A 113409-nucleotide genomic window follows, 5' to 3' on the forward strand; every position below is an offset into this window, starting at 1 on the left:
CCCCCGAGAGCGTGGGCACCGGCTGGCCGAGCTTCACGTATTCGAGGCCCACGTCTACGATGGGCTGCAGCACCCGCAGCACCTCGCGGTCGTCGCGGAACAGTTGCACCGCTTCGCTGACGGTGAGCTCGAGCACGTCGGCCACGCTCAGGTCGCGGATCACGTCGCCGGGCAGGCGCCGGTCGATCTTGATGTCGAGGATCTCGGCCCGGTAGCGGCGGCCGTCGCAGTCGGGGCAGCGCAGGTACACGTCGGAGAGGAACTGCATCTCGACGTGTTCGAAGCCCGAGCCTCCACAGGTCGCGCAGCGGCCGTTGCCGGCGTTGAAGCTGAACATGCCCGGGCCGTAACCGCGCTGCAGCGCAAGCGGCGCCTGCGCGAAGAGCTTGCGGATCTCGTCGAAGGCGCCCACGTAACTGGCGGGGTTGGAGCGCGCGGTCTTGCCGATCGGCGACTGGTCGACGAAGACCGCGTCGCTCAGCCAGTCGGCGCCGAGCAGCGCGTCGTGCTCGCCCGGCGTTTCTGTCGCTTTGCCGAAGTGGCGGGCGAGCGCCGGGAACAGCACGTCCTGCATCAGCGTGCTCTTGCCCGAGCCCGACACGCCGGTCACGCACACCAGGTGCAGCAACGGGAACTCGACCGTCACGTCTTTCAGGTTGTGGTCGCGCGCGCCCTGCAGGATGAGCTTGGGCGTGGCCTCGCTCATCAGGCGCTTGATGCCCATGCCCACATGCTTGCGGGCGCCGAGGTAGGCGCCGGTCAGCGTGTCGGCCTGGCGAATGGCGTCGGGCGTGCCGTCGAACACGATGCTGCCGCCACGTTCGCCGGGGCCCGGGCCCATGTCGATCAGGCGGTCGGCGGCGAGCATCACGGCCGGGTCGTGCTCGACGACGACGAGCGTGTTGCCGGCATCCCGCAGCCGGTGCATCGCCTCGATGATGCGGTTCATGTCGCGCGGGTGCAGGCCGATGCTGGGCTCGTCGAGCACGAACATGGTGTTGACGAGCGAGGTGCCGAGCGCCGTGGTGAGGTTGATGCGCTGCACTTCGCCGCCGCTGAGCGTGCGGCTCTGGCGGTCGAGCGTGAGGTAACCAATGCCCACGTCGCACAGGTATTTCAGGCGCGTGCGGATCTCGTCCTGCAGCAGCTTCAGCGCATCGTCGAGCATCGTGCTCGGCAGCGTGAGCTGGTCGAAGAAGCGGTGCAGGCGCTCGATGGGGATGAGCATCAGGTCGTGCACTGTCAGGCCCGGCAAGGCTTCGAGCTGCTCGCGCGACCAGGCCGTGCCTTGTGGCAGAAAGCGCTTGGCCGGTGCCAGTACCGCGTCGGCATCTTCTTTGGTGCCGAGCCGCCACAGCAGCGATTCGGTCTTCAGCCGCGCACCGCCGCACACACCGCAGGGCGTATACGCGCGGTACTTCGACAAGAGCACGCGAATGTGCATCTTGTAGGCCTTGCTCTCCAGGTACTCGAAGAAGCGCTTCACGCCGTACCACTGCTTGTTCCACTTGCCGTTCCAGTTCGGCGAGCCATTGATGACCCAGCCGCGCTGCGCATCGGTGAGCTGTGCCCAGGCGGTGTCGCGTGGAATGCCGGCCTCGCCGGCGTACTGCATCAGGTCGTCCTGGTTCTCGGCCCAGGCCGGGGTCTGCAACGTCTTGATCGCGCCGGAGCGCAGCGTCTTGCGCGGGTCGGGGATCACGAGGCCGTAGTCGACGCCGATCACGCGCCCGAAGCCGCGGCAGGTCTCGCAGGCGCCGTAGGCCGAGTTGAAAGAGAACAGCGCCGGTTGCGGGTCGGCGTAACGCAGATCGCTGTCGGGGCAATGCAGGCCGGTGGAAAAGCGCCAAAGCGCCGGCTCGCCTTCTTCGGCGAGCACGTAGACGTTGACGCGCCCGCTGCCGCGCTTCAGCGCCGTCTCGATCGCTTCGACGGCACGTATCTTCTCGGTGCCCTGAATGCGAAAGCGGTCTGCCACCACGTCGAGCAGCTTGCGCGGCCCGGTCGGCGAAGCCACCTCGCGCTCGGCCTGCACGCGCGTGAAGCCGCTCGCCGACAACCACTGCTCGACTTCTTCGGCGCTGGTGTTGCCCGGCAGCTCGACCGGAAAGGTGAGCACGAGGCGCGGGTCGGCACCCAGCGTGCGCTGCATCAGCTCGGCGTAGATCGTCTCCGGCGAGTCGTGGCGCACCGGCTGTGCGGTTTGTTTGTCGAAAAGTTCGGCGGCGCGTGCGAACAGCAGCTTCAGGTGGTCGTTGAGCTCGGTCATCGTGCCGACCGTGCTGCGCGAGCTGCGCACCGGGTTGGTCTGGTCGATGGCGATGGCGGGCGGCACACCGTCGACCCGGTCGACCGCGGGCCGGTCCATGCGGTCGAGAAACTGGCGCGCGTAGGCGCTGAAGGTCTCCACGTAGCGCCGCTGGCCTTCGGCGTAGAGCGTGTCGAACACCAGGCTCGACTTGCCCGAGCCGCTCGGTCCGGTCACGACCGTCATCTCGCCGGTGCGGATGTCGAGATCGAGGTTCTTCAGGTTGTGCTGGCGAGCGCCGCGGATGCGGATGAGGCCGGAGGACATGCGGTGCTTTCTGGGCCGGAAAAGCGGCGAAGCCGAAGATTCTAGAGAGAGTGCAATAAGCCCGCTTTCGCCGGGGCGCAGGGTGCCAAATGTGCACGCCCACACCCTGAACAGGGGGTGCAACAATCCGCCACCGCGCAGCCAGCGCGACATGAGGTCGACATGAAAAGCACATTGCTCCGCGGCTGCGTGGTGGCCCTGGCCACCGCCTTGAGCGGCTCTTTCGCGAGCGCGCAGATCCTGATCGGCCAGACCGCGGGCTTCACCGGCACCGTGGCCTCTTCGGTGAAAGAAGCGACCGACGGCGCCAAGCTCTACTTCGACGCCGTGAACGCGCGCGGTGGCATCAATGGCCAGAAGATCGAGCTCGTGTCGCTCGACGACAAGTTCGACCCGAAGCTCACGCTCGAGAACGCGAAGAAGCTGATCGACCAGGGCGTCGTGAGCCTGTTCCTGAACCGCGGCACCCCGCACACGCAAGGCCTGATGCCGCTGTTGAACGAAGCCAAGGTGCCGCTGGTCGGCCCCTCGACCGGCGCGATGGTGTTGCACGAGCCGGTGCACCCCTGGATCTTCAACGTGCGCGCCACCTACCAGCGCGAGGCCGAGCGCGCCGTCGCGCACATGACGCATGTGACGATCACGCGCATGGCGATCGTGCAGGTCGACGACACCTTCGGCGCCGACGCCGCCGTGGGCCTGCTCAAGGGCCTGAAAGACGCGAAGCTCGAACCGGTGGCCTACGAGAAGTACGACCGCACCAAGCCCGACTTCGGGCCGATCATGCCGAAGATCGTGAAGGCCGACCCGCAGGCTGTGATCTTCATCGGCTCAGGCACGGCCGTGATCGACGGCATGAAGGCGCTGCGCGAGGCCGGCTCGCGGGCCCAGATGGTGACCTTGTCGAACAACGCTTCGGCAGGCTTCGTGAAGTCGCTCGGCCCGCTGGCCCACGGCACGGTCGTGAGCCAGGTGTTCCCGTCGGAACGCTCGGTGAGCACGCCGATCGTCAAAGAAGCGTCCGAGCTGGCCAAGGCCAAGGGTTTCGAACTCACGCCCGCCGGCCTCGAAGGTTTTGCCGCGGCCAAGGTGCTGGTCGAAGGCCTGCGCCGCGCCGGCAAGGACCTGACCCGAGCCGGGCTGAAGAAAGCGCTCGAAGGTTTCAACCGCGTCAACATCGGCGGGCTGGAGCTGAGCTACAGCCCCACCAACCACACCGGGCTCGACTACGCCGACCTGTCGATCATCGGCACCGACGGCAAGTTCAGGCGCTGAACGTTGCGCCGGCGACGCTTCACTTCGCGCCGGCCTTCAGCAGGATCTCGACCATCTCCTTGTAGCCGCGGCCTTGCGCCAGCGCGAGCGGCGTGCGCCCTTCGCGATCGGCCAGGCGCGTGCTCGCACCGGCGTCGACCAGCGCGCGCAGCGTGGCCACGTGGCGCGGGCCGCCGTTGCCGAGCACGATGGATTCGATCAGCGCTGTCCAGTGCAGGTTGTTCACGTGGTCGAGCGGCGCGCCCGCAGCGATGAGCTGGCGCACCACGCCGTCGTGGCCCAGGTGCGCGGCGGCGATCAGCGCGGTGCCGTCGTAGCGGCTGGTGACGAGCTTCGCGCTGGCGCCGGCGGCGAGCAGCACCCGCAGCGTGTCTTCGTCGTCGGCGACCGACGCGATCGTGACGGCGTCGTAGCGGTCGTTCTCGAGCGCGCCGAGATCGGCGCCGGCTTTCGCCAGGGCACGGATCACGTCGCGCTGCTTGGCGAACGTGGCCACGTGCAAGGGCGTGCGACCGTGTGCGTCGCGCGCTTGGAGCGCGAGGCGCGTGGCGGCCAGGCGCTCGACCGCGGCCAGATCACCCTGCTGCGCGGCCGCGAACAAACCGCTGTAGCCAGCGATCTCGGCCGCGCTTGGCCCGACCTGTGCCCGTGCCGGCGCACCGGCGAGCAGGCTGGCAAGGCCTGCCGCGATCAGCGTGTGCTGCAGGTTCATGACAAGCTCAACGGCGGTGCGGCCGCTTCGTGAGGAAGTCGTACGTCGCTTGCCAGGTCTCGGGCGAATTCAGGATGCCCAGGTGCGTGGTGCCCAGCACGGTGTCGTACACGCCCTGCCCCGTGAGGTTCAGCTCTTCGGCGCCCTGCAGGCGTGCGCTCTTCGAAAAATCGGTCGGGCGGCCGAACGAGTCTTCGGCCGGCACCGGCGCGATGAAGCCGTCTTGCAGCGGGAAGTAGACGAAGCTCTTGTCGGCATTGCGGATCACCAGCACACGCGTCGGGGCCGGCGTGTCGTCACCGCGGTTCAGGCGCTTCAGGAACGGTGTGTCAGGCGAACCCAGTTCCTTGCAGATCTCGCTGTTCGGCGTGAAGCCGCCCGCGGCCGGCGCCTGAAAGTAGTTCAAGGGGTTCGGCGAACAATTGATGATGCCGTGGTTCGGCCCGTCGATCGCGACCAGCCGGCGCACCAGGCGGTGCGCGTTTTCCTGGCGCATCCATTCACGCGCGAGCGGCACGCCCAGGCTGTGGCCGACGATGTCGACCTCTTTGGCACCGGTGTAGGCGAGCACGGCGTGCACGAAGCGGCTCAGGTCGGGCACGTTGGCGGCCACGGTGTGGGCGATGCGCGAGCGGTTCGTCTGGTCGGCACCCAGGTTGCACTGGTCGCCCTGGTAACCCAGGCCCCAGAGTTCGCTGGTGGCGTAGCCGCGGTCGGCCAGGTTCTGCGCCAGTGCCTGGATGCGGCCGAGCGGGTTGCAGGCGGTCGGGAACGGCGTGTCGTTGTTGCCGTGCAAAAAGATCACCGGCGTGTTCACCACGGGCCCGGCCGCGCCGAAGCCGATCACCGGCTTGCCGAGCGACGTGTCTTCGATCACCGGAAAGTCGGCGGGGAAAGTGTTGCCGACAACGCCTGCGGCGTGCGCCACGCCGACCGTGGCGGCGGCCAGCAGTGCTGAAAGAACCCGGTGCATTTTTTTCATCGTCGTCTCCTCGTTGGGGTTGGCAGGGTCCGGCGCTCAGCCGGCGAAGAACCTTTCGACCAGCGCGTACTGCGCCGGCGTGTTGAGCGCCGGCGCGTGGCCGCAACCGGCAATCTCGACGACGACGGCTTGCGGGCCGCGCTGGCGCATCTGCTCGGCCGTGTGCGGCAGCAGCAGGTCGGAGCTCTCACCGCGCAGGCACAGCACCGGGATGTCGAGGCTGTCCCACTCGTTCCAGAGCAGGTAGTCATCTGTGTGGTGGCTGAACTGCATCACCATGGCCGGGTCGTAGTGCGGCGTGACGCGGCCGTCGGGCAAGCGGCGCGTCGAGGTTTCAGTGAGGCGGCGCCACTGCGCGTCACTCAACCAGCCATAGGGCTTGTAGATGGTTCGGAAGTACTGCTCGAGTTCGCTCACGCTGGCAAACGCCGCCGGGTTGCCGGCATAACCACGAATGCGCGCGATCGCGGCGTCGGCGATCTGCGGGCCGCTGTCGTTCAGGATCAGGCGCCTCACCCGCCCGCGCAACGAAGTGGCCGCGGCCACCAGCCCGATCGCACCGCCCATCGAGGTGCCGATCCAGTGAAAGTCTTTCAACCCGAGCTGATCGACCAGCGCCGTGGCCTGCTGCACGTAATAGGCCAGGCAGTATTCCTTCTCGGGCTCGGGGCTCCACTGGCTCAGGCCGCGGCCGATCGTGTCGGGGCAGATCACGCGGTAGCGCTGTGACAAGTGTTCGGCCACGTCGTCCATGTCACGGCCGGTGCGTGCCAGGCCGTGCCAGGCGATCACGGTCTCGGTGTGTTGCGCGCCCCACTCGGTGTAGTGCAGTTCGCGCCCGGCGCAGCGCAGGTAGTGCGAGGCGAAGCTCATGGTGCCTTCCGCTTCTGGCCGATGGCACGCAAGCGCCCCACCACACCCGCCGGGAAGTGGTAGACCGACAGCACGAACAGGATGCCGAGCCACAACAACCAGCGGTCGGGCGAGACCAGTTGCGACAGCACCGGCACACCTTCGACCGCCGAAGCGCCGAGCTTCATCAGGTCTTGCAGGTAACTCTGCGCCAGCACGAACAGCACACTGCCGATCACCGCGCCATAGATCGTGCCCATGCCACCGATCACGACGATCAGCAGCACGTCGAGCATGATCTCGAACGAGAGCGTGGTGTCGGGCCCGTTGTAACGCAGCCAGAGTGCGAGCAGGCAGCCGGCGAGCGTGGCGAACAACGCGGAAAGCACGTTGCTCGCCGTGCGGTACACCACGGTGCGGTAGCCGATCGCCTCGGCCCGGAAGTCGTTCTCGCGGATCGCCTGCAGCACACGCCCGAACGGCGAGTTGACGATGCGCAGCATCAGCAGCACGAGCGCAAGCGCGGCGAAGAACAGCACGTAGTAGCTCAGCAGGCGGCCGTCGATGGCCGCACCCAACAGCGGGTCGTCGAGGTACATGGTGCCGGGCCGCAGCGCTTCAGGCAGCTTGAAGGTCAGGCCGTCTTCACCACCGGTGAAGTCCGACAGCTGCGAAGCGAGCGTGAGAAAGGCCGACGCGACCGCGAGCGTGATCATCGCGAAGAAAATCGCCTTCACGCGCAGGCTGAACAGGCCGATCAGCAACGACAGCAGCAGCGAAGCCGCGAGTGCCACCGAGATGCCGAGCGCGAACGAACCCCAGGTCGGCCCGAGCCGCGCACTCGCGATCGCCACGCCGTAGGCGCCGATGCCGAAGAACATGGTGTGCGCGAAGCTCACGATGCCGGTGTAGCCGAGCAGCAGGTCGAAGCTCGCCACCAGCACGATGAAGACGATGATCTTCGCGGCCACGTTGAGCGCCTTGGTGCCGGGGAACAGGAAGGGTGTGAGCGCGAGGCCCAGCAGGCACGCGACCAGCAGCAGCGCGAGCCAGCGGTTGCGCGGCAGGTCGTGGGAGAGCAGTCGGTTCAGCATGATGACGAGGTGCTCACCGGTTGGCCACGGGGTACAGGCCCTGCGGCCGCCACAACAGCACCAGCACCATCAGCCCGATGTTGGAGAACATCGCGACCTTGGGCGCCAGAAACCCGGTGTAGTTCGCCATCAGCCCGACCAACAGGGCACCGACGAGGCAACCCATCGTCGAGCCGAGCCCGCCCATGATGATGACGATGAAGATCAGCACGTTCACGTGCGCGCCGATCTGCGGCAGCACACCTTGCTGGTAGATGCCCCACAGCGCGCCGCCCAGGCCGGCGAGCGCCGAGCCGGCGACGAACACGCCGACGAACAAGCGGCGGATGCGGTAGCCCAGGCTCTCGACCATCTCGCGGTCTTGCACGCCGGCGCGGATCAACAGGCCGAGCTTGGTGCGGTTCAGCGTGAACAGCATGACCGCGAGCACGATCAGGCCGATGGCGGCGGCGACGAGGCGAAACTTCTCGACGGTGGCGTCGCCGAAGCTCAACACGCCACGCAGTGCAGCCGGCATCTCGATGGAGACGAGCGTCGGGCCCCACACGACCTTGATCAACTCTTCGCCGATGATCATGCCGCCCATCGTGATCAGGATCTGTTTCAGGTGCTGGCCGTAGACCGGCCGCACCAGCACCCGCTCGAAGGCCCAGCCGACCGCACCGGCACACAACATCGCCACGACGATGGTGGCGAGCACGAGCGCGAGGTTGCGCCAGAGCACGTCGGCCGCGCCCCAGTCGGCCATGCCGGTGAACATGCTGGTGGCCATGTAGGCACCGAGCGCGATGAACACGCCGTGGCCGAAGTTCAGCACGTCCATCAGCCCGAACACGAGCGTCAGGCCCGAGGCGATGATGAAGATGATCATGCCCATCGCCAGGCCCGCCGCGGTGAGCGTGAACCAGGTGCTGGTGGAGCCGATCAGCGGCCAGGCGATCAACGCCAAGGCAAGCGTGAGCGCGAGCGGCAGCAGGTCGAAACCGGCCTTGGGGATCGCGGCGGCGGCCTGGCTCGGCGTGGCCACGGCGGTGGTCGTTGTCATTGATGGGCTCCCAGCGACAGGCCGAGGAATCTCTGTTGCAGGGCGGCGTCTTCGGCGAGCTCGGCCATGGCGCCGCGGTGCACCACGCGGCCGTCGTCCATCACCGCCACGAAGTCGCCGAGCGCGCGCGCGACCGCGAAGTTCTGCTCGACCAGCAGCACCGTCGTCTTCGTGCTCTTGAGTTCGCGCAGCGCGGCGATCAGGTTCTGCACGATGGCCGGCGCCAGGCCCTTGCTCGGCTCGTCGATCAGCAGCACGCGCTGCTCTTCGACCATGGCACGCGCAATGGCGAGCATCTGCTTCTGCCCGCCCGACAACTTGCCGGCCGGGTAGAGCCAGAACTTCTTCAAGGCAGGGAACAGGCCGAACAGCCATTCGAGCCGCGCCGTGTCCATCTGCTCCACGGTGCGCGCCTGGCGCGCCGCCAGCAGCAGGTTCTCGCGCACCGTGAGGTCGCTGAAGATGCCCATGTTCTCGGGCACGTAGGCGATGCCGAGCCGGGCGATGTCGGGCGTCTGGCCCTGGCCTTCTGGGCCGCCGATCGGGCGGCCGTCGAAACGCACCGAGCCTTTCGACGCGGGCCACAAGCCCATGATGGTTCGCAGCGTCGTCGTCTTGCCGGCGCCGTTCCGGCCGAGCAGCATCGTGACCTGGCCGGCCGGCACCTCGAGGTCGACGCCGTGCAGGATGTGGTACGAGCCGATGTGCGTGTGCACGCCTTGCAACGTGAGCAAAAGTGCGCTCATGCCGGCTCCTCCGCCGTGATGCCGAGGTAGGCTTGCTGAACGACGGGCGACGCGATCACCGCCGCCGGCTCACCGTCGGCCACGAGCTGCCCGTTGTGCAGCACGATGATGCGGTCGGCCAGCTCGCGCACCACGTCCATCTTGTGTTCGACGAGCAGGATCGTCTTGTCGCGCTCCTGCTTGAGCGCGCGGATGAGGTCGAGGATCACCGGCACGTCGTCCACGCTCATGCCGGCCGTGGGTTCGTCGAACATGTAGACGCTCGGCTCCAACGCCATGAGCATCGCCACTTCGAGCTTGCGCTGGTCGCCGTGCGGCAGGCTGCTGGCGTGGGCGTCGGCTCGGTCGGCGAGTTTGACGCGCGTCACGAGTTCCATCGCGCGGTCGAGCGTGGCGCGCTGATCGAGCCACACCGACCAGAGGTTCAGGCCCTGCTTGCGTCGCGACTGCACGGCCAGCCGCACGTTCTCGATCACCGACAGGTTGGGGAACAGTTGAGTCAGCTGGAACGCGCGGCCGAGACCGCGGTGCGTGCGGGCCGAGGCCGCTTCGTTCGTGATGTCGGTGCCGTTCAGCTTGACCGAGCCTTCGCTCGCACGCAGCTGCCCCGAGATCAGGTTGAAGTAGGTCGTCTTGCCGGCGCCGTTCGGGCCGACGATGGCCGTCAGCGTGCCGGGCTGGAAAGCGCAGCTGACGTGATCGACGGCCACGTGGCCACCGAAGCGGATGGTGAGGTCTTGAGTTTCGAGCACGGCGAAGCAGTGTCAGTTCGTGGATCTGACTGGAACCCCCTCTCGGAGGGGGCCCGGGGGAGCGGTGATTTACCGGCTCGCCGGAACGAGCGCGTCAGCGCACGTTCCGGATCGGAATGTCCATCTCTTCCGGCTTGATCTCGCGCACCAGCTCCGGCACGCCCCAGGCGAACGCCGGGTCGACCTTGATCTTGAAGTGGTACATGCTTTGCATCGCCTGGTGGTCTTCCTTGCGGAAGGTCATCTTGCCCTTGGGCGACTCGAAGCTCATGCCTTCCATGGTCTTGATCAGCTTCTCGGTGTTGGTGTCACCGGCCGTCTTCTTCAGCGCCTCGACCACGGCGATGGCAGCGCTCATGCCGCCCGCGGTGAAGAAGTCGGGCGGCGCCTTGAACTGCTTGTAGTGGTTGGCCACCAGCCATTCGTTGGCCGGGTTCTTGGGAATGCCGAAGTAGTAGTACAGCGCGCCTTCCATGCCGGGGAATTGCTTGTACGCGACCATCGCCGGCAGGATGTTGCCGCCGGTGGCGAGCTTGATGCCGTAGCGCTTCTCCAGGTCGAGGTCGGCGATCTTGCTGAACGGCGCCGGCGTGCCGGCCCAGCCCACCGAGATGTACTTGTTGCCCGGCTGGTCTTTCAGCTTGTCGATGATGCGCTGCAGGCCGGCGGTGAAGTCGGTGGTGCCGGCGGGCAGGTACTCCTCGTGCACGATCTTGGCGTTCTTGATGAAGCCCTTGGCCGCCTTGACCCCGTCGCGCCCGAAGGCGTTGTCGTTCGCCAGCGTGGCGACCACGGTGCCCGGCTTGTCGAGTGCCACGGCGTTGGCCGCGGCGTCCTGGCTCGAGTTGCGCCCGGTGCGGAAGATGTAGCGGTTCCACTTGTCGCCGGTGATGCTGTCGGCCACGGCCGGCTCGACGAGCAGGATCTTCTTGTACTCCTCGGCCACCGGCAGCATCGCCAGCGCCACGGGCGAGGCGGTCGGGCCGACGGCGATGTCGACCTTCTCGTCACCGTAGGCGGTGGCGAGCAGGCTCTTGCCCACGTCGGGCTTGCCCTGGTCGTCTTTTTCGATCACCACGAGCTTCTTGCCGGCCACCGCCATGGTGCCGCCGGTCGCGTAGTCCAGCCCCATCATGAAACCGACGATGGACTGCTTGGCATACGCTTCGAGCGGGCCGGTCTTGCTGGCGATCAGCGCGATCTTGACCTCGCCCTTGGCCTGCGCAAGCACGGTGCCGGGCAGCGCCGAGACAGCGCCGGCCGCGAGGGCGACCACGCTCAACAGCAAACGACGGGACGGGCGCCGGGTGGCAAAAGTGGGGGTCATGGGTCGGTCTCCGAAAGGGTGTGGGTCTGCGGCCGAACGGGCCTGCGCGACCCTTCTGAACGCAAAGCATGTGCCCATCGGCACCAAACTAGGGCAAACACTGAGATTGCCGGGGAAAGGCGGCTCAAGAACCGATTCTCTCGCGGCGAAATCAAAGAACATTGACCAGTTATCAGTCAAGCTCGCCAGAATCAACGCCTGATATTCAGACAATGACCAACTATCGGTCAATCACAGCTTGACCTCCAGCCGCAGCTGCAGATTGATGTACGACGGCGCCGTGGTGGTCGACACCTCGCTCCCGAGCGAACTGCCAGTCACGTAGTCGAGCGCGGCGAGGTTGCTGGCCGTCACGCGCAGTTGCAGCGCCGGGTTGAAGACCCACAAGCCGTAAGCGTCGACACCCAGCTTCTTGCCCTGGTACGCGGTCTGGGCCACGGCCAGCCGGGTGTTGTAGCCGGGTGTCCAGTTCAGGTTGCCACCGAGCGTGAGCGGCACGCCGGGCACACGGTAGTCGGCACCGAAGTTCGCGGTGTAGTCGGGCTGCTGGTCGAGCCGGTTGTCGGGGCCGGGCGCGCTCTTCACGCGCGAACGGAAGATGCTGGTGTTGGCGCGCAGGTCGATCCTCGGCGCGTCGGCCACCAGGTCGCTCAGGCGGAACTTGGCTTCGAGTTCCAGGCCTTGCGTGACCGCGTCGCCCAGGTTCTGCGGCCGCGACACCCAGCGCGGCTGGCTCGACCACGACACGTTTTCGAGCGTGATCACACTGCGCATCAGGTCCCTGATCTGGCGGTGGAACACGCTGGCGCTGAGCACGCCGCTGCCGGGCAGATAACGCTCGGCGGCGATGTCGATGCCGGTCGCGAGTTCGGGCTTGAGCGCCGGGTTGCCCGCCGCGTCGGGCTGGCTCGGCGTGTTGCCACCATCCGCCGGGTAGCGGCTGTTGATGCGCGGGCGGCCGATCAGGTTCTGCAACGAAGGTGAGCGGTAGCTTCGCGTCAGGCTGAAGCGCAGCTGGTCTCGGCTGTCGGGCGCGGGCTTCCACACCGCGTGCAGCAAAGGCGTCCAGACGCTGCTGCGGTTCGTTGGCGCGACGCTGGCACTTTCACCACTGCCGCGGGTGTCGATGCCTTCCCAGCGCAAGCCGGCGTGGGCCGACCAGAGCGGCGTGAGGTTCCATTCGTCTTGCGCGAACACGGCCAGTCGGGTGGCCGACGCCGACACGTTGTCGCCGAAGTCGACCAGGATCGGCGCGCCGTCCTGCAGCGTCGTGCGGCGTTCGTTGCGGCGGTTGCTCTCGGCTTCGGCGCCGGCCACCAGGCTGTGGTCGCCTTCGAGCACTTTCACGAGCTTGCCGCTGAAGAGCAGGTTGCGGTCGGTGGTGTCGGCGTCGTCGGCGAGTGTGCGGCTGAGCGCGCCGCCGGTGGTTTCGCGGCGCACGCCCGACGTCTGGCTGCGGCTCTGGGCCAGCGCTGCTTTCCACTCGAGCCGGCCGCCGATGCCGAGCCGGTGGTTCCATTGCCCGTTCAGGCGCAGCAGCGAAAAGCTGCCGTCACCGAGGGTGCTCGCCGTGTCGTAGGGCGCGGGTTCGGGCCCCACGGTTTGCTCGAAGCGACCGCGGCGGTCGGTGCTGCCGGTGCTGTAGATCGCGAGCGGCATCAGCGTCAGCACGTCGACCGTGTCGACGCTCCGCCACTGCAGCCGGCCGGTCGCGTGCAGGCCACGGCGCTTGTCGCGCACCTCGCCGGTGTCACGCTGGTCGAGCGTGGTCGCGCCCGTGGCAGGGTCGGTGTCGACCGTGGTCGTGACACTGTCGTTCTGCCGGTCGTTCGAGAACGCGGTGAGCGAGTAATTCCAGGTCAGCGCGCCCGACGCGTCGTTGCGCGTCCACGAGACGCTGGGCTGCACCCGGTCGTTTTCGAGCGCGGCGCTCAAGCGCAGGTCGTTCACCCGCTTGCTGAAACCTTCGCGCGTGATGATGTTGATGGTGCCGGCGATCGCGCGGGCGCCGGTTTCGGCGGTGGGCGCGCGAAGAATCTCGATGCGCTCGATCTGCTCGGGCGTGAGCGAGTCGAGCGAAAAGCCCGGCGGGATGCGCTGGCCGTCGAGCAGGATCTGCGTGTAGCCGCTGCCCAGGCCGCGCATGCGGATGTTGCCGCCTCGGCCGGGCCGGCCCTGCATCGTGACGCCGGGAAGGCGCTTGAGCACATCGCCCAGGGTGCTGTCGCCGAAACGCTCGATCTCTTCGCGGCCGATCACGATCTTGGCGGCGGTGGACTCGCGCCTCTGCTGGGTGTCGTCGGCGCGCCCGCCGATCACTTCGACGGGCTTGAGCTCGGCGGAGGGTTGCGGCGCCGATGCGGCGGCCGCCGGCGGTGCGGTCACCGGCGCGGCGGGCGGCGCGGTCTGCGCGTGGCTGATCGCGCTGGCGAAGCCGGCGCCGAGCACCGGCCACCAGCGCAGCGGCCTGCGGTGGCTGCGCGCGCTCACCGCGCGGCCCCGTCGACGGCGGCTGCGGGCGCGCGCGGCGTGTCGATCAACAGCAGCTTCTCGTAGAGCGTGGCGCGGGCGATGCCGAGCAGGCGCGAGGCGGCGAGCTTGTTGCCGCCGGTCGCGGCCAGCGCTTCCTGGATCGCGCGCGCTTCGAGTTCGGCCACTGCCTGCGGCAACGGCTTGATGTGCGCGATGGCGGCTTCGGCGGGCAGCGAACGCGCCGCGGGTTCGGGTGCCGGCATCAACGGCATGGCCACCCCCGACGTGCCCCTGCCTGCGGGCGGGGCGATCACCTCATCGGCACGCATCAGGCCACCGAAATGCCGCGCCGTGAGCAGCGGGTCGTCGGCCATCAGCGTGGCCTGCTCGAGCACGTTGCGAAGCTCGCGGATGTTGCCCGGCCACGGGTGGCGGGCCAGCAGGTCGAGCGCGTCGGCCGACACGCTCTTGTGCGCCAGCCCGCTGCGGCGCGCGATGTCGTCGGCCAGGGTTTCGACCAGCGCTTCCAGGTCGGCCAGGCGCTCGCGCAGCGCCGGCAGGCGGATCGGCAGCACGTTGAGGCGGTAGTACAGGTCGGCGCGGAAGCTGCCGGCCGCCACCATGGCCGGCAGGTCGCGGCTGGTGGCCGCGATGATGCGCACGTCCACGTGTTGCACCTGGTTGCTGCCGAGCGGCTCGACCTCTTGCTCCTGCAGCACGCGCAGCAGCTTGCTCTGCAGGCCGAGCGGCATGTCGCCGATCTCGTCGAGCAGCAAGGTGCCGCCGTCGGCCAGCTTGAACTTGCCGTCGCGCCCCTTGCGCTCGGCACCGGTGTAGGCGCCTGGCGCCACGCCGAAGAACTCGGCTTCGAGCAGCGTCTCGGGCACGGCCGCGATGTTGATGCCGATGAAGGGCTTGCCGGCCCGCAGGCTGGCGGCGTGGATGCCGTGCGCCAGCAGTTCCTTGCCGGTGCCGGTTTCGCCGAGCAGCAGCACCGTGCTGTCGGTCTGCGCCACACGCCGCGCCTGGCGCTTCACTTCGACCGCGGCCGCACTCGCGCCCACAAAACTGGCGAGCGAGTGTTTGGGCTTGCGGTGCTGCGTGAGGTGCGCCGCGAGCTGCTGGCGCGCTTCATTGAGCTCACGCTGCAGGCCCGAGAACTTGGCCATCAGCGGCTGCATCGTGGTTTCGGGGTGGTCGAGCAGCACCATTCCCATCGCGCCGATCACCTGGCCGGCGGCGTCACGCAGCGGCAGGCGGCTCACGAGAAAGGTGCCGGCGTGGTTCGTGAGCAGGTCGACGAGGATCGGCTGGCCGGTGTCGATCACCTGCGCCATCAGCGTGTTCGGCACCACCTCTTCGACGCGCCGGCCGACGAAGTCTTCTTCGGCGTGGCCGAGGCTCGGCAGGAACTGCTTGTAGCCCTCGCTGATCCAGACGATGCGGTGTTCGCGGTCGACCACCATCATGCCCATCGCGGTGCTGGCCAAGGTCTCGAACATGCTCTGGGCGGCGAGCTTGAGCACCGCGTCGGCGTCGGCAGGCAGTTGGGCGGGGCGGTTCTCGGGGCGAGGCATCGTGGCGAGCAGGTGTCCGAATGGCAGACACTTTAGCGGCTGGCTCACGCGCCCGGGAGCTGGCAAACACCCGTGTACGCCCTGCCGCAGCCCCTCGGGCAACCCCGGTTCTTGTAATTATGAATTATTGATTGTAGAGTCGGCGCATGGTCAGCCCCACCCCCTTGCGCCCGTCGTCGATGCATGAAGAGGTGGCCACCCGGCTGCGCAACATGGTCTTCGAGCGCCAGCTCGCGCCCGGCCAGTGGATCGACGAGCTCGCGCTCGCCAACGACTGGAAGATCAGCCGCACGCCGCTGCGCGAAGCGCTCAAGGTGCTGGCCGCCGAAGGGCTGGTCACTTCCGTGCCGCGCCAGGGCTGCAAGGTCACCGAGATGTCGGAAGACGATGCCGACGAGCTGTTCCCGGTGATGGCGCTGCTCGAAGGTCGTTGCGCTTTCGAGGCCGTGCGCAAAGCGACCGACGCCGAAGTCAAGAGCCTGCGCCGCCTGCACGACGTGCTCGAAAAACACGCCGCCGCCAACAACATCGACGGTTACTACCGCGCCAACCACGACTTCCACACCCGCGTGCAGGCGCTCGCGGCGAACCGCTGGCTCGACCGCGCCACCAACGAGCTGCGCCGCTTCCTGCGCCTGTTGCGCGGGCGCCAGCTGAACTGGCCGGGCCGCATGGCGGCGTCGATCAACGAACACCGCGTATTGATCGACGCCTTCGAGCAGCGCGACGCGGTGCGCGCGGAACGCACGATGCACGACCACCTGATGGCCCAGCTCGCCGCGCTGAAAGCGCTGCGCGCGAATGAACAGTCGACCGGAGTCACGCATGCTCGATGAACTGAGAAGTGCCGCCCGCAAGGTCGGCAACGAACGCAGCCTGCGCGGCCTGCTGATCGACTGCAAACGCCTGCTCTCCGAGCGCGGCGAAGCTAACAGCGTGGGCATCGCACACGATCTGGTCGCGCGTTTTTCGGCGCTGCCCGACGAGCAGCAAGGCACCTTCTTCGAACGCCTGTCGAGCGACTTCAGCCCCGACCCCAAGGCCGTGCTGAAGAGCGCACAAGCCTACGCCGACGCGCCCAACGCGCAGAACCTGGCGCTGCTCACGCAGACCACCGAGCCGCCTCGGCAAGAGCTGCTGCGCCGCATCAACCGCTCGCCGGGCGGCACCTCGAGCATCGTGGCGATGCGGCGTGCGCTGCTGGCGCGCGTGGCAAAGAAGCCCGAGCTGCAGGCGGTGGAAGCCGACTTCCTGCACCTGCTGTCGAGCTGGTTCAACCCCGGGTTTCTGCAACTGCAGCGAGTGGACTGGAATTCGCCGGCGCAATTGCTGGAGCAGATCATCCAGCACGAAGCGGTGCACCAGATCGACGGCTGGGACGACCTGCGCCGCCGCCTGCAACCCGACCGCCGCTGCTTCGCGTTCTTTCACCCGCAACTGCCGCACGAGCCGCTGATCTTCGTCGAGGTGGCGCTGCTGCCCGAGATGCCGGGCCAGATCGCGCCGCTGATCGACAAGGCCTCGAAGCCGCTGGCGCCGAGCCAGTTCAAGGTGGCCGCGTTCTATTCGATCAGCAACTGCCAGCCAGGGCTGAAAGGTGTTTCGCTCGGCAACTTCCTGATCAAGCGCGTGGCCGAAGAGCTCAAGCGTGAGCTGCCGCAGCTCAGAACCTTCTGCACGCTCTCGCCGCTGCCCGGCTTCGCGCGCTGGGTGCGCGCTGGTTCAGTGTGCGAAGGCTTGCCCAAGGCGCGTGCGCAGGCGCTGCGCGGAGCGCATCAAACCTTGCTGGCGGCCTGCGGCGGCGACCTCGACAAGATCAGCACGGCCGCCGCGCTGCGCACGCTGAGCACTGAGGCCAGCGCGGCACTGCTGCGCCTCGGCGCGTATTACCTTGCCTGCCACTCGCCCATGCGCAGCGGCGACCCGGTGGCGCGCTTTCACCTCGACAATGGCGCCCGCCTGGAACGGCTGAACGCGCTCGGTGACCTGTCGGTCAAGGGCGCAAAGCAGTCGTTCGGGCTGATGGTGAACTACCTCTACGATCTGCAGAAGATCGAGGCCCACCACGAAAAATTCGTGCAGGGCGAGGTGGCGCATTCACGCGCCGTCTCGGCCCTGCTTTGATGTTCACGAGACCACAAGACCCACAACGGAGACCCGAATGACCACCACATCCCCCGCACGCCGCCACACCCTGCGCGCCGCCCTGCTGTGCACTGCCGCCCTCGCCGCGAGCCCGTGGGCCCTGGCGCAAGGCGCGTGGCCGAGCAAACCCGTGAACATCGTCGTGCCCTTCCCGCCCGGCGGCGGCACCGACGCTTTCGCGCGGCCGCTGTTCGCCGTGATGACGAAGAACGTCGGCAAACAGTTCCTGATCGACAACCGCGGCGGTGCCGGCGGCACGCTCGGCGCCGGCATCGCGGCCAAGTCAGCGCCCGACGGCTACACCTTCTTCATGGGCGCGGTGCACCACGCGATCGCGCCTTCGATGTACCCGAAGCTCGACTACAACCTCGAATCCGACTTCATTCCCGTGGGCCTGATCTCGAGCGTGCCGCAGGTGATCGTGGTCAACCCGCAGCGGGTACCGGTCACCGACCTGAAAGGCCTGCTCGACTTCGTGCGCAAGAACCCCGGCAAGCTGAACTACGGCTCGGCCGGCAATGGCACCTCTCACCACTTGGCCGGCGAGCTCTTCAAGCTGCAGACCAAGACCTTCATCACCCACATTCCCTACCGCGGCGCCGGCCCGGCCTTGCAAGACCTGATTGCCGGCCAGGTCGACATGATGTTCGACGGGCTGGGTTCTTCGGCCAACCACATCAAGGGTGGGCGCATCAAGGCGCTGGCCGTCGCTTCGCCGAAGCGCGCGCCGGGGTTTGCCGAATTGCCCACCACCGCCGAAGCCGGCGTGCCGACCTACCAGGTCGCCACCTGGTACGGCCTGTGGGCACCGAAGGGCACCCCGAAAGAGGTGATCGACCGCATGCGCGCCGAAATGAGCAAAGCGCTGACGTCTGAAGAACTCGTCAAGACCTGGAACGGCCTCGGTGCCGAAACCCCAGACCTCTACGGCGACGCCTTCGGCAAGTTCGTCAGCAGCGAAACCAAGCGCTGGGCCGAGGTCGTGAAAAGCTCCGGCGCAAAGCTGGAGTGATGGGCGGCGCGGTTCAGTGGGCCGGCGCCGCGGCGAACGGCGTGGCCCGCGTGACGCTCGCCAACCCCGGCAAGCTGAACGCGATCGACATCGGCATGTGGCGCGAGCTGCGCGCCTTGTTCGAGCGGCTGCAAGCCCTGCCGCATGACGAAGCGCCACGCGCCGTGATCGTGTGCGGCGCCGGCGGGCAGTTCGCGTCGGGCGGCGACATCCACGAGTTCGCGAACTTCCGTTTCGAAGAAACCGCGTTGCACGACTTTCACGAACACACCGTGGCGCCCGCGCTGCAGGCCATGCTCGACTGCGACATTCCGCTGCTCGCGCAGATCGACGGTGCCTGCATCGGCGGTGGCCTGGAGATCGCGGCGTGTTGCGACATCCGCGTCTGCGGCGAGAGCAGCCGCTTCGGCGCGCCGATCGCCAAGCTCGGTTTCCCGATGGCGCCGGGCGAGCTCGAACGCCTGAGCCAGGTCTTCGCCGCGCCGGTGTTGCGCGAGATGCTGCTCGAAGCGCGCCTGTTCGACGCGCAGGAAGCGCTGCGAGCAGGCGCGGTGCACGCGGTCGTGGCCGATGCCGATGTGGCGTCGACCGCGCTGCAGCGCGCCGAGCGCATCGCCGCGCTGTCACCGCAAGCCGCACGCATCAACAAGCGCACGCTGCGCCAGATCGCGGCCGGCGGGCCGACGCCGGCCGAGCGGCGCACGCACTTCGGCTACGCCGACAGCGCCGAGCACCGCGAAGGCATCGGCGCCTTCATCGCCAAGCGGCAGGCGCGTTTTCAGCGCGGCTGATTCCAGTCCACAAAATGAGAGCCACAGCATGGGCCAGAACCACAACCTCTTCAGCGCACTGCGCGCCGCTTTCCCGAAAGACCTGGACACGATCGCCATCGAAACCGGCGACGGCCCGCTGCTGCGCTACACGTGGCGAGATCTCGACCACGCCACCGCGCGCATCGCCAACCTGCTCGACTCGCTGGGCCTGCCGGCCGGCGCGCGCGTGGCGGTGCAGACCGAGAAGTCGGTCGAAGCGCTGATGCTCTACCTGGCCGTGTTGCGCGCCGGTTATGTGTACCTGCCGCTCAACACCGCCTACCAGGGCAGCGAGATCGAATACTTCATCGGCAACGCCGAGCCGAGCGTGGTGGTGTGCTCGGGCAAGAACTTCGGCTGGGTCAGCAAGATCGCGTTCAAGGCCGGCACCGAACATGTGTTCACGCTCAACGAAGACCGCACCGGCAGCCTGCTCGACCGTGCCGCGCCGCGCAGCGACGAGCACACGCCAGCCCACAAAGAGGCCGACGACCTGGCCGCGATTCTCTACACCAGCGGCACCACCGGGCGCAGCAAAGGCGCGATGCTGAGCCACGGCAACATGCGCTCGAACGCGCTCACGCTGAAAGACTACTGGGGCTGGCAAGAGGGCGACGTGCTGATCCACGCGCTGCCGATCTTCCACGTGCACGGCCTGTTCGTGGCCTCGCACGGCGCGCTGATCAACGGCAGCAAGATGATCTGGTTCAGCAAGTTCGACCCCAAGGCCGTGCTCGCGCGCCTGCCCGAAGCCACCGTGTTCATGGGCGTGCCCACGCTCTACGTGCGCCTGCTCGGCGAAGCCGGCCTCACGAAAGAAGCGTGCCGGAACATGCGCCTGTTCGTCGCCGGCTCGGCGCCGCTGCTGATGGAAACCTTCAACGAGTTCCGCGAGCGCACCGGCCACACCATTCTCGAACGCTACGGCATGAGCGAGACCGCGATGCTCACGTCCAACCCTTACCACGCGAAGCTCGGCGAACGCCGTGGCGGCACGGTCGGCTTCCCGCTGCCCGGTGTGGGCTTGCGTGTGCAAGGCGAAAACGGCCAGGCCTGCGCGATCGACGAGATCGGCGACATCCAGGTGAAGGGCCCGAACGTGTTCCAGGGTTACTGGCGCATGCCCGAAAAGACGAAAGAAGAGTTCACCGCCGACGGCTGGTTCAAGACCGGCGACGTTGGCAAGATCGACGCGCGTGGTTATGTGTGCATCGTGGGCCGCAGCAAAGACCTGATCATCAGCGGCGGCTACAACGTCTACCCGGCCGAGATCGAGGGCTACCTGAACGACATGCCCGGCGTCGGCGAAAGCGCGGTGATCGGCGTGCCGCACGCCGACTTCGGCGAAGCCGTGGTCGCCGTCGTGGTGGCACGGCCGGGCAGCGCGCCCGATGCAAGCGCCTTGATCGCCGAGCTGAAAGGCAACATCGCCAACTTCAAGGTGCCCAAGCAGGTGTTCGTGGTGAACGAGTTGCCGCGCAACACGATGGGCAAGGTGCAGAAGAACCTGCTGCGCGAGCAGCACAAGGGCTTGTTTGCGCGCTGAGGCCGCGGCCGCGATCAACAGCGCCTGCCCGCGCTGCGGCGCGGCGTTTCATTGCGGCGTGAACGACAAAGAGCCTTGCGCTTGCGGCACGGTCAAGCTCGGCGAGGCCACGCTGAAGGAGCTGCGCGAACGCTTCGAGCTTTGTCTTTGTCTGAGTTGCCTGCGGCAGGCTCAGGCGGATGCTGGTGAGGTGCCATGTCCGATGCCGCCGACCTGATCGCCCGGCTGGCCCTGAGCCGCCACCCCGAGGGGGGCTGGTACCGCGAGACCTGGCGCGCTCCGGCAGCGTCGGGCCGAAGCGCCGGCACGTCGATCCTGTTTCTGCTCGAAGCCGGGCAGCGGTCTCACTGGCACCGGGTGGACGCGTCGGAGCTCTGGATATTCCAGGCGGGGACGCCGCTGACCTTGATGACCGCGGTCGACCACGAGACGATCGAAACCCGGCTGGGGCTCGACGTGGCCGCCTGCGAGTGCCCTCAGTACATCGTTCAGCCGAACCAATGGCAGGCAGCCCATGCAGAAGCAGGGTGGTGCCTGGTCGCTTGCGTGGTCGTGCCGGGCTTCAGCTTCGACGGCTTCGAGATGGCGCCCGCCGGCTGGACACCGCAGAACGGCTAGGCGGCCAGGTCGGCGAAACCCAGGGTCGACGAGTTCGAGGCGGTTTCGTCGAAGCTCCCGTGCAGCGTGGCCATCATGGCGCTGTCGAGTGACATTTCCATGTACCTGTAGCTCGACTTCACCGCGCGCTGCACGGCCGCGACTTCCGCGGCGCCGGGCGCATGGCCGAGCAAGGTGGCAACGATGTCGAGCGCTTCCCAGGGATGGGTGTCGTCGTACTCCGCGTGCACCTTGAGCCAGCGCATCGACGGCGCGCGGATCTTCTCGGGCAGCGACTCCGCATAGGTGGTCTTCGAACACACGACGCAAGACCACTCGCCGGTGGCACCTTCGACGGCAAAGTTGGTGGCTGCCATGGCGACGGCCAGGCTCGCCTGGTCGCACACGTACCAGCACCAATGGGCCAGGGCTTCCATCTCTTGGGTATCGGCGCCCGCACGCAGGTCGCTCAAGCCGAGACCGGCCGACGCTGCCCAAGAAGCCCAATGCTCCGAATGCTTCTGCTCGACACGGATGTTCTGGATCAGGTAACGGCGCGCCATGTCTTCGCCGACACTGTCGCCGTAGCCCATCTTCTTGAGGTTCATCGCCATGAACCGGGGGAACTGTTCGATCGTCGGCCAGACACCGATCATGAAGCGCTGCATGGCCGCGAGCGGAAGCTGAGCATCGCGCATCAGCGCGAACAGTTCGTGCTCGACCACGCGCTTCTTGTAGGGCGTGGTTTCGTGTACCACGCGCTGCAGCCAGACCGGATAGCTCCCGATGTTCTTCAGGTCGCCGGTACGACGAAACTCATTGGACATGGCAACCCCCACCGTTTGCGTGTGGAAAACTCAGCAATGATCGTGCCCGCCTCATGGTGTTTGCGCAACGAGGCCTTTCTCGGTGTGCCCTGCCTGCAACGGTTCGCGTTCGGGGCGGGGCCGGGGCTGGCGGCTCGACCTTCCGCAGCACTACGCGAAGGTTTCGTCGGTGTGCTTGTCGAGCATCGCCAGCAGCTCGTCGAAGATGATGGGCTTGGTCATGTAACTCTCGAACCCGGACTGCAGTGCGTGGTGAATCTGCTCAGGCAGTGCGTCGGCCGAAAGCGCCACCAGCCGAATGTCTCGCGTCGATCGATCGTTCTGCAGCGCGTGGGCGACGTCGATGCCCGTCATGTCGCCGAGATTCATGTCGACCAGCATCAGGTCGGGGGGATCGAGCCGCGCCATCTCGATGGCGAGCGTGCCGTTCGGCGCAATGCGCAACGAGATGCCGCGACGCAGCGTCACGATCTGGCGAACCAGCTCGGCGTTGACCTCGTTGTCTTCCGCGTACAGAACCCTGAGGGACCGCCCGGCCCGTGAAGCGTCCCGGTGCGCCGGCTCGTTGTCTGGATCGACGGCGGGCGGTTCCGCGACGCGCAGGGTCAGGGTGACGCTCGTGCCTTCGCCGAACACGCTGTTGACCACGAGCTGCCCCCCCATCATCTCGGCGAGCTGGCGCGAGAGAACCAGGCCGATGCCCGTGCCTTCCACGGTCGATGACTCGGCGCCGAGGCGGTTGAAGGGTTGAAACAGACTTTCGAGCTGCTCTGGCGCGATGCCACGGCCGGTGTCGACGATATGGATCTCGCACGCTGTCTCGTTCACCTTCCAGGTAAGGCTGACCTTGCCGCCCGGCCGGTTGTACTTGACCGCGTTGCTGAGCAGGTTGACCAGCACCTGACGCAGACGAACCGCGTCGGCTTGGACCCAGATCTCTTCAACGGCCGACGCGGCGTGCCCCAGTGTGCGGGGCGCGGCCGACATCAGGAAGACTTCGATCCCTGCGTCGGTGACGAGCGGCGACACCATGGTCGCGGCTTCTTCCACGGCCTTGAGCAGCTTGACGGCACCCGGCAGCACCGACATTTCTCCGGATTCGATGCGCGACAGGTCGAGCACGTCGTTGACCAGCGCGAGAAGGTGGGAGCCCGCGTTCTCGACATGCTGAACGCGCGCCAATTGCTCGAGCGAGAGTGGCCGGTCCACGTCCATGCGCAGAAGCTTCGAGAACCCGATGACGGCGTTCAGCGGCGTGCGCAACTCATGGCTCATCCGCGACAGGAAGTCGGTCTTGGCCTTGTTGGAAGCTTCCAGCGCTTCGTGGGCGCGGCGCTCGGCTTCGGCGCCCAGTTTCGCGGTGACGTCGCGCAACACCACGGTGGACAGCACCGAGCGTTCGATCTCCAGCCGCGATAGTGAAGCCTCGAGCGGGAAGCTGCTGCCGTCGACCCGAAGCCCTACGGCGTCTTCCAGGGTGCCGGCGGTCGCTTGCAGGGAAATCCGTGCCCCTTTCGAGGTGGCGATGAACCTGTCGATCGACGTGCCGAGCGCGTTGGCCGAGTCGACGCCGAACAGGTCTTCGGCCGCCCTGTTGAAAAGAACCACCCGGCGTTGTTCATCCACCGTGACGACGCCATCGGTCACTGCGTGGATCAGGCGCTGCATCCGCAATTGCGCCGCGGCTTGCTGGCGCATGCTGCGGCGAACGAAAAGGAGGCCCGAGAACATCAACAGCATGGCGATCGCCGCATTCAGCCCCAGCAGCAGTTGCTGCGTGGTCCGCGACGCCTCGCCCAGCTGGAACGAGAAGGCGCTGGTCAGCTTGGTGAGCCTTTCGTTGAGGATCGGTGCCTGAACCCGCATCTCGCCCACCGCGGCCGCCTGCAGGTCACCGGCCAGGATGCGCTCGCGGGCCCGGTCCACCAGTTGGCGAAGTTGCTCGATCGTCCTGTCGCCTTCGGTCCAGGTGGCGATGGGCTTCGACATGAACGGCACGTGCTGGAACCAGCGAAACATCAGGACCAGGCCGTCGATGTCGTCGGGGTGGTTCCCACCGTTCAGAAAGCCTCGCCGCGCGGCCGGGATGTCGGGGACAGGCTGTTGCAGCGCTTCTCTGGCAGCGCGATCACCCAGTGGGTTGGCCAGGGCCGCAACGAATCGTTGGTAGTCGGCCTCGTCGTTGCGCTGGGCATAGGCCAGAACATGAATCTGCGCGTCTTTCTGCCCTTTGGAATAGAGGCTCTCGCCCGTGACGTAGGCGCGGACGGTGGAAAGGAGCTGGATACTGAAGGCAGAAACGGATGCTTGCAAAAAAGCCATCGCGACGAACACCGACACGATCGGCCAGTACCGGGGCGTCGGTGATTCTTCCTTCGGCTTTTCAGCTCCGAGCATGGGGCCCCCGGTCGAGCGTGCGCACCTGCGACTTTGCGCCGCGTCGCAGGAATCGTCGACTTGAGGGTACCCCACTTGCACGTGGTGCTGGTGGTATGAAGCACCGTAATGCGGCCGATTTTCCTACCTGCACCCGGCCCGCCTTCCGATCGATGCCCGAGGGCCATCCGAGCACAGTCACCTGACGCCGCATCCCGCGGCGAATTCGTCAGGAGACCATGATGAACACTTCCTCTTCTTCCCACGATGTCATTTCTTCGGGCCGCGTCGAAGGCACCAACGTCTACAACACGGTCGGCGACAAGCTCGGCTCGATCGACGACCTCATGATCGACAAGCGCTCGGGCCAGGTGCGCTACGCGGTGCTGGAATTCGGTGGCTTTCTCGGCATGGGCACCGACCGGTACCCGCTGCCCTGGAACATGCTGAAGTACGACACCACGATGGACGGCTACGTGGTGCCGCTCGACAAGGACCGCCTCGACGGCGCACCGAGCTATTCCGACGAAAAGCGGCCCGACTACGACGACGAATACGGCCGTCGGGTGAACGACTACTACGGCGTTCCGTATCTTTGAGGTCTGACGTTCGGCGAGCACCGTGCTCGCCAAATGACGCGGGCGCTCTCACCGTCTGGTGAAGAGCGCCCGCGGGTCTGAAAGCAGAGCCGGCTACTTGAAGAGAGGCTCCGTTCCGGACCAAGAGATTGAAGACATATCACCCCCTTTCAATGAGCTGCGAGGCCCCCAGCGTACACGATCCCGGGCCTCCACGGTGAACTGATGGTGAGCCGGATAACCGGGGCAAGCCGCCCGTTGTTCCGGGTCTGTGATGTGCGCAGCGCGGCCATACTCGGTTCGACCAGAAGCCGGGAGAACCCCTGTGAGCGCAACCTTCGACGAGATCCACAACCTGCAGGAACAAGCCGTGTTCACGGCCATTGCCGAGATCGCACCGGCGTACCCTCACTTCGCCCTCGACCTGATGGCCGACGTGGCCTGTGTCGCGTTGAACCGCTTGCCACAACGCTACGTGCGGCACACGGTCGACTTCGCCTTCTACCAGACGACCCCGGAGCGCGAGAACGACAAGCGCGCCACCGACGAAGCAGTTCGTTTCGCGTTCGAATTCGTGCAGGCGCGCGGCGCGATGCGCGCGCGGGGCTGACGGGCCGGCCAGCCCGGGTTCTTCGCACAGCAGTCGTCGATGGCGGGTTGGCAGCCCTTTGAGGCTCGTCGACGAATTCACGCCGATGGTCGCCAACCGATCGCGTAGAGGCGACCATTCAGTGATTGCTCGAGGCCGCGAAGGGCCGTGACGTTGCGCGCGAATGCCGCACGCGCCGGCCCGGTCTGGTCGCCGCCCGGTGCCGACCGACATCTGCTCACGGCGATCGATGTGCAGGGTGTCGCCGATACGCGCGAGTTGTCGGTCGAGTTCGCGCCGCCAAGAGGCGACGCTCAAAACACCTTCAGCGACACCATCCACTCGCTGCCAGCATGCTGCCGGCCGCGCCAACCGGTGGCATAGCCGATCGACAGTGTCAGGTCGTACCAGTGCAGTACCGACACGCGCAGATCGACCTGCGCGCCCAGGCTGGCGTAGCGCTGGCGGCGCGCGGCGTCGGCCGGGTCGGCCCACAGGCCGGCGGCGAAGACCGAGGAGCGCAGCGACTGCAGGTGCAGGTCCGGTGAGCCGGCCGATTCGAAGACCGCGGGCGGCAGGTTCAGCTCGACCATCTGGCGCACGAAGCTGCGCGCGGCGATGGCGTCGATGCCGAAGCCCGGCATCGACATCGGCTCCCGATAGCGCCGCACTGCACCGTCATCGACGCGGTTGTTGCCGAAGGCACCGAAGTAATACTGGCCGATCGACAGGCTGCGCGTGCCGGCGGTGCCACCCAGCGCCGTGCGCGACCACAGCGAGGTGTGGCTCAGCGGCAGCGGCAGCCCGGCGTCGAAGCGCAGCATCGGCTGCGTCACGACATGGCCGTTGGCACGGCTCGCCGTCAGCGTGCCGGCAGTGATCACGCCCTTTTCGTCGTCTACCGCCCCCAGCGAACGGCGCAGGTCGCTGTAGTGCAGGCCGGTCTCGGCCACGAGCAGACGATCGAACGGAGCCTCGATGTTCTGCGCACCCGGCAGCGCATCGAGCCGGCTGTAGTGCGAGAGACGGGTCTTCCACGCGAGCGTTCGCGGGCGTTCGTAGATCAGCAGGCGCTCGTGGCCCAGGCTGACCTCCAGGCCACGGCGGCCGCGCAACCTGGGGCCGAACAGGTCGTAGAAGCTCGACCGGTTCCACGCCAGCGTGGCCGACCATTCGCGGTAGCTGGCGTCGATCAGCAAGTGGCTGCGCTCTTCGGTGGGCAGGCCTTGCCCCGGCGTGATGGCCGCAGTGACGCCCAACTGCACCAGTCCGAGCGGGTCGCCGAAGTTGGCGCGCAGCCCGACGCCCGCCGTATCGCGGTAACCCTGGGCCACGGGGTAGAGGTTCAACAGCCGGATCTGCTCCAACGGCTCGTACACCCCGCGCTCGCGCACCAGGGCCTCGTCGTCGACGGTGTTGGCCGCGGGCACCTGCCAGGTCGCGACGACCGGGTGGCGCTGCGCCAGCTCGGCGCCCAGGAAGCGGATCGCGCCCGCCGCCGACAGCGGCCCGGGTTCGATCACCACCGGCGCGAAGCCCTGCCCGGTGTATTCGAAGACGACCAGCGAGCCATCGGGGCGGGGGATGGGCCGGAAGAAGCCGGTCTCGGCGTTCGACACCAGGTCCACCCGGCCGGTGGCCACCTCGAAGCGGTAGATGTTGGAGACCCCCGTGTAGTACGCGCTGCCATACAGGTAGCGGCCGTCGGGCGAGAAGGCGAAGCCTTCGGCCGCAGCAGGGGTGAAGCTGAACGAGCTGACGGCCACCAGCCGCCCCGCGCGCAGGTCGGCCATGCGGTACACACGCAACGTCTGCTCGCCAGCACTGTCGGCCACCGCCGCCGAGAGCAGCGTGCCGTCGGGCGACACGTCCAGGTCGCCGGGCACGACGCCGTACTCGAAAGCGTAAAGGTCCTGCCAATCCTGGTACGGGTACGGCACCTGCACCAGCGTCGCCCGGCCGTTCTCGTGGCGCACGCCGATCAGCGCGCGGTCCGACGGGTCGAGCGCGATGGCGCCGATGCGCGCGCCCTTCAGCAGCTCGGTCTGACGGCCGGTGTCGAGCTGCGTGGCCCAGAGGCCGCGCAGGCCGTTGTTGTCGGTGGTGTAGAGCACCGTCTTGGCTTGCGGGTCGTAGGCCAGCGAGGTCACCGAATACAGCATCGCGCCGCGGATGCCGGCGAGCGGCCGTGATGCCCCGGTGCGCAGGTCGATGGCGGCGATGTGGTCCAGCGTGCCAGGCCTGCGCACGCCGGCGATCAGCTCGCCGGTGTCGTCGTCGATGAAGCCGCGCGACACCGAGCCCAGCGGCTGTGCCACCAGCGGCTTCGTCGGCGTGACCGGATGACGGCGCAGCTCGGTCAGGTTGGCTTGCTGGAAGCGGCGCTCATCGGCGATCCAGCGCTGCCAGGCGGCTTCGAGCGGCTCGCCGAAGACGTGCTCGAACTGCGCGGCATACAAGGCGCGGCTGTCTTCGTCGCGCCGCAGCACGCGCACGACCTGTTCGGGCGAGTGGGCCCAGGCGAGCCAGGTGAAGAAACGCGTGCCGTAGAGGTACGCGGCGGCCCCCACCTGGAAGTCCACCTGGGTGGCGCGCGACGCGAGGCCGAGCGGGGTGTAGAACGGTGCGTCGTCGCGCACCATCGCGCGGAACACCATCTCGTCGTAGCCGCCCTGGGCGCGCCCCTGGCCGCCGGCCATCCAGGTCTCCATGAAAACGGCGGCGCCTTCCAGGTACCAGCGCGGCGCAGCCCAGCGTGGCGTGGTGAGCAGGCTGTAGAGCAGCGACTCGGGGTGGTCGGACTGCGGCGTCACCTTGCCGCTGAACGCGTGGCGCCAGAAGCGGTCGCGCGTGTCGGCCACATCGCCGTTCGCAATGTGCACCAGTTCGTGGTTCATCGTGGTGTAGAAGCGCTCGTGCCCCGGGCTCGTCTCGAACGGGTTGGCCACCGGCGCCACGTCCAGGCGCAACAGGTTGCGCGGCGCCGGCGAGGCATTGGCATTGCCGTAGTCCGAGAAGTCGCGCAGCCACAGCGTGGTGAGGTCTGCGGGCTGCCATCCGAAGATGCGACGCTGCCACTGGGCCGAGTTGTGGAAGGTGCGCACGGCGTGCGGCACGAACGGCGCAAGCGTCGGGTCTGAGTAGATGACCCGCACGTCGTCGGTCAGGGCGTACGACAGCCCGAGCGAAGATGCCATCGCGCTTGCCGACAAGCCTGCCGATGCCACCGCCAGCAGCCAGGCCACCGCCCGGCGTGTTGTTCGTTCCAGTCGTGTCATCTTGAAGACGTGGGTGGCGCCGGCATCGCGGTCTCGGCGCGGCCAAGTGAAGACGCCGGCTCCAAGGCCGGCAGACTTGAGACGCCGGCCAATGCCGACGGTGAAGACGTCGGGCTACTTACTGCATCGCGCCGCGGTCAGCCGCCTGCAGTGCGAACGCCCGTTCAGCGGCCTTCAACGCGAACGCCCGTTCAGCGGCCTTCAAAGCGAACGCCCGTTCGGCGGCCTTCAACGCAAAAACCCGTTCAGCGGCCTGCAGCGCGAACGCACGGCTGGCCGCGTTGACGTTCGCGGCCTGCACGTCGGCGGCGCCGGCCGTCAGAGTGTGCTGACCTTCGGCCGCAGCGTCGGGTGAGGCGATCGTCACGGCCGAGGCGCCGTTGTCGGGTGCGCGGTAGCGCTGAGCCGGGGCGATGGAGGCGCTGATCTCCGATTGCGCAGCGGCGATCTGCGGCTGCGCCAGGCCGACGAGGGCCGTGACGATGGCGGCGCAAGCGCCGAGGGTGCGGCGGACGGAATGGGCGGTGGTGTTGTGCGTGTTCATCGAAGTTCTCCTTGGGGGGGTGAGTGCCTGTCGGCGGTTGGGTGGCGGGGAAAGAGCGGGGAAAGGTGTGGAGCCGTCAGACCCGGGTCGCCGAGGCGGCGGCCACGAGACTGGCGGGGCCGGCCTGGGTCTGCGCGTCGAACGCGGTCAGCAGGCCGCCGAGCAGCGCCGTCGAGACGACCAGGCTGCCGAAGGCGGCGACCAGGCGGTTGGTGAAGCTGAGCGAGTTCAGGGTGGTCTGGGTTTGCATGGCGTGTCCTTGAGATGGGTTGGCTGCTGGGGTGACTGAACTGTCGGCCACACCCCCCTTCAGCGTCCTCCAGCCGGCCTATAGCGTTCTCAAGCGTTCTGAAATGCGGGGCCGACGGCCCTGAAGTTCGTGTCGAGCCTCACGGCTGGACGCGGGCGCTCTCTTAGGCCTTCACTTCTTCCGCGCTCTCGGTACCGGCGCCGACTGGCGGTACACGGCGACGAGCGTGTCGATCATGTCGGTGTCCTGGTGGACCAACGGGTCGTCCGCCGACTCCACCAGCGCCTTCATGCTCAGCAGGCCGATCACCGACGTGTAGGCGACGAAGGCCAGGCGTCGCGCCTGCTTGGCGTCGATGGCGCCCCGGCCATCGGCGTGCAAGCGTTCGGCCGCGCCCGCGAGCACGAGGTCGTTCAGCGGCCGGATCCGGTCGAGGTTGCCTCCCATCATGTTCTTGAGGTCGAAGAACGGCAGCGCGGTATGGCTCAGCTGGAACAGCCGGAGCTGCCTCGCGAACGCGTGGAAGTAGGTGCGGAGCAAGGCCTCGAGCGCGTCCGCGCCGTTGTCGGTCAGTGCAACCGCCTCGGACACGGCCGTGGTCGCCCGCGTCAGCTCCGCCAGCGCGACCTCGAACAGCAGCGCTTCCTTGGACGCGAAGTAGTGATACAGCGCCTGCTTGCGCAGGCCGACCTCGTCGGCCACGAGCCCAAGGGTGAAGCCTTCAAGGCCGTGGCGGGCGATGACCGTGTAGGCGGCGCCGACGAAGTCGGCCTTCACGAGCTCGCGCCGCTTCTCGATGCGTCGGGAAGAAGGGTGATCGGTCGTCATGTCTGAACGCAATTAAACCACTTTACCGGCGGTAAAACTATGGCTAGACTGCGGTGCGTGATGCAGATCGATGCGAACCTTTGCTTCGGCCCCGGTGGCCGCTTCGAGCTCCAGCCGACGGAACGCCGGCTGCTGGTCGACGGCCAGCCGGCCAACCTCGGGGCCCGTGCTTTCGACCTGCTGCTGGAGCTGGCCGCCCGACCGGGAGAACTTCGGACGAAGAACGAGCTGATCGAGGCCGTCTGGTCCGGCACGGTGGTCGAGGAAGGCAACCTCGCCACGCAGATCAGCGCGCTGCGCAAGATCCTGGGCAGTGAACTGATCGCCACCATCCCCGGGCGCGGCTACCGATTCGCGACGCGGCTCGACAGCGCGCCTTCAACGCCCTCAACACCTGCAGCGCCCGCCGTGCCGTCGCCCCTCACAGCGACGCCACCGGCTGCCCCAGACGCCGGGCTCCGGACCAACCTGCCGGCCGCGCTGCCGCCGCTGGTGGGCCGCAGCGAAGACCTGGCGGCGCTGCACGAACTGCTCTCGCTGCACCGCCTGGTCAGCATCATCGGCGCCGGCGGCATGGGCAAGACGACCGTCGCGCTGCACCTCACGTCGCAGCGCCGGGCCGAGCACCGCCACGGCGTGTGCTGGGTGGAACTGGCCAGCGTCACCGACCCCACGGCCTTGCCGTCGGCCATCGCGGCAGCGATCGGCGTGCGCATCGGCGGCGCCGACCCGCTCGAGGGGCTGTGCGCCGCACTGGCGCCGCTGGAGATGCTGGTCGTGCTCGACAACGCCGAACAGGTGGTCGATGGCCTCGCGCGAGTGGTGCAGGCGGTGCTCGACAACGCGCCGGGCCTGCGCGTGGCGGTCACCAGCCAGGTGCCGCTGAAGCTGCCCGGCGAGCGGGCCTACCGCATCGGCGGGCTCGCCGTGCCGCAGGGGCCGCTGCCCGCGGCCCAGGCGCTGGTGTTCGGCGCCGTCGCGCTGTTCGTCGAACGCGCGCAGGCGGCCGATGCACGCTTCGTCTTCACCGATGCGCAGGCGCCGACGGTCATCGAACTGTGCCGCGGGCTCGACGGCCTGGCGCTGGCGATCGAGCTGGCTGCCGCCCGTGCGCCGATGCTCGGCGTGCAGCGTCTGGCCAGCGCGATGGACGACCGGCTGCGGGTGCTCACCGGCAGCCGCAACCGCATGGCGCCCGCGCGCCAGCAGACGCTGCGTGCCACGCTCGAATGGAGCCACGGCCTGCTCGATCCACCCGAGCAGGTCGTCTTCCGCCGACTCTCGGTCTTTGCCGGCAGCGCATCGCTGGCGATGGTCCAACGGGTGCTGGCCGACCCGCCCGGCGAGGGCGGCCTCGATGAATGGGCCGTGCTCGACGCACTGGCGCTGCTGGTGGACCGCTCGCTGGTCGTCGCGATGCTCCCCGACGACGGTGCCGAACCCCGCTATCGACTGCTCGAAACACCGCGGCTGTTTGCGCGCGAGCAACTTCAGCAAGCCAGCGAGGAGGCGACGCTGCGACAGCGGCATGCGCATGCGGTGGCCACTCAGTTCGATGCGCAATCGGAAGTGTTCGAAAGCGGCCGCAGCGGCCTGAAGGCCTGGGTGCAGGCGATGGCGCCGGACCGCGAGAATGGTCTGGAAGCGTTGGCTTGGACCTGTGCCGAGGGTGACGCCGTCCGGGCGGCTCAGATCGCCGGGGCGCTCGCCTTGGCGCTGCAGGGCGGCACGCAACAGCAGCGGATCGGCATGATGGACGCGGTCGAGCCGCTGATCGACGGCCTCGACGGGCCGGATCTGCTGGGGCGTGTCATGTTCATGGCTTCTCTGGCCCTGAACAACAATCCCGACCGCGCACTGAACCTTGGTCGCCGAGCCGCTGCCCGTCTCCCGGTTGCCCCACCCGTTGCCCCATCCGATGCGTCGCCCGCCGGCCGCTGGGCCTGGCACCGGGCTTATGCGCTGATCGCCAGCATAGAGGCGCGGGCGGGCGACCTGCCCACGGCGCAGCGTGCGCTGGCGCAGGCGCGTCTGTCTGCCGACCCCGCGTGGCCTGCGGTGCGCGCTCGGCGGCTGGCCGAAGCGGAGCAGCACGTCGCCATGGCACAGGGCGACATGGATGCCATGCTGGCGTGGAACCGCCGGCTCAACGAGCTGGATGCCTCCACGGGCACTCCTCTTGAACACAGCCTGCACAACCTCGCCGACGCCGAGCTCGGCGCCGGGCATGCTGAACGAGCGGTAGCTCTCGGCACCGAGCTGGTGGCCTTGCTGGCGGGAGGACGCGACGAGACGATCCTGACCTCTGCGCGTCTCAACCTCTCGGCCGCGCTGCTGGCGCTTTCCGACCCTGCTGCCGCCGCAAAGCACCTGCGTGCCGGTTGGGCCCAGGCAGGGCGGTTCGGCCAGGCGGCCTTCTTTGCCGACTACCTGTCCTTGCTGGCCGCGTTGGAAGGGCGCATGGGTGCCGCGTCGCACATCGCCGGCCATGCGGACGCCGCCAATGCCCGCCATGGCCGGCGCGAGCCGAACGAAGCCGCCGCCATCGCCCGCGCCAGCCAGTTGGCCCGCGCCGCGCTGGGCGACGCCGAGTTCGACCGGCTGCACGCAGAAGGCACGCGGCTGCGCGAGGCGGACATCACGGCGCTGGCCTTTCCCGCCCCATCGATTGATCGCCCTTTCGAGAACGCCACCAACCCATGAACGCCTACACCCTCGACAACCCCGTGTTCCAGATCTACGCCGTCGCTGCCTGCCTGGCGATCGTCAAGCTGATCGGCCACGGCTTCTACACCGTCTACCGCATGGTCCGCAGCGACGGCGGCTTCCTCAATCCCGAGGACCTTCGCAAGACCCCGTTCAATCCCAACCCTCGGTCAGAGCAGCTCGCGGCATTCGAGGACGTGGAGAGGGCCCGCCGGATGCACCGCAACGAGATCGAGAACACGCCCGCGTTCCTGGCGGCCGGTTTGCTGCTGGTGGCTGCGGCGCCCAGCGTGGTGTTCGCCTCGGTCACGATGTTTGGCTACCTGCTGGCGCGGCTGGCGCACAGCTACGCGTATGCGACACAACGCGATCACGAAGTGCGCGCCGCCTGTTTCACCCTTGGCGCCGCCTTCACGGTGGCGATGGTCGTGCATGTGCTGGTGAGCGTGTTGCAGCGCTGAACGGCGGTCAGCTGCGCACGGAGTGTTGACGGGCCACAGAGCTGGCCGCGTTGATCTGAAAAGACTCCGAAGGTTCACAAGTGGGCTCTGCGGGCTCAGGCTGCGTCGGCCAGAAGTACGGTTGAAAGGCGAACGCGCGAGCCCTGTTCAGCGTCCGCTCCCGAGAAGGGCAGCCGTGTTCGAGGTCTACTTCGAAGGTCCGGATTCAGCCTTCTGCCGCCGTGCCACGGCTGCAGATCCAGTCCACCGCAGGCAAGATCTCCCAAAGCCCGGCCGACCGGACTTCGCCTATGCTCGCGCGGACAACTCGTGCCTCGCTCGATGAACTGCACATCCAGCCACCTCCTTGCCGCTCCGGTGATGCTGCGCTTGCCCAGCGCGCGCAGTGCTTCGGGTTCTATGGCGCGCGCTCCCGTCTCGCGGTCTGGCCAAGCCGACGGCCTGCCGGTGCAACCACCTTCGATCATTGCGCAAACGCGGCGCTGGGTCGGGGCCGCGCTGGCCACCGTGGCGCTCGCCTCCGCTGCGGCGGCCGCACCGGCGCACACCGCTGCGGGCTGGCAAGCCGACTTCGACGCGCTGCTCGCGGGGCTGGCGAGCCACTATGCGAACTTCGAGGACCAGATCCGCGAGCGCCGGCTCGACCTGCCGGCTCTCGCCACACAACAGCGCCGGGCGCTCACCGATGCCAGCGATGACCAAGGGCGTCGCGCCGCGATTCAAGGCCTGCTGCGCCAGTTGCGCGACCCCCATGTCCGAATCGACTGGGCCCCGGCCGCCGACGATTCGCCGGGGCCGGTCTGCGCCGCAGGCGGCAACAGCGGACGCGAAGGCAGGCTGCAGTGGTCGCGTCTGCCGGGGTTCACACCACTGGCCCTCGACGCGGCGCGAATGTTCTCGGCCGGCCTGCTGCGCCAGCCCGACGGGCGGCGGCTGGGCATCGTGCGCCTGGGCCTGTTCGTCGAGAGCGCCTACCCTGCCGCCTGTGCCGAGGCGGCACGTGCACTGGGCCTGCCCCCGGATGCCCCTTGCGACGCCGCGTGCACGGAGCGTCGCGATGCGGCGGCCGCTCGTGCGCTCGACGCCGCGCTGGTGTCCACGGTGCGCGCGCTGCGCACTTCCGGCGCGGTGATGCTCGTGATCGACATCACCGACAACGGCGGCGGCTCGGACTGGAACGAGGCGGTCGCGCGGCGCTTGGCCGGGCCGCTGCGCTCGGCGCGCGTCGCGATGCTGAAGCACCCGGCGTGGCAGGAATGGGTCGACGAACGGCTGGGCAAGCTGGGCCCCGACGCGCCCGAGGCCGCCACGTGGCGCCGGCTGCGCGGGCAACTCGCGCAGACCTGCGATCTCTCGGCTGCGTGGTCAGACCGCGAGTTCGCTGAGGGCGCCCGGCCGCTGCCCTGCAGCCCATTGGTCCACGGTCACTTGCACACCCTCGGTACCAGCGAGCCTTGGGGGCCCGCGGTACCGCCCGGGATCAACCGACTGCCGCTGGCGCTGCTGATCAACGACGAAACACATTCGGCTGCCGAGCAGTTTGCCGCGCTGCTGCGGGACAACCGGAAGGCACGCCTGGTCGGCGGTGTGACGGCCGGGGCCGCTTGTGGCACCTTCACGTCCAGGGGCACCGGCTTCACCCTGGCGCACAGCGGCGCCCACGTGCACGTGCCCGATTGTGTGAGGCTGCGCGCCGACGGCACCAACGAGCGCCGCGGCATCGTGCCCGATGTCATGGTGCCCTGGGCGCCGTCGGACAGCCCGTGGCTGCGCACTTTGAAGGCAGCGCAGACCTTGGAGCGGATGCGCTGAGATCAGAGGCTGGTGCAACCCGAGAGCGGGGAGTGACATGGGCGAGCTCGACTGTCCGCCCTCAGTCTGCACCAGTCGGTACCGGCCTGTTTCTCAGTTGACCTGCAGCCAACGGATGCGTCGACAGCTGGTGAGGCCTCTGACAATCAAGACCCGACCCCGCTTGTTCGAGCCTCACCTTTCATCATGGATAAATCATTGCTTCAGCAGCAGGTGCTGGAACGGCTCGCCGAAGACCTGCTGCAAGCTGAACAGGCGGCGCGGGCAGCCCATGAAACTGCGACTCATGAAGAGAGCGTGTCCGAAAACAAGTACGACACATTGGGTCTCGAAGCTGCCTACCTGGCCACTGGGCAAGCTCGTCGCGCCGAGGCCATCCGCCAAGCGATGGCCAATTGGCGCCACTTCCGCCCCCGCCCCTACGATGCCAGCCAAGGAATACAGCTCGGCGCGCTGGTCTGCCTGGTCGATTCCGGCGGCAACCGACAACTGCTCTTCCTGGGCCCCGATGGAGGGAGTATGAAGTTGGTCAGCGGAGCTCAGCTCGTTCAGATCGTCAGCAGCGATGCCCCGTTGAGCAGGGCCATGCTGGGCAAACGCGAAGGTGATGAGGTGTCGATCCAGGTCGCTCAGATTCGACAGCACTTTGAGGTGCTGCGGGTTCACTGACGAGCACCCATCGCTCCGGTCGCCCTGCACGCGCATGGTCAACGCCCGCTTGTGAGAAAACGTCGCTCGCTGGCTTGCATCCGAACAGGTGCAATCAGTCTGGACCGGCCAAGCATCGAACTCAACCAAATGCCCGCAAGAATTCGGACCGTCGGAAACGCGGCTGATCCTTCAGCGACTTGAGCTGTCGCCAGCCCGAGCGCGACCCTAAAAGACCCGATACCGCAGGTACGCGGCCTGCGGGTCTTCGCCGGCACGGATGGCCCGCACCATGTCGCCCTCGGTCGCCATCTTGCGTTCGGCCGCAGCCACCACGGCCTCGACCTCGGCAGCGCCGATCAGGATGACGCCGTCGCGGTCGGCCAGCACGTGGTCGTCGGGCAAGACCTGCTGGCCGCCGATGGCCACCGGTTCTCCGAAGGCTTCGGCCCGCCAGGCGCACACGATGTCGATGGGTGTGGCGTACCGCGCGAACACCGGAAAGCCCAGGTCCGACACGGCCTGGATGTCGCGGCAGCCCCCGTCGACGATGTAGCCGCGCACCCCCTTCAGCTTCAGCGCCTCGGCCGACAGGCCACCGAACAGCGCACGCGTGTCGTCCTGCGGCTGGCACACCACCACGTGGCCGGCTGGCGCGCGTGAGAGCAGGCCCGCCCATTCGTAGAGCGAGGTGTGCTTGTCCAGCGTCGGGTCGGGCCGCCCGCGCACGGTGAACACCGGGCCGGCTGCTTTCATCGTGGGCTCGAGACCGACGATGCTGCGCGGCAGCACGCGCAGCGCCAGGCCCATGTCTTTCATCACGTCGTGGATCACCGAGCTGTGGCAGGCGTTCAGGCGGTCGGCAAGGGTCATGCAACATCTCCCGGGGCGATGCGCACGACTTTACTTCCTCACCCGCGGGGGCCTGCACGCCCCTGCATACTGCGCGCATGGCCGAACTGACTGAACTTCTTCATGCCGCAGCCCAGGGTTCGCCGGACGCCATTCCCCGGCTCTGCGAACTGCTCTATGCCGAGCTGCGCCAGATCGCGCACGCCAGGCTGCGCCACGGTGCCGGCAAGGTGGCGCTGAACACCACGGCGCTGGTCCACGAGTCTTACCTGCGGCTGATCAAGCTCGAGCAGTTGCGGGTTGAAGACCGCAGCCACTTCCTGGCCTACTCAGCGCGCGTGATGCGCTCGGTCGTGGTCGACCTGGTGCGCGAAAGCCGCGCCGAGCGCGCCGGAGGCGAGCTGGCCTGGGTGACGCTCGACACCGCCGCGCTCAACGCCGCGCCGGCGGCCGCAGGCGACGAGATCCTGCGGGTTCACGAGGCGCTGCAAGAGCTGGCCGCGATCGACGAGCGCCTGGTCCGCGTGGTCGAGATGCGTTACTTCGTGGGCCTCGAGATGGAAGAGATCGCCCAGGCGCTGGGCGTGGGCAAGCGCACCGTCGAGCGCGACTGGGAAAAGGCGCGGAGCTTTCTCTACGCGAACCTGAAGTAGCTCTTTTTGCGGCGGCCGTGGCGGGTTTCGCCGCGGCAACCCGTATGGCAAACCGAGGCCTGGCGCTCGTGCCATGGCCACTTGCGATTGCAAAGGGTTTGCCGTGGTCAACCACCATCTCGACACGCCGCTCGACGGCGTCTTGCTCCTGGGCTCTCGCGGCTCGCACGTGCGGCGGGTGCAATACCGGCTGAACGAGCTGGCACGCGCCAACCTGCCTGCCGACGGCGCCTTCGGGCTGCGCACGTTGCGGGCGGTGCGCGCCTGGCAGGTTCAGCAGCGCTTCGTGCCCCATGGCCGTGTGGACCAGCGAACCGCAGAATCGCTCGGCTTCTCCCGCTACGTGCAGCGCCAGCCCTACCGCGCGCCGCAAGTGCAGGCGCATGCGGTTCAGCGGGTGCCGCAGCTCCCCGGCGGCCCCCTGCGCGATCTGGTGCTCGAGACCATCCAGTCGGTGAACCTCATCTTCGGCACGGTGACCCGCGTGCTCGCGCCGCTGCAGTTGATGGCCGGCACGGTGTGGGCCGATGTGCAGCGCCTGCTGGCGTCGGCGCACATGAGAGCCCTGCAATCCCTCGATCAACTGGCACGCTGGGTCAACCCGAATGTCGAGGCGGTCGAGGCCACCTTGCGGCGCGTTGCCAGGGTCGTGGGCACGGCCCTGCGCACGGCGCTGGCCTGGATCGGCCGGTCCGCCGTCTTGCTGGCCCCGGCTCTGGCGACGCTGAGCACGCGGCTTTCTGCCTCGCTGGCGCAGATCTGGCGTGTGATCGGCGACGTGCTGGCGGGCGCGGGCGGGTCGGCGCGGCAGATCCTGGCCGCGGCCGAGCGCGTGATGCGCAAGCTCTCGCTGGCGCTGCCCGAGGCGCCGGCGCCGGGCTGACGCCGGCGCTATCCTCGCCCCGTGTCAGCCGCTGCCCGCCCTGTGACCCAGCTCAGCCGCGCGGAGTGGTCGCAGGTGATGCGCCTGCTCGACGACGCGCTCGAGCTGTCGCCAGCGCAGCGCACGCCGTGGCTGCAGGCCCTGGGGCCCGAGCACCGGCCGCTGCAGTCGGCGCTGCGCCAGTTGCTCGACGACCGCGCCGCCATCGAAACCGGCGACTTTCTCGACCAGCTGCCGGCCCTGCCCCCGCTGCCAGACACGAGTGCCGCGCCGGCGGTTCATGGCCACGCGCGCGGCGACCGCATCGGCCCCTATGAGCTGCTGCGCGAGCTGGGCCACGGTGGCATGGCCAGCGTGTGGCTGGCCGAGCGGGCCGACGGCGCGCTCAAGCGCGAGGTGGCGCTCAAGCTGCCCTACCTCGGCGCACGCGCGAAGGTGCTGGGCGAACGGTTCGAGCGCGAGCGCGACATCCTCTCGGCGCTGGCCCACCCGCACATCGCCTCGGTGCTCGATGCGGGCACCGACGGCCCGCAGCCCTGGCTCGCGATGGAGTACGTGGACGGCGCGCCGATCGATGCCCATTGCGCGACCCATCGGCTCGACACGCCCGCACGCCTGCGGCTTTTCGTGCAGACGCTGCGAGCGGTGCAGCATGCGCATGGCCAGCTCGTGATCCACCGCGACATCAAGCCCAGCAACGTGCTGGTCGACACCGGCGGGCAGGTCAAGCTGCTCGACTTCGGCGTGGCCAAGCTGATGAACGAGGGTGGCAGCACCCAGGAGACCGAGCTCACGCAGATCGGCGGGCGCGCGCTCACGCTGCAGTACGCCTCGCCCGAGCAGGTGGCCGGGCACCCGCTGGGCACGGCCAGCGACGTGTATTCGCTGGGGGTCCTGCTGTACCAGCTGCTGACGGGCGAGTTGCCTTACGCGCTGAAGCGCCCGACCGCCGCCGCGCTCGAAGAAGCCATCCTCCAGGCCCAGCTCCACAAGCCCAGCATGGCCACGGCCGACAAGAGCGTGCGCCGCGCGCTGCAAGGCGACCTCGACGTCATCGTGCTCAAGGCCATGGCCCTGGCGCCTGGTCGGCGTTACGGCTCGGCCGAAGCGTTTGCGCAAGACATCGAGAGGCACCTTCAGTCCCAGCCCATCCTCGCGCGGCCCGCCAGCGTGGGCTACGTTTTCGGGCGCTGGGCGCGCCGCCATGCGTGGGCGCTGTCGGCGGGCACGGCCCTGGTGGCGGTGCTGGTCACCGGCCTGGCCACCACCTTGTGGCAGGCCGAGCGCGCACGCGCCGAAGCACGCCGCGCAGAGGCCGTGCAGGCCTTTCTGGTGAAGGTGCTCTCGCTCAACAACCCCGAGCAGGCACGCGGCCGCGAGTTGACCGCCCGTGAGCTGCTCGACCAGAGCGCCGGACAGATCGACACCGACTTCGCGGGCCAGCCCGATGTGCAGGCGCGCCTGCACCACACGGTGGCACAGATCTACATCAGCCTGGGCGCCGTCGAAAAGGCCGGGCCGCACCTGGCGCAAGCGCTGCCGCTCTACGCCGCAGGCAGCCTGCGCGGCAGCGCGGGCCACGTGGAGGCGCTCTTCAACCAGAGCGAAGTGTTCGACGAGCTGCGCGACTACGCCGCCGAACGCGCCGCCATCGCGCAGGCCACCGAGCTCGCAGAAGCGAACTTCGGCCAGCCCAACCGCTGGTCGGGGCGCTTGCTCTCGGCGCTCTCGTGGGTATCGCAACAAGAAGGCGACCTGCCAGCCGCCCTGCGCCTGGCGCAGCAGGCCCTGGAGGTGCAGCGGCAGCTGAGCGGCCCGCAGTCCCCCGAAACGCTGCGCGTGCAAGGGGCGCTGGCGAACGCCTACCTGAACCAGGGAGAGCTGCTCCGCGCACGCGAACAGTTTGAAGCCATGTACGCGCTGGGGCGCGGGCTGGCGAACTACGAAACCACCGACTGGCTGGTGGACGGCTACAACCTGGCACGCGCGCACTACAACGTCGGTGACTACACACGCGCGCAGCAGGTGCTCGCCGAGGTGGTGCCACTGATCGACAGGCACCTCGGCCCGCAGCACGATCGCACGCTGATCGTCCATTCGCTGAACGCCCAGGTGCGCGCCGAGCTCGGGCAGGTGGAAGAAGGCCTGGCCGAGCAGCGCGCCAACTTCGCCAGCGCCCAGGCGCGCAGCAATGTCTACGACGAGGCCGCGGCCCTGCAGCAGGCCACGCTCGCCAAGCTGCTGATGACGGCCGGTCGCTTCGAAGAAGGCGTGCCGATGGCGCGCACGGCGCTGGCCTACTTCGACCGCAAGTACCCGCAGCCCAACACCGCCCGCGAACGGGTGCGCTGGGTGCTGGGCGGGCTGCAGCTCGGTGCCGGCCGCACACACGAAGGCACGGCCTTGCTGGAGGCCTCGCTGGCTGGCCTGGAGCGCATCGGCAAGACCACCAACGTCACGCCCGAAGGCCGCATCGCCCTGGCGGTCGCGCTGCGCCAGGTGACGAGCCTGCCCGTGGCCCAGGGGCACGCCGAGGCGGCCTGCGCGATGCTCACCGCAGAGTTGGGGCCGGCCTCGCCGCGCAGCCTGCGCTGCGAGGTGGTGGCAGCGTGGCTGAGCGCACTCGCTGCCGATGCGCCGATGCACGCCGCCGCGTTGCAGAAGTTCCGGGCTCTGCGCGATCGCCTGTCACCGCTGCTGCATCCCCGCAATGCGCTGCATGCCGAACTGCTGGTGGCCGAGTCTGAAATCGTGCGGCGCGATGCTGCACAGGCGAGCCTCGCCGACAAGCTCCTCAAGCAGGGCCAGGCGCGCTACGAGCAGTTGCTGGGGCAACCCCTGCCGGCACCGATGAACCTCATCCACTGAGGCGCGTTCAGAACATTTGCGTCGCGGTGGCGGACGGCGCCGTCGCACCGCGTATTCCCGGGCAAGCGCCACACGCGCGCCACCACCACGGGGAGTACGACCATGCAGACGCCGCTGACTTCAACACCCGACTTGCGCAGGCGCCGCCTCGCGCTGGCCTTTGCCGCTGCCGCTGCACTCACCACCGCCTGCGGAGGCGGCGGCAGCGAGTCGCCCGCGCCGAGCCCTGCGCCGGCTCCGCCGCCACCTGCTCCGCCACCGCCATCCCCACCGCCACCTTCTCCTCCGCCGCCGTCTCCGCCGCCACCCGCGCCGCCGCCACCACCGGCGCCCGACCTCACCTGGCAAGGCCCGCTGGCCCTGGCCAACAGCAACAACGACCTTCAGCTCGCCACCAATGCGGCCGGTGACGCGGTGGCGGTCTGGACCGCCGGGGCCGGCGGGCGCGACGGTGCGCGCGCCACGGTCTGGGCCAGCCGCTACGTGCCCGGCACGGGCTGGTCGGCCGCGACCGAGGTGTACGACGGCGCTGCGCAGCCCGCCGCCTCGAGCGCGCCGCAGGTTGCCATCGACGACGCGGGTGACGCCGTGCTCGCCTGGCGCAACGACACCGGCGGGCGCGACGACCGCTACAGCCTGTGGGCGCTCCGGGCCGCACGGCCCGGCAGCGGCAACCCCGCCTGGGGCCCGGCTGCCCAGGCCACTGCCGGCGGGCTGCCCGACCCCTATGCAGCCCCGGCGCTGGCCATGCTGCCTGCCGGCCAGGCGCTGCTGGCGTGGGTGGAACTGGTGCCCGCCCTGGGCGACCTGCCCGCCCAGCGCAACCTGATGCTGGCCGAAGGAGACGGCACCACCTGGCGGGCCACGCTCGTCGAGGCCGATTCGGGCGATGCCGAATCCCCTGCCCTTGCCACCGGCGCCGCAGGCCACGCCGCCGTCGCATGGAGCCAGATCGACGACATCGGCGAACGCCGCGTGCACGTGCGTCGCCGCAGCGTCGCCGGCGCCTGGGAGCCCACCGTCACCTTGTCGTCGGGCCTGAACGCGCTCGGCCAGACGGCCGACAACCCGTGCGTGGCGGTGGGCGCTGCCGGCGAGGCCGTGGTGATCTGGCGCCAGAGACAAGGCGTGGGCGGTGCGTATGACGTGTGGACGAGCCGCGCCGAGGTGACGGGGGCGTGGTCGGCCGGCCAGCGCATCAGCAGTGCCCGGTCGGCCAACCCGGCCGATCTCGATCTCGCGCTCGACGGTGCCGGCAACGCCACCGCGGTGTGGAGCCAGGGCGACGGCAGCGGCTACAGCCGCGTGTGGTCACAGCACTACCGCATCGGCGCCGGCGGCTGGGGCGCCAGCGACCTGCGCATCAACACCACGTCGTTGAGCCAGGCCTCGACCGCGCGCACCGTGATGGACGCGCAAGGCAAGGCCATCGCCGTGTGGGCCGAGAGCAGCGGCGGTGTGGCGCAGATCCTGGTGCGACGCCACGACCCCGCCGCGGGCTGGCTGGGTGCGCCGCAGCGTGTGGACAGCACCGCCGCCACCGATCTGATAAGCAGCGGCCCGTCCATCGGCGTCGACGCCGCCGGTCACGTCACGGTGGCGTGGATGCAGTCGCAAGGGGCCACTCTGAAGGCGTGGGTCAACCGCAGCCTTTGAACACACGAGCGCGCCCATGAAACGACACCTCGCCCTGTGGCTCGCCGCTGCATCCATCGGGATCCCGGCCCACGCGGCCGACAGCGCCTGCGCCCCGGTGCTCAAGGCGGTGCGCGCCGGCATGGCCCAGGCGCGCATTCACGCCGCCATCGACCATCCGCTCGACCCCGAGGCCGTGAAGATGGGCATGAAGCCCACGCTGATGCACAGCATCGTGATCGACAAGCTGCAGTACAGCAACGCGACCCGGCCCGGCTTCGGCCAGACGGCGCTCGACAGCCCCGAGATGCGAATGCTGGCCAGCGACCTCGCCGCCTTCGAGATCGACACCGGCTGCAAGGCGCTCGGCACGCAGACCGTGGCCGGCCGCCCCACGCTGGCCTATGCGATGAACACCGACCTCGGCCGCGGCGAGGTGCGCATCACGCTCTGGGTCGACAGCCGCAGCGGCCTGCCCGTGCGCGCCCTCACCGATGAACCCGACGTGGATGTCGACACCGTGTGGAAGCCTGGCAAGGGCAAGGAAGCGCGCGTCGACATCCGGCAGCGCCCCAACGGCAAGCGTCTGGTGGCCCGGCATGCCTACCTCTACGGCAACGACGTCAAGCCACCCGGCCCCGGCGGCGCCGTCGACCCGACCGCACTCTCCACGCTGCAGGCCCTGCTCAAGCCTTGATCAACGGCATGGGCCCGACACGGCGCGCGAGCACGACTGTCTACTTCCCCACTCTCGCCGCCCCGGCCAACAACTCCTGCAACTGCCCCTTCCAGAACTTCGCCATGCCGGTGGTGCCGTGCCCGCGCGTTTCTTCGCTGGCCGGAATGAGAAACAGCCGCCCGCCTTTGACGCGCTTGAGCTCACGCTCCATGATGCCCAGCTCGGGCGGGTTGCGTTCGTCGTCGGCCGAATTGATGGCGAGTAGCGTGGCCTGGATGCGCTCGAGGCCTGGCGCCGGGTTGTAGTCGTCTGACGAATCCCACTGGTACAAGAAGTCGTTGGCATCGGCGGTGAAGGGCGCGGCCATGCGCTCGGCCACCAGCTTGTCGGCCTGCACACGGGTGGGCGCAGCCTTGTAGTAAGCCTGCGAACCGCCGATGGTGGCCACGCCGAACCACACGTTGGCCACGCGGAAGCCGCGCGGCTGGGTCGTGTAGTTGCCGCCGTTCCATTCCGGGTCGTTGCGGATCGAATCGGTGAGCAGGCGCCGCATCATCCAGTTGCGGCCCGACATCTCGGTGGGCTGTGAGGCCATGGGCACCAGCACGTCCATGAAGCCCGGGTAGGTGGTGCCCCAGAGCCACGTGTGCATGCCACCCATCGAATTGCCGAGCACCAGGCGCAGGTGCCGCACGCCCAGGCCTTCGGTGACGAGGCGGTACTGCGCGAGCACCATGTCGTCGTAGTTGTACTTCGGGAACTTCGCGCGCAGGCCGTCTGAAGGTTTCGCCGATTTGCCGGCGCCGATGGCGTCGGGCAGGATGATGTAGTACTTGTTCGCGTCGAGCGGCTGGCCCGGGCCGAACAGCTCGCCGCCGAACGCCGGGCCCAGCATGCCGGTGCCCGAGCCGGCCGTGCCGTGCAGGATGAGCACCGGCTCGCCGGTGGGCGCACCGAGCGTGGTGTAGTGCAGGCGCAGTTCGGGCATCACCTCGCCGGTGTGAAACTTGAAGTCGCGTGCGACCCAGGTGCCGCTTTTTGGCGCGGGTGCATCGGCGGCTTGCGCCGGCACCAGCACGCAGGCCAGCATGAAGCTGGCAGCGAGGCGAACGAAGAATCGGGGCAGGGTCATGCGGGTCTCCAGAGTCGGATGGGGCGAAAGGTTCAGCACCTCGAGCCGACGACTCTAGCCTCGGGCCTGTGGCTTCGGGCCTGCCGCTAACCCTGCCACCGCCAGCGTGCTCAGCGCCGCGTGGTGCTGCGGCCCTCGGTCCACCAGCCCTTGCCCAGCTCCTGCTTGAGCAAAGTCTTCATGATCTCCTTCACGCGCCGCGCTGCGCGTGACAGTGGCCGCCCGGTGGTGTGCGCTATCGAGATCTTTCGGTCGATGGTGGGCTTGACGATGTGCGCGGTGACCAGTGCGCCGTCGGCAGGATCGTTCTGGATCGCCGCCAGCGAAAGGATCGTGTAGCACCCGGTGCGGCGCACCATCTCCTTGAGCTGCTCGGGCGCGTCGACCTCGGCCGTCACATGCAGGCCGATACCGACCTTGTCGAGTGCGCCCTCCACCACCAGGCGCAAGCCGTGTTCGCGCCCCGGCAGCACCATCGGCAAGCCGGCCAGGCGGCTCGCCATGACCTGCCCTTTCGAGTTGAGCAAATCGTCCAGATCGCGCTGCTCGCGCGCGGCGAGAAACAGGTCTTCGTCGAGCACCCATTCGAGGTCGAGCCCCGGCACACCCGACGTGGCATACACCAGACCAAAATCGATCGTGCCTTCCGGCAGCCACCGCGCGATGTGCCCCGACAGGCCCGACACCACGCGCAGCTGCACGTTCGGCAGCTCGTTCTGAACGGCCTGGATCAGGGGAACCGTCAGCAGCGAAGTGAGTGAGCCCGGAATGCCCACCGAGACGCGCCCGACCTCCGACGACTGGTGCACGCGCATGCTCGAGGCCGCGGCTTCGACCGCGTCGAGCACGGTGCGCGCGTGGACGAGAAAGTCGCGCCCCTCGGGCGTGAGGATGGCGCCGTCGAACCGGCGCTCGAAGAGCTGCACACAAAGCTCTTCTTCGAGCAGCTTGATCTGTGCGCTGACCGAAGGCTGCGAGATGTGCAGCACCTGCGCCGCCTGCAGGAACGAGCGCTGCTCGGCAATGGCCACGAAATACCTGAACTGCTTGAGGTTCACACCGATTGTCTCTGGACGCTGGGAATGCGCCGAAGTATCCGCCCCCGGCGGGCTGCCTCAGGCCAGCTTGTCGAGCTCGGCGAGGATCTCCTGCGTGTGTTCGCCCAGGCGTGGCGCGGGTCGGGTGAAGTGGCCGGGGCTGGCCGACAGTCGCGGCACGATGTTGTGCATCGGGATGCTGCCGAGCTCGCGGTCTTCGATCTCGACGATGGCCTGCCGGCCGGTCACGAAAGGATGCTCCATCAGGTCGGCCACCGAGCAGACCGGGCCGACCGTCACGCCCGCTTCTTCGAAGGCGTCGAGGTTGGCCTGCTGGCTGCGTGCGCCGATGTAGGCGCCAATGATCGCGTCGAGTTCTTCCCGGTGGGCCACACGGGCGTCGTTGGTGGCGAAGCGCGGGTCGCTCTTGAGTTCGGGCCGGCCGATGGTGTCGAGGATGCGCATCGCCATCGACTGCATCGAGCCCGACATGGCCACGAACTTGCCGTCACGGCATTCGTAGATGTTGCGCGGCGCGGTGTGCGTCGACTGGTTGCCCGAGCGCATGGTCGGCTCGCCGGTGATCTTGAATTTGGCGGCCTCCGAGGCGATCACCGAGAAGATCGGCTCGAAGAGCGACAGGTCGATGACCTGCCCGCGCCCTTCCCGCTCAGCCACGCGCAGCGCTGTCAACACACCGGCGGCGCCGTAGATGCCGGCAATCATGTCGGCCAGCGCGAGCGGGGGCAATACCGGCGGCCGGTCGGCGTAGCCGTTGAGGAAGGCAAACCCCGACATCGCCTCGACCAGCGTGCCAAAACCCGGCTTGTGGCTGAACGGCCCGGTCTGCCCCCAACCCGAGATGCGCACCACCACCAGCGCCGGGTTGAGTTCGAGCAACAGTGCCGGCGCCAGGCCCATGCGTTCCAGGCCGCCGGGCACGAAGTTCTCGATGAAGATCTGCGAATGCCGCACCAGCTTCCTGATCTGCTCCAGGCCCTGCGGTGACTTGAGGTCGAGCACCAGCGAGCGCTTGTTGCGACCGTAGACCTTCCAGTAGATGTCCTGGTCTTCTTCACGCCAGCTGCGCAGGTCGTCGCCGGCACCTTCGCGCTCGACCTTGATCACGTCGGCGCCGAAGTCGGCCAGGTAGACGCTCAGCATGTTGCCGGCGACGAGGCGCGACAGGTCGAGCACGCGCACGCCGTGCAGCGGACCCTTCGCGTCGGAGTCGAATCGTTGCATCGTCGTGCTCTCGGGTTAGACCAGGATCACCGGCTTGATCTCCTGCATCGTGCGCATGCGTTCCAGCGCGATGTTGACCTCGTCGAGCTTGTAGCGCCCGGTGATCATCTTCCCGAATGGAAAGTCGTCGAGATGGGTGGAGATGAAATCGAGTGCCAGCGAGTAGCTGCGCGCGTCGCCGGAAAAGGAGCCGATGACGTGGATGTTCTTCTTCACGATCAACGAGGGCGCGAACTCGGTCTTGCCTTCGCCCAGCTGGCCGACGATCAGGTAGCGCGCTCCCTTGCGGCACAAGTGCAGGCCTTCGACGAAGGCGGCGGGCACGCCGGTGAATTCGAGCACGACGTCGGCACCGCGACCACCGGTGTGCTGCTGCACGATCTCGAGCCGCTCCTGCGCCGTGGTGCCCTCCACCGATATGCACACATCGGCGCCGAACTCGCGCGCCAGTTCGAGGCGCGCTGCCGGCGCGCCGATCACGATCACCTTCCGCGCACCGCGCACCTTGGCGTTGGCGGTGGCGAGCAGGCCGAGCGGGCCGGCGCCCTGCACCACGACCACCTCGCTCGGGTCGATTTCGCCGAGTTGCGACATCGCGTTCATCACCGATCGCAGCGCGCAGCTCGACAGGCTGGCGAGTTCGTTCGGCACGTTGTCGGGCACCTTCAGACGCCCGGCCTGCGGCAGCACGTAGCCGTACTCCGAGAAGCCGCCCAACAGATAGGGCTCCCGCTCCATGTTCTCGTACATGTAGGCGCGCCGGTTCATGCACAGCGTGGGCTTGCGCGCGGTGGTGCAGAAGAAGCAGCTGCCACAGGCGGTGTGGGTGTAGAGCACACGATCGCCCACGCGCAGCGGGTTGCCCACCGAATCGCGGTCGGCCGCATACCCGAGCTGCAAGACCCGGCCCACCATTTCGTGGCCGATGATCACCGGCAGGTTGACGGTCAGCGACAGCGAGCCTTGCCACAGGTGCACGTCGGTGCCGCAGATCGAGCACGCCTCGATCTTGACCAGCGCGGCGCCGGTTTCAACCTGGCGCGGGATCGGCACGTTCTCGATCTGCAACGGTTCCTTGAACTTGCGCAGCACGGCGGCTCGTGAGAATTCTGGAAGGGTGGTCATGGAAATTCCGAGGTCAGAAGTAGCGATACCAGAGCGAGAGCTGGGGAACGTAGGTGATGGCAGCCATCACCAGCAGCGCCGCGACGAGGAACCAGCCGAGATATCGCAGCAGGCTCACCAGGTCGGCGCCGTTGGTGCGCGCTGCCACGTAGAGATTGGCAGCCATCGGCGGGGTCAGCAGGCCGAGCTCGATGTTGGTCACGAGGATGATCGCGAAGTGCACCGGGTCGATGCCGAACTTCGCTGCCGCCGGCGCAAGCAACGGCCCCATCAGCAGCGTGGCGGCATTGGTCTCCATGAACATGCCGATCAGCAGCAAGACCAGATTGACCACCAGCAGGAACACCAGCGCGCTGTCGGTGAACCCGGCCGCGTAGCCGGCGATGGACTGCGGCACCTGCTCCAGCACCATGGCACGGTTGAAGATGCTGGTGAAGCCGATGATCACCAGGATCGCTGCCGACGACAGCGCCGCACGTCCGAAGATGCCATTGAGCTCGGCAACCTTCGTCATGCGGCCGAGCACCGTCACCAGCAGTGCATAGAGCGCGGCCACCGCGGCAGCCTCGGTCGGCGTGAACACACCCGAGTAGATGCCGCCGAGCACCAGCACCGGCAACATCAGCGCCGGGATCGAGCGTGTGAGCACCGCAGCGACCGAGCGTCGAACCATCGCACCGTCGACCGTGGCATGGGTGGCGGCCTGCGCGGTGGCGGCGGTTTCCTGCCCACCGGGCAGCACACGGCGTGACATCCAGGCGTGCACCACGCCGAGGGCGATCATCATCACGATGCCCGGCATCACCGAGGCCAGGAAGAGCTGCGTGATCGAGACGCCGACGATCGAGCCGTACAGGATCAGCGGGATCGAAGGCGGGATCAGCACACCGAGCAGGCCGGCCGACGCGTTGAGTGCTGCGGTGTAGCCGCGCGGATAGCCGCGCAGCGACATCTCGCGGCCGACCGTGCCGCCGATGGCGGCCACGGTGGCCACCGACGACCCCGTGATGGCGCCCATCAGTGCGCTGGCCAGGATCATCACGTGGCCGAGCGGAGCCCGGACCCAGCCCAGCAGGATGTCGCACACGGCGGTGAGCTGTCGGATCAGGCCGCCGCGGTTCATCAGTTCCCCGCCGAGCAGGAACAACGGGATCGCGAGCAGCGGAAAGCTCGACACCGTGTCGTAGGGGATCGATGCCAGCGACGACAGGTCGATGTTCCAGGCCTCGGCGCGCACCATCACCAGCAGCGCGAAGGCCACCCCGACCGGCACGCCCAGCACCAGCAGGGCCAACAGGGCGAAGGCGATCATGCGAGCGACGCCTCGTCGATCGGCGGCTGGTCGCGCAGCACACGCCACAGTTCGATGGCGGCATGCAGCAGCATCAGCAGCATGCCCAACATCAGGAAGAACACCGGCACGTACACCGGCGTGCCCATGTCGAGCATGCGCTCACCCGACTGCCGCATGTCGGCGAAGAACAGCATGCCGATCCAGGCGTAGACCCCGGCGAAGACCAGCAGCGCCAGCGCGACGCCCCCGCGTGCGGCCCTGCGCAGCTGCACCTGCGGCAGCAGCTTGACCACGTCGACAGCGATGTGCGACTGCGCGCACGTGCACATCGCGGCGCCGACGAAGGTCAGCGGCGACATCGCGACGATCGCCCATTCAGCCACGTTCGGCAGCCCGAGATTGAAGTAGCGCACCGCCACGCTGACCGACACCGTCAGGAGCATCACGACCAGGCTCAGCACGCAGATCCAGCGTTCGACCTTGAAGACGCGGTGCTCGAAGGCGTCGAGCCCGCCGGCCGGCGAGGGCCCGGCGTGAAGCATCGGCGCGCCCTGGCTCACGGCTTGCGCAGCTTGGCGACTTCGTCGCGCAGTGCCTTGACGCGCTCTGCGCCGTAGATCGGGGCCAGCTTGTCCCACAGCGAGTCGCCGACGCGCTGGAACTCGGCCATCGCTTCGGGCGTGGGCACGGTGACGCGCACGCCGCCTTCGCCGATCTTCTTGAGGAAGGACGCGTTCAGTTCACGGTTCTTCTGGATCTGGCGTGCCGAGACTTCGGCGGCGGTGTCCTGCAGGATCTTCTTCTGCTCGGCGCTCAGCCGGCCCCACAGTCGTTCGCTGGCGGTGATCGCGCCCATGGCGTACACGTGGTTGGTGGTGGTCATGAACTTCTGCGCTTCGAACAGGCGCGAGTTGAAGGTGATGCTCGCACCGTTGTCCTGGCCGTCGACCGTGCCCTGTTGCAGGGCCGTGAACAGCTCCGGGAACGGCATGGCCACCGCCTGCGCACCCGCCGCTTCGAAGAAGCCCTTGATGCCGGCCGAACCGGGCACCCGCAGCTTCAGGCCCTTGAGATCGGCGACCTTCTCGACCGCCTGCTTCGAGTTGGTGACGGCACGGAACTCGAGCTCGAAGAAGCCCAGGGCCTGCATCTTGTGCTTGTTGAGCGTGCTTCGCAGCGTCGTCTGCAACACGCCTTGCGGGTTGTAGAAGATCGCGTCGGCTTCCTTGAAGCTGGTCACGATGTAGGGCAGGTAGTGAATGTCGAACAGCGGGTCGAGGCCGGCCAGGGAGCCGGGGTTCAGAAAGGCGAGTTCGATCGAGCCACGCGACAACTCGCGCGCCAGCGCCTCGTCGCCACCGAGCTGGCTGTTCGGGAACAGGGCGATCGTGATCTCGCCCTTCGTGCGTTCGGACACCAGCCGCGCGAAGTCTTTGCTGGCCTCGTCGACCGGGCTGTTGATGGCGAACACGTGGCCGAGGCGGATCTTCATCTCCGCTGCACCGGCGCCGGCAGCGCCGAGCGTGGCGAGGGCCGCGACGGCCAGGGTGGCGAGAGCGCGGCGGGCCCCGCGCAAGAGTGTTGCGTTCTTCTTCATGTCTGTCTCCATGGGGTTGTCGATCGTGATTCGGCAGCGGCCCACGGCCGCCGCCACCGGCTGTTCCGGATCAGCCGTGGTTCAGGACGATGGTCTTGGCCACCGTGTATTCGCGCAGTGCCTCGAAGCCTTTTTCGCGCCCGTGGCCGCTGCGCTTGAAGCCGCCGAACGGCAGCTCGATGCCGCCGCCAGCGCCGTAGCCGTTCACGTACACCTGGCCCACGCGCAGCTTCTTGGCCACCCGGATCTGACGCGCACCGTTGACCGTCCACACGCCCGCGATGAGGCCGTATTCGGTGCCGTTGGCGATGCGCACCGCATCGTTTTCGTCGTCGAACGGAATCACCACGAGCACCGGCCCGAAGACTTCTTCGTAAGCGAGCTCGTGGTCGAGCGGCACCGGCCCGAGCAGCGTCGGCTTGACGAAGAAGCCGCCCTGGGCCGAGCGCTCGTCGAGCCGGCCTTCGCCGAGGACCGGGATGCCGTCCTTGCGGGCACGCTCCAGAAAGCCCACCACGCGTTCGTGCTGGACCTTGCTGATCACCGGGCCGCAGTCGAGATCGGCCTCGTGCGGCCCGACCCGCACGGCGTTCATGCGCGCAGCCAGTGCACCCACCACCTTGTCGTAGATCGAGCGCTGAACCAGCACGCGGCTGCCGGCCGAACAGGTCTGGCCGGCGTTCTGGATGATCGCGTTGATGACGACCGGCAGCGCCTTCTCGAGGTCGGCGTCCTCGAACACCAGCTGCGGCGACTTTCCGCCCAGCTCCAGCACACACGGCACATGGTTCTCGGCCGCCGAGCGCTGGATCAGCGTGCCCACTTCAGGCGAGCCGGTGAACGACAGGAAGTCGAGGCCCTTGTGGCTGGAGAGTGCCGCGCCCGCCTCTTCGCCATAGCCCGTGACCAGGTTGATGGTGCCGGCGGGGAACCCGATCTCGGCAGCGATCTGGGTCAGGCGCACGATGCTCAGGCAGGCTTCCTCGGCCGGCTTGAGCACGGTCGCATTGCCGGTCGCCAGGGCCGCGCCCAAGGTGCGGCCGAACATCTGCGCGGGGTAGTTCCAGGGAATGATGTGCCCCGTCACACCACGCGGCTCGCGCACGATCATGACTTGGTAGCCGTCGAGGAAGGGAATGGTGTCGCCGTGCACCTTGTCGGCGGCGCCGCCGTAGTACTCGAAGTAACGCGCGGTGGCGATGATGTCGTTGCGCGCCAGCTTCAGCGGCTTGCCGGTGTCGTTGGCCTCGAGTTGCGCCAGTTCCTCCTGGTGGGCCAGGATCGCCAGGCCCAGCCGCGACAGCAGCCGACCACGCTCGGTGGCGGTGGTGCGACCCCACTCGCCCTCGAAGGCGCGGCGCGCCGCGGCCACGGCCGCATCGATGTCCTGCGCGTTGCCGCGTGCGATCTGGCCGACCACGTGGCCGTCGCTCGGGCAGACCATCTCGATGGACTGGTTGGACGCGGGGCGCACCCATTGGCCGTCGATGAAGTTCAAGGCAGGAAGGTCGGTCGTGAAAGGCATGTCGCGGGTCTCGTGGCGGTGGTGGTCAACTGGCCGCGAAGCCTACAAGCGACGTCGCACGAGCAATAAATACTATTTTTCTGGAGCGGCTCAAGCGAACCCCTATACGCCACCGCTGGTGCTACAGGCAAAGCTGATAGCGGCTGCTTGAACAATCGATTTCCACGAAGGGGCACAGCCGCCTACGATGCGTCGACTGTTGAAGGACCCCGATGAAAACCCGCCCCATGCGCTCTTTCCTGTTCGTCCCTGCCGACAACGAACGGCTGCTGCAAAGCGCCCTCGCCAAGCCCTGCGATGTGGTCATCCTCGACCTCGAAGACGGTACCCACCCGAGCCGCAAGCCCATGGCACGCAGCACGCTGCGCGAGGGCATTCGACGCATCGCCATGGCCGGCAAGACGGCAGCGGTGCGGATCAACGGCGACCTGGACACGGCAGTGACCGATCTTCGCGTGGCGGTGTGCGAAGGGCTCGGGCTCGTGCTGCTGCCGAAGGTCGAGCACGGGCGCGACGTGCAACTGCTGTCGGGCCTGGTCGCCACGCTGGAGGCCGCGGCGGGCGTGGCAGCGGGGCAAGTCCGATTCCTGCTTCAGATCGAGAGCGCGGCGGCCCTGCCGCGCCTCTACGAGATTGCAGCGGCCGATTCGCGCAGCATGGGCATGATGCTCGGCAGCGAAGACTTTTCGCTCGATTGCGGCGCGCTGCCGACGCCGGAATTGCTGATGCAGCCGAGCTTGATGGTGCTGCATGCGGCCCGTGCCGCGGGCATTCAGGCGATCGGTTTCGTCGGCTCGATCGCCGACCTGGGCGAGGTGGCGCAGTTCACGCAGAAGCTGGAGCAGGCCAGATCACTCGGGTTTCGGGGCGCGGTGATCGTGCACCCGAAATTCCTCGACGCGGTCAACGCCTGCTACACCCCCGCGCCACAGGCCGTGGCAGAGGCGCGCGAGGTCGTCGCCGCCTTCGAAGCGGGCGACGCCGCGGGCGTCGGCGCCATGAAGGTGAATGGCAAGATGATCGACAAGCCGGTCTACCGAAGGGCGCTCGATCTGCTGGCAGAGCTTGACCAGGGCGCGGCTCGGCCCTGAGGGGCCTCGAGTCGGCTTCCGCAAAGCACGGCCCCCGCGAGCCACTTGCCCCGATACTCGTGCCCATGCCGATCCTTCTCGCCGCCGTTGTCGTGCTGGCTGCCTTGCTGCTGGTGTTCGCGCTCAAGCTGCGCGAAGCGCGGCGCGCCGAGTTCATCCGCCACTACAGCTTTCCGAAGGGGCTGATCGAAAAACTGCAGGCGCGTCGCCCGGGCCTGGCGGCACGCGACGGGCAACTGGTGGCGCGGGCGCTGCGCCAGTTCTTCCTCGCGCACCTGGCGGCGAAGCGCGCGTTCGTCTCGATGCCCTCGCAGGTCACCGACGATCTCTGGCACGAGTTCATCCTGTACACGCGCCACTACGAGCAGTTCTGCCGCCGCGCGTTCGGGCGCTTCATGCACCACACACCGGCCGTGGTGCTGGGCGCGGGGCAGCAGAGCAACACGGGCTTGCGCCGCACCTGGTGGTTCTGCTGCAAGGAAGAACACATCAACCCGAACACGCCGACCCGCTTGCCGCTGCTGTTCGCCATCGACGCCAAGCTCGGCATCGGTGACGGCTTTCGCTACGTGCCCGACTGCAAGGCGCTGCGCGAAGGTGGTGATGGGTCGGCGCACTGTGGTGGCGACTTCGCCAGCAGCGGTGAAGGCGGCAGCGACGGCTTCGGCGACATCGGCGGGTCGTCCGACGGCGGCGGCGATGGCGGTGGCGACGGGGGTGGTTGCGGCGGGGGCGACTGAACCCCTGACCGCTCAGCCACAAAAAAGCCGGCTCGGTCTTTCGACCGGCCGGCTTTCGTGTTCAGCGCGAACTTACGACTTGCTGTCGGTCGTGTCGGCAACCACCACTTGCCCGTCTTTCACCGGCAGCGTGGCACCTGGCTTGAACGAGGTTCGCACCGTGCCGCTCTTGCCGTCGAGTCGATACGCGACGTCGTAGCCGACCAGCTTCTGCGACTTGTCGTTCACCGTCTTGCAGCGCCGCTCGGTCGTGGTGACGACGTCCTTTTCCTGCAGGTTCTTCTGCACGCGGTTGCCGGCATAACCGCCTGCCGCGGCCCCTGCTACCGTGGCGAGCGTCTTGCCCTTGCCGCCGCCGACGGTGCTGCCGAGCAAGCCGCCCGCCAGCCCACCGACCACGCTGCCGGCGATGCGGTTTTCATCCTTGACGGGTGCCTGATGCTGCACGGCGACGTCTTCGCACTTTTCGCGAGGCGTGACGACCGGCTCGACCACTTCCTTGACCGAGACGACTTCGGCGAACGCCGGCTTCGTCATGGTCTTGTAGCCCGTGACAGCACCTGCACCGAGCACCACCATGGCGATGCCGCCCAGCGCCATGCCCTTGATCATCGACTTGTCCACGTTCACATTCCTTGTTTGTCTTGGCTGGCGGTCTGGCTGGCGCGCCAATAGGCTTGTTCGCCGGTCGGGTCGATCACTTCGGCCACACCCTTGCCCGCGAGGCCGCCGACCACCGCGCCCACGGCCAGACCGATGACCGCACCGACGGGCCCGGCGAAAGCACCGGTCGCCGCGCCTGCCGCAGCACCGCCGGCCACGGCACCGAGTCCAGTGCCCACGGGGTGGGCGCCGGGTTCGCCGGTGAGCGGGTCGGCATGAAGATCGCCGATGACCGTGCTTGGCGCCTGCGGCGGGCCCTGGCGCGGGTCGCGCTCGATCGTGGCGGCATAGGTGTTGCGCGCACGCTCGAACTGAAAGTCGGTGATGTGGCCGTGGGCGTGCATGTGCTCCACGTCTCTCATGTAGCCCGCGAGCACGTCGGGTTCGACGATCGTCGGCTTGCCGAGCAACAGGAGCAGGTCGCCATACATCTGGTCAGAGGTCTTTTCCATACCGAAATCCTTGCGTTGTGTCTGAACCCGAGTTTGGTTCGGGCACGACGCGCAACGTGTCGGAAAACACCCCGCCGGCAGGAAGGACGGCGCCACGAAAAAAAGCCGGCCCGGTCTTTCGACCGGCCGGCTCTCTTGTCAGCGTTCTTGTCAGCGTGGAAGGCAGCCCGACCAGCGGGCTGCGAACCGCACTCAGTCGTTCTTGTAGATGTCCACGTCCTTGGTTTCCTTCACGAACAGCATGCCCACCACGAAGGTGATGCTCGCGAAGATGATCGGGTACCACAGGCCGTTGTACATGTTGCCGGTCTGCGCCACGATCGCCAGGCCCGTGGCAGGCAGCAGGCCGCCGAACCAGCCGTTGCCGATGTGGTACGGCAGGCTCATCGAGGTGTAGCGGATGCGCGTCGGGAACATCTCGACCAGCATCGCCGCGATCGGGCCGTACACCATGGTCACGTAGATCACCAGCAGCGTGAGGATGGCCACCATCACCGGCTTGTTCATCTTCTCGGGGTCGGCCTTGGTCGGGTAACCGGCGTCCTTGAGTGCCGCAGCCACGGCGCCCTTGAAGGCGGCGTCCTTGGCCTTGGCATCGGCCGGCGCGAGGCCGGTCGAGCTGAACGACTCGATGGTCTTGTCGCCGATCGTGATCTTGGCCGGGCCCGTGCCCACGGCGTTGTCGTAGCTCACCGCGCCAGCGGCCAGCACCTGCTTGGCCACGTCGCACGAGCTCGTGAACTTGGCCACACCGGTCGGGTTGAACTGGAACGAGCACTCCGCCGGGTCGGCCGTGACCACGACCTTGTTCTTGGCTTGTGCTGCCGCCAGTGCCGGGTTGGCCGCTTCGGTCAGCGCCTTGAACAGCGGGAAGAAGGTCAGCGCAGCGATCAGGCAACCGGCCATGATGATCGGCTTGCGCCCGATCTTGTCCGACAGCCAGCCGAAGAAGATGAAGAACGGCGTGCCGATCAGCAGCGAGATCGCGGTCATGATGTTCGCGTCGGCGTTGGCCACCTTCAGCGGGCCGGTCATGAAGAACAGCGCGTAGAACTGGCCGGTGTACCAGACGACGGCCTGGCCCATGGTCAGGCCGACCAGCGCCAGGATCACGATCTTCAGGTTCTTCCATTCACCGAACGATTCGGTCAGCGGCGCCTTCGAGGTCTTGCCCTCTTCCTTCATCTTCTTGAACGCGGGCGATTCGTTCATCGACAGGCGGATCCAGACGCTGATCGCGAGCAGGATCACCGAGACGAGGAACGGAACACGCCAGCCCCATTCGGCGAAGGCGGCTTCGCCGACCGCCGTGCGGGTGCCCAGAATGACCAGCAGCGACAGGAACAGGCCCATCGTGGCGGTGGTCTGGATCCACGAGGTGAACAGGCCGCGACGGCCGTGCGGCGAGTGTTCGGCCACGTACGTGGCAGCACCACCGTATTCACCGCCGAGCGCCAGGCCCTGCAGCATGCGCAGCAGGATCAAGATGATCGGCGCGGCCACGCCGATCGAGGCGTAGTTGGGCAGGATGCCGACGATGAAGGTCGACAGGCCCATGATCAGGATCGTGACCAGGAAGGTGTACTTGCGGCCGATCATGTCGCCGAGGCGGCCGAAGAAGATCGCGCCGAAGGGCCGCACGATGAAGCCTGCCGCGAACGCCAGCAGCGAGAAGATCGTCTGCGAGGTCGGGTCGAGGTTCGAGAAGAACTGCTTGCCGATGATGACGGCGAGCGTGCCGTACAGATAGAAGTCGTACCACTCGAAGACGGTGCCAAGACTGGAAGCGAAGATGACCTTCTTCTCTTCCTTCGTCATGGGCTGGCCGACTTTCGAGCCTGCTGCCACTGTGGTTGCCATGATTGTGTGTTCCTTTTGGTGGATCGCACCCACCACTCGGTGGCGCGATGCGGCATGGTCGTGGCGAGCTCTGACCGTCTGCTTACGCTTGGCTGAACGCCGGCTGACGAACTCGGTGGCAACCCTTAGCGCGCTTCCCGCCATGCGGAAAACGACCGCCGAAACAGGTCAGCGCGGGAAAACACCGACGCGGCGGCGTCGGGCTGGCCGTCAAGCCGGCCGCTGAACGCCGGGGCGCGCAGCGCCGGCCTCTTCCCACGCGCCGCTGGCGAACCAGGGGTTGCCGTGTAGATGGGCGCGCAGCATGTCGAGGCCGTCGACGCCCCAGAAGAGCCGGCCGTCGACCTCGACCGTCGGCACGCCGAAGATGCCCCGTTCCAGCGCCGCTTGCGTGGCTTCTCGCAAGGTGTTCTTCACCACGTCGCTGTCGGTTGCGTGCACCGGCGCCAGAGCCGCCGTGAGCGCGGCCAGCCGCGCCGGGTCGGCCGCGTCATGGCCACCCTGCCAGACATGGCGCAGCACCGTCTCGCAGACCAGGCGGTTCGGTGTGCTGCCTGCCGGCGCGCAAGCCAACATCAGGCGCGACAGCGCCAACGGGTTGAAGGGGTGCTGCACCGGCGTCTGCATCTCGATGCCCTGTTGATGCGCGAGCCAGTGCACGTGGCGGAAGGTCCAGGCCCGTTTGGGCTCGATCTCGGCCGGCCCCTTCTGCCCCCAGTGCTTGAGCAGCCCGGCAAAAAGGATGGGCTGGTAGCGCACCTCGACCGACAGGCCTTCGAGCACCTGCGGCAAGCGCTCGAACGCAAGGTAGGCGAACGGCGAGATCGGGTCGAACCAGAAGACGATGTGTTTCATGCGGCGCTCTTCACCCACGTGACCTCGCCGCTCATGCGGCGCTCGTCAAGCAGCTGCCAGACGGCGCGCTTGTCGGCGTCGGCCAGCGTCGACCACGTGGCGATCTCGTCGAGCGTGCGCAGGCAGCCTTCGCACCAACCGGTGCGCGCGTCCATGCGGCACACGCTGGTGCAGGGGCTGGCGACGGGGGTTTCGGTCATGGCGCGTTCAGGTGGCGGGCATCAGGCGAGCACGAGTTCGGCGATATCGTCCCACAGGCTCGGCGCGATGCGGCCGCGGATCTCGTTGACCACGCGGTGCTTGCGGTCGAGCACGAACGCGGTGGGCATTTGCGCCACCGGGCCGAAGCTGTCGCGGTGCACGGCCGCACCTCGCCACAGCGAAGGGAAACGCTGCGCTTTCGGCACCATGCGGTCGAGGATCGATTGGTACTCCTGCACCGCCGAGAGTGACCGGTCGGCATTGACAGCCACCAGCTGAAAACCCTTCTCGCGCCAGGCTTCGAAGTTGAGCCGCAGCTCCGGCATCTTGTCGCGGCACACCGCGCAGTCGGTCGACCAGAAGAACACCAGCACCACCTTGCCCAGCTCGGCCTTCATGTCGTAGGGCTGCCCTTCGAGCGTGGCGCCGACGAGGGTGGAAGCCGCAGCCGTTTGCGCTTGAGAGCTGGCGGGCAGGGCCATGCCGGCAGCGAGTGTGGCTTGCAGGAATCGGCGGCGCTTCATGCAAGCCTCCGGGGCTGTTGCGATGAAGCTTGGTCGGGCCGGCGTGGCTCATCTTTCGATGCGACCCGACGCAAAAGTCACGCTTGCACCACGTCTTGCACCGGCGCTGACGTGAGCTGAACCAGTTGTTCGGGGCTGAGCCTGAACACGCCGTTCGGGTGGCCGGCCGCAGCCCAGAGCTCGTCGAAGCGGAACAGTTCGCGGTCGATCAACAGCACCGGCGGCGTGGCGTGGCCGACCGGCGCCACGCCGCCGATGGTGAAGCCGGTCGAGGCTTTCACGAATTCGGCATCGGCACGGCCCACGGCACCGACCAGCGCAGTCACCTTGCGTTCGTCGACCCGCTTGTCGCCCGAGGCCACGACCAGCACCGCGGCATCGTCGAGCTTGCGTTTGAAGACGACGCTCTTCGCGATCTGCCCGACGCTCACGCCGAGCGCGTCGGCTGCCTCTTGCGCCGTGCGTGCGGCCACTTCGAGGAACAGCGGCGCGTGCGGGTGCGCCAGCTCGGCCAGGCGCGCACTGACGCGGCGGAACCCCTCGGGCCGCTCCGGCGCGGTGCTCATGCTGCCGTTTCGACGGCCCGTGCGCGCTTCGCCAGCAACGCGTTGCCGGTGCGCGAGACCGGCTTGCGCCCGAGCACGCCCGAGATGAAGGCGGCGGCATCGACGAGCTTGTCGATGTCGATGCCGGTCTCGATGCCCAGGCCGTTCAGCATGAACAGCACGTCTTCGGTGCCGACGTTGCCGGTGGCACCTTTGGCATACGGGCAGCCGCCGAGGCCGGCGACGCTGGCATCGAAGGTGTGGATGCCCATTTCGAGACAGGCGTAGATGTTGGGCAGCGCCTGGCCGTAGGTGTCGTGGAAATGGCCGCTCACTTCGGCGAGCGGAAAGTGCTTCAGCGCACGCTCCATCGCCGCCTGCACACGCTGCGGCGTGCCCACGCCGATGGTGTCGGCCACGCCGCAGTGGTCGACGCCGATCGCTTTCATCAGCAGCACGACACGCTCGACTTCATCGGGCGAGACCTCGCCCTGGTAAGGGCAGCCGACAGCGCAAGAGATGGCGCTGCGCACCTTGATGCCGTGGGCGTGGGCCGCGGCCACGACCGGGCGGAAGCGCTCGATGCTTTCTTCGATGCTGCAGTTGATGTTGCGCTGGCTGAAGGCTTCGGTGGCGGCGGCGAACACCACGATCTCGTCGGGCCGGATCGCGGGGTCGGCAATCGCCGCCTCGAAGCCCTTCAGGTTCGGCGTCAGCACCGAGTAGCGAACGCCCTTCTGGCGCTGCACGCCCGTCATCACCGCCGCGTTGTCGGCCATCTGGGGCACCCACTTCGGGCTGACGTAGCTGGTGACTTCGATCTCGCGCAGGCCGGCGGCCTGGAGCCGGTGAACCAGTTCGACCTTCGCCGCTGTGTCTACCGGTGACTTCTCGTTTTGCAATCCGTCGCGCGGACCCACTTCGACGAGCGTGACTTGGGCTGGAATCATGAAAAATGTCTCGCTGTACAGATGTAACTGGATGTCACCCCCGGTTCTAGGGATGTGCGCTCCGGGGTGGCTGCCAGACCATGTCATCAACTTGAAATCTGGAACGATCTTGGACCCGACCATTCGCCTGCGCCTTGCCACCCGAATCCATTTTGCGCTGCGCCGCAATTATGGTGAAGACGTGGAAGTGAGCACCCTGCTGCGCGGCCTGCCCGAAGCGCGTGAAGCGCTGTGGGTCTGCGCCGCGTCTGGCGACGCCGAACTGGTGTCGTTGGCACGCCAGTTCGCCGAAGCCACCACGGCCGAGGCCCGGGCCGAAGCCAAGGCGGCGGCCGCACCACAGGCCGCCGTGACGGCGGCCCCGCAAGACACCGTGTGGTCGCAAGACACTTCGGGCTTCGGTCTGACGCGCCCGCCGGCGCAGGCCGACGACGGCGCCCCCCTGCTGGCCCCGGCCGGCTGGCGCCAGCGCATCAACTGGCTGCGCAGCCAGTTCTGACGCCGCGCCCGGCGCGCCGCCTTCTTTCACGCCGGCGCCTTCAGGCGCAGCAACTCCCCGCCTTCGTTGACCTGGTCGCCCACCGCGTAGAGCAGTTCTTCGACCGTGCCGTCGCGCGGCGCGGCGATCGTGTGTTCCATCTTCATCGCTTCCATCACGGCGAGCGGCTGGCCGGCCTTGACCTGCTGGCCCACGGCCGCGAGGAACGCGATCACCTTGCCCGGCATCGGCGCCGCGAGACCGCCGGCCTCGGCGCCACCGCCATCGGCCGCGTGCACGATCGGGTCGAACTCGTCGACCACCGCCGAGCCTTCGGGCGCAAAGACGCTGAAGCGTTCGCCGGTGGCGTACACGCTCAGGGTCCAGCGGTGTTCGCCCAGGGTGAAGTCGTGGCGCCCGTCATGGCGCAGCGCGGCACTGAACGGCCAGCGCTGCGCGCCCGCCACGAGCGTCATGCCGCTGCTGCCGGCCGAGCGCTCCAGCGTGAACAGGTGGTGGCTGCCCTGGGCCTGGATGTCGAAGCGGCGCGAGGCCTTGCCATGCAGGCGCCAGCCGTCGCGGCGCGACCAAGGGTCGCTGTTCTCAAGCACCCGCTCGGCCGCCAGCGTGTGCGCCACCACGCCGCCCGCGGCCACTTCGAGCGGCAGGGGCGCGGCGTCGAACAGCACCGCGCGTTCACGCTCGATCAGCGCGGTGTCGAGGTCGGCGTTGGCGAACGACGCGCTTGCCGCCACGCGGCGCAGGAAGGCCACGTTGGTGTGCAAGCCGACGATGTGGGTCTGAGCGAGCGCTGCGTCGAGCCGCGCCAGCGCTTGCGCGCGGTCAGCGCCCCAGACGATCAGCTTGGCGATCATCGGGTCGTAGTAGGGCGAGATGGTGTCGCCTTCGCGCACACCGGCATCGACGCGCACGGCGGCGTGCTCGAAGCTCGACGCGCCCTCGGGCGTGCGGTACACGTCGAGCCGGCCGGTGGCGGGCAGGAACTGCGCGTCGGGGTTCTCGGCGCAGATGCGCGCTTCGATCGCGTGGCCGTGGATGCGCAGTTCGTGCTGCTGCAGCGGCAGCGGTTCGCCCGAGGCCACGCGCAGTTGCCACTCCACCAGGTCGAGGCCGGTGATCGCTTCGGTCACCGGGTGTTCGACCTGCAGCCGCGTGTTCATCTCCATGAAATAGAAGCGCAGATCGCCGTCGACGGTGGGTTCGGCGATGAACTCGACCGTGCCGGCGCCGACGTAACCCACCGCCTTGGCAGCGGCCACGGCCGCTGCACCCATCTCGGCGCGGCGCGCTTCGCTCATGCCCGGCGCGGGCGCTTCTTCGAGCACCTTCTGGTGGCGGCGCTGCACCGAACAATCACGCTCGAACAGGTACACACACTGGCCCTGCGAGTCGCCGAAGACCTGGATCTCGATGTGCCGCGGCCGCGTGACATAACGTTCGATCAGCACGGCATCGTCGCCGAAGCTGTTGATCGCTTCGCGCTTGCACGAGGCGAGTGCGGCGGCGAACTCTTCGCCCTTCGCGACGATGCGCATGCCCTTGCCGCCGCCGCCGGCGCTCGCCTTGATGAGCACCGGGTAGCCGATCTTGTCGGCCTCTCGCTGCAGCAGCGCCGGGTCCTGGTCGGCGCCGTGGTAGCCGGGCACCAGCGGCACGCCGGCGTTTTCCATCAGCTGCTTCGAAGCCGACTTCAGGCCCATCGCCTTGATCGCCGAGGGCGGCGGGCCGATGAACACCAGGCCCGCGTCGGCACAGGCCTGTGCGAAGCCGTCGTTCTCGCTCAGGAAGCCGTAACCCGGGTGCACCGCCTGCGCGCCGGTGGCGCGTGCCGCTTCGATGATGCGCGGGCCGAGCAGGTAGCTTTCTTTCGGCGATGGCGGGCCGATGTGCACGGCCTCGTCGCAGGCGAGCACGTGCTTGGCATTCGCGTCGGCGTCGGAGTAGACCGCGACGGTACGGATGCCGAGCTTGCGCGCGGTGGCCGCCACGCGGCAAGCGATTTCGCCACGGTTGGCAATCAAAATCTTCGTGAACATCTTGTCTCCATCAAGGGCTTGTTTCAAGGCACCCAGACCACATCGTCATCGACCGCGTACAGCTTGCACGGCTCGCCGCGCCGAGCGCAGAAACCGAGCGCGCGGCCCTGCGCCCAGTCGCCACTGGCCCAGCCACTGGCGTTGTTCGGGCCGAGGGCAAAGGCCCGCGGCGTCTTGCTTTCGATGAACTTGCGGTACACGCCGTCTTTGGTGGCCTGGTTCGCCGGCAGCTTGTCGACCTCGTCGACTTTCGCGAAGGAGGTCGGCGGCGGCCGTGCGATGCTGCCAGGCTTGCCGAAGTCGAGCCGCGCCAGGTAGTCGTCGACCAGCGGCACCCAGTGGTCCATGTCGGCACTCACGCCGCTGTGACCGTCTTGCCCCACCGGCGCCAGGCTCTGGAATTCCGCCAGCCCGCCACCACCCGCCCAGGCCTCGTGCCAGCGGCGCGGCGTGTTCGCGCCCCAGTACAGGTCGTTCTGCCAGTAGAGCCACAACATGCTCACCCGGGCGCCTTTGGCGAACGAGCCGAACACGCTCGCCACCTGCTGCGGGCTGCAGGGGTTGCCGGGGTTCTTCTCGGGGTCGCCACCCACGCCGCCGGAAAAGTTCACCGCGCCCACCAGGCCGGCCGGGTTGCGCCCCACCGTGGCCACGGCCGTGAGCCCGCCGACCGACTGGCCCATCACCAGCCAGCGGGTCGTGTCGACGAAAGGCAAGGTCTTCGCCAACTCGAGCGTGGCGAGCACCTGGTCTGAAGCCGCGACGGCCATCGGCTCGACGCGCAACGAACGGCACTCGCCACTGGCTTCGGGGTCGAAGTCGCCATAGGTCTGCGCGTAGCCGACACGCGTGGGCAACAACACCACGAAGCCCTTGCCGACGAGGTAACGCGACAGGTGCTCGAACCGCTGCACGCCCTGCGCAGCGCGCTTGTCGCTGACCGCGCGGCCGTGGTTCATGATGACCAGCGGGAACGGGCCCTCGCCTTTCGGCCGGAAGATCGTGACCGGGATCTGGCGCGTCTCCTGGCGGCTGTAGAGGTCTTTCACGGTCACGCTGATCTGGCGGGTTTCTTCGCGCAGGTCGCGCAGCGGCGGCAGTTCGGTTTGCGCCGAGGCCGCGCTGGCCCACAGCAAAGCCAGGGCACAGAACAACGCGCGCAGCCGATCAGGACACATCGACCACCACGCTGCGGCCCGAGAGGCGCCGAACGATCGCACGCAGGAACTTCGCGAACACCCAGATCGCCGCGATCATCACGACCAGCGCCACCGCCAGGGCGACGAAGAACACGGCCGGGTGTTCCCACGACAGCCACAACCCGACCGGCACCACGCTGTCGCCGAGCAAGGACATCGCGACATTCGAGAACGGCTCGGGCGAGGTGTTCACCGCGGCGCGCGTGGTCGCCTTGGCGACGTGGCTGGTGGCGGCGAGCGTGCCGCCCATCAGCGCCGCGGCCATCGCCCAGCTGGCCTGGTCGGCTCCGAACACCGAGGCCGCGAGCGCGGCGCCGGCCGGCACGCGCACGACGGTGTGGATCACGTCCCACACGCTGTCGATGCCCGGGATCTTGTCGGCGAAGAACTCGACGAACAGCATCAGCCCGCTGGCGCCCAGCATCACCGGCGACTGCAGCAGCTTCAGGCCCGAAGGCAGGTCGACCCAGCCGAGGTAGCCGGCCAGGCCGGTGAGGAACACCACGGCATACAGGCGCAAGCCGCTGGCCCAGCCCAGGCCGGCGGCGATCGCTAGCAACTGGGTCGTGTCGAGGTTCATGCCGAAGGCACGAGCCACGCCGGAGCGCGCTTGTTCAGGAAACTCTGCACGCCTTCACGGCCTTCTTCGCTGGCGCGGATGTCGGCGATGCGGCGCGCGGTCTCGGCGCGCAGGGTCGCGTCGAGCGGCAGGCCGGCCACGTCTTGAACCAGCTCCTTGCAGGCGCGCGCGGCCATCGGGCCGTTGGCCACGAGCGTGGCGACGATCTCGTCGACCTTGGCGTCGAGTGCTTCCGGCTCGCAAAGTTCGTGCACGAAACCCATCGCCTGCGCTTGCGCGGCGCTGAAGCGCTCGGCCGTCACGAAGTAACGCCGCGAGGCCTGCTCGCCCATCGCGCGGATCACATACGGGCTGATCGTTCCCGGCAACAAACCGAGCTTCGCTTCGCTCAGGCAGAAGTTGACGCCGTCGGCGGCGACGAGCACGTCGCACACCGCCGCCAGGCCCACGCCACCGGCATAACAGTCGCCGTGCACACGCCCGACGACGGGCACCGGGCAGCGCCACACGGCCCACAACATGTCGGCCAGCGCCTGCGCGTCGGCACGGTTCTGCTCCCAGTCGAACTCGGCCATCGCGCGCATCCAGCTCAGGTCGGCGCCGGCGCAGAAGGCCTTTCCGTGGCCGCCGAGCACGATCGCGCGCAACTGCGTGTCGGCAGAGAGCTCGGTGAACACCTGCGTCAGCTGCGCGATCGTGTTTTCGTTGAAGGCGTTGCGCACCTCGGGGCGGTTCAGGAACACGCGCGCCACGAAGGGCGAAGGGCGTTGCACGTCGAGCAGCGAAGAGGTCGTCATGGCTTGGCACTTTCGGCTTGCAGCATCCACACCAGGTCGAGCTCGGGGCAGGCGTGGCCCATCACGGTCAGGGCGGCCGTGATCTGGCCGCGGTGGTGGGTGCCGTGGTTGAAGACATGCGCCAGCGTCGCGGCGAAGGGCAACGACTGCGGCACGCCGCGGGTGGTGGTGTAGGCCAGTGTCGACTCGAAACGCGGTGCGTCCCAGGTTTCGATCAAGGGCTGCCAATGCGTCACGGCGTCGAGCAATCGGTCGCGCAAGCGCGCGCGGTCGGTCTCGAGCTCGCTGTTCAACGCGATCTGGTTCGACACGCCTTCGGCGAAGCGCGGGTACCAGAGGCCGCGCTCGGCCACCAGCAGGTGGTTCAGCGTGCCGTGCACACTCTTGAAATACAGGCCGCAGTCGCGCCGGTAGTCGTCTTGCGGCAGGGCGTCGACGTGCTCGAACAACCGGCGCGTGGCCCACACGTTGTAGCGCGCGAGCGTGAGGAAGTGGGCGCGAGCGTCCATCGGCTCAATAGCGCTTGGCCACCTCGTCGAGCATCACCTCGGTGGCGCCGCCGCCGATCGCGAGCACGCGCGCGTCGCGCCACAGGCGCTCGATGGCGGTCTCGCGCATGTAGCCCATGCCGCCATGGAACTGCTGGCAGGTCTGCAGCACTTCGTTGACGAGCTCGCCGGTGAGCGCCTTCAGCATCGACACTTCCTGCACCACATCGTGCTTCTGCGTCACGCGCCAGGCGCAGTGGTACATGAACGAACGCGCGGCGCGCACCTTGGCGTCGAGCATCGCGAGGCGCTGGCGCACCACCTGCTTGTCGAAGAGCGTGCTGCCGAAGGCCTGGCGCTGGCGCACGAAGTCGAGCGTCATCTGCAGCGCCTGCGTGCAGTGGCCGATGGCCATCGCGCCCAGCGCGATGCGCTCGGTCTGGAAGTTCTTCATCACCGAGTAGAAGCCCTTGTTTTCTTCGCCCAGCAGGTTGGCGGCGGGGATGCGGCAGTTGTCGAACACCAGTTCGGCGGTGTCGGACGAGAGCCAGCCTGACTTCTTCAGCGAACGCCCGACCGTGAACCCCGGCGTGCCTTTCTCGACGATGAACATCGACATGCCGTGGCGCGCGCTGGTGGTCTTGGCGGCGATGAAATACAGGTCGGCGTGCACGCCGTTGGTGATGAAGAGCTTGGTGCCGTTCAACACCCAGTGGTCGCCGTCGCGCTTCGCTGTGGTCTTGATGCCCGCCACATCGGAACCCGCGCCCGGCTCGGTGATGCCCACCGCCGTGATGGTGCGGCCGCTGATCACGCCCGGCATGTACTTCGCGTGCTGCGCCGGCGTGCCGGCGTGGTGCAGGTGCGGGCTCGCCATGTCGGTGTGCACGAGCACGGTGATGATGAAGCCGCCGAAGGTCGACTGCGACAGCGCTTCGGCGAACACCAGGTTGGTCAGCGCGTCGGCTTCGGCGCCGCCGTGTTCGCTGGAATACATCAGCCCGAACAGGCCGGCGTCGCCCATCTTGCGCAGCACCTCGCGCGGGGTCATGCCGGCTTCTTCCCACGCCAGCGCATGCGGCTCGACTTCGCGGGCGATGAAGCGGGCGACCTGCTCGCGCAGCAGTTCGTGTTCGGGAGTGAGGTAGATGTTGTCCATGGATTCTCTGCTCACATGCGGAACACGCCGAACTTCGGCTCGGGGATCGGCGCATTCAGGCTCGCCGACAGCGCCAGCGCGAGCACGCGCCGCGTGTCGGCCGGGTCGATCACGCCGTCGTCCCAGATGCGGGCCGAAGAGAAGTACGGGTGCGCCTGCACGCCGAACTGGTCGAGGATGGGTTGCTTGAATGCCGCTTCTTCGTCCTTGCTCCAGGCGCCGCCCTTGGCTTCGATGCCGTCGCGCTTCACGGTGGCGAGCACGGCCGCGGCCTGCTCGCCGCCCATCACGCTGATGCGCGCGTTCGGCCACATCCACAGAAAACGCGGCGAATACGCACGCCCGCACATGCCGTAGTTGCCGGCGCCGAAGCTGCCGCCGATGATCACGGTGAACTTCGGCACGGTGGCCGTGGCCACGGCCGTGACCATCTTCGCGCCGTGCTTGGCGATGCCCTCGGCCTCGTACTTCTTGCCGACCATGTAACCGGTGATGTTCTGCAGGAACACGAGCGGGATCTTGCGCTGGCAGCACAGCTCGATGAAGTGCGCGCACTTCAAGGCCGACTCGCTGAACAGCACGCCGTTGTTGGCGATGATGCCGACCGGCATGCCTTCGATGTGCGCGAAGCCGGTGACCAGCGTGGTGCCGTAGCGCGCCTTGAACTCGTCGAACTCTGACGCGTCGACGATGCGCGCGATGATCTCGTGCACGTCGTAGGGCTTCTTGGTGTCGACCGGGATCACGCCGTGCAGTTCTTCGGCGTCGAACAGCGGCGAGCGCGGCGGCACCAGCCGCTGGGCGTGTTCCTTGCGCCAGTTCAGGTTGGCCACCGAGGCGCGGGCGATCGCCAGCGCGTGCGTGTCGTTCTGCGCCAGGTGGTCGGCCACACCCGACAGGCGCGTGTGCACGTCACCGCCACCGAGTTCTTCGGCGCTGACGATCTCGCCGATGGCGGCCTTCACCAGCGGTGGCCCGGCCAGGAAGATCGTGCCCTGGTTCTTCACGATGATCGACTCGTCGCTCATCGCCGGCATGTAGGCGCCGCCCGCCGTGCACGAGCCCATCACGACCGCGATCTGCGGAATGCCCTGCGCGCTCATGTTGGCCTGGTTGAAGAAGATGCGGCCGAAGTGCTCGCGGTCGGGGAACACGTCGTCCTGGTTCGGCAGGTTGGCACCGCCGCTGTCGACGAGGTAGATGCAGGGCAGCCGGTTCTGCGCCGCGATCTCTTGCGCGCGCAGGTGCTTCTTCACCGTCATGGGGTAGTAGGTGCCGCCTTTCACGGTGGCGTCGTTGCAGACGATCATGCAGTCGACGCCGCTGACGCGGCCGATGCCGGCGATCAGGCCGGCGCCGGGCGCGTCGCCCTTGTACATGCCTTGCGCGGCGAGCGGCGCCACCTCGAGGAAAGGCGTGTCGGGGTCGAGCAGCATCTCGACGCGGTCGCGTGGCAGCAGCTTGCCGCGTGCCAGGTGCTTCGCGCGCGGGCCCTCGCCACCGCCGAGCGCCACCTGCGCGAGTTGGGCATTCAGGTCGTCGACGAGCACGCGCATCGCGGCCGCGTTCACCTTGAAGTCTTCGGTACGAGCGTTCAGCTTCGAGGCCAGGACAGGCATCGTGTCTCCCAGGTGCCGAGGCGCAGAAAGCGCACGGCGTTGTGTTGTTCAGGGTCCCGATTCATTCTAGGCAGTGAGCACCGCCAGCGTGAGGCGGTCTTCACCGACAGGGCCGCCCGGCCGGTCGAAACCTCTTGCAATGTACGCGGCCCGCCAGCGCACAGGCAGTCAGACTGGTTGCAAATCGTGCCAGCCACAGCCACACTCTGCCGCGCCCATGCAGCAGCCACCCGAGACCACTTATCCCGCCGCCACGCCGATGGCGTTCATCCAGGCGATCGTGCGCACCTACGAACGCTACGGCGTCGACCCGGCCGCGGCCTTGAAACAGGCGCGGATCACGCCCGCCCAGCTGCACCGGCCGGGCGCGCGCGTCACGGCAGCGCAGATGGAATTGATCTCCGGCACCGCGATGCAAGAGCTCGACGACGAAGCCCTCGGTTCGTTTTCACGCAGGCTGCCCTGGGGCAGCTACGGCATGCTGGCGCGCGCCTCGATCACCGCGCCGAACCTGGGGGTCGCCATCAAGCGCTGGTGCCGCCACCACCGGCTGCTCACCGACGACATCCACATGAGCCTGTCGCTCGAGGGCCCGACCGCGCGGCTGCGCCTGGCCGAGCACCGCCCGCTCGGCGCGATGCGCGAATTCTGCGTGGTGACCACCCTGCGCAACCTGCACGGTTACGCCTGCTGGGCGATCGACTCGCGCATCCCCCTGCTCCGGGCCGAGTTCCCCTACAGCGCACCACCACATCACGAGGCCTACCCGCTGATGTTCCGCGGGCCGCTGCACTTCGACGCCGAGCACGCGGGCTTCAGCTTCGACGCGCGGTATCTGGCGCTGCCGCTGCGGCGCGACGAACGCGCCCTGCAGACGATGCTCAAGCGCGCGCTGCCGCTGATCGTGTTGCAGTACCGCCGCGACCGCCTGCTGGTTCAGCAGGTGCGCACGCTGCTGCGCCACCGGCCCGAAGACACCGGCAACGCCGAAGCGCTGGCGCGCGCGCTGCATGTGTCGGTGCGAACGCTGCACCGCCAGTTGCAGGAGGAAGGCGCTTCGTTGCAGGCGCTGAAAGACGAGGTGCGGCGCGAGCTGGCCATCGAGCAACTCTGCCGCAGCGCGCGCCCCATCAAGCAGGTTGCGGCCGCGGTCGGCTTCGCCAGCGAAAAGAGCTTTGCGCGCGCTTTCCGGCACTGGACCGGCGAATCGCCGAGCGCTTTCCGGCAACGGTCGCGGCGCGACTAGGGCCTCAGAACGGCCCTTTTTCCAGCCAGCGTTCAATCTGCGCGCGCCGGTCGTTGCCCCAGAACGGCTCGCCGTCGATGATGAAAAACGGCGCACCGAACACGCCGGCCGCAATCGCCGCGTCGTTCACGGCTTTCAGCCGCGCCTTGCGCTGCGGGTCGTTCCAGGCCGCTTCGGCAGCGGCCGGGTCGAGGCCGAATTCGCTGCAGAGCGCGAGCAGCGCCGCGTTGTCGGACAGGTCGACACCCCGCGCGAACAAGGCCCGCAGGCCGTGGCGCGCCCAGGCCACTGCACTGGCCGCGCCTTCGCTGTCGTGCAGCCACCAGAAGATGCGCGCCGCGTTCTGCGTGGCGATCGGGAACTTCTCGGGCATCTTCAGCGGCACACCGGCAAAACGCGCCGAGCGCTCGAAGTCGCGCAGCGAGTATTCGCGCTTCAACGGGTACGAGACCGGGCTCTTGATCTCGGTGACCTGGAAGGTCGCACCGAGCAGCATCGCGTTCCATTGCACCGTGCGGCCGTGGCGCGCGGCGAGCGCCTCCACCCACTCGGACGCGATGTAGGAATACGGCGACGAGAAGTCGAAGTAGAAATGGATCGGGCTGCCGCTCATCGGGCCAGATTACTGCAAGCCCGCGCCGGGCCGAACTGGTGTTTACGCAGGCTGCAGCGCGCCGGGATAGAGCTCTTGCAGCGCCGAGCGGGCGGCGCGCTCCAGCATCGGCTGCAGCGCCGCGGCCATCGGCTCGGGCTCTGCGCCCTCGCCCCGCTCGGCCCAGACCAGCGCCAGCGCCTCGCGCTCGGGCGCCAGCGCGCGCGCGATCACGTCTTTCCAGTGCGGCGGCGATTCGCCTTGCGCCCAGTCGCCACGGCCGCGCCCGAAATGCGCGACCGCCAGGTAGCGCAGCAAGGCGGCTTCGACCATCTGCCCGAGCGCCTCGGCGTTCCAGGTGACCCAGGACCGGTCGGTGCCACGCACCAGGTTCACGCAACGCGCGAGGCCCGCTGCGCCCAGCGCGCCCAGCAGCCCACCGGCGAGCAGGCCACCGCCGAGCGTCAGGCCACCGCTGAGCACGTCGGCCTTCAGGCCGACGAGCGCCCCCGTCACCATGCCGCCCCACACGGCCGCCTGGGTCTCGTCCATGCGCAGGCGCAATTCGTAGTGCGTGGCCAGGCGTGTGAGGATCTCGCCGTGGGCGTCGCCGTCGAGCCCGTGCAGGTGGGTCAACGCCAGCGTGTTCTCGCGCAGTTCGTCGTCGAGCCGCTGCGCCAGCGCCTTCTGGGCCAGTGTGGTGGGTGTCTCGTCGCCGGCGCCCAGACCGATGCGCCTCGCAACCGCCGAGCCCACGCCACGCAGCTTCGCGCCGAGCCCCGCCGCATCAGGCACTTCTTCGCGCGTGAGTGCGATGCGCGCCAGGCTCGCGGCCAGCGCGTGCATCGACGCCCCGAAGGTTTCCTCGCGGCGCACTTGCCAGGCGGCCCGCAGCCGCTGCATGCGGGCCAGCGCATCGCCCGCGAGCACCGATTCGATCGCACGCAGCAGCGTCAGCTCCTGCACCCAGCAGCGCGCGAAAGCGTCGAGCGCCAGCACCGCGCGCACCGGCGCAAAGGGCTGCAGATGCGCGCGCCAGCGCATCAGCTCGTTTTCTTCCAGCGCCGCCTCGCGAGGTGCGCCGAGCTGGTTGAGCAACACGATCACCGGCTTGCCGACCCAGCCGAGAATTTCCATCTCGGGCTTGACGTAACCCGCCGCTTCGGGCGATTCAGACGCGTTGACGAGGTAGAGCATCACATCGGCCTCGTCGCGCACGTTGCGCAGCGCCTGCTGGCTGGCCCAGAAGGGCCGGTCGCGCCAGCGGTCCCACACGCTGCCGAGAAACCAGCCGACCGGGTTGCCACTCTCGCGCAGCCGCCGCGCCAGCCGCACGCTGTCGCCGAAGCCGGGGGTGTCCCACAGCTGCAGGCGGTCACCTTCGGGCGTCTCGATCATCGTGAACACGTCGGCGAATTCGGTCACGTGCGGCGCGTCACGCACCGTGCCCACGTCGCGGCCGAGGAGCGTGCGCGCCAGCGTGGTCTTGCCCGCGTTGGTGTGCGAGACGAGCGAGAGCGAGACCGTGCCGGTCATGCTGATTTCTCTTGAGCAGCCACCTCGACCGGCTGCAGCGTCGCCGCTTCGATGGCGCGCACCACGCCGTCGTCTGCCGAGCCGCCGTCGAAGAACACCGGCACCGTGCCCATCGTGCCAGCCAGCGCGCGCCATGCGTCGCGGCGCTGCGTCAGCCGGGCGGGGTCGGCCCGGAAGCGCTGCGCGAACGTGGTCTCGTCGATCAGCAGCAGCGTGGCGCCGTGCAGGGCCAGCCGGCGCGCGAAGCGCCCTTGGTGCTCCGCCTCGGGCGTGGCCGACAGATCGAACAAGGCCGCCACCACGCTGACACCGGCCGGCACGGGCACCGGCGCGCCGGCAGCGTCTTCGGCGCCGAACGCGGCGGTGGGCGCCACCTCGAGCTGCGTGGTGTCGCCGAGCGCACGCGCGAACAGTGTCTGCAGCGTTGCGAGCGACGAAGGGGCGGGTGTGCTCGCATACGGCGCGACCAGCACTTGCGCCACGTCGCCGCGCGCAGCGCGCGCCAGCGCCTGGAAGTACGGCTGCTGCAGCGGCAGCACCATGCGGGCGGCACGCCAGCGCGCGCTGGCTGCACCGAGCAGTGCGAGCACCGTGCGCGGCAACACCACGAAGAGCAGCAATGTCAGCGCGAACAGGTGGATCCACGGTGCGGCCGGTGCACCGACCACTGCGGCGCCTGGCACGCTGCGCATCGCTTCGAACGCCGCCGCATCGGGCAAGGCGATGCCCGACAGCGCCATCGCCGGCGCCAGCACCGCACTGAGCAGTGCGCGCGCGTCGACCCAGCCCGGGAAGCTCGTCTCCCACACGACGCGGTAGTCGAACACGAGGCCACGTGCGTAGAGCCCGGCGATCAGCCCGAGCGCGAGCGCTGCGGCCGCGGCATGCAGCAAGGTGGCGGCGCGTTGCATCGAGAGCGGGGCGCTCACGCGCAACCACTCGGCGGCGAACGCGCCCAGCGGCGCGCCGCTCGCCCCGCCGCCGGGTGTGCCCACGCGGCCGCGCATCAACGACTGCGTCAACCGCACCAGCCCACCGGCACGCGCCGGCCGCATGAAGACGCGCGCCAGCAGCGCACCGACGAGCAGCACGTAGACCAGGAGGTTCCACACGATCACGCCCCACATCGGCGGTGCGAGCAGGTTGATGCGCTGGCCGCTGCCGACCTGGTCGATGGCCACACCGGCCACGAAGCCCACGATCACCGCGCCGGCGAGCCAGCGCGAGCCGCCTCCGTGCCCGGCCATCCAACGGGCGGCCGCCGGCTCGCGCGGGCCCAGGCGCTGCATGGCGTGGTGGGCGCGGCGCGCGATGAAGCCCGCGGCATCGCTGCCCGCGCCGTCGGCGATCGCCAGCCGTGTGGCCCAGGCCCGGTCGTCGTCGCCCCACGTGGGCGCGGCAGGCCGCGCGGTCTCGAAGGCCTGGACGAGCACGACGTCGCGGGCGGCGGCCTCGTTCATCGGCAGGTCGTCAGGCGCCGAGGCGGTCGGCCAGCGCGTGGAAGTCGGCGGCGGTGATGTCGAACATCGCGTCGCCCACCGGCTCCATCGGCACGCCGGCGCCACGTTCGAGCGGGCGCGGCACGTAGGCCGTGCGCAGGCCGGCGCGCTGCGCACCGACCAGGTCGCTCGGGTGCGCCGCGACCATCAGCAGTTCGTCGCGCTCGACGCCCAGCAGCCGCGCCGCGCCCTGGTAGACCTCGGGATCGGGCTTGTAGTGCTGGAAGAGTTCGGCCGAGAGCACGCAGTCCCAGGGCAGGCCGGCATTCTTGGCCATGTCGACCAGCAGCGCGACATTGCCGTTCGACAGCGTGGCGATCACGTGTTTCGCCTTCAACCGCTGCAGGCCGGCCACGCTGTCGGGCCACGGCGCCAGCCGGTGCCAGACGAGGTTCAGGTCGACGAGTTCGGCCTCGCTCAGCCCGCCCAGGCCGAAGCGCGGGCGAATCTCGTCGAGGATGACGCGGTGCAGGGCGTCGATGTTCGCCCACGCGATCGCACCGCTGCGGGCGCGCTGCATCGCCGGCACGTAGCCGGCGCGCCAGGCGTCGGCGAACGCCGGCGCGTCGACGTGCGGCCAGGCGGCCTGCACCTCGCGGATGATCGAGCCGCGCCAGTCGACCACAGTGCCGAAGATGTCGAACACCAGCGCGCGGACGGGCTTCATGCGAGGGCCCTCCCGATCAGAATCTTCTGCACGTCGCTTGTCCCTTCGTAGATCTGGCACACGCGCACGTCACGGTAGATGCGCTCCACCGGAAAGTCGCTCACGTAGCCATAACCCCCGAACACCTGGATCGCCGCACTGCACACTTGTTCTGCCATCTCGCTGGCGAAGAGCTTGGCCATGGCCGCTTCTTTCAGGCACGGCACGCCGGCGTCTTTCAGGCTCGCGGCGTGGTGGATCAGCTGGCGCGCGGCTTCGATCTGCGTCGCCATCTCGCCGAGGCGAAACTGCAGCGCCTGGTGCTCGAAGATCGGCTTGCCGAACGCGACGCGCTCTTTCGAGTAATGCAAGGCCGCCTCGAACGCCGCGCGCGCCATGCCGACACTTTGCGAAGCGATGCCGATGCGCCCGCCTTCCAGCCCCGAGAGCGCGATCTTCAGCCCCTGCCCTTCAACGCCCAGCAGGTTCGCGGCCGGCACGCGGCAGTTCTCGAACAGGATCTGCGCCGTGTCGCTGGCGTGCTGGCCCATCTTGTCTTCGATACGCGCGACCGTGTAGCCGGGCGTGGCCGTCGGCACGATGAACGCGCTGATGCCTTTCTTTCCCGCCGCCTTGTCGGTCACGGCCATCACGATGGCCACATCACCGTTCTTGCCGCTGGTGATGAACTGCTTGACTCCGTTCAGCACGTAGTGGTCGCCGTCTTTCACGGCGGTCGTCTTCAAGCCATCGGCCTGCGAGCCGACGTGCGGTTCGGTCAGGCAGAACGCGCCGAGCATCTCGCCACGCGCCAGCGGCTTCAACCACTGCGCTTTCTGCGCGTCGCTGGCCCAGGCCATCAAGATCGAACACACCGGGCAGTTGTTGACGCTCACCACCGTCGAGGTCGCACCGTCGCCAGCGGCGATCTCTTCGAGGATGATCGAAAGCGCCAGGTAGTCGAGCCCGGCGCCGTCCCACTCGGTGGGCACGGCCACACCGTAGCAGCCGAGCTCGGCCAGGCCGCGCAGTTCGGCCTTCGGAAAGTGATGGCTCTTGTCCCAGGCGGCGGCTTGCGGCGCGATGTGGTCTTGCACGTAGGCGCGCACGGCGTCCTGCACCGCGCGGTGGTCTTCGCTCAGTTGCATGGGGCGCGGCTCAGAGCAGTTCGATGGCCATCGCGGTGGCTTCACCGCCGCCGATGCACAGCGCGGCCACGCCCTTCTTCAAGCCACGCTTGCGCAGCGCACCCAGCAGCGTGACGACGATGCGCGCACCGCTCGCGCCGATCGGGTGGCCGAGCGCCACCGCACCGCCATGCACGTTGACAATCTCGTGCGGCAGCTTGAACTCGGTCATCGCGGCGAGCGTGACGGCGGCGAAAGCTTCGTTCACTTCCCACAGGTCGACGTCTTTCGCGGCCCAGCCCGACCTCTTCAACACCTTCTCGATCGCGCCGACCGGGGCGGTGGCGAACAGGTTCGGCGCCTGCGCGTGCACCGCGTGGGCGTGGATGCGCGCAACGGGCTTACAACCGAGGCGGGCGGCGGTGCTCGCACGCATCATCACGAGTGCGGCGGCGCCGTCGGAAATGCTCGACGAGGTGGCGGCGGTGATCGTGCCGTCCTTGATGAACGCGGCCTTCAGGCCGGGGATCTTGTCGAGCTTGGCCTTGAAGGGCTGCTCGTCGAACTTGACGACGGTGTTGCTGCCGGCCTTGCCGGGCAGCGTGACCGGCGCCATTTCCCAGTCGAAGCTGCCGTCTTCATTGGCGAGCTTCGAGCGTTGCGTCGACGAGACCGCGAAGCTGTCCATCTGCTCGCGCGAGAACTTGTAGCGGGCCACGCACTCTTCGGCGAACACGCCCATCGCCTTGCCGCCGCCGTTCGGCAGCTTCTCGTAGGCGTCCTCCAGGCCGTCGATCGCCATGTGGTCGTAGAGCGCCGTGGCGCCGTACTTCACGCCCTTGCGCATGGCCGTGAGGTGCGGCGCGTTCGTCATGCTTTCCATGCCACCGGCCACGATCACCTCGGCGCTCTCGCTGGCCAGCATGTCGTGCGCGAACATCATGGCGCGCATGCCCGAGCCGCACATCTTCGACAGTGTGACCGCCCCCACCGACTGCGGCAGGCCGGCACCGAGCACCGCCTGGCGGGCGGGCGCCTGGCCCTGGCCGGCCATCAGGCAGTTGCCCATCAGCGCTTCGTTGACGGCATCACCCGTGATGCCGGCGCGTTCGACGGCCGCCTTGATCGCGACGGCACCGAGCTGGTGAGCCGCGAGTGCACTGAAGTCACCCAGCAAGCCGCCGATCGGCGTGCGGGCGGCAGAAACGATGACGATGGGGTCGCTCATGGCAAGTCCTTTTCTTCTGCCCGCAGGTCCGGCTTCAGGCCGTGGAAACAGGGCGCGCGCCGCGGGTCGGGGCACGGGCCGTGTCGAAACGCGCGCGCAGGGCGGCGTTGATCGGTTCCGAGAAGTATCGCGCCACCAGCGCCGCCACGGCGGCCGAGGTGGCAATGAAGAGCAGCAGGCCGGGCAGTTTCCAGTCAACGGCCATCTGCCCGCGTGGCACCAACTCGCGCATCGCGGCCAGCACGATGATGTGGAACAGGTACAGCTCGTAGCTGTGGCGCCCGGCCCACCGCAGCGGTGCGAAGGCACGCGCGTCGGCCCAGCCGGCGCCGGTGCTGGCACTCGCGCACCACACGAGCACGGCCGATGACGCCGCCACCGCCGTGAAACCGAAAGCTTCGTGGCCGTGGATGCCGGTGATGTAACTCGCCGCGAGCGCCACCGACGCGGCAACGCTGCCCCAGCGCGCAGCCAGGGCAGGCGGCCTCTTGACCGACGCGAGCAGCGCGGCCAGGCAGCCGAAAGCGATCGCATCGAAGCAGGCCGCGTAGCCGTACATGAAATACAACTCGTCGTCGGCATGCCCGTGGCGGTAGATCGGGCCGATGGCAATCGCACACAGGCACATCGCGACGATCAACGACCGCCGCCGCGCCAGCACGCACAACAACGGGAACGCGAGGTAGAACATCTCTTCCACCGAGAGCGACCAGTAGATGTTCAGGCAGTAGTTGAAGTAACCGACCGATTGCATCAGCAGGTTGTGCGTGAAGGTCAACACCGAACCCACCGCCAGAAAGTAATACGACGCCGGCAGGTTCTTGCCGCCGTCGCTGTTGCCGAAGATCGGCACGCCGATCAGCCCGAGCGTGACGATGATCGTGATTGCCAGCAAGAGCGGCGGCAGGATGCGTGCCGCCCGCATCACGTAGAACGAGCGCACGTCGATGGCGCCGAGCGAACCGTGGCGGCGCAGCGTGTTCGAGGTGATCAGGTAGCCCGACACCACGAAGAACATGGTCACGCCGTAGTTGCCGTTGTTGACCACGGTGCGCACCGCGTCAGCGCCGAACCAGTCGGCCAGTGGGCTCCGGCTCAAGCGGTAGGTCAGCGAATAGTGCAGCAACAGCACCAGCAGGATCGCCACGCCGCGCAGCAGGTCGATCGGGGCAACGCGGGCCATCGTCAGGGCGGCGGCGCGTCGTGGCGAAAGCGCTTGTGCGCGTCGTAGGGGAACACGTCGTGCACGTAGCCGGCGAGGATCTGCTCCTTGTGGCCTTGCCAGAACGAGGCTTCGAGCAGGTCGGCGTGGTGTTTCATGAACACGCTGCGCACGCCCGGGTTGCCCAGCAGAAAGGGGCCGAAGGTTTCGGGGAACACGTCGCGCGGGCCGACCTTGTACCAGACCTCGCCCGACATCTCTTCTTCTTCGGTGCGCGGCGCGGGCACCTTGCGGAAGTTGCAGTCGGTCAGGTATTCGATCTCGTCGTAGTCGTAGAACACGACCTTGCCGTGGCGCGTGACGCCGAAGTTCTTCCACAGCATGTCGCCGGGGAAGATGTTGGCGCGCACCAGGTCCTTGATGGCGTTGCCGTACTCGATCACCACGCCTTCGATCTGCGAGAGCGACGCTTCCTGCAGGTAGATGTTGAGCGGGATCATGCGGCGCTCGATGTAGAGGTGGCGCAGCACCAGGGCGTCACCGTCTTCTTCGAGCAGGCTCGGGCAGTAGTGCTTCAGCTCGGCCACCAGCTCGTCGTCGAAGCGGGCGCGCGGAAAGGCCACGTTGCTGTACTCGAGCGTGTCGGCCATGCGGCCCACGCGGTCGTGCTGCTTCACGAGCAGGTACTTGCTCTTGATGGTCTCGCGCGTGGTTTCCTTCTGCAGCGGATAGAAGTCCTTGATCACCTTGAACACGTAGGGGTAGCTCGGCAGGTCGAACACCAGCATCACCATGCCCTTGATGCCGGGCGCGATGCGAAAGCGGTCGCTCGAGTGTTTGAGGTGGTACAGAAAGTCGCGGTAGAAGGCGTTCTTGCCCTGCTTGGCGAGGCCGAGCGCGTTGTAGAGCTCGCTGCGCGGCTTGCGCGGCATCATCGAGCGCAAGAACTGCACGTAGGCCGAAGGCACTTCCATCGCCACCATGAAGTAGGCGCGGGCAAAGCTGAACAGCAGCAGCAGGTCGTCTTCGCCGAACAGCACCGTGTCGATCACGAGCCGGGCGTTGTCGTTGTGCAGGATCGGCAGCGCGAACGGCGTCTCGTTGAAGCCGTTGATGATCTTGCCGACGACGTAGGCGCCCTTGTTGCGAAAGAACAGCGAGCTCAGCACCTGCACCTGGAAGTTGGCGCGCACGCGGTACTCGCCGAGCTGTGCCGCCACCGCGTCGAGCACGCAGTCGACGTCACGCCCCAGGTCTTCGAACTCGCGCTGCAGCTGGAAGTTGCTGACGATGCGCAGCCAGGTCTCGCGCATCGTCGCCTTGGTGGGGTAGTAGGCGCGGTAGGTCGGCAGCGAGGCCGGTTCGTCGTTCTCGATGTACTCGGTCGAGACCGCCGGCCGCACGAAGATGAAGTCGTTGTGGAAGTAGCTGCGGTGCAGGATCTTGGTCGTCACCGAGTTGAAGAAGGTCTCGGCGAGTTCGGGCTGGTGGTGGTCGGTCAGCAGGCCGATGTAGTGCAGCTTGACCTGCTGCCACACGTCTTTCGGCAGCTCGGCGGCGCGGTAGGTGCGCTGCAGGTAGGAAGACGCTTCTTCGACCCGCAGGTCGTAAAACTCGATGCGCTCGCGCTGGGCACGTTGCTGGCCGTGCCAGTCGGCGGCCTCGAAGCGTTGCTGAGCTTCGGCGCTGGCCTGGCGGAAGAGTGTGTAGTGGCGGTCGAAGCCATCGAGCATGGCCTGCGCGATCTCGAAGGCGCGCGGGTCGGTCAGCGCGCTCGGGAACGCCGCCTGGTTCATGGGTTGGCGTAGCGCGCGTGCACACCCGCCACGGCGCGCTCGAAGGCGTCGCTCATCTGGGCCGGGCCGGCCACCGTGATGTCCAGGTCTTGCAGCAGGCCGTTGTACAGGCCGTAGTACCAGCCGTGCACCACCAACTCCTGGCCACGCGCCCAGGCGTCTTGCACGATCGTGGTCTGGCAGGCATTGCGCGCCTGCTCGATCACGTTGAGCTCGCAGAGCGCGTCGACTCGCCGCTCCGGCGTCACCGTGTCGAGCCAGGGCTGGTGGCGGTTGCGCACGTCCTGCACGTGGCGGATCCAGTTGTCGGCCAGGCCGACGCGCATGTCTTCGAGCGCGGCGCGCACACCACCGCAGCCGGAATGGCCGACGATGATGATGTGCTTGACCTTTAGAAGATCGGTCGCGAACTGGATCACCGACAGGCAGTTCAGGTCGGAATGCACCACCACGTTGGCCACGTTGCGGTGCACGAAAAGCTCACCCGGCAGCAGGTCGACCAGCTCGTTGGCCGGCACGCGGCTGTCGGCACAGCCGATCCACATGTACTGTGGCGCCTGCTGCTGCAGCAGGCCGGTGAAGAAGCCCGGCGAGCGCGCTTCGGTCTTGGCGGCCCAGAGGCGGTTGCTGTCGAGAAGTTCTTTGAGCTGGGTGGTCATGCTGCGCGCCGGCGGGTCGTTTGCAGAAGTGTACGCACCGCGGCGATCCTCGGGCTCGGCGGCGGCGCCTCACCGCCCGTAGACAGCCGCCTCGTCCCACCCCAATGCCGCCATGTCGGCCACCCGGAACGGCGCGTCGCTCGGCATCAGGAATTCGTCCAGTTGCGGGGGCTGCGCCGCCGTGCCCGACAGCATGGCGTGCGCCTGACCACGGTGGTGCGTCTGGTGCATGAACAGGTGCGACAGCACGTGGCCGGCCAGGTCACGTTGGACCTTGCCTTCGCCCCGGTCCATCGCCACCTCGGTATCACAGGCGGCTGCGTCGAGGCGATCGCAGAAAACGATCAGGCGTTCGTCGCAGACGCGTTGGCGCTCGGCCAGGGTCGGGACGTCGTCGGCCGCGGTGAACTGTTCGTACTTTTCGGGCAGGCCGGTTTCGCCGTGCAAGGCGCCGACGTAGTAAAGATCGACCGCGAGAACGTGGTTGAGCGTGGCGGCAAGGCTCGGGAAAAAGCCGGTGCGCGAAGCGTGGAAATCGCCGCGCGTGAGGCTGGCCAGCGCGGCGTGCAGTCGGCGGTTGGCGAGCCGGTTGGCGTGCGCCTGGATTCTGAAGAGGGTGCACGGATTCACAGGCGCCAGCATAAACCTCAGCCCTTCGGATCGGGCACGAAGCTCGGGAACGGCTCGGGCACCCACGGCGCGCGGCGCGGCTGGATCACGCCGAGCGCCAGCAAACGCTCGCGGCTGTCGTAGCGCAGGCGCACCACTTCGTTCGGCCGGTCGCTGGCGCGCTCGAAATGGGTGTGCGAAGTCGGCATGTACTCGCGTTCGCCGTGGCCGGTGCCCAGGCGTTCTTCGCGCGGGCTGGCGGCGGCTTTCGCGGCCGGCGCAGGCGAAGGGGCCGACGACTCGGCGGCGCCACGCGCGCGGTCGGCGTTCTGTGACGGGCCGGGTTCGGCGTTGTCGTAGGAGCGCCGCGAAAGTTCCGGCTCACGCTGGCGCTCGCGGAACACCGCCACGCCGATCACGCCCACGTTGTCGGGCCGGTCGGTGCGCGCCGCATACGAGTCGGGCAAGGCGGTGAAGTAGAAGGCCGCGGCTTCGGTCAGGCTCTTGCGCCAGCCGGTGATCTCGGTCGACTGCCAGGGCGCGAGCACGTAGCCCACCTGCCCGAGCCCGGCGGTTTCGCCGCTGACGGCGTTGATGCCGTCGACCGAGAGCACCACCATCACGCGCGCGGGGCTGCGGTTGCTCAGGCGCACGGCGTAGCGGCTGCCCGGCCGGCCGGCGACCCAGGCGGTGCCGCGTTGCTGGTAGACGGGCAAGAGCTCGTTCTGGCTGCGGTCGACGATGTCGACATCGACGAGGCTGCCGACGGCCAGGCTCGGGGTGGCGGCGAACGCGGCGGCAGCAGCAGCTGTCACGGCAAGAAAGTGGCGGCGGTTGGGCATGAGGGGCTCCGGTGGTGGGTGATGACATCCGGTTGAACGGCGCAGCGAGGCGAACGGGGTGAACTGTCTTTCACCGCGGTTCAAGCCCGCGCTGAGGGGCCGCCCGCAGGTACAGTCGGCCGATGGCCTACGAACTCCACTACTGGCCGGGCATCCAGGGCCGCGGCGAATTCGTGCGGCTCGCGCTCGAAGCCGCCGGCGCGCCTTACGTCGACGTGGCACGCGGCCCCGAGAGCGCGGGCCGCGGCCTGCCGGCCATGCTGCAAGGCCTGAAAGACCCGGCGTCGGTGCACCCGCCGTTCGCCCCGCCGTATTTGAAAGACGGCAACCTGGTGGTCGGCCAGACCGCCGCCATCCTGCACCACCTGGCGCCGGCGCTGAAGCTGGTGGCGCGCAGCGAACAGTCGCGCGTGTGGACGCAGCAAATCCAGCTGACGATCGCCGACATGGTGAGCGAGGCCCACGACACGCATCACCCGGTGGGGCATGAGCTGTACTACGAAGACCAGAGGCCCGAAGCGCTGCGCCGCGCGGCCGAGTTCTGCCGCGCCCGCATGCCCAAGTACCTGCAGTGGTTCGAGCGCATCCTCGTGAACAACCCGGCGGGTGCGCGGCACCTGGTGGCGGGCAAGCTGAGTTACGCCGACCTGTCGCTGTTCCAGCTGGTCGAAGGGCTGCGCTACGCCTTCCCGAAGGCCGCGGAAAAGGCGCTGGCCCGCACGCCCACCGTCCTGCAACTGCACGCGCGCGTCGCCGCCCTGCCGAAGGTGGCGGCCTACCTGCGCAGCGAGCGGCGCCTGCCGTTCAACGAGCAGGGCATCTTCCGCCGTTACCCCGAGCTCGACCTTCCCGACAGCCCTTGAGGCCACACGCCCATGCCCATCCATTGGTTCCCGGGCCACATGCACTCGACGAAGAAGGCGATCGTCGAGCGGCTGCCGGACATCGACGTCGTGATCGAGCTGCTCGACGCGCGGCTACCGGGCTCGAGCGCGAACCCGATGCTCGCCGGCCTGACCGCCGGCAAGCCCGCGCTCAAGCTGCTCAACAAGCAGGACCTCGCCGACCCCGAACTCACCACGCAGTGGCTCGCGCACTACCAGGCCCGGCCCGGCACCCGCGCGCTCGCGCTCGACGCGAGCAGCACCGCGCCGGCGCGCCTGCTGGTCAACGCCTGCCGCGAGCTGGCGCCACTGCGTGGCGGCATGGTCAAGCCGGTGCGGGTGTTGATCTGCGGCATTCCGAACGTGGGCAAGTCGACGCTGATCAACACGCTGGCCGGTGAGCGCCGGGCCAAGACCGGCGACGAGCCCGGCATCACCAAGACCGAGCAGAAGATCGTGCTGGCCAGCGACTTCCATCTGTTCGACACGCCCGGCATGCTCTGGCCGCGCATCGCGGTCGAGCAGAGCGGCTACCACCTGGCGGCCAGCGGCGGCATCGGCCGCAACGCTTACGACGAAGAAGAAGTGGCGCTCGAGCTGATCGCACGCGTGTGCGGGCGTTACGCCGACCGCCTGCAGGCGCGCTACAAGCTCGGCGACATCACGGGGGCCGCCGCCCACACCCTGCTGGGCGAGATCGGCCGGCGGCGCGGCGCACTGATGACCGGCGGGCGCATCGACCTGCAGAAAGCCGCCGAGATCGTCATCAACGACTTTCGCAGTGGCGCCTGGGGACGCATCACGCTCGAAACGCCCGAGGAGTTCGATCGCTGGTGGGCTGCAGCGCAGGCCTCATAGGCCTGCCGCGCGCGCGGTCAGAACACCAGCAGGTCGTTGTCGCTGTCGCCCGTCATCACGAGCCAGCCAGCTGTCGAGGCGCCAGTGGGCGCCAGATTGCTGCGCACCCGGAACCGGCCGACCCAGCGCGAGGGCAGAAAGCCCACCGCCGCCAGCGCCTGCTTGACCGCCGGGTGGTTGGTCTCGCAGCGCACACGGCGCGTGCCGCTGTCGGCGAGGTCGGCCACCGCGGCGGCGCAGAGCCCGGCCAGAAGGCCGGCGTCATCGGCCGGCCCGAGGTAGTCGGCGATCACCGACTCGACCGGGTGGTGCCGCGTGACGAGCAGCGCCGCCAGTTCACCCCCGCGCCGCGCCGTGACCCAGCGGTAGCGGTTCACCGGCGAATCGTGATAGCGCCAGCTCAGGTAGGCACCGTTGCGCTCGACAGCATTTTCGTAGTCGCCGCCGACGAGTCGCCAGCTCGCATCGAGCTCATCGATCGCCGGCGCGGGTTCGACCCGGCATTCGGCATCGCCACCGGGCGGGCGACCGCGCAGCAGCCGGGCACCACGGCTCACCAGGTTCTTGGCCGCACCCCTGAGCCCTGCTTCGCCCAGGTGAAGAAAGCAGGTGGCCATCTGCATGTCGAGCGCCCAACCCTGCTTGTCGAAGATCGGGTCGCTGGCGTCGCTGATGCCGAAGCCGAGCATGACCGGCGCCTTCACCGACACACGCTGCACGAGCGCCTTGCCGAAACCCCGGCCACGGTGCGCGCCCGAGACGTAGGTGTCCAGGCTCCAGCAGCCCCGCAACGACTCGCCACGGTAGCGGAGCTTCACCGGCATGAAGCCGTTGATCGCGACGATCTCGTCGCCCAGCGTGCCCACCAGGAAGGGCGGCGCGTCGTCGTTCGCCGGGTTGCCGCCGAACTGCCAGTCGAACACCGCAGTCTTCACGCGTGTGTAGTCGCCGTGTCGACCGTTGGCGAGCAGAGAGATGACGTGAGCCTTGTCCGCCGGTTGGTAGTCGCGGAACTCGATGTCTGGAACGGGCATGGATCGCGGGCCATCGCAGGGCGCATGCCGCAAGACCGAGCGGCTGCGCACCCCGTGCACTCCGGCCGCTGGTGGTGATTCGAGGCGCGGATCGTACCTGCCGAATGTGTCTGCAATGTCTCCGGGCCGCCGCGGCCCGGGCCGCTCACATCGTCTCTGAAAACAGCTCGCGCCCGATCAGCATGCGGCGGATCTCGCTCGTGCCGGCGCCGATCTCGTACAGCTTGGCGTCGCGCCACAGCCGCCCGAGCGGGTACTCGTTGATGTAGCCGTTGCCGCCGAAGATCTGCACGCCCTCCCCGGCCATCCACGTGGCCTTTTCGGCGCACCACAGGATCACGCTGGCGCAGTCTTTTCTCACCTGGCGCACGTGCTCGGTGCCGAGCAGGTCGAGGTTCTTCGCCACCGTGTACGCGAAGGCACGACCGGCCTGCAGCACGGTGTACATGTCGGCCACCTTGCCCTGGATCAGCTGGAACTCGCCGATGCTCTGGCCGAACTGCTTGCGGTCGTGGATGTACGGGACCACGTTGTCCATCACCGCCTGCATGATGCCCAGCGGCCCGCCGGTCAACACCGCACGTTCGTAGTCGAGGCCGCTCATCAGCACCTTGGCGCCGCCGTTCAGGTGGCCGAGCACGTTCTCGACCGGCACTTCGACATTGGCGAACACCAGCTCGCCGGTGTGGCTGCCCCGCATGCCGAGCTTGTCGAGCTTCTGCGCGATGCTGAAACCTTTCATGCCTTTCTCGATCAGGAAGGCGGTGACGCCGCGCGCGCCCAGCTCGGGCTCGGTCTTGGCGTAGACCACGAGCGTGTCGGCGTCGGGCCCGTTGGTGATCCACATCTTCGTGCCGTTGAGCAGGTAGTGGTCGCCCTTGTCCTGCGCCTTCAGCTTCATGCTGATCACGTCGGAGCCGGCGCCGGGTTCGCTCATCGCCAGCGCCCCCACATGTTCGCCGCTGATCAGCTTGGGCAGGTACTTCGCGCGCTGTTTGTCGTTGCCGTTGCGCTTGATCTGGTTCACGCACAGGTTCGAATGCGCGCCATACGACAGGCCGACCGAGGCGCTGGCGCGGCTGATTTCTTCCATCGCGATCATGTGCGCCAGGTAGCCCATGCCGGCGCCGCCGTATTCGTCGCCGACGGTGATGCCGAGCACGCCGAGCGAGCCCATCTTGCGCCACAGGTCCATCGGGAACTGGTCGCTGCGGTCGATCTCGGCCGCGCGCGGCGCAATCTCGGCTTGCGCGAACTCGCGCACCGCGTCGCGCAGCGCGTCGACGTCTTCACCGAGCTGGAAATTCAGGCCGGGCAGGTTGTTCATGTCTTGTCTCCTGTGGTTTCGTTCAGTGCCGCACGTCGCTGCGCCCGGTCACGGTCATGATCGTCGCGGTCATCGTGGCCACGAGTTTGCGCTCGCTGCTGCCGGCCTCGAACTGGAAGGCCTGGCCGTCGACGACGCTGATGGTGCGCCCGGCCTTCGTCACCCGGCCTTCGCAGTGCAGCAGCGGCCCGCGCGCCGGTGCCAGCAGGTTGATCTTGAACTCGATCGTCAGCACGCCCGCCCCCACCGGCATCAGCGTGAACGCGGCGTAACCACAGGCCGAGTCGAGCGCGGTGGCCACCATGCCGGCGTGCAGGAAGCCGTGCTGCTGGGTCAAGTCTGCGCGGTGCGACAGCGCCAGCACCACGCGGCCGGCATCGATCGATTCGACCGTGACACCGAGCGTGGCCATCGCCGGCTGTTTCGCGAAGGAGTCGAGCGTGCGCTGCTTGAAGTCGGCATCGGGGGCGATCATGGCGGCGCTGTCCTGGTGGTTGACGTATACGTCAATTCTACCGATCGGGCTTCGGGATCAGGCGCCCTGTTCCTTCTTCTGCCCGAGCGCGAGCAGGCGCCGCGCTTCTTTCTCTTGCGCACGCACTTCGTCGAGCGTGACGTGCAGGTCGGTCATCTGCTGCTCGAGCTGCTCGCGGTGCGTGGCCAGTACGACGAGGAACTTCTTCAGCTGCGGTTGCGTGTCGCGGGGCGACTCGTACATGTCGACCAGCTCTTTCACCTCGGCCAGCGTGAGGCCCAGGCGCTTTCCGCGGAGCGTGAGCTTCAGGCGCGTGCGGTCGCGCAGCGTGTAGACCCGGTTGCGCCCGCTGCGCTGCGGCGTGAGCAGGCCGCAGTCTTCGTAGAAGCGGATCGCGCGCGTGGTGAGGTCGAACTCGCGCGCGAGCTGGCCGATGGTGAAGGTGGAAGACATCTGTGTGACAGCAGCGGAAGGCATGGCGATCTACACTGCCCCGGTTGACGTTTACGTCAAGTGTAGTGCGGGTCACCGTGAAGGCGGAACGAATGAACGAGCTCGAACAGCAGCTGAACTACCCCCACGGCGACACGCTGCCCACGATCGGCAGCACGCTCGAAGTGGCGCCGGGCGTGCGCTGGCTGCGCATGGCGTTGCCGTTCCAGCTCGACCACATCAACCTGTGGCTGCTGCGTGACGAGCAAGACGGCGTGCAGGGCTGGACGATCGTCGACTGTGGCATCGCCAACGACGCGACCCGCGCCGCCTGGGAGCAGATCTTCGCGAGCGAACTGCAAGGCCTGCCGGTGTTGCGCCTGATCGTCACCCACATGCACCCCGACCACATCGGCCTGGCGCACTGGCTCACCGAACGCTTCAGTGTGCGGCTGTGGGTCAGCGCCACCGACTACAACACGGCCCGCCTGTCGAGCAGCTCGATCACCGGCTTCGGCGGCGCAGCGACGGCGCGCTTCATGGCCAGCCACGGCCTCACCGACCCCGACGCGCAGGCGCAGATCACGGCCCGCACCAGCTACTACGCAAACATGGTGCCGAAGGTGCCGGTGAGCTTCCGCCGGCTGATGGATGGCGACCGCGTGCAGGTTGGCGGCCATTCCTGGGCCTGCCACGCCGGCTACGGCCACGCGCCCGAGCACATGTCATTGCACTGCGAAGCACTGTCGACGCTGATCAGCGGCGACATGGTGTTGCCGCGCATTTCCACCAACGTGAGCGTGCACGAGATCGAGCCCGAGTCGAACCCGCTGCGCCTGTACCTCGACTCGATCGAGCAAATGAAGGCGCTGCCGGCCGACACGCTGGTGTTGCCCTCGCACGGCCGCCCGTTCACCGGCCTGCACACCCGCATCGACCAGTTGAAAGCCCACCACGACGAGCGTTTTGCCGACGTGCTGAAGGCCTGCGCCGAAGCGCCGCAGAACGCGGCCGACCTGCTGATGCTGCTGTTCCGCCGCAAGCTCGACCTGCACCAGACCACGTTCGCGATGGGCGAGTCGCTCGCGCACCTGCACGCACTGTGGTTTGCCGGCCAGCTGACGCGCCGGCTCGACGCCGACGGCATCTACCGCTTCACGCGCGCCTGAACGGCGCGGCTCAGGCCCGCGGCTCGGCGCGGCGCTCGAAGCGCGGCGCGGTGTGCGCCAGCTCGGTGGCCACGAAGTCGACCGCCGCCTCGGGCACCATGGCCGCGGTGCGTTCGAAACGGCGGAATTCGCGCGCCAGGCCGCGCGCTTCATCGCGGGCGATCTGCTGATCGAGCTCGACGATCCGGCGGGCACAACGCTCGATCCATTCGGCGGTGGTCAAGGTGTTCATGGCGGTCTCCCTCGGTGGCTGGTGGTGCGCCACGGCCATGATCGCGCCGATCGGGGTGTTACACACTACTTCAATCAAGGGATGCGCCGGTCGCAGGCGGCGCGGCTCAGTCGAACACCGGAACCACGCCTTCCTTCAGGCTGCCACGCGCCACCTCGAAGTCAGGCACCACCGAGCGCACCACGTCCCAGAAACGCGGGCTGTGGTTCATCTCGCGCAGGTGCGCGAGTTCGTGCGCGACCACGTAGTCGATCGTCGACAGGCCGAAGTGGATCAGCCGCCAGTTCAGGCGGATCGAGCCGTCGGCGCTGGCGCTTCCCCAGCGCGTCTGCGCCGACGACAGCGAGAGCCGCGTGTAACGCACGCCGAGCTTCTGAGTGTAGAGCTGGCAACGCTCTTCGAACACTCGCCGCGCCTGGCGCTGCAACCAGCTCTGCACCACGTCGCGGATCTGCGCCGCCGTGGCGGTGTGCGGCAGGCCGATGTGCAGCGTGAGGCGGGGCACGCCAGGCAGCGCTTCGGCATCGGTGTTGAGCACCGCACCCGCCTTCGTCAGGCCAGCGCGCGCGTCGAGCACCACGATCACCTGTTCGCCGAGAAAAGGGATGGTGGTGCCGTCGCGCCATTCGACCTTGGCTTCGTGCAGGCGCTGCGCACGCTCTTGCTGCTCGGCGAGCTTGCGCAGGATCCAGGCGGCCTTTTCGCGCAGCGCGGCTTCGATGTCGCCGATGCCGACCCACTTGGGCGCGTTGACGCTGAGGCCTTCCATGCCGACGATGAAGCCGATGCTGCGGCGCCGCGCGCGCTTGAGCGCGTAGGCCACCAGGTGTTCGTTCAGCCGAATCTCGCGGTCGGCCTGCGGGTGGCGGAACACGGCGGGCACGAGCACGCTGGCGAGGGGCAGGGCCTGGGGGGCAGGCGGCGAAGCGGGCGGCGAAACAAGCGGGGCAGCACCGGTTGCGGACGCAGCGGCGACGACAGGCGGCGCAGCGGAAACGGCGGTCTCGGCGACCACCGGCACCGGCTCATCGAACAGCGTGAGCTGCGATGTGTTCGGGGCCGGGGCCGAGCGGCTCATGCGCGCTGCGCTGTGGCCGCCGTGGGCGTGGCGGTTGCAGGGTAGGCCTCGGGGTCGAGCCGCTGCATCTCGGCCTCGATCCAGGTTTCGACTTCGCGCATCAGTTCTTCGGGGTCGCGGCCGGTGGACTCGATCGGCCGGCCGATCGACAGGTCGATCACCCCGGGGCGCAGGATGAAACTCTTGCGCGGCCAGCAGCGTGCCGAGGTCACGGCGATCGGCAGCACCGGCCGGCCGGTGGCCACGGCCAGGCGCGTGCCGCCCGCCTTGTAAACGCCGCGCCCGCCGCGCGCCGCGCGTGTGCCTTCGGGGAACATGATGACCCAGTGGCCCTTGTCCATGAACTTGCGGCCCTGCTCGGCGACCAGGTTCCACGCTTGCGAACGTTTGCTGCGGTCGATGTGGATCATGTCCATGCGCGCCATGGCCCAGCCGAAGAACGGGATGTAGAGCAGTTCGCGCTTGAACACATAACAGAGCGGGTGCGGCATCAGGCCGGGAAACGCGAAGGTCTCCCAGGTCGACTGGTGCTTGGGCAGCAGCACCACCGGGTAGTCGGGCAGGTTCTCCATGCCGTGCAACCGCGCGTGCACGCCGCAGATGACCTTGGCGCCCCAGATCGCGGTGCGCAGCCAGCCCACACACATCCAGTAGACGACGTTGCCGCGCGCGAAGATCGACACCACCAGCACGGCCAGCGCCCAGGGAACGACGGTGACGGCCATGAACAGCACGAACAGCGCCGAGCGCAAGGCGTTGAAAAAAGCAGCCATCAGTCGAGCCTGCCGAAGCCGGAGTCGGATTCACCGCTGGCGCTGCGCTCGTGGCGCTCGCGCTGGATCATGAAGTCGGCAAACGCCGTGAGGTCGGCGTGCACCTGGGTACCGGCCACCAGGCTGCACAACTCGCTGAGCTGGGTGTCGTCGAGCTGCGCCGCCTTGCCGGTGCGCACCAGGTGCGGGCGGCAACCCACGGCCACACCGGCCTGCAGGTCGCGCAGGCTGTCGCCCACGACGGGCACGTCGCCCAGGTCGACGCCGAAACGTTCGCCGATCTGCACGAAAAGCCCCGGCGCCGGCTTGCGGCAGTTGCAGGCGTCTTCGGGCGCGTGCGGGCAGAAGAACACCGCGTCGATGCGGCCGCCCTGCTTGGCCAGCATCTGGTTCATCTTGGTGTGCATCGCGTTGAGCGTGGCCATGTCGAAGGTGCCCCGGCCCAGACCCGACTGGTTGGTGGCCACCACCGTGTGCCAGCCCGCATGGTTGAGCCGCGCGATCGCTTCGAGCGCGCCGGGGATCGGCACCCACTCGTCGGGCGACTTGACGAAGTCGTCACGGTCTTCGTTGATCGTGCCGTCGCGGTCGAGGATGATGAGCTTCATCGGGGTCATGCGGTCAGCTCGCGAGCTTGGACAGGTCGGCGACGCGGTTCATGGCCGTGTGCAATTGTGCGAGCAGGCCGAGGCGGTTGGCGCGCAGGGCCGGGTCTTCGGCGTTGACCATCACCGACTCGAAGAATGCATCGACCGGTTCACGCAGTGCGGCGAGTGCCTGCAACGAGGCGGTGTAGTCGGCGCGCCGGAAGGCGATGTCGGCTTTTGTCTCGACGTCTGACAAGGCCTGATGCAACTGGACCTCTGCACGCTCTTTCAGCAGCGCATCCGACACGGCAGAGAACTGCGTGGCTTCGCTCTTCTTCAGGATGTTGCCCACGCGCTTGTTGGCGGCCGCCAGTGACGCGGCCTCGGGCAGCGCTTCGAAGACCCGCACGGCAGCCAGCCGCGTCTTCACATCGGCCAGGCGCGACAGGCCCAACGACAGCACCGCGTCGACCTGTTGCGCGCTGTAGCCCTGCTCGCGCAGGCTGCCGGCGAGCCGGTCGCCGATGAATTCGAGCAGCGGCACGCTCGGGTCGGTGACGAGCTTGCCGAACGGTGGCACGGCCAGCGCTATCAGCGCGGGCAGGTCGAGCGCCAGCGAACGCTCGGTCAGCATGCGGATCAGGCCGAGGGCGTGGCGCCGCAGCGCGAACGGGTCCTTGTCGCCGGTGGGCAGTTGCCCGATGCCGAACAAACCCACCAGAGTTTCGAGCTTGTCGGCGAGCGCCACCACCACACCGGCCAGGTTGCGCGGCAACTCGTCGCCTGCGAAGCGCGGCTTGTAGTGGTCTTCGATCGCCACGGCCACGTCGTCAGTCTCGCCGTCGTGGCGGGCGTAGTAGCCGCCCATGGTGCCTTGCAGTTCGGGGAACTCGCCCACCATGTCGGTCACCAGGTCGGCCTTCGCGAGCATCGCCGCGCGGTCGGCTGCGGCGGCCAGCGCATCGCCGCCAAGCTGCTGGCCGATCGCACGCGCGATCGCGCGCACACGCTGGCTGCGCTCGCCCTGCGTGCCCAGCTTGCCGTGGTAGACCACCTTGTCGAGCCCCGCCACGCGCGACTCGAGCGTCTTCTTGCGGTCCTGGTCGAAGAAGAACTTGGCATCGGCCAGGCGCGGGCGCACGACACGTTCGTTGCCTTCGATCACGCGGCTCGGGTCTTCGGGGCGGATGTTGCTGACGACGAGGAACTGGTTCGTCAGCTTGCCCGCCGCATCGAGCAGCGGAAAGTACTTCTGGTTTGCCTTCATCGTCAGGATCAGGCATTCCTGCGGCACGCCAAGAAACTCGGGCTCGAACTGGCACACGAGCACGTTGGGTCGTTCTACCAGGGCCGTCACTTCGTCGAGCAGCGCGTCGTCGTCGATGGGCTTGAGCCCCTGCTTCGCCGCCGCAGCATTCAACTGGCGAACGATCTCGTCGCGGCGCGCGCCGAAGCTCGCGATCACCGCGCCCTCGCTTTCGAGCTGCTGCGCGTAGTGGTCGGCGTCTTTCAGTTCGATCGGGTCGACCGCCGCTTCGAAGCGGTGGCCGTGCGTGCCGCGGCCGGCATGCAGACCGAGTGTGCTCACCGGCACCACCTCGTCACCGTACAACGCGACCAAGCCATGCGCCGGGCGCACGAAGTGCACGCTGCTCCAGCCGTCGGCCAACTGGTACTGCATCACCTTCGGGATCGGGAGCTTGGCGAGCGCTTCGTCGAGGGCCTTCTGCAAGCCTTCGGCCAGCGTGGCGCCGGTGACGACGCTGTCGAAAAACAGCGCTTCGGCCTTGCCGTCCATCTGGCGTTTCAGGTTCGGCACAGCCGAAGCATCGGCGCCGACACTCGCAAGCTTTTTCAGAAGAGCCGGCGTTGGCTCACCCGAGGGAGTGATGCCCACGCTCACAGGCATCAGTTTCTGCGAAACAAGTCGGTCGGGGGCCTGGGCACGTACGGAAGGAATGTGCGCGGCCAGCCGCCGTGGCGACGCAAAAGGGCGCACCACCCCGGGGTCCGCCAAACCGAGGAGTTGCAGCCGTTGAGCGAGGACATTCGCGAATGCCATCCCCAACACCTGCAACGCCTTCGGCGGCAGCTCTTCGACGAACAGTTCGACGAGCAAGTTCTTCGTCGTGCTCATCAGGCCGCCTTCTTCGCGAGCTGGGCCGCGACTTCATCGGCCCAGGCCTTGGGCGCCATCGGAAAGCCGAGCCGCGCGCGGCTCTCGAGGTAACTCTGCGCCACCGCGCGCGCCAGGTTGCGGATGCGGCCGATGTAGGCCGCGCGCTCGGTCACGCTGATCGCGCCACGCGCGTCGAGCAGGTTGAAGCTGTGGCCGGCCTTGAGCAGTTGTTCGTAGGCTGGCAACGCAAGTTGCTGTTCCATCAGATGCTTCGACTGTTTTTCATGCGCGCTGAAAGCGCCGAGCAGGAATTCCACGTCGCTGTGCTCGAAGTTGTAGGTGCTCTGCTCGACTTCGTTCTGCTTGTAGACGTCGCCATAGCTGAGCCCGTCGGTCCACGTCAGGTCGTAGACGTTGTCCACGCCCTGCAGGTACATGGCCAGCCGCTCCAGGCCGTAGGTGATCTCGCCGGTGATCGGCTTGCAGTCGATGCCGCCCACCTGCTGGAAGTAGGTGAACTGCGTGACTTCCATGCCGTTCAGCCAGACCTCCCAGCCCAGGCCCCAGCAGCCGAGCGTGGGGTTCTCCCAGTCGTCTTCGACGAAACGGATGTCGTTGGCCTTCAGGTCGAAGCCGAGCGCTTCGAGCGAGCCGAGGTAGAGCTCGAGAATGTTCGCCGGCGCGGGCTTGAGCACCACCTGGTACTGGTAGTAGTGCTGCAGCCGGTTCGGGTTTTCGCCGTAGCGCCCGTCTTTCGGGCGGCGGCTCGGTTGCACGTAGGCGGCCTTCCACGGCTCGGGGCCGAGCGCGCGCAAAAAAGTGGCCGTGTGGCTGGTGCCGGCGCCGACTTCCATGTCGTAGGGCTGCAGCAAGGCGCAACCCTGCGAACTCCAGTAGTCCTGCAGTTTCAGAATGATTTGCTGGAAGGTGAGCATCGGCTAGCGGTCTGCGTAAACCCTTGATTCTAAAGGGCTGGCGGGCGGTTAGCCTCTTGCGATGACGACCCAGCAGCTCATTCTCAGCGCGGTGCTCGCGACCATGGTGTTCTCGGTCGCGCTCGAACTGAAACCGGCCGACTTCACGCGGGTGGCGCAGCAACCGCGCGCTGTCGTCTGCGGGTTGATCCCGCAATTCGTGCTGTTGCCGGTGGGCACCTGGCTCGCCACGCTGGTGCTCGACCTGCCGCCGAACGTCGAGGCGGCGATGATCCTCGTGGCCGCCTGCCCGGGCGGATCGCTCAGCAACGTGATCACGCATTTCGGCCGTGGCAACACGGCGCTCTCGGTCAGCATCTCGGCGGTGGCGGCGGTGCTGGCGCTGTTTCTCACGCCGTTCAACTTCACCTGGATGATGAGCACCAACCCGGCCACCGCCGGCTGGATGCGCACGCTCTCGATCGACCCGTCCGACATCTGGTGGAGCCTGCTCGCGCTGCTGGCGATTCCGATGGCGCTGGGGCTGACGCTCAGCCACCGCTGGCCGGCCTTCACCGAAAAGATCCGCAAGCCGCTCGGCACCTTCAGCATCGTGGCGCTGCTCGCGTTCATCGCGCTCGGGCTGATCAGCCAGCGTGCGCTGCTCACGGCTCAGATCGTGCCGCAACTGGTCATCGTGATCCTGCACAACGCCAGCGGCCTGTTGATGGGCTACTTGTGCGCGCTGGCCTTTCGCGTGGCCGAGCGCGACCGGCGCGCGATCATGATCGAAGGTGGCATGCAGAACTCGGGGCTGGCGCTGGGCATCATCGCGGTGCAGTTCAACGCCGACCTCGGCATGGTGATCATCGCGAGCCTGTGGGGCATCTGGCACATCGTGTCGGGCCTGACGCTCGCAACTCTCTGGAGGCGCAAGGATGCTCGACTGGCTCATTGAAGGCGGCACCGTCGTCGACGGCACGGGCGGCGCGCCGTTCACGGCCGACGTGGGTGTGAAGGACGGCCGCATCGTCGAAGTCGGCAAGGTCACGCAGGCCGCGCGCGAACGCATCGACGCGAGCGGCGCGTGGGTCACACCCGGTTTCGTCGACATCCACACCCACTACGACGGCCAGGCCACCTGGGACGAGACCTTCTCGCCCAGCATCCACCACGGCGTGACCACCGTGGTCATGGGCAACTGCGGCGTCGGTTTCGCGCCGGTGCGCAAGGGCCACGAAGCCGACCTGATCAAGCTGATGGAAGGGGTGGAAGACATTCCCGGTGCGGCGCTCGCCGAAGGCATCCGCTGGAACTGGGAGTCGTTTCCGCAGTTCATGGACGCGCTCGACGCCACGCCCCACAGCCTGGACTTCCTGCTGCAGATCCCGCACGACCCGGTTCGCATGGCGGTGATGGGCGAGCGCGCGTTCACGCAGCAGGCCGCCGGCGCCGACGACATTGCGGCGATGCGAGCGCTGGTGCGCGAGGCACTGCAGGCCGGCGCGGTGGGTTTCAGCAGCGGCCGCAGCGACAACCACCGCACCTCGGAAGGCAAGGAAACACCGGCGTCGGAAGCGAGCAGCGCCGAGTTGTGCGGCATCGCGAGCGCGTTCGAAGGCTTGCGGCACGGCGTGGTCCAGATGGTCAGCGACTTCGACGTGCTGAAAGGCCCGGAGCGCTTCGACGCCGAGTTCGATCTGGTCGAAGCGGTGGCGCGCGCCTCGGGCCGGCCTCTCTCGATGACCTGGCTGCAGCGTGACCCCGGCGGCGCCCAGTGGCAGGCGATCCGCGAGCGGGTCGACGTCGCCGTGGCCCAAGGCCTGCCGCTCTACCTGCAGACTGCGGCACGTGGCATCGGCGTGATCAACGGGCTGGAGGCGAGCTTCCACCCCTTCATGGGCTTTCCGGGCTTCAAGGAAATCGCGCAGTTGCCGCTGGCCGAGCGCGCCGCGGCGATGCGTGAGCCGGCGCGCAAGGCGCGGGTGCTGAGCGAAAAGTCAGAACGTCTGGCCGGCGACGGCACGGCGATCCCGCCGCTGGTCGACATCTTGCTGGCGCGCATCGAGATGATCAGCGGGCGCATGTTCCCGCTCGACGCGAGGCTGAACTACGAACCCGACGTGATGCAGAGTTTTTTGGTGCGGGCGAAGCAGCGTGGCATCAGCGCGCTCGAAGCGCTCTACGACCACCTGGCCGAAGGTGATGGCAACAACCTCATCTACTTTCCGATCTTCAACTACAACGACGGTTCGCTCTCGGCCGTGCGCAGCATGCTCGAACACCCGCGCGCGCTGGCCGGTTTGAGCGATGCCGGCGCGCACGTGGGCACCGTCTGCGACGCGAGTTTCATGACCTTCATGCTGACGCACTGGGTGCGTGACCGCGCCGCCGACAAGTTGCCACTCGAGCGCGCGGTCGAGATGATGACGAGCCGCAACGCGCGGTATCTCGGGCTGAACGACCGCGGCACGTTCGCCGTCGGCCAGCGCGCCGACCTGAATGTCATCGACCCGCAGCGCCTGAGCGTCGGCGTGCCAGCGCTGGTGCACGACCTGCCGGCTGGCGGCAAGCGCTTTCTGCAGAAAGGGGTCGGTTACCTCGGCACCTGGGTCGCGGGCCAGCCCGTGCAGCGAAGCGGTGAGATCACCGCGGCGCGCCCCGGGCGGCTCGTGCGCGCCGGGCGCTGACGGCCACGAAGCCGGCGACCACGCCGAGCGCCAGCAGCGCCAGCGGCCACACGCCGGCCACCGCGGCCCAGCGCGCGAACGGCGTGATGCCGGTGCGGCCCTGCACTTCGGCGTCGAGCACACCCTGCGTGAAAGGCGCGAGCGCGTGTGTCACGCGGCCGGTGTGGTCGATCACCACGGTGGCGCCGGTGTTGGTGGCACGCAGCATCGGGCGCTGGAATTCGAGGGCGCGCATGCGCGAGATGTTCAGGTGCTGGTCGACCGCGATCGTTTCGCCGAACCAGCCGATGTTGCTGATGTTGGCAAAGATCGTCGGCGCTGCGGCGGCGTTGGTGAAACGCGCGGCGAGGTCTTCGCCGAACAGGTCTTCGTAGCAGATGTTCGCCGCCACGCGCTCCGGGCCCACGGCGAACGACGGGGCGACCAGCGGGCCACGGTTGAAGTCACCGAGCGGGATGTTCATCATCCGCGTGAACCACTTGAAGCCTTCGGGGATGAACTCGCCGAAGGGCACGAGATGGTGCTTGTCGTAGCGGTAAAAACCTTCGGGCAGCGCCTTGGTTCCGGCCGAGATGCCGGCGGCCGAGTTGGTATAGCCGATGACTTCGTTGCCCAGCGGCAGGCCGATCAGCGCGGCTTGCCGCCCCTGCTGGAAGTGCTGCAGCAAGCCTTCCCAGTAGCCCGTGTCGAGTTGCTCGGGTAGCAGCGGAATGATCGTCTCGGGCGCCACGACCAGGTCGCCTTCGGCCGCGAGCAGTTGCACGCGCGCCCATTCCAGCGCTTTCGGGATCAGCTCGACCGCGAACTTCTCGTCCTGCGCCACGTTGCTCTGCAGCAGCGAGACGCGCAAGGTGGTACCCGGTTGCGAATACTGCCCCGGGCCAGCGAACGACAAGGCGATCAAGACAACGACCGTTCCAACCAGCGGCACCGCGGCGCGGCCAAAGCCGCCACGAGCGCTCAGGCCGAACCACGCCGCCAGAGCGGCGCCAACGGCACCCAGCCCGTACACCCCGAGCCACGGCGCCAGTGCGGCGAGCGGCCCGTCGACGTGTGCGTAGCCGCTGGCCACCCACGGAAAGCCGGTGAAGATGATGCCGCGCGCCAGTTCGGCCAGCAGCCAGAGCGCGGCGAACAGCAACGTGTCGCGCCCGGCGCGGCCGCTGCGCCAGCGCGCGAAGGCAGCCATCGCGGCGGCCAGGTACAAGGAGAGCGCCGCGCACAGCAGCGTGATGGCCAGCACCGTCAGCCAGGCCGGCAGGCCGCCGTAGCGGTGCATGCTGATGAACAACCACCAGGTGCCTGCGCCGAGCCAGGCGGTGCCGAAGACCAGGCCGAACGCAGCCGCCCGCCACGCTGTGGCGCCGGCCACGCGCCACGCCAGCAGGGCCACGAGGGCGAGCTGCAAGGGCCAGGCTTGCGTCCAGACGAATGGCAGGCTGTGCAGCGCACCGAGCGCGGCCGCCAGCAGCAGCTCGAGCGCGAACGGCATGCGGGCGAGGTTCAGATGCCGTCGCCGCTGGCCACGGGCTCGGGCGCACGCGTGACCTTGAACCAGCGCACGGCCCCGCCACGCGTCAGCATCACCGAGAACATCAGCTCGCCGACGATCACCGCTTCGCCGCGCCGCGGCACGCGGCCGAGCTCGTGCGCGACCAGGCCGCCGATGCTGTCGAACTCGTCGTGCGGCAGCGCAGTGGTGAAGGCTTCGTTGACGGCCGCGATGTCCACATCACCGGCCACGCGCTGGCTGCCGTCGGCCAGCGTGTAGATGCCCGATTCGCCGTCCTTGTCGTCGAACTCGTCCTCGATCTCGCCGACGATCTCTTCGAGCACGTCTTCGATCGTGATCAGGCCGGCGGTGCTGCCGAACTCGTCGATCACGATCGCGAGGTGGTTGCGGTTCGAGCGAAAGTCGCGCAGCAGCTCGTTCAGGCCTTTGCTCTCGGGCACGAACACCGCCGGGCGCAGCAGCGTGCGCAGGTTCAAGTCGGGCGAGCGTTGCAGCTTGAGCAGGTCTTTCGCCATCAGGATGCCGATGACGTTCTCGCGCCCGCCTTCGTAGACCGGAAAGCGCGAGTGGCCGGTGTCGATCACCAGGTGCAGCAACTCGTCGTAATCAGAAGCGATGTCCAGCTGGTCCATGCGGCCGGCGGGCACCATCACGTCGCCGGCCGTCATGTCGGCCATGCGGATCACGCCTTCGAGCATCATGCGCGACTCGGGCTCGATCAGCTCCTTCTGCTCGGCGTCGGCCAGCGACTCGATCAGTTCGTCGCGCGAGTCGGGCCCTGGCGCCACCAGCTCGATGAGCTTTTGCAACAGCGTGCGGCGCGGAGCCGGCGGCGCTGCGTGCCTGTCGCCCCCACGCTGGGGGCGACCGGTATGGGGGTCGGACATCGAGCGAAGAGCGCAGAGTTCAGGTCGGCCAAGCTTACCCGAACGGGACGTGCGCGCCGCCGGCAGCGGGCGCTTGACACATCTGCTACCTTGAACCAGAGTCGTCGACCCCCATCTGACCAGACGGTTTCGCGACAGCCCCGGCCCCTCTCATTCACTTCAGCAAGGCAGCCCTTCCATGAGCCTCATCCCCGCCACCATCCTCACCGGCTTTCTCGGCTCGGGCAAGACGACGCTGCTCAAGCGCATCCTCACCGAAGCGCACGGCCAGAAGATCGCCGTGATCGAAAACGAGTTCGGCGACGAGAACATCGACAACGAGATCCTGGTGCAAGACGCCAAGGAGCAGATCATCCAGCTGAACAACGGCTGCGTCTGCTGCTCGATCCGCGAAGACCTGCGCACCACGCTCGCCGACCTGGCCGAGAAGCGCCGCAAGGGCGAGCTCAAGTTCGACCGCGTGGTGATCGAGACCACCGGCCTCGCCGACCCCGGCCCGGTGGCGCAGACCTTCTTCATGGACGACGAGATCGCCGAGAGTTACCTGCTCGACTCGATCCTGACGCTGGTCGACGCCAAACACGCCGAAAGCCAGCTCGACACCCGCCAGGAAGCGCGCCGTCAGATCGGCTTCGCCGACCAGATCTTCATCAGCAAGACCGACCTGGTCGACAACGCCAGCGTCGAGGCGCTGATCCACCGTGTGAAGCACATGAACCCGCGCGCCAAGCAAACCCGCGTGAACTTCGGCGACGTGCCGCTCGCCGATGTGTTCGACCTGCGTGGCTTCAACCTGAACGCCAAGCTCGACATCGACCCCGATTTCCTGAACGCCGACCCGCACGCCGGGCATGACCATGACCATGATCACCACGATCACGAGCACGGCGAACACTGCGACCACCCGCACCACCACGCGCACGACGACGACGTGAAGTCGTTCGTGTTCCGCGCCGACAAGGCCTTCAACCCGGCCAAGCTCGAAGAATTCCTCGGCGCCATCGTGCAGGTCTACGGCCCGAAGATGCTGCGTTACAAGGGCGTGCTGAACATGAAGGGCGCCGACCGCAAGGTGATCTTCCAGGGCGTGCACCAGCTGATGGGCAGCGACCTGGGCCCGAAATGGATGCCGGGCGAGAAAAAGACCAGCAAGATGGTCTTCATCGGCCTGGACCTGCCGCGCGACGTGTTTTTGCAGGGCCTGGAAGGCTGTCTCGTCTGAACCGTGCAGCCTGGCGCGCCTGCGCCGACGGGGTTTTTGCCCATCCCAAAAAGTTGCCAGCGGCCCGGGTTGCAACGTGACTACAATCCGCGGCGGTTAAAACCGCGGCGCCTTGGCGCAAGACCCTCATTCAAGAGGGTGTCATCGGTGATGTGAGGAGACCCCGTGAGCAAGACCCCGGCCCGCAAGGCGCCACCCCAGAAGCCCGCCGCCTCCAAACCCGCGCCTGCCAAGAAGGCGCCCGCCAAACCAGCGCCTGCCGCCAAGCCTGCAGCCAAGAAGACCGCTGCAGCCAAGGCCAAACCCGCCCCCGCCGCGAAGAGCGCGCCGCCCAAGGCCGCGCCTGCGCCCAAGAAACCCGTCAAGCCGGCCGTTGTCGCCAAACCCGCAGCCGCCGCGAAACCCGTACCGCCCCCGATGAAATCTGCTCCCCCGCCGGCTCCCGTGCCGGCCGCCCCCGCCGCCGTGCCGGCGGGATCTTCCGCCCCCGTGGTCTTGCGCAAGCCCGGCCGTGGTGCGTCGAAATACGCCGCACCGGCCGTTCAGGCACCGCTGCCGCCACCGACCTCGCGTTTTGCCGACCGCTTCGCGCCGCCTCGGCCGCCGACCCGGCAGATGAACAATCTGGAGCTCGACACGCCCCGCCTGGCCCAGAAGGCCGACCCGAAACTGGCCAACGCCTGGAAAACCAAGGCCGGGCGCGACCTGACCGAGCCCGAAGTGCTGGCCATGCCCGAGGCCGAGTACATGAACGACAAGCAGCTGGAGTTCTTCCGCTTCAAGCTGCAGACGCTCAAGGACGACTTGCTCAGCAACGCCGGTGAAACCACCGAACACCTGCGCGAAGACACTTCCATCGTTCCCGACCCGGCCGACCGCGCCACCATCGAGGAAGAGCACGCCCTGGAATTGCGCACCCGTGACCGGGAGCGCAAGCTGCTGAAGAAGATTTCACAGTCCCTGGCCCGCTTGGACTCCGGCGAGTACGGGTTCTGTGACGAAACCGGCGAACCCATAGGGTTGGGCCGGTTGATCGCCCGACCGACCGCTACACTGTCGCTGGAAGCCCAGCAACGGCGCGAACTCAAGCAGAAGATGTTCGGCGACTGAAGCGGGCACACGCTCGCATCGGCCCTGAAACCGAGCCCCGAGATGTCGGAACCCAAAGACACGACCAGTTTCTTCCGGAAAGTCGTCAAATTCGTGGCGAATCCGTCCACCGACTGGGCGGAACTGGGTGTGCCCACCGAAGAGGCGCGCGAGACCGAATACGCCAAGGGTGAACTCAAGGCGATGATCGAGCGCAAGCGGCGCAACGACTTCGTGCGCAAGCGCGAGTTCGACATGCTGCGCAAGGTGCGCCGCGAGGGCCTGACCAGCGAACAGCTTGCCGCGCTCGGCGGCTCGTCCCGCCTCGACGACTCGGAAGCCCGCATCGCCGACAGCGGCGCCAAGCCCGACAGCGGCGTCAAGGCCAAGATCGACGAGATCGAACAGCAGATGGTGGGCGACAGCTTCGTCGCCCCGCTGCGCCGCGCGCCCGAAGTGCGTTTGCCGCCCGCTGCTGCCGGCGCCGAGGCGCGCACGCCGGAGTTCTACAACGCCCCGACCGAGCCGGTGCCGCTGGGCGACGCCCTGAACCGCCCCAACCTGCCCGGTGCGGCCGGCGGCCGCGTCGTCGAAGCGGCGCCCGACCGTGGCCGCGCCCCGTCGCAGCCCGCCCCGCTGGCGCCCAGCATGGCGCCGTTGGCCTTCGACGCGGCCACGTCAGGCTTCGGCGACCCGTTTGCCGTGAATCTGGCCGAAGTGGTCCACGACCCGGAACTCGACGAGGCGGTGATCGCCTTTGCCAACGCCGACTTCGACCAGTGCGAACAAGCGCTCGTGGGCATGACAGTGCCCGGCGGTCCGCGCTCGCAAGACGCCGAAACCTGGCTCGTGCTGTTTGACCTGTACCGCGCCATCGGCCAGCAGCACAAATTCGAGAGCCTGGCGCTCGACTATGCGCAGCAGTTCGGCTGGTCGGCGCCGCAATGGTTTTCCATGCCCAAGCTGGTGGCCGACGCCGCCAGCGCCGACCGCCCGAAGCGGCCGCGCCTCGAAGGCCAGGTCGGCTGGGTCTGCCCCGAGTATGTGGACGCCGACGCGGTCGCCAAGCTGTCGTCCTTGACCTTGCAGATGCCCTTGCCCTGGGTTTTCGACTGGAGCGCCCTGAAAGGCATCGACGCAGAAGCCTGCGCCCGCCTGAGCGAGCTGTTCCGCAGCTGGATCCCGCAAGACCTCGACATGCGCTGGCTCGGCGGTGAGCGCCTGTTCACCGTGCTGCAAGACGCCTCGCCGACCGGCGTGCGCGATGTCGACCCGGCCTACTGGCAGGTGCGGCTCGACGCGCTGCGCATGGCCTACCGGCCCGACCAGTTCGACGAGACCGCGATCGACTACTGCGTGACCTACGAAGTCTCGCCACCCTCGTGGGAACGCGCGCGCTGCGAAGTGCGCGTGAGCGGCACGGGGGTGAGCACCACCTCGCCGCCGTTGTCGGTGGTGAGCGACGTGTCGACCAGCTTCATGGAGTCGCGCCTGACCGAAGACACCGGTGTGCTGCAAGTCGGCAGCGTCGAGCTGTCGGGGCAGCTGGTGGGTGACATCGGCGCCACGCTGACCAAGATGACGGCCGATCTCGGCACGTCGAACATCGTCAACGTGTCGTGCGCCCGCCTGATCCGGGTCGACTTCATCGCTGCCGGCGACCTGCTCAACTGGGTGCTGGCGCGGCGCAGCGAGAACCGCGGCGTCAATTTCGTCGACGCGCACCGCATGGTGGCGCTGTTCTTCGGCGCGATGGGCATCAACGAGCACGCCAAGGTCAAGGTCCGCACCGTCTGATCTCGGATCTTGATCTGCCCGGGCGCGGTCACAGCCCTTGACCCCGGTCGTTCCGGCCCCACATCGGCTCCATGGAAAACTATCACGGCACGACCATCCTGAGCGTGCGCCGCGGCAACGTGGTGGCGCTCGGCGGTGACGGGCAGGTCACGCTCGGCACCATCGTCGTCAAGGCGTCGGCGCGCAAGGTTCGCAAGCTGCACCACGACCAGGTGCTCGCCGGGTTTGCTGGCGCCACGGCCGATGCGTTCACGCTCTTCGAACGCTTCGAGGCCAAGCTCGAAAAACACCAGGGCCACCTGGTGCGCGCCGCGATCGAGCTGACGAAAGACTGGCGCACCGACCGCGTGCTGCGCCGTCTCGAAGCCATGCTCGCCGTGGCCGACCGCGAAGCCTCGCTGATCATCACCGGCAACGGCGACGTGCTCGAACCCGAACACGGCATCGTGTCGATCGGCTCCGGTGGCGCCTATGCCCAGGCTGCCGCCCGCGCCTTGCTGAGCAACAGCGAGCTCGCCCCGAAAGACGTGGTCAAGAAGTCGCTCGAGATTGCCGGCGAGTTGTGCATCTACACGAACCAGAACCACATCATCGAGACCCTCGACTGATGAGCAGCATGAAGTCCAGCATGACCCCGCAGGAGATCGTCTCCGAACTCGACCGCCACATCGTGGGCCAGGCGGGTGCCAAACGCGCCGTGGCGATCGCACTGCGCAACCGCTGGCGCCGCCAGCAGGTGGCCGAGCCGATGCGCGCCGAGATCACGCCGAAGAACATCCTGATGATCGGCCCCACCGGCGTGGGCAAGACCGAGATCGCGCGGCGCCTGGCCAGGCTCGCCGACGCGCCGTTCATCAAGGTCGAAGCGACCAAGTTCACCGAAGTCGGCTACGTCGGCAAGGACGTTGACTCGATCGTGCGTGACCTCGTCGACATGGCCGTCAAGCAGGAGCGCGAAAGCGCGATGCGTCGCCAGCGTGCCCGCGCCGAAGACGCTGCCGAAGACCGGGTGCTCGACATCCTGGTGCCGCCGGCGCGCAGCTCGGGCAGCGAGTTCGGCCTGGCACCGGCTGCTGCACCCCAGCCCGACAACACGGCCCGCCAGGTGATGCGCAAGCGCCTGCGCGAAGGTCTGCTGAACGACAAGGAAATCGAGCTCGAAGTGGCCGAAGCCAAGGCCGCGTTCGAGGTGATGAGCCCGCCCGGCATGGAAGAAATGGCCGAGCAGTTGAAGGGCATGTTCGCGAACATGGGCGGCGCGAAGAAGCGCCAGCGCAAGGTCCGCATCGACGAAGCGCTCAAGCTGCTGGTCGACGAAGAAGCGGCCAAGCTCGTCAACGACGAAGAAGTGAAAACCGCGGCGCTCGCCAACGCCGAGCAGAACGGCATCGTCTTCATCGACGAGATCGACAAGGTGACCTCGCGCTCCGAAGGCAGCGGCGCCGAAGTGTCGCGCCAGGGCGTGCAGCGCGACCTGCTGCCGCTGGTCGAAGGCACGACCGTGAACACCAAGTACGGCATGGTCAAGACCGACCACATGCTGTTCATTGCCTCGGGCGCGTTCCACCTGAGCAAACCGAGCGACCTGATCCCGGAACTGCAGGGCCGGTTTCCGATCCGCGTCGAGCTCGGCTCGCTGAGCGTGGACGACTTCGAGGCGATCCTCACGCAAACACACGCGAGCCTGGTCAAGCAGTACACCTTGCTGCTCGCCACCGAAGGCGTGGCGCTCGAGTTGCAGCCCGACGCGATCCGCCGCATCGCGCAGATCGCGTTCGACGTGAACGAGCGCACCGAAAACATCGGCGCGCGGCGTTTGTCGACCGTGATGGAACGGCTGCTCGACGAAGTGAGCTTCGATGCGCCGAACCGGGGCGGTCAGACCGTTCGCGTGGGCGCCGCCGAAGTCAACGACAAACTCTCAGAGCTCGCGAAGAACGAAGACCTGTCGCGCTACATCCTGTAGCGCTCAGTCGCGAAACACCGGCTCGCACAAGACCTCGCTCTTGACCGAGTTCGCGATGTAGCACTCTTCGTGGGCGGTGTGGTGCAGGTGTTCGATCTCGGCGCGCGTGGGAAGGTGTTCACCCGAGAACACCACCTCGGGCCTCAAGGTCACGCGCGTGACGGCCACCTTGCCCTGGGCGTTCTTTTCCATCACGCCAACCGCCGCGTCGAAGTAGCGGTCGACGCAGAACTTGCGCTTGGCCGCGATCGCCAGAAACCACAGCATGTGACAGCTCGACAGCGAAGCGACGAAGGCCTCTTCGGGGTCGACGGCCGCAGCGTCCGACCACGGCAGCGGCACCGAGTGGGGCGATGAAGAGCCCGCCACCACCGCCCCGCCGTCGAAGCGCATCTCGTGCCGCCGGCTGTAGCGGTTGGCCAGAAAGTCTTCGTGAGGCGCACGCTCCCACAAGATGTCGGCGGTGTATTCGGACACGTGAGTTCCTTGGCCTCACATCGCGAGGCGGTGCGACTGCAGTTGCAGCAGGCCTTCGAAGATGAGGGTGTCGACCGTCTCGAAGGGCAGGTCGGTGATCGGCGCGAGCTTGACCGCCGCGCCCCCGGTCATGATCAAGGCCGGCGCTTCGCCGGTGCGCGCCAGGAGCTTGCGGTGCATGCGCTCGACGGCGCCGGCGATCGCGTCGGAGCCGCCACTCATCAGCGCGTCGCTGGTGTTCTTCGGAAAGTCGACCGCCTCGCCGGTCGGCGCCTTCAAGCCGGCCGTGCCCATTTCGAGCGCTCGCAGCATCAGGCCGAAGCCGGGCAGGATCAAACCGCCGAGGAAACACCCGCTCGCGTCGATCGCATCCACCGTGACCGCCGTGCCGACCATCACCACCAGCGCCGGCCGCGCACGGCCCTGGGCCAGCACGCGGTGGCGGGCACCGATCAGCGCGACCCAGCGGTCCACGCCCAGGCGCGTCGGGTGGTCATAACTGTTGACGACACCGCAGGCCTGCCTGGCCGACGCGACCCAGCGTGGCTCCACATCCCAGAGTTCGAGCTGCTCTTCGACGCGGCGCTTCACGCCTTCGCCAGCCACCACGCAACCGAGCATGCTCGACGGCGCCGGCAACTGGCGCCATTCGTTGTCGGCCAGCTGGTCGATCGTTTCCAGGAACACCGCGCCGTGCGCGAGCAGCACGGCGCCCGGCTGTGGCGAGCTGTATTGCGCCCACTTCAGGCGCGTGTTGCCGATGTCGATGGCGAGGAAGCTCATGCAAATGCTCTCGGCGCTGGCGCACAGGCCGGCGCAGAAAGCACGCCGGGGTCGATTTCGGCGCAGTGTAAGCCGTTGCCTGCGCCCGTCAGGCCCGCGCGAACCCGGAGCCGGCGTGCTCGCCGAGCAACTGCCGCACCCGGTCGAGCGTGTGGTCGACGGTGATCGAGCGATGCGGCTTGCGCAAGCGCCCTTCGACCTCGCCGAGCAGGCCGGCCAGTTCGGCACGGCTGTGCGCGCGGCGCAGTTTCAGCAGGGTCAACGAACCCGTCACCGGCGCGTGGGCCCGCACCTCGCGCATGAGGATCAGCCGGGCTTCGGCGAAAGCCGGGTCGCTGCGCTGCAGCGCAGCGTGATCCGACGGCCACCAGGCATCGGCCGCGCCGGCCTGGCTGGCCACGGAATCGAGCGAAACCGAGTCGGGGTGCAGCGTGCGCGCCGCGGGCAAGGGGATCAGCGAGGAATCTTCGCCACCGATCGGCAAATCGATGTGCAAGGTGTCGGGTTCGGCCGCCGGCTCGTCGATCAGGAGTGAAAACGTGGGGTGGGCACGCATGACCAGGCCTTGCTCCACCAGATCGTCGAAGCAGGTCTTGGGCACGCCGGCTTTCGCGGCCAGCTGGATGATCTCTTCTTCGCTGCGGCGGCCATCGACGAGGAACAGCACCGTGCGGTGGCGCTGGCTCACACGGCGCGCACGGGTGGCGAGTTCAGCCTGTCCTTCGGCCGTCTTGACCGGTGTGGTACCTGCAAACATGGTCATCTCCCCGGGGGGTGCGGAACCCGCAGCCTCTCGATGCCCCGCATTCTGCCGGGGCCTGGCGGTGCCGCGCCGATGTTTCAAGAGGTTGCGGCGGTGCAATGTCACACCGCCCCGCCACACGCCGGAACCGCCGGTGAACCCGGCGCGTGGCATACACTCTGCGATTGACGTATACGTCAATTGAAGTCCACACCTTGCGGAGGCGGCTTGGCGAAAAACACCCCCGACCTGTCGGAGCACCAGTTCAGTGGCGCGTTGCGCGGCCGGGCGAAGCGGTTCGACTTGGAACGTTTCGACCCCGCCGCCAAACCGTTTTCGAGCGGTGACAAGGCGCGCGACAAAGCCGCGGTCGAAGCGCTCGCGCTCGAACTCGACACACTGCAGAACCTGTTCTACGCCGATCGCCGCTTCAAGTTGCTGGTGGTGCTGCAAGGCACCGACACCAGCGGCAAGGACGGCACGATTCGCGGTGTCTTCGGCCAGATGAGCGCGCTCGGTGTGCACACCGTCGGGTGGAAGGCGCCGACCGAGCCCGAGCGGGCGCACGACTACCTGTGGCGCATCCACGCCCAGGTGCCCGCCGCCGGTGAAGTGATGATCTTCAACCGCAGCCACTACGAAGACGTGCTCGTGCCGCACGTCAACGGCTGGATCACAGCCGAGCAGACGAAGCAGCGCTACGCCCACATCAACGACTTCGAGCGGATGCTCGTCGAGACCGGCACGGTCGTGTGCAAGTTCCTGCTGCACATCTCGAAAGACGAGCAGCGCGTGCGCCTGCAGGAGCGGCTCGACGACCCGACCAAGAACTGGAAGTTCGCGGTGGGCGACCTCGAAGCCCGCAAGCAGTGGCCCGCGTACCAGCAGGCCTACAGCGACGCGATCGCCGCGACCGGTACGGCGTGGGCGCCGTGGACCATCGTGCCCGCCGATTCCAAGACGCACCGCAACCTGATGATCGCCACGGTCCTGAAGCAGACACTGCTGGGGCTGAAGCTTCGCTACCCGCCGACCGACCCCGTATTGAAGAACATCAAGGTGGCTTGAAACCACGCCCGGAGACTGAAATGACCGACCTGTCCGCAGAATTCAAGGCCCTGGCCGAGTACCGGCCCACGCACAAGGTGCGCTTCGTGACCGCGGCGTCGCTGTTCGACGGCCACGACGCGGCCATCAACATCATGCGGCGCATCCTGCAGGGCATGGGCGCCGAGGTGGTGCACCTCGGCCACAACCGATCTGTCGATGAAGTGGTCACCGCCGCGTTGCAGGAGGACGCACAAGGCATCGCGATCAGTTCTTACCAGGGCGGCCATGTCGAGTACTTCAAGTACATGGTCGACCTGCTCAAGGCACGCGGCGGCGCACACATCCAGGTCTTCGGCGGCGGCGGCGGCGTGATCGTGCCGAGCGAGATCAGCGAGCTGCAGGGTTACGGCGTGACCCGCATCTACAGCCCTGAAGACGGCCAGCGCATGGGCCTGGCCGGCATGATCGGCGAGATGGTCATGCGCTGCGACCACGACCTGTCGCTGCACTCGCCCACCACGCTCTCGGCCATCCAGGGTTCGACCGAAGCGCACTGGCGTGCGCTGGCCCAGCTGATCACCGCACTCGAGAACGGCAAGGCCGGCGCCCCGCTCAAGGCCGAGCTGCATGCGGCCGCGAGTTCAGCCAAGACCCCCGTGCTCGGCATCACCGGCACCGGCGGCGCCGGCAAGTCGAGCCTGACCGACGAGCTGATCCGGCGCCTGCGGCTCGACCAGGGCGACACCTTGCGCGTGGCCGTGATCTCCATCGACCCGTCACGCCGCAAGAGCGGCGGCGCGCTGCTCGGCGACCGCATCCGCATGAACGCGATCGCGCCATGGTCGGGTGGGCAACGCGTCTTCATGCGCTCGCTCGCCACGCGCGATTTCGGCTCCGAGATCAGCCAGGCGCTGCCCGACGTGCTGGCGGCCGTGAAGGCGAACGGCAGCTTCGACCTGATCGTCGTCGAGACCTCGGGCATCGGCCAGGGCGACGCCGCCATCGTGCCGCTGGTCGACGTGCCGATGTACGTGATGACGCCCGAGTTCGGCGCCGCCAGCCAGCTCGAGAAGATCGACATGCTCGACTTCGCCGAGTTCGTGGCGATCAACAAGTTTGACCGCAAGGGCTCGCTCGATGCCTTGCGCGACGTGGCCAAGCAGGTGCAGCGCAACAAGGAAGCGTGGGGAACCAAGACCGAAGAGATGCCGGTGTTCGGCACCATGGCCAGCCGCTTCAACGACGACGGCGTGACCGCGCTGTACCAGGCGCTGCTGCCGCGTTTGGCGGCCCTCGGCATGAAGACGTCGGCCGGGCAACTGCCGAAAGCCGCCACGCGCCACAGCACCCACCAGGTGCCGATCGTGCCCGGCGCACGCGCCCGTTACCTCGCCGACATCGCCGACACGGTGCGCGGCTACAAGAAGCAGGCGCGCGCGCAGGCCACGCTCGCGCGCGAAGTGCAGCAACTGCGTGCCGCCGCGGCGATGCTCACGGTCGGCAAGCCCGACAAGCCGAAGGCCGCCGAAGCCGCGATCAACCTGGCCGAGCAGCGCGAAGCGCGCCAGGACCCGCAGGCCGCCAAGCTGCTCGGCATGTGGCCCGAGATGCAGAAGGCCTACGCGGGTGACGAGTACGTGGTGAAGATCCGCGACAAGGAGATCCGCACCGACCTCGTCTACACCTCGCTCTCGGGCAGCAAGATCCGCAAGGTGGCCTTGCCGACTTATGAAGACCACGGCGAGATCCTGAAGTGGCTGATGCTCGACAACGTGCCGGGCAGTTTCCCGTACACCGCCGGCACCTTCGCGTTCAAGCGTGAAGGCGAAGACCCGACCCGCATGTTCGCCGGCGAAGGCGATGCTTTCCGCACCAACACCCGCTTCAAGCTGCTGAGTTCGGGCATGGCCGCGAAACGGCTCTCCACCGCCTTCGACTCGGTCACGCTCTACGGCAACGACCCGGCGGTGCGGCCCGACATCTACGGCAAGGTCGGCAACTCGGGCGTGAGCATCGCGACGCTCGACGACATGAAGGTGTTGTATTCGGGCTTCGACCTCACGAACCCCGCCACTTCGGTGAGCATGACGATCAACGGCCCGGCGCCCACGATCCTGGCGATGTTCATGAACACCGCGATCGACCAGAACATCGACAAGTTCAAGGCCGACAACGGCCGCCAGCCTACCGCCGACGAAGCGCAGAAGATCACCGCGTGGGTGAAGGAGAACGTGCGCGGCACCGTGCAGGCCGACATCCTGAAAGAAGACCAGGGCCAGAACACCTGCATCTTCAGCACCGAGTTCAGCCTGAAGGTGATGGGCGACATCGCCGAGTACTTCGTGCACCACAAGGTGCGCAACTTCTACTCGGTGAGCATCTCGGGTTACCACATCGCCGAGGCCGGCGCGAACCCGATCTCGCAACTGGCCTTCACGCTCAGCAACGGCTTCACCTTCGTCGAAGCGTACCTGGCGCGCGGCATGCACATCGACGACTTCGCGCCGAACCTGAGCTTCTTCTTCAGCAACGGCATGGACCCGGAATACACCGTGCTCGGCCGCGTGGCGCGGCGCATCTGGGCGGTGGCGATGCGCGACCGCTACGGCGCGAACGAACGCAGCCAGAAGCTGAAGTACCACGTGCAGACCAGCGGCCGATCGCTGCACGCACAGGAGATCCAGTTCAACGACATCCGCACCACGCTGCAGGCGTTGATCGCGATCTACGACAACTGCAACTCGCTGCACACGAATGCGTTCGACGAAGCGATCACCACGCCGACCGAAGACTCGGTGCGGCGCGCGATGGCGATCCAGCTGATCATCAACCGCGAATGGGGCCTGGCGAAGAACGAGAACCCGAACCAGGGCGCCTTCATCATCGACGAGCTGACCGAATTGCTCGAAGAAGCCGTGCTCGCCGAGTTCGAGCGCATCGCCGAGCGCGGCGGCGTGCTCGGTGCGATGGAAACCGGCTACCAGCGCGGCAAGATCCAGGAAGAGTCGATGCACTACGAGATGCTGAAGCACACCGGCGAATACCCGATCGTCGGCGTGAACACCTTCCGCAACCCGCACGGCGACCCGGTGGCCGACACGCTGGAGCTGGCGCGTTCGACCGACGACGAGAAGCAGAGCCAGCTGAAGCGGCTCGCCGACTTCCACGCCCGCCACGCGAAAGAATCGCCGGCGATGCTGGCCGCGCTGCAGCAGGCCGTGATCGACAACCGCAACGTCTTCGAGCTGCTGATGCAGGCGGTGCGCTGCTGCTCGCTGGGGCAGATCACCGAAGCGCTGTTCCAGGTGGGCGGGCAGTACCGACGCAGCATGTGAGCGTGCGGCGGCGGGTCAAGGAGCGGCGCGAAGGTCCAGAACTTTCGCGCTCTCCAGCACCAGCGCCGACTCCGGCGCCGCCACACACGGCAGCACAAGGCCTTCAGCCTTCTCGTCCGCGCTCAGCCCCGGCCACTCGATGAGGTAGCCCACCCGCCCGCTGACGAGCCGGCACAGGCAGGCACGGCAGGTGCCATTGCGGCACGAGCTCGGCAGGACCAACCCGGCTTCGCGCGCCGAGCGAAGCAGCGGCAGCCCGGCGGGCGCCTCGAACCTGAGGCCGGCCGGCTCGATGGTGACGCTGAATCGCGGCGCGACGTCCATCACGTCAGTGCGACCGATCACGAGGCGTGCCGCCTATGATCGGCGCATGAGCCTTCTGTTGATCCGCCACGGCGAAACCGCCCTCAACGTCGCCCGCGTGCTGCAACCGGCCGACACACCGCTGAGCGCGCGCGGCATCGCGCAGGCCGAAGCGCTCGCAAGCCGCCTCGCGTCGATGAACGTGCAGGCCATCGTCAGCAGCGACCTGCCCCGCGCGCTGCGCACGGCCCAGGCCATCGCGGCCGCGACGGGCGCGCCCATCGAGACCACGCCGCTGCTGCAGGAACGCAACTTCGGCGACTGGCGCGGTCAGCCTTACGACGGCATGCCGATCAACCCGCTGACCATGCACGAGGCACCGCCCGGTGGCGAATCGGCAGCCGACTTCGGGCAGCGTGTGGCGCTCGCGTTCGCGCATGTGGTGCAACGCCAGGCCGAGACCGGCCGGCGCACGGCCGTGGTCACCCACGGCATGCTGATCCGCGTGCTGCTGGGTGCCCATGTGCGTCTGCCCGAAGGGGTGGCGCTGCCCACGCACTTCGGCAACACCTGCCTGAGCATCATCGACGCGCGCCCGCCGCATGCGGCCTCGCTCGTCAACTGCACCGCGCATCTGGAGCGTGGTGAGCGCGACGACGCTCACGCCTTGTCGGGCGGCTGACAGCGCGGGCACGCCGCGGCTCAGCACGGCTGTGTGGTCAGAACCCAGAGCCCGCCACGCTGCGCCGCCGCGCCGTCGTCGCGCAGCTTGAAGAGGTGCGCGGTCAGCGAGCGCATGGCCATCTTGTGCAGACGCGGTGGCACGTCGTCGTACACCTCGGCCAGCAAGGCCTCGCTGTCGGCCGGCCCGAGCGAACGCATCGCTGCCACCACCTTGGCTTCTCGCTTCAGCCGGTGCGCCACGATGGCCTGCATGGCCTGCTTCGGTTGCGCCATCAGGAAACCATGGCCGGGCGCGAGCCATTCGAGGTCGTGCGCCATCAGCTCGTGCAACGAGCGCAGGTAGGCCGCCATGTCGCCATCCGGCGGGTTGATGACGACCGTGGACGACTGCATCACGTGGTCGCCGGTGAAGAGCATCTTCTCTTCGACGAGCAGGTAACACACATGGTTCGAAGCGTGGCCCGGCGTGTGCACGGCCAACAGGGTGCTGTCGCCAGGCAGCTCGAAACGTTCACCGCCGGCCAGATGGGTGTGCGGTGCAAAGCTCGCGTCCTGCCACTCGGGGTGCGTGGCCACGCGGCCGAACACTTGGGCGCCGGTGCGCGCCTGCAGCGGCACGCAGGCGGGCGAGTGGTCGTTGTGCGTGTGGGTCGCGAAGATCCAGCGGATCGGCCCCGGCGCGGCCGCCATGATCGCTTCCACGTGGCGTTCGTCGAGCGGGCCCGGGTCGATCACGGCCCATTCGTTCGTGCTGCCACCACCGATGAGGTAGGTGTTGGTGCCCGGCCCCGTCATCATGCTGCCGTTGTTGGCGCTCACGCGGATGAGGCGCGGTGACAGGCGCAC

At 67.9% G+C, this 113409-nt stretch carries 104 protein-coding genes and 1 pseudogene (1 of these 105 only partly in view); 36 read left to right on the forward strand and 69 right to left on the reverse strand.

Translation table 11 applies throughout. The annotated features are described in order from the left end of the window. Positions 1-2575 (reverse strand): excinuclease ABC subunit UvrA (gene uvrA, locus AC30PD_RS00005; RefSeq protein ID WP_489533572.1); only part of this gene is annotated, 2575 nt, incomplete at its 3' end. A 162-nt stretch (positions 2576-2737) separates the two neighbouring features. Between uvrA and AC30PD_RS00010 the strand changes: the two genes are divergently transcribed. Next, complete coding sequence (locus tag AC30PD_RS00010; RefSeq protein ID WP_489533573.1) at positions 2738-3850, forward strand: ABC transporter substrate-binding protein; 1113 nt, start codon at positions 2738-2740, stop codon at positions 3848-3850. A 19-nt stretch (positions 3851-3869) separates the two neighbouring features. Here the strand turns inward: AC30PD_RS00010 and AC30PD_RS00015 are convergent, their stop codons facing one another. From AC30PD_RS00015 to AC30PD_RS00060, 10 genes are all read right to left on the reverse strand, one after another. After that, positions 3870-4562, reverse strand: coding sequence for an ankyrin repeat domain-containing protein (locus AC30PD_RS00015; protein ID WP_489533574.1), 693 nt, complete (start codon positions 4560-4562; stop codon positions 3870-3872). Between the two features lie 7 nt (positions 4563-4569). Next, on the reverse strand, positions 4570-5544 hold the full coding sequence (locus AC30PD_RS00020; protein WP_489533575.1) for an alpha/beta fold hydrolase: 975 nt from the start codon (positions 5542-5544) through the stop codon (positions 4570-4572). 36 nt (positions 5545-5580) lie between these two features. Then, on the reverse strand, positions 5581-6417 hold the full coding sequence (locus tag AC30PD_RS00025; protein WP_489533576.1) for an alpha/beta fold hydrolase: 837 nt from the start codon (positions 6415-6417) through the stop codon (positions 5581-5583). Further along, complete coding sequence (locus AC30PD_RS00030) at positions 6414-7490, reverse strand: branched-chain amino acid ABC transporter permease (protein ID WP_489533577.1); 1077 nt, start codon at positions 7488-7490, stop codon at positions 6414-6416. The genes AC30PD_RS00025 and AC30PD_RS00030 overlap by 4 nt, the downstream gene beginning before the upstream one ends. A gap of 13 nt (positions 7491-7503) precedes the next feature. Beyond that, positions 7504-8535: a branched-chain amino acid ABC transporter permease gene (locus AC30PD_RS00035; protein ID WP_489533578.1), complete on the reverse strand. Its 1032-nt coding sequence runs from the start codon at positions 8533-8535 to the stop codon at positions 7504-7506. Further along, complete coding sequence (locus tag AC30PD_RS00040; RefSeq protein ID WP_489533579.1) at positions 8532-9281, reverse strand: ABC transporter ATP-binding protein; 750 nt, start codon at positions 9279-9281, stop codon at positions 8532-8534. Before AC30PD_RS00040 ends, AC30PD_RS00035 begins: the two co-directional genes overlap by 4 nt. Next, entirely contained in the window at positions 9278-10033 is a 756-nt protein-coding gene (locus AC30PD_RS00045) for an ABC transporter ATP-binding protein (protein WP_489533580.1), read from the reverse strand. Before AC30PD_RS00045 ends, AC30PD_RS00040 begins: the two co-directional genes overlap by 4 nt. 94 nt (positions 10034-10127) lie before the next feature. Continuing rightward, positions 10128-11360, reverse strand: coding sequence for a substrate-binding domain-containing protein (locus tag AC30PD_RS00050; protein ID WP_489533581.1), 1233 nt, complete (start codon positions 11358-11360; stop codon positions 10128-10130). A gap of 231 nt (positions 11361-11591) precedes the next feature. Beyond that, positions 11592-13850 carry a TonB-dependent receptor plug domain-containing protein gene (locus AC30PD_RS00055; RefSeq protein ID WP_489533582.1) on the reverse strand — a complete coding sequence of 753 codons (2259 nt, stop codon included), beginning with the start codon at positions 13848-13850 and terminating at the stop codon, positions 11592-11594. Further along, positions 13847-15409, reverse strand: a complete 1563-nt coding sequence (locus AC30PD_RS00060) for a sigma-54 interaction domain-containing protein (RefSeq protein ID WP_489533583.1) — start codon at positions 15407-15409, stop codon at positions 13847-13849. Before AC30PD_RS00060 ends, AC30PD_RS00055 begins: the two co-directional genes overlap by 4 nt. Before the next feature lie 146 nt (positions 15410-15555). Here AC30PD_RS00060 and AC30PD_RS00065 point away from each other — a divergent pair, with 146 nt between their 5' ends. From AC30PD_RS00065 to AC30PD_RS00095, 7 genes are read left to right on the forward strand one after another with little or no spacing between them, the layout of a single operon-like run. Next, positions 15556-16245 carry a GntR family transcriptional regulator gene (locus tag AC30PD_RS00065; RefSeq protein WP_489533584.1) on the forward strand — a complete coding sequence of 230 codons (690 nt, stop codon included), beginning with the start codon at positions 15556-15558 and terminating at the stop codon, positions 16243-16245. Next, positions 16235-17533 carry a malonyl-CoA decarboxylase gene (locus AC30PD_RS00070; RefSeq protein ID WP_489533585.1) on the forward strand — a complete coding sequence of 433 codons (1299 nt, stop codon included), beginning with the start codon at positions 16235-16237 and terminating at the stop codon, positions 17531-17533. Before AC30PD_RS00065 ends, AC30PD_RS00070 begins: the two co-directional genes overlap by 11 nt. A 37-nt stretch (positions 17534-17570) precedes the next feature. Further along, entirely contained in the window at positions 17571-18566 is a 996-nt protein-coding gene (locus tag AC30PD_RS00075; RefSeq protein ID WP_489533586.1) for a Bug family tripartite tricarboxylate transporter substrate binding protein, read from the forward strand. After that, positions 18566-19357 (forward strand): enoyl-CoA hydratase/isomerase family protein, encoded by a 792-nt coding sequence (locus AC30PD_RS00080; RefSeq protein WP_489533587.1) that lies wholly within the window; start codon positions 18566-18568, stop codon positions 19355-19357. The genes AC30PD_RS00075 and AC30PD_RS00080 overlap by 1 nt, the downstream gene beginning before the upstream one ends. 28 nt (positions 19358-19385) lie before the next feature. Then, positions 19386-20924, forward strand: a complete 1539-nt coding sequence (locus AC30PD_RS00085; protein ID WP_489533588.1) for a malonate--CoA ligase — start codon at positions 19386-19388, stop codon at positions 20922-20924. Continuing rightward, positions 20914-21141 (forward strand): cysteine-rich CWC family protein, encoded by a 228-nt coding sequence (locus AC30PD_RS00090; protein WP_489533589.1) that lies wholly within the window; start codon positions 20914-20916, stop codon positions 21139-21141. Before AC30PD_RS00085 ends, AC30PD_RS00090 begins: the two co-directional genes overlap by 11 nt. Next, positions 21120-21542 (forward strand): cupin domain-containing protein, encoded by a 423-nt coding sequence (locus tag AC30PD_RS00095; protein ID WP_489533590.1) that lies wholly within the window; start codon positions 21120-21122, stop codon positions 21540-21542. Before AC30PD_RS00090 ends, AC30PD_RS00095 begins: the two co-directional genes overlap by 22 nt. On the opposite strand, the gene AC30PD_RS00100 is transcribed toward AC30PD_RS00095, so the two are convergent. After that, positions 21539-22348: an iron-containing redox enzyme family protein gene (locus AC30PD_RS00100; RefSeq protein ID WP_489533591.1), complete on the reverse strand. Its 810-nt coding sequence runs from the start codon at positions 22346-22348 to the stop codon at positions 21539-21541. The genes AC30PD_RS00095 and AC30PD_RS00100 overlap by 4 nt on opposite strands. Positions 22349-22498: 150 nt before the next feature. Further along, positions 22499-24745: an ATP-binding response regulator gene (locus tag AC30PD_RS00105; RefSeq protein ID WP_489533592.1), complete on the reverse strand. Its 2247-nt coding sequence runs from the start codon at positions 24743-24745 to the stop codon at positions 22499-22501. Between the two features lie 221 nt (positions 24746-24966). On the opposite strand from AC30PD_RS00105, the gene AC30PD_RS00110 reads away from it, so the two are divergent. Both AC30PD_RS00110 and AC30PD_RS00115 read left to right on the forward strand, forming a co-directional pair. Then, a complete protein-coding gene (locus AC30PD_RS00110) occupies positions 24967-25323 on the forward strand; it encodes a PRC-barrel domain-containing protein (RefSeq protein ID WP_489533593.1) in 357 nt (118 codons plus the stop codon). Positions 25324-25627: 304 nt separating this feature from the next. Continuing rightward, entirely contained in the window at positions 25628-25912 is a 285-nt protein-coding gene (locus tag AC30PD_RS00115) for a late competence development ComFB family protein (RefSeq protein WP_489533594.1), read from the forward strand. A gap of 293 nt (positions 25913-26205) precedes the next feature. Here the strand turns inward: AC30PD_RS00115 and AC30PD_RS00120 are convergent, their stop codons facing one another. The 4 genes from AC30PD_RS00120 to AC30PD_RS00135 all read right to left on the reverse strand — a co-directional run bounded on the left by AC30PD_RS00120 (position 26206) and on the right by AC30PD_RS00135 (position 30791). Continuing rightward, the gene (locus AC30PD_RS00120; RefSeq protein ID WP_489533595.1) at positions 26206-29169 is read right to left on the reverse strand and encodes a YncE family protein; all 2964 of its coding nucleotides are present in this window, start codon (positions 29167-29169) and stop codon (positions 26206-26208) included. 118 nt (positions 29170-29287) lie between these two features. Beyond that, positions 29288-29713 carry a hypothetical protein gene (locus tag AC30PD_RS00125; protein ID WP_489533596.1) on the reverse strand — a complete coding sequence of 142 codons (426 nt, stop codon included), beginning with the start codon at positions 29711-29713 and terminating at the stop codon, positions 29288-29290. 76 nt (positions 29714-29789) lie between these two features. Next, a complete protein-coding gene (locus tag AC30PD_RS00130) occupies positions 29790-29963 on the reverse strand; it encodes a hypothetical protein (protein WP_489533597.1) in 174 nt (57 codons plus the stop codon). A gap of 171 nt (positions 29964-30134) precedes the next feature. After that, positions 30135-30791, reverse strand: a complete 657-nt coding sequence (locus tag AC30PD_RS00135; protein WP_489533598.1) for a TetR/AcrR family transcriptional regulator — start codon at positions 30789-30791, stop codon at positions 30135-30137. Between the two features lie 60 nt (positions 30792-30851). Here AC30PD_RS00135 and AC30PD_RS00140 point away from each other — a divergent pair, with 60 nt between their 5' ends. From AC30PD_RS00140 to AC30PD_RS00155, 4 genes are all read left to right on the forward strand, one after another. Continuing rightward, on the forward strand, positions 30852-33494 hold the full coding sequence (locus AC30PD_RS00140) for an ATP-binding protein (protein ID WP_489533673.1): 2643 nt from the start codon (positions 30852-30854) through the stop codon (positions 33492-33494). 23 nt (positions 33495-33517) lie between these two features. After that, positions 33518-33958 (forward strand): MAPEG family protein, encoded by a 441-nt coding sequence (locus tag AC30PD_RS00145; protein ID WP_489533599.1) that lies wholly within the window; start codon positions 33518-33520, stop codon positions 33956-33958. Positions 33959-34405: 447 nt separating this feature from the next. Next, a complete protein-coding gene (locus AC30PD_RS00150; RefSeq protein WP_489533600.1) occupies positions 34406-35770 on the forward strand; it encodes a S41 family peptidase in 1365 nt (454 codons plus the stop codon). Positions 35771-35956: 186 nt separating this feature from the next. Continuing rightward, a complete protein-coding gene (locus tag AC30PD_RS00155) occupies positions 35957-36439 on the forward strand; it encodes a GreA/GreB family elongation factor (protein WP_489533601.1) in 483 nt (160 codons plus the stop codon). Positions 36440-36646: 207 nt separating this feature from the next. On the opposite strand, the gene AC30PD_RS00160 is transcribed toward AC30PD_RS00155, so the two are convergent. Beyond that, a complete protein-coding gene (locus AC30PD_RS00160; RefSeq protein ID WP_489533602.1) occupies positions 36647-37291 on the reverse strand; it encodes an RraA family protein in 645 nt (214 codons plus the stop codon). A 77-nt stretch (positions 37292-37368) separates the two neighbouring features. Between AC30PD_RS00160 and AC30PD_RS00165 the strand changes: the two genes are divergently transcribed. The 5 genes from AC30PD_RS00165 (at position 37369) to AC30PD_RS00185 (ending at position 44006) form a co-directional block, all read left to right on the forward strand. Beyond that, entirely contained in the window at positions 37369-37923 is a 555-nt protein-coding gene (locus tag AC30PD_RS00165) for an ECF-type sigma factor (protein WP_489533603.1), read from the forward strand. A 103-nt stretch (positions 37924-38026) separates the two neighbouring features. Then, positions 38027-38806: a peptidoglycan-binding domain-containing protein gene (locus AC30PD_RS00170; protein ID WP_489533604.1), complete on the forward strand. Its 780-nt coding sequence runs from the start codon at positions 38027-38029 to the stop codon at positions 38804-38806. A 21-nt stretch (positions 38807-38827) separates the two neighbouring features. Then, positions 38828-41674, forward strand: a complete 2847-nt coding sequence (locus AC30PD_RS00175; protein ID WP_489533605.1) for a protein kinase domain-containing protein — start codon at positions 38828-38830, stop codon at positions 41672-41674. A gap of 102 nt (positions 41675-41776) precedes the next feature. Then, a complete protein-coding gene (locus tag AC30PD_RS00180) occupies positions 41777-43330 on the forward strand; it encodes a hypothetical protein (RefSeq protein WP_489533606.1) in 1554 nt (517 codons plus the stop codon). Positions 43331-43346: 16 nt separating this feature from the next. After that, on the forward strand, positions 43347-44006 hold the full coding sequence (locus AC30PD_RS00185) for a hypothetical protein (RefSeq protein WP_489533607.1): 660 nt from the start codon (positions 43347-43349) through the stop codon (positions 44004-44006). Positions 44007-44046: 40 nt separating this feature from the next. On the opposite strand, the gene AC30PD_RS00190 is transcribed toward AC30PD_RS00185, so the two are convergent. The 8 genes from AC30PD_RS00190 to AC30PD_RS00225 form a co-directional block, all read right to left on the reverse strand. Beyond that, positions 44047-45120, reverse strand: coding sequence for an alpha/beta fold hydrolase (locus AC30PD_RS00190; protein ID WP_489533608.1), 1074 nt, complete (start codon positions 45118-45120; stop codon positions 44047-44049). Between the two features lie 110 nt (positions 45121-45230). Continuing rightward, a complete protein-coding gene (locus AC30PD_RS00195) occupies positions 45231-46178 on the reverse strand; it encodes a LysR family transcriptional regulator (protein ID WP_489533609.1) in 948 nt (315 codons plus the stop codon). 57 nt (positions 46179-46235) lie between these two features. After that, a complete protein-coding gene (locus AC30PD_RS00200) occupies positions 46236-47402 on the reverse strand; it encodes a CaiB/BaiF CoA transferase family protein (RefSeq protein ID WP_489533610.1) in 1167 nt (388 codons plus the stop codon). A 15-nt stretch (positions 47403-47417) separates the two neighbouring features. Further along, positions 47418-48527, reverse strand: a complete 1110-nt coding sequence (locus tag AC30PD_RS00205) for a zinc-binding dehydrogenase (protein WP_489533611.1) — start codon at positions 48525-48527, stop codon at positions 47418-47420. Between the two features lie 13 nt (positions 48528-48540). Further along, on the reverse strand, positions 48541-49839 hold the full coding sequence (locus tag AC30PD_RS00210; protein ID WP_489533612.1) for a TRAP transporter large permease: 1299 nt from the start codon (positions 49837-49839) through the stop codon (positions 48541-48543). Then, positions 49836-50363, reverse strand: coding sequence for a TRAP transporter small permease (locus tag AC30PD_RS00215; protein ID WP_489533613.1), 528 nt, complete (start codon positions 50361-50363; stop codon positions 49836-49838). Before AC30PD_RS00215 ends, AC30PD_RS00210 begins: the two co-directional genes overlap by 4 nt. Positions 50364-50377: 14 nt before the next feature. Continuing rightward, entirely contained in the window at positions 50378-51418 is a 1041-nt protein-coding gene (locus tag AC30PD_RS00220) for a TRAP transporter substrate-binding protein (RefSeq protein WP_489533614.1), read from the reverse strand. Between the two features lie 70 nt (positions 51419-51488). Continuing rightward, positions 51489-52943 (reverse strand): aldehyde dehydrogenase family protein, encoded by a 1455-nt coding sequence (locus AC30PD_RS00225; RefSeq protein WP_489533615.1) that lies wholly within the window; start codon positions 52941-52943, stop codon positions 51489-51491. Between the two features lie 212 nt (positions 52944-53155). Between AC30PD_RS00225 and AC30PD_RS00230 the strand changes: the two genes are divergently transcribed. Together AC30PD_RS00230 and AC30PD_RS00235 are read left to right on the forward strand one after the other, a co-directional pair. Next, positions 53156-54034, forward strand: a complete 879-nt coding sequence (locus AC30PD_RS00230; RefSeq protein ID WP_489533616.1) for an HpcH/HpaI aldolase/citrate lyase family protein — start codon at positions 53156-53158, stop codon at positions 54032-54034. A 65-nt stretch (positions 54035-54099) separates the two neighbouring features. Beyond that, entirely contained in the window at positions 54100-54774 is a 675-nt protein-coding gene (locus tag AC30PD_RS00235) for a glycine-rich domain-containing protein (RefSeq protein WP_489533617.1), read from the forward strand. Positions 54775-54846: 72 nt separating this feature from the next. On the opposite strand, the gene AC30PD_RS00240 is transcribed toward AC30PD_RS00235, so the two are convergent. The 8 genes and pseudogenes from AC30PD_RS00240 to AC30PD_RS00275 all read right to left on the reverse strand — a co-directional run bounded on the left by AC30PD_RS00240 (position 54847) and on the right by AC30PD_RS00275 (position 60824). Further along, a complete protein-coding gene (locus AC30PD_RS00240) occupies positions 54847-55398 on the reverse strand; it encodes a glycine zipper 2TM domain-containing protein (protein WP_489533618.1) in 552 nt (183 codons plus the stop codon). 41 nt (positions 55399-55439) lie between these two features. Further along, positions 55440-55667, reverse strand: a pseudogene (locus AC30PD_RS00245) (ferritin-like domain-containing protein); the annotation flags it as partial. A gap of 414 nt (positions 55668-56081) precedes the next feature. Next, positions 56082-57749 (reverse strand): MFS transporter, encoded by a 1668-nt coding sequence (locus AC30PD_RS00250; protein WP_489533619.1) that lies wholly within the window; start codon positions 57747-57749, stop codon positions 56082-56084. Positions 57750-57959: 210 nt separating this feature from the next. Further along, entirely contained in the window at positions 57960-58604 is a 645-nt protein-coding gene (locus AC30PD_RS00255) for a 2-hydroxychromene-2-carboxylate isomerase (protein WP_489533620.1), read from the reverse strand. Beyond that, the gene (locus tag AC30PD_RS00260) at positions 58601-58804 is read right to left on the reverse strand and encodes a DUF1289 domain-containing protein (RefSeq protein ID WP_489533621.1); all 204 of its coding nucleotides are present in this window, start codon (positions 58802-58804) and stop codon (positions 58601-58603) included. Before AC30PD_RS00260 ends, AC30PD_RS00255 begins: the two co-directional genes overlap by 4 nt. A 21-nt stretch (positions 58805-58825) precedes the next feature. Further along, positions 58826-59329 carry a TlpA disulfide reductase family protein gene (locus tag AC30PD_RS00265; protein WP_489533622.1) on the reverse strand — a complete coding sequence of 168 codons (504 nt, stop codon included), beginning with the start codon at positions 59327-59329 and terminating at the stop codon, positions 58826-58828. A gap of 77 nt (positions 59330-59406) precedes the next feature. After that, on the reverse strand, positions 59407-59895 hold the full coding sequence (locus tag AC30PD_RS00270; RefSeq protein ID WP_489533623.1) for a YbaK/EbsC family protein: 489 nt from the start codon (positions 59893-59895) through the stop codon (positions 59407-59409). Then, a complete protein-coding gene (locus AC30PD_RS00275) occupies positions 59892-60824 on the reverse strand; it encodes a hydroxymethylglutaryl-CoA lyase (protein WP_489533624.1) in 933 nt (310 codons plus the stop codon). Before AC30PD_RS00275 ends, AC30PD_RS00270 begins: the two co-directional genes overlap by 4 nt. 109 nt (positions 60825-60933) lie before the next feature. On the opposite strand from AC30PD_RS00275, the gene AC30PD_RS00280 reads away from it, so the two are divergent. Further along, positions 60934-61323, forward strand: a complete 390-nt coding sequence (locus AC30PD_RS00280) for a hypothetical protein (RefSeq protein ID WP_489533625.1) — start codon at positions 60934-60936, stop codon at positions 61321-61323. Positions 61324-61349: 26 nt separating this feature from the next. On the opposite strand, the gene AC30PD_RS00285 is transcribed toward AC30PD_RS00280, so the two are convergent. The 7 genes from AC30PD_RS00285 to AC30PD_RS00315 are packed head-to-tail and all read right to left on the reverse strand — an operon-like array spanning position 61350 to position 69201. Then, positions 61350-63359, reverse strand: coding sequence for an acetyl/propionyl/methylcrotonyl-CoA carboxylase subunit alpha (locus tag AC30PD_RS00285; RefSeq protein ID WP_489533626.1), 2010 nt, complete (start codon positions 63357-63359; stop codon positions 61350-61352). A 23-nt stretch (positions 63360-63382) separates the two neighbouring features. Next, entirely contained in the window at positions 63383-64537 is a 1155-nt protein-coding gene (locus tag AC30PD_RS00290; RefSeq protein ID WP_489533627.1) for a dienelactone hydrolase family protein, read from the reverse strand. Then, positions 64527-65138: a DUF4126 domain-containing protein gene (locus AC30PD_RS00295; protein WP_489533628.1), complete on the reverse strand. Its 612-nt coding sequence runs from the start codon at positions 65136-65138 to the stop codon at positions 64527-64529. The genes AC30PD_RS00290 and AC30PD_RS00295 overlap by 11 nt, the downstream gene beginning before the upstream one ends. Next, positions 65135-65935, reverse strand: a complete 801-nt coding sequence (locus AC30PD_RS00300; protein WP_489533629.1) for an enoyl-CoA hydratase/isomerase family protein — start codon at positions 65933-65935, stop codon at positions 65135-65137. Before AC30PD_RS00300 ends, AC30PD_RS00295 begins: the two co-directional genes overlap by 4 nt. Beyond that, complete coding sequence (locus tag AC30PD_RS00305) at positions 65932-66444, reverse strand: DinB family protein (protein ID WP_489533630.1); 513 nt, start codon at positions 66442-66444, stop codon at positions 65932-65934. The genes AC30PD_RS00300 and AC30PD_RS00305 overlap by 4 nt, the downstream gene beginning before the upstream one ends. Positions 66445-66448: 4 nt before the next feature. Next, complete coding sequence (locus tag AC30PD_RS00310) at positions 66449-67582, reverse strand: acyl-CoA dehydrogenase family protein (protein ID WP_489533631.1); 1134 nt, start codon at positions 67580-67582, stop codon at positions 66449-66451. An 11-nt stretch (positions 67583-67593) separates the two neighbouring features. After that, positions 67594-69201, reverse strand: coding sequence for a carboxyl transferase domain-containing protein (locus AC30PD_RS00315; RefSeq protein ID WP_489533632.1), 1608 nt, complete (start codon positions 69199-69201; stop codon positions 67594-67596). Positions 69202-69418: 217 nt separating this feature from the next. Between AC30PD_RS00315 and AC30PD_RS00320 the strand changes: the two genes are divergently transcribed. After that, complete coding sequence (locus tag AC30PD_RS00320) at positions 69419-70447, forward strand: AraC family transcriptional regulator (protein WP_489533633.1); 1029 nt, start codon at positions 69419-69421, stop codon at positions 70445-70447. Between the two features lie 4 nt (positions 70448-70451). Here AC30PD_RS00320 and AC30PD_RS00325 read toward each other — a convergent pair whose 3' ends face one another. The 11 genes from AC30PD_RS00325 to AC30PD_RS00375 all read right to left on the reverse strand — a co-directional run bounded on the left by AC30PD_RS00325 (position 70452) and on the right by AC30PD_RS00375 (position 82143). Further along, positions 70452-71060: a 2-hydroxychromene-2-carboxylate isomerase gene (locus AC30PD_RS00325; protein ID WP_489533634.1), complete on the reverse strand. Its 609-nt coding sequence runs from the start codon at positions 71058-71060 to the stop codon at positions 70452-70454. Between the two features lie 42 nt (positions 71061-71102). Further along, positions 71103-72575: a GTPase domain-containing protein gene (locus AC30PD_RS00330; protein ID WP_489533635.1), complete on the reverse strand. Its 1473-nt coding sequence runs from the start codon at positions 72573-72575 to the stop codon at positions 71103-71105. After that, positions 72572-74035, reverse strand: coding sequence for a DUF2868 domain-containing protein (locus tag AC30PD_RS00335; RefSeq protein WP_489533636.1), 1464 nt, complete (start codon positions 74033-74035; stop codon positions 72572-72574). The genes AC30PD_RS00330 and AC30PD_RS00335 overlap by 4 nt, the downstream gene beginning before the upstream one ends. Before the next feature lie 10 nt (positions 74036-74045). After that, positions 74046-74741 (reverse strand): haloacid dehalogenase type II, encoded by a 696-nt coding sequence (locus AC30PD_RS00340; RefSeq protein ID WP_489533637.1) that lies wholly within the window; start codon positions 74739-74741, stop codon positions 74046-74048. After that, positions 74738-75868 carry an acyl-CoA dehydrogenase family protein gene (locus AC30PD_RS00345; protein ID WP_489533638.1) on the reverse strand — a complete coding sequence of 377 codons (1131 nt, stop codon included), beginning with the start codon at positions 75866-75868 and terminating at the stop codon, positions 74738-74740. The genes AC30PD_RS00340 and AC30PD_RS00345 overlap by 4 nt, the downstream gene beginning before the upstream one ends. 10 nt (positions 75869-75878) lie before the next feature. Then, positions 75879-77075: an acetyl-CoA C-acyltransferase gene (locus tag AC30PD_RS00350; protein WP_489533639.1), complete on the reverse strand. Its 1197-nt coding sequence runs from the start codon at positions 77073-77075 to the stop codon at positions 75879-75881. Between the two features lie 34 nt (positions 77076-77109). Beyond that, a complete protein-coding gene (locus tag AC30PD_RS00355; RefSeq protein WP_489533640.1) occupies positions 77110-78258 on the reverse strand; it encodes an acyltransferase family protein in 1149 nt (382 codons plus the stop codon). Positions 78259-78260: 2 nt separating this feature from the next. Next, complete coding sequence (aceK, locus tag AC30PD_RS00360; RefSeq protein WP_489533641.1) at positions 78261-80033, reverse strand: bifunctional isocitrate dehydrogenase kinase/phosphatase; 1773 nt, start codon at positions 80031-80033, stop codon at positions 78261-78263. Beyond that, positions 80030-80692 (reverse strand): carbonate dehydratase, encoded by a 663-nt coding sequence (gene can / locus AC30PD_RS00365; protein WP_489533642.1) that lies wholly within the window; start codon positions 80690-80692, stop codon positions 80030-80032. Before can ends, aceK begins: the two co-directional genes overlap by 4 nt. 69 nt (positions 80693-80761) lie before the next feature. After that, positions 80762-81322, reverse strand: coding sequence for a DinB family protein (locus AC30PD_RS00370; protein ID WP_489533643.1), 561 nt, complete (start codon positions 81320-81322; stop codon positions 80762-80764). Between the two features lie 17 nt (positions 81323-81339). Continuing rightward, positions 81340-82143, reverse strand: a complete 804-nt coding sequence (locus AC30PD_RS00375; RefSeq protein WP_489533644.1) for a hypothetical protein — start codon at positions 82141-82143, stop codon at positions 81340-81342. 122 nt (positions 82144-82265) lie between these two features. On the opposite strand from AC30PD_RS00375, the gene AC30PD_RS00380 reads away from it, so the two are divergent. Both AC30PD_RS00380 and ylqF read left to right on the forward strand, forming a co-directional pair. Next, the gene (locus AC30PD_RS00380) at positions 82266-83006 is read left to right on the forward strand and encodes a glutathione S-transferase (protein WP_489533645.1); all 741 of its coding nucleotides are present in this window, start codon (positions 82266-82268) and stop codon (positions 83004-83006) included. Positions 83007-83018: 12 nt separating this feature from the next. Beyond that, a complete protein-coding gene (ylqF, locus tag AC30PD_RS00385; RefSeq protein WP_489533646.1) occupies positions 83019-83885 on the forward strand; it encodes a ribosome biogenesis GTPase YlqF in 867 nt (288 codons plus the stop codon). A gap of 17 nt (positions 83886-83902) precedes the next feature. Here the strand turns inward: ylqF and AC30PD_RS00390 are convergent, their stop codons facing one another. The 4 genes from AC30PD_RS00390 to AC30PD_RS00405 all read right to left on the reverse strand — a co-directional run bounded on the left by AC30PD_RS00390 (position 83903) and on the right by AC30PD_RS00405 (position 87174). Continuing rightward, a complete protein-coding gene (locus tag AC30PD_RS00390; protein WP_489533647.1) occupies positions 83903-84919 on the reverse strand; it encodes a GNAT family N-acetyltransferase in 1017 nt (338 codons plus the stop codon). A 145-nt stretch (positions 84920-85064) separates the two neighbouring features. Then, positions 85065-86246, reverse strand: a complete 1182-nt coding sequence (locus AC30PD_RS00395; protein ID WP_489533648.1) for an isovaleryl-CoA dehydrogenase — start codon at positions 86244-86246, stop codon at positions 85065-85067. A gap of 22 nt (positions 86247-86268) precedes the next feature. Continuing rightward, positions 86269-86721: a PaaI family thioesterase gene (locus AC30PD_RS00400; RefSeq protein WP_489533649.1), complete on the reverse strand. Its 453-nt coding sequence runs from the start codon at positions 86719-86721 to the stop codon at positions 86269-86271. 57 nt (positions 86722-86778) lie between these two features. Next, complete coding sequence (locus tag AC30PD_RS00405; protein WP_489533650.1) at positions 86779-87174, reverse strand: MerR family transcriptional regulator; 396 nt, start codon at positions 87172-87174, stop codon at positions 86779-86781. A gap of 92 nt (positions 87175-87266) precedes the next feature. Here AC30PD_RS00405 and AC30PD_RS00410 point away from each other — a divergent pair, with 92 nt between their 5' ends. Next, a complete protein-coding gene (locus AC30PD_RS00410) occupies positions 87267-88322 on the forward strand; it encodes an MBL fold metallo-hydrolase (protein WP_489533651.1) in 1056 nt (351 codons plus the stop codon). A gap of 10 nt (positions 88323-88332) precedes the next feature. On the opposite strand, the gene AC30PD_RS00415 is transcribed toward AC30PD_RS00410, so the two are convergent. The 6 genes from AC30PD_RS00415 to glyQ all read right to left on the reverse strand — a co-directional run bounded on the left by AC30PD_RS00415 (position 88333) and on the right by glyQ (position 94046). Next, entirely contained in the window at positions 88333-88554 is a 222-nt protein-coding gene (locus AC30PD_RS00415; RefSeq protein ID WP_489533652.1) for a hypothetical protein, read from the reverse strand. A gap of 106 nt (positions 88555-88660) precedes the next feature. Continuing rightward, complete coding sequence (locus AC30PD_RS00420; protein WP_489533653.1) at positions 88661-89632, reverse strand: M48 family metallopeptidase; 972 nt, start codon at positions 89630-89632, stop codon at positions 88661-88663. Further along, positions 89629-90405 (reverse strand): lysophospholipid acyltransferase family protein, encoded by a 777-nt coding sequence (locus tag AC30PD_RS00425; protein ID WP_489533654.1) that lies wholly within the window; start codon positions 90403-90405, stop codon positions 89629-89631. Before AC30PD_RS00425 ends, AC30PD_RS00420 begins: the two co-directional genes overlap by 4 nt. Continuing rightward, positions 90405-91013, reverse strand: coding sequence for a D-glycero-beta-D-manno-heptose 1,7-bisphosphate 7-phosphatase (gene gmhB, locus AC30PD_RS00430; protein WP_489533655.1), 609 nt, complete (start codon positions 91011-91013; stop codon positions 90405-90407). Before gmhB ends, AC30PD_RS00425 begins: the two co-directional genes overlap by 1 nt. Before the next feature lie 13 nt (positions 91014-91026). Then, on the reverse strand, positions 91027-93129 hold the full coding sequence (gene glyS / locus AC30PD_RS00435) for a glycine--tRNA ligase subunit beta (RefSeq protein WP_489533656.1): 2103 nt from the start codon (positions 93127-93129) through the stop codon (positions 91027-91029). Beyond that, positions 93129-94046 carry a glycine--tRNA ligase subunit alpha gene (gene glyQ, locus AC30PD_RS00440; RefSeq protein ID WP_489533657.1) on the reverse strand — a complete coding sequence of 306 codons (918 nt, stop codon included), beginning with the start codon at positions 94044-94046 and terminating at the stop codon, positions 93129-93131. The genes glyS and glyQ overlap by 1 nt, the downstream gene beginning before the upstream one ends. Before the next feature lie 61 nt (positions 94047-94107). Here glyQ and AC30PD_RS00445 point away from each other — a divergent pair, with 61 nt between their 5' ends. Beyond that, entirely contained in the window at positions 94108-94983 is an 876-nt protein-coding gene (locus tag AC30PD_RS00445) for a bile acid:sodium symporter family protein (RefSeq protein WP_489533658.1), read from the forward strand. After that, positions 94964-96715, forward strand: a complete 1752-nt coding sequence (locus tag AC30PD_RS00450; RefSeq protein ID WP_489533659.1) for an N-acyl-D-amino-acid deacylase family protein — start codon at positions 94964-94966, stop codon at positions 96713-96715. Before AC30PD_RS00445 ends, AC30PD_RS00450 begins: the two co-directional genes overlap by 20 nt. On the opposite strand, the gene lnt is transcribed toward AC30PD_RS00450, so the two are convergent. Both lnt and AC30PD_RS00460 read right to left on the reverse strand, forming a co-directional pair. Continuing rightward, the gene (lnt, locus tag AC30PD_RS00455) at positions 96672-98207 is read right to left on the reverse strand and encodes an apolipoprotein N-acyltransferase (RefSeq protein WP_489533660.1); all 1536 of its coding nucleotides are present in this window, start codon (positions 98205-98207) and stop codon (positions 96672-96674) included. The genes AC30PD_RS00450 and lnt overlap by 44 nt on opposite strands. 11 nt (positions 98208-98218) lie before the next feature. Further along, on the reverse strand, positions 98219-99115 hold the full coding sequence (locus AC30PD_RS00460) for a CorC family transporter (protein ID WP_489533661.1): 897 nt from the start codon (positions 99113-99115) through the stop codon (positions 98219-98221). 178 nt (positions 99116-99293) lie between these two features. On the opposite strand from AC30PD_RS00460, the gene AC30PD_RS00465 reads away from it, so the two are divergent. The 5 genes from AC30PD_RS00465 (at position 99294) to hslU (ending at position 105189) form a co-directional block, all read left to right on the forward strand. Continuing rightward, positions 99294-100337 (forward strand): CobW family GTP-binding protein, encoded by a 1044-nt coding sequence (locus AC30PD_RS00465; RefSeq protein WP_489533662.1) that lies wholly within the window; start codon positions 99294-99296, stop codon positions 100335-100337. Positions 100338-100502: 165 nt separating this feature from the next. Continuing rightward, positions 100503-101447: an RNA polymerase-binding protein DksA gene (dksA, locus tag AC30PD_RS00470; protein WP_489533663.1), complete on the forward strand. Its 945-nt coding sequence runs from the start codon at positions 100503-100505 to the stop codon at positions 101445-101447. Between the two features lie 42 nt (positions 101448-101489). After that, positions 101490-103223: a hypothetical protein gene (locus tag AC30PD_RS00475; RefSeq protein ID WP_489533664.1), complete on the forward strand. Its 1734-nt coding sequence runs from the start codon at positions 101490-101492 to the stop codon at positions 103221-103223. 71 nt (positions 103224-103294) lie between these two features. Then, on the forward strand, positions 103295-103831 hold the full coding sequence (hslV, locus tag AC30PD_RS00480) for an ATP-dependent protease subunit HslV (RefSeq protein WP_489533665.1): 537 nt from the start codon (positions 103295-103297) through the stop codon (positions 103829-103831). A gap of 8 nt (positions 103832-103839) precedes the next feature. After that, a complete protein-coding gene (gene hslU, locus AC30PD_RS00485; RefSeq protein ID WP_489533674.1) occupies positions 103840-105189 on the forward strand; it encodes an ATP-dependent protease ATPase subunit HslU in 1350 nt (449 codons plus the stop codon). A gap of 3 nt (positions 105190-105192) precedes the next feature. Here hslU and AC30PD_RS00490 read toward each other — a convergent pair whose 3' ends face one another. From AC30PD_RS00490 to AC30PD_RS00500, 3 genes are all read right to left on the reverse strand, one after another. Next, positions 105193-105666: an OsmC family protein gene (locus AC30PD_RS00490; RefSeq protein WP_489533666.1), complete on the reverse strand. Its 474-nt coding sequence runs from the start codon at positions 105664-105666 to the stop codon at positions 105193-105195. Between the two features lie 15 nt (positions 105667-105681). Then, a complete protein-coding gene (locus AC30PD_RS00495; protein WP_489533667.1) occupies positions 105682-106449 on the reverse strand; it encodes a type III pantothenate kinase in 768 nt (255 codons plus the stop codon). An 88-nt stretch (positions 106450-106537) separates the two neighbouring features. Next, entirely contained in the window at positions 106538-107206 is a 669-nt protein-coding gene (locus AC30PD_RS00500; protein ID WP_489533668.1) for a hypothetical protein, read from the reverse strand. A 234-nt stretch (positions 107207-107440) separates the two neighbouring features. On the opposite strand from AC30PD_RS00500, the gene AC30PD_RS00505 reads away from it, so the two are divergent. Then, positions 107441-108259 (forward strand): PPK2 family polyphosphate kinase, encoded by an 819-nt coding sequence (locus tag AC30PD_RS00505; RefSeq protein ID WP_489533675.1) that lies wholly within the window; start codon positions 107441-107443, stop codon positions 108257-108259. Positions 108260-108279: 20 nt separating this feature from the next. Next, a complete protein-coding gene (gene icmF, locus AC30PD_RS00510) occupies positions 108280-111576 on the forward strand; it encodes a fused isobutyryl-CoA mutase/GTPase IcmF (RefSeq protein ID WP_489533669.1) in 3297 nt (1098 codons plus the stop codon). Between the two features lie 15 nt (positions 111577-111591). On the opposite strand, the gene AC30PD_RS00515 is transcribed toward icmF, so the two are convergent. Continuing rightward, positions 111592-111900, reverse strand: coding sequence for a 2Fe-2S iron-sulfur cluster-binding protein (locus AC30PD_RS00515; RefSeq protein ID WP_489533670.1), 309 nt, complete (start codon positions 111898-111900; stop codon positions 111592-111594). Between the two features lie 46 nt (positions 111901-111946). On the opposite strand from AC30PD_RS00515, the gene AC30PD_RS00520 reads away from it, so the two are divergent. Continuing rightward, positions 111947-112561 (forward strand): histidine phosphatase family protein, encoded by a 615-nt coding sequence (locus AC30PD_RS00520; RefSeq protein ID WP_489533671.1) that lies wholly within the window; start codon positions 111947-111949, stop codon positions 112559-112561. A gap of 20 nt (positions 112562-112581) precedes the next feature. Here AC30PD_RS00520 and AC30PD_RS00525 read toward each other — a convergent pair whose 3' ends face one another. After that, on the reverse strand, positions 112582-113409 hold the 3' portion of the coding sequence (locus AC30PD_RS00525; RefSeq protein ID WP_489533672.1) for an MBL fold metallo-hydrolase. Its footprint extends 876 nt past the window's final position; only the last 828 of its 1704 coding nucleotides appear in the window; the start codon falls outside the window, past its right edge; its stop codon occupies positions 112582-112584.

The organism is Rhizobacter sp. (assembly GCF_032229685.1).
In the GTDB taxonomy this organism is placed as follows: domain Bacteria; phylum Pseudomonadota; class Gammaproteobacteria; order Burkholderiales; family Burkholderiaceae_C; genus LMDS01.

Coding starts and splice junctions, on each gene's coding strand:
- AC30PD_RS00010 (WP_489533573.1), top strand. CDS start 2,738: ATGAAAAGCACATTGCTCCGCGGCTGCGTGGTGGCCCTGGCCACCGCC.
- AC30PD_RS00015 (WP_489533574.1), bottom strand. CDS start 4,562: ATGAACCTGCAGCACACGCTGATCGCGGCAGGCCTTGCCAGCCTGCTC.
- AC30PD_RS00020 (WP_489533575.1), bottom strand. CDS start 5,544: ATGAAAAAAATGCACCGGGTTCTTTCAGCACTGCTGGCCGCCGCCACG.
- AC30PD_RS00025 (WP_489533576.1), bottom strand. CDS start 6,417: ATGAGCTTCGCCTCGCACTACCTGCGCTGCGCCGGGCGCGAACTGCAC.
- AC30PD_RS00030 (WP_489533577.1), bottom strand. CDS start 7,490: ATGCTGAACCGACTGCTCTCCCACGACCTGCCGCGCAACCGCTGGCTC.
- AC30PD_RS00035 (WP_489533578.1), bottom strand. CDS start 8,535: ATGACAACGACCACCGCCGTGGCCACGCCGAGCCAGGCCGCCGCCGCG.
- AC30PD_RS00040 (WP_489533579.1), bottom strand. CDS start 9,281: ATGAGCGCACTTTTGCTCACGTTGCAAGGCGTGCACACGCACATCGGC.
- AC30PD_RS00050 (WP_489533581.1), bottom strand. CDS start 11,360: ATGACCCCCACTTTTGCCACCCGGCGCCCGTCCCGTCGTTTGCTGTTG.
- AC30PD_RS00060 (WP_489533583.1), bottom strand. CDS start 15,409: ATGCCTCGCCCCGAGAACCGCCCCGCCCAACTGCCTGCCGACGCCGAC.
- AC30PD_RS00065 (WP_489533584.1), top strand. CDS start 15,556: ATGGTCAGCCCCACCCCCTTGCGCCCGTCGTCGATGCATGAAGAGGTG.
- AC30PD_RS00070 (WP_489533585.1), top strand. CDS start 16,235: ATGCTCGATGAACTGAGAAGTGCCGCCCGCAAGGTCGGCAACGAACGC.
- AC30PD_RS00075 (WP_489533586.1), top strand. CDS start 17,571: ATGACCACCACATCCCCCGCACGCCGCCACACCCTGCGCGCCGCCCTG.
- AC30PD_RS00080 (WP_489533587.1), top strand. CDS start 18,566: ATGGGCGGCGCGGTTCAGTGGGCCGGCGCCGCGGCGAACGGCGTGGCC.
- AC30PD_RS00085 (WP_489533588.1), top strand. CDS start 19,386: ATGGGCCAGAACCACAACCTCTTCAGCGCACTGCGCGCCGCTTTCCCG.
- AC30PD_RS00095 (WP_489533590.1), top strand. CDS start 21,120: ATGTCCGATGCCGCCGACCTGATCGCCCGGCTGGCCCTGAGCCGCCAC.
- AC30PD_RS00100 (WP_489533591.1), bottom strand. CDS start 22,348: ATGTCCAATGAGTTTCGTCGTACCGGCGACCTGAAGAACATCGGGAGC.
- AC30PD_RS00105 (WP_489533592.1), bottom strand. CDS start 24,745: ATGCTCGGAGCTGAAAAGCCGAAGGAAGAATCACCGACGCCCCGGTAC.
- AC30PD_RS00110 (WP_489533593.1), top strand. CDS start 24,967: ATGAACACTTCCTCTTCTTCCCACGATGTCATTTCTTCGGGCCGCGTC.
- AC30PD_RS00120 (WP_489533595.1), bottom strand. CDS start 29,169: ATGACACGACTGGAACGAACAACACGCCGGGCGGTGGCCTGGCTGCTG.
- AC30PD_RS00125 (WP_489533596.1), bottom strand. CDS start 29,713: ATGAACACGCACAACACCACCGCCCATTCCGTCCGCCGCACCCTCGGC.
- AC30PD_RS00130 (WP_489533597.1), bottom strand. CDS start 29,963: ATGCAAACCCAGACCACCCTGAACTCGCTCAGCTTCACCAACCGCCTG.
- AC30PD_RS00135 (WP_489533598.1), bottom strand. CDS start 30,791: ATGACGACCGATCACCCTTCTTCCCGACGCATCGAGAAGCGGCGCGAG.
- AC30PD_RS00140 (WP_489533673.1), top strand. CDS start 30,852: ATGCAGATCGATGCGAACCTTTGCTTCGGCCCCGGTGGCCGCTTCGAG.
- AC30PD_RS00155 (WP_489533601.1), top strand. CDS start 35,957: ATGGATAAATCATTGCTTCAGCAGCAGGTGCTGGAACGGCTCGCCGAA.
- AC30PD_RS00160 (WP_489533602.1), bottom strand. CDS start 37,291: ATGACCCTTGCCGACCGCCTGAACGCCTGCCACAGCTCGGTGATCCAC.
- AC30PD_RS00165 (WP_489533603.1), top strand. CDS start 37,369: ATGGCCGAACTGACTGAACTTCTTCATGCCGCAGCCCAGGGTTCGCCG.
- AC30PD_RS00180 (WP_489533606.1), top strand. CDS start 41,777: ATGCAGACGCCGCTGACTTCAACACCCGACTTGCGCAGGCGCCGCCTC.
- AC30PD_RS00185 (WP_489533607.1), top strand. CDS start 43,347: ATGAAACGACACCTCGCCCTGTGGCTCGCCGCTGCATCCATCGGGATC.
- AC30PD_RS00190 (WP_489533608.1), bottom strand. CDS start 45,120: ATGACCCTGCCCCGATTCTTCGTTCGCCTCGCTGCCAGCTTCATGCTG.
- AC30PD_RS00200 (WP_489533610.1), bottom strand. CDS start 47,402: ATGCAACGATTCGACTCCGACGCGAAGGGTCCGCTGCACGGCGTGCGC.
- AC30PD_RS00205 (WP_489533611.1), bottom strand. CDS start 48,527: ATGACCACCCTTCCAGAATTCTCACGAGCCGCCGTGCTGCGCAAGTTC.
- AC30PD_RS00210 (WP_489533612.1), bottom strand. CDS start 49,839: ATGATCGCCTTCGCCCTGTTGGCCCTGCTGGTGCTGGGCGTGCCGGTC.
- AC30PD_RS00215 (WP_489533613.1), bottom strand. CDS start 50,363: ATGCTTCACGCCGGGCCCTCGCCGGCCGGCGGGCTCGACGCCTTCGAG.
- AC30PD_RS00220 (WP_489533614.1), bottom strand. CDS start 51,418: ATGAAGAAGAACGCAACACTCTTGCGCGGGGCCCGCCGCGCTCTCGCC.
- AC30PD_RS00225 (WP_489533615.1), bottom strand. CDS start 52,943: ATGCCTTTCACGACCGACCTTCCTGCCTTGAACTTCATCGACGGCCAA.
- AC30PD_RS00230 (WP_489533616.1), top strand. CDS start 53,156: ATGAAAACCCGCCCCATGCGCTCTTTCCTGTTCGTCCCTGCCGACAAC.
- AC30PD_RS00235 (WP_489533617.1), top strand. CDS start 54,100: ATGCCGATCCTTCTCGCCGCCGTTGTCGTGCTGGCTGCCTTGCTGCTG.
- AC30PD_RS00250 (WP_489533619.1), bottom strand. CDS start 57,749: ATGGCAACCACAGTGGCAGCAGGCTCGAAAGTCGGCCAGCCCATGACG.
- AC30PD_RS00255 (WP_489533620.1), bottom strand. CDS start 58,604: ATGAAACACATCGTCTTCTGGTTCGACCCGATCTCGCCGTTCGCCTAC.
- AC30PD_RS00260 (WP_489533621.1), bottom strand. CDS start 58,804: ATGACCGAAACCCCCGTCGCCAGCCCCTGCACCAGCGTGTGCCGCATG.
- AC30PD_RS00265 (WP_489533622.1), bottom strand. CDS start 59,329: ATGAAGCGCCGCCGATTCCTGCAAGCCACACTCGCTGCCGGCATGGCC.
- AC30PD_RS00270 (WP_489533623.1), bottom strand. CDS start 59,895: ATGAGCACCGCGCCGGAGCGGCCCGAGGGGTTCCGCCGCGTCAGTGCG.
- AC30PD_RS00275 (WP_489533624.1), bottom strand. CDS start 60,824: ATGATTCCAGCCCAAGTCACGCTCGTCGAAGTGGGTCCGCGCGACGGA.
- AC30PD_RS00285 (WP_489533626.1), bottom strand. CDS start 63,359: ATGTTCACGAAGATTTTGATTGCCAACCGTGGCGAAATCGCTTGCCGC.
- AC30PD_RS00290 (WP_489533627.1), bottom strand. CDS start 64,537: ATGTGTCCTGATCGGCTGCGCGCGTTGTTCTGTGCCCTGGCTTTGCTG.
- AC30PD_RS00295 (WP_489533628.1), bottom strand. CDS start 65,138: ATGAACCTCGACACGACCCAGTTGCTAGCGATCGCCGCCGGCCTGGGC.
- AC30PD_RS00300 (WP_489533629.1), bottom strand. CDS start 65,935: ATGACGACCTCTTCGCTGCTCGACGTGCAACGCCCTTCGCCCTTCGTG.
- AC30PD_RS00305 (WP_489533630.1), bottom strand. CDS start 66,444: ATGGACGCTCGCGCCCACTTCCTCACGCTCGCGCGCTACAACGTGTGG.
- AC30PD_RS00310 (WP_489533631.1), bottom strand. CDS start 67,582: ATGGACAACATCTACCTCACTCCCGAACACGAACTGCTGCGCGAGCAG.
- AC30PD_RS00315 (WP_489533632.1), bottom strand. CDS start 69,201: ATGCCTGTCCTGGCCTCGAAGCTGAACGCTCGTACCGAAGACTTCAAG.
- AC30PD_RS00320 (WP_489533633.1), top strand. CDS start 69,419: ATGCAGCAGCCACCCGAGACCACTTATCCCGCCGCCACGCCGATGGCG.
- AC30PD_RS00325 (WP_489533634.1), bottom strand. CDS start 71,060: ATGAGCGGCAGCCCGATCCATTTCTACTTCGACTTCTCGTCGCCGTAT.
- AC30PD_RS00330 (WP_489533635.1), bottom strand. CDS start 72,575: ATGACCGGCACGGTCTCGCTCTCGCTCGTCTCGCACACCAACGCGGGC.
- AC30PD_RS00335 (WP_489533636.1), bottom strand. CDS start 74,035: ATGAACGAGGCCGCCGCCCGCGACGTCGTGCTCGTCCAGGCCTTCGAG.
- AC30PD_RS00340 (WP_489533637.1), bottom strand. CDS start 74,741: ATGAAGCCCGTCCGCGCGCTGGTGTTCGACATCTTCGGCACTGTGGTC.
- AC30PD_RS00345 (WP_489533638.1), bottom strand. CDS start 75,868: ATGCAACTGAGCGAAGACCACCGCGCGGTGCAGGACGCCGTGCGCGCC.
- AC30PD_RS00350 (WP_489533639.1), bottom strand. CDS start 77,075: ATGAGCGACCCCATCGTCATCGTTTCTGCCGCCCGCACGCCGATCGGC.
- AC30PD_RS00355 (WP_489533640.1), bottom strand. CDS start 78,258: ATGGCCCGCGTTGCCCCGATCGACCTGCTGCGCGGCGTGGCGATCCTG.
- aceK (WP_489533641.1), bottom strand. CDS start 80,033: ATGAACCAGGCGGCGTTCCCGAGCGCGCTGACCGACCCGCGCGCCTTC.
- can (WP_489533642.1), bottom strand. CDS start 80,692: ATGACCACCCAGCTCAAAGAACTTCTCGACAGCAACCGCCTCTGGGCC.
- AC30PD_RS00375 (WP_489533644.1), bottom strand. CDS start 82,143: ATGCCCAACCGCCGCCACTTTCTTGCCGTGACAGCTGCTGCTGCCGCC.
- AC30PD_RS00380 (WP_489533645.1), top strand. CDS start 82,266: ATGGCCTACGAACTCCACTACTGGCCGGGCATCCAGGGCCGCGGCGAA.
- ylqF (WP_489533646.1), top strand. CDS start 83,019: ATGCCCATCCATTGGTTCCCGGGCCACATGCACTCGACGAAGAAGGCG.
- AC30PD_RS00390 (WP_489533647.1), bottom strand. CDS start 84,919: ATGCCCGTTCCAGACATCGAGTTCCGCGACTACCAACCGGCGGACAAG.
- AC30PD_RS00395 (WP_489533648.1), bottom strand. CDS start 86,246: ATGAACAACCTGCCCGGCCTGAATTTCCAGCTCGGTGAAGACGTCGAC.
- AC30PD_RS00400 (WP_489533649.1), bottom strand. CDS start 86,721: ATGATCGCCCCCGATGCCGACTTCAAGCAGCGCACGCTCGACTCCTTC.
- AC30PD_RS00405 (WP_489533650.1), bottom strand. CDS start 87,174: ATGTCTTCCACCTTCACCATCGGCCAGCTCGCGCGCGAGTTCGACCTC.
- AC30PD_RS00410 (WP_489533651.1), top strand. CDS start 87,267: ATGAACGAGCTCGAACAGCAGCTGAACTACCCCCACGGCGACACGCTG.
- AC30PD_RS00415 (WP_489533652.1), bottom strand. CDS start 88,554: ATGAACACCTTGACCACCGCCGAATGGATCGAGCGTTGTGCCCGCCGG.
- AC30PD_RS00420 (WP_489533653.1), bottom strand. CDS start 89,632: ATGAGCCGCTCGGCCCCGGCCCCGAACACATCGCAGCTCACGCTGTTC.
- AC30PD_RS00425 (WP_489533654.1), bottom strand. CDS start 90,405: ATGGCTGCTTTTTTCAACGCCTTGCGCTCGGCGCTGTTCGTGCTGTTC.
- gmhB (WP_489533655.1), bottom strand. CDS start 91,013: ATGAAGCTCATCATCCTCGACCGCGACGGCACGATCAACGAAGACCGT.
- glyS (WP_489533656.1), bottom strand. CDS start 93,129: ATGAGCACGACGAAGAACTTGCTCGTCGAACTGTTCGTCGAAGAGCTG.
- glyQ (WP_489533657.1), bottom strand. CDS start 94,046: ATGCTCACCTTCCAGCAAATCATTCTGAAACTGCAGGACTACTGGAGT.
- AC30PD_RS00445 (WP_489533658.1), top strand. CDS start 94,108: ATGACGACCCAGCAGCTCATTCTCAGCGCGGTGCTCGCGACCATGGTG.
- AC30PD_RS00450 (WP_489533659.1), top strand. CDS start 94,964: ATGCTCGACTGGCTCATTGAAGGCGGCACCGTCGTCGACGGCACGGGC.
- lnt (WP_489533660.1), bottom strand. CDS start 98,207: ATGCCGTTCGCGCTCGAGCTGCTGCTGGCGGCCGCGCTCGGTGCGCTG.
- AC30PD_RS00460 (WP_489533661.1), bottom strand. CDS start 99,115: ATGTCCGACCCCCATACCGGTCGCCCCCAGCGTGGGGGCGACAGGCAC.
- AC30PD_RS00465 (WP_489533662.1), top strand. CDS start 99,294: ATGAGCCTCATCCCCGCCACCATCCTCACCGGCTTTCTCGGCTCGGGC.
- AC30PD_RS00475 (WP_489533664.1), top strand. CDS start 101,490: ATGTCGGAACCCAAAGACACGACCAGTTTCTTCCGGAAAGTCGTCAAA.
- hslV (WP_489533665.1), top strand. CDS start 103,295: ATGGAAAACTATCACGGCACGACCATCCTGAGCGTGCGCCGCGGCAAC.
- hslU (WP_489533674.1), top strand. CDS start 103,840: ATGAAGTCCAGCATGACCCCGCAGGAGATCGTCTCCGAACTCGACCGC.
- AC30PD_RS00495 (WP_489533667.1), bottom strand. CDS start 106,449: ATGAGCTTCCTCGCCATCGACATCGGCAACACGCGCCTGAAGTGGGCG.
- AC30PD_RS00500 (WP_489533668.1), bottom strand. CDS start 107,206: ATGTTTGCAGGTACCACACCGGTCAAGACGGCCGAAGGACAGGCTGAA.
- icmF (WP_489533669.1), top strand. CDS start 108,280: ATGACCGACCTGTCCGCAGAATTCAAGGCCCTGGCCGAGTACCGGCCC.
- AC30PD_RS00515 (WP_489533670.1), bottom strand. CDS start 111,900: ATGGACGTCGCGCCGCGATTCAGCGTCACCATCGAGCCGGCCGGCCTC.
- AC30PD_RS00520 (WP_489533671.1), top strand. CDS start 111,947: ATGAGCCTTCTGTTGATCCGCCACGGCGAAACCGCCCTCAACGTCGCC.